General features: G+C 58.5%; 85 protein-coding genes and 27 pseudogenes (2 of these 112 running past the window's edge). 51 read left to right on the top strand and 61 right to left on the bottom strand.

What is annotated here, in order from left to right:
- The 6 genes and pseudogenes from BC1002_RS34330 to BC1002_RS34305 form a co-directional block, all read left to right on the top strand.
- Positions 1 to 485, top strand: the 3' end of a protein-coding gene (locus BC1002_RS34330) for an IS110 family RNA-guided transposase (protein ID WP_013094555.1). It extends 565 nt beyond the left edge of the window; 485 of the gene's 1,050 nt are visible here — the last part of the coding sequence; its start codon lies off the left edge, out of view; its stop codon occupies positions 483 to 485.
- Positions 486 to 497: 12 nt separating this feature from the next.
- Positions 498 to 716: pseudogene (locus BC1002_RS39930) on the top strand (IS3 family transposase); the annotation flags it as partial.
- 411 nt (positions 717 to 1,127) lie between these two features.
- A complete protein-coding gene (locus tag BC1002_RS34320; RefSeq protein WP_041736259.1) occupies positions 1,128 to 2,618 on the top strand; it encodes an ISNCY family transposase in 1,491 nt (496 codons plus the stop codon).
- A gap of 195 nt (positions 2,619 to 2,813) precedes the next feature.
- Positions 2,814 to 3,428: pseudogene (locus tag BC1002_RS34315) on the top strand (helix-turn-helix domain-containing protein); the annotation flags it as partial.
- A 305-nt stretch (positions 3,429 to 3,733) separates the two neighbouring features.
- On the top strand, positions 3,734 to 4,252 hold the full coding sequence (locus BC1002_RS34310) for a lytic transglycosylase domain-containing protein (RefSeq protein ID WP_013094552.1): 519 nt from the start codon (positions 3,734 to 3,736) through the stop codon (positions 4,250 to 4,252).
- Positions 4,249 to 5,306: pseudogene (locus BC1002_RS34305) on the top strand (CpaF family protein). The gene BC1002_RS34310 and the pseudogene BC1002_RS34305 overlap by 4 nt, the downstream one beginning before the upstream one ends.
- 579 nt (positions 5,307 to 5,885) lie before the next feature.
- Here the strand turns inward: BC1002_RS34305 and BC1002_RS34300 are convergent.
- A complete protein-coding gene (locus tag BC1002_RS34300; protein WP_013094551.1) occupies positions 5,886 to 9,029 on the bottom strand; it encodes an autotransporter outer membrane beta-barrel domain-containing protein in 3,144 nt (1,047 codons plus the stop codon).
- Between the two features lie 757 nt (positions 9,030 to 9,786).
- Here BC1002_RS34300 and BC1002_RS34295 point away from each other — a divergent pair.
- The 14 genes and pseudogenes from BC1002_RS34295 (at position 9,787) to BC1002_RS34240 (ending at position 21,252) form a co-directional block, all read left to right on the top strand.
- A complete protein-coding gene (locus BC1002_RS34295; RefSeq protein ID WP_013094550.1) occupies positions 9,787 to 11,109 on the top strand; it encodes an IS5 family transposase in 1,323 nt (440 codons plus the stop codon).
- Between the two features lie 474 nt (positions 11,110 to 11,583).
- Positions 11,584 to 12,045: pseudogene (locus BC1002_RS37225) on the top strand (recombinase family protein); the annotation flags it as partial.
- 1 nt (position 12,046) lies between these two features.
- Positions 12,047 to 13,561, top strand: a pseudogene (locus BC1002_RS34285) (transposase family protein); the annotation flags it as partial.
- Positions 13,551 to 14,522 (top strand): annotated as a pseudogene (locus BC1002_RS34280) (ExeA family protein). The pseudogenes BC1002_RS34285 and BC1002_RS34280, both read left to right, overlap by 11 nt.
- 159 nt (positions 14,523 to 14,681) lie before the next feature.
- A complete protein-coding gene (locus BC1002_RS34270; protein WP_013094548.1) occupies positions 14,682 to 15,104 on the top strand; it encodes a hypothetical protein in 423 nt (140 codons plus the stop codon).
- A complete protein-coding gene (locus tag BC1002_RS34265) occupies positions 15,104 to 15,484 on the top strand; it encodes a VirB3 family type IV secretion system protein (RefSeq protein ID WP_013094547.1) in 381 nt (126 codons plus the stop codon). Before BC1002_RS34270 ends, BC1002_RS34265 begins: the two co-directional genes overlap by 1 nt.
- Entirely contained in the window at positions 15,478 to 16,182 is a 705-nt protein-coding gene (locus BC1002_RS39660) for a hypothetical protein (RefSeq protein WP_311734675.1), read from the top strand. The genes BC1002_RS34265 and BC1002_RS39660 overlap by 7 nt, the downstream gene beginning before the upstream one ends.
- A 420-nt stretch (positions 16,183 to 16,602) precedes the next feature.
- Positions 16,603 to 17,457: a hypothetical protein gene (locus BC1002_RS39655; RefSeq protein ID WP_337999532.1), complete on the top strand. Its 855-nt coding sequence runs from the start codon at positions 16,603 to 16,605 to the stop codon at positions 17,455 to 17,457.
- A gap of 195 nt (positions 17,458 to 17,652) precedes the next feature.
- Positions 17,653 to 18,114: a hypothetical protein gene (locus BC1002_RS39650; RefSeq protein WP_337999531.1), complete on the top strand. Its 462-nt coding sequence runs from the start codon at positions 17,653 to 17,655 to the stop codon at positions 18,112 to 18,114.
- 78 nt (positions 18,115 to 18,192) lie between these two features.
- Entirely contained in the window at positions 18,193 to 18,642 is a 450-nt protein-coding gene (locus BC1002_RS34255) for a TrbJ/VirB5 family protein (protein WP_013094546.1), read from the top strand.
- Positions 18,643 to 18,657: 15 nt separating this feature from the next.
- A complete protein-coding gene (locus tag BC1002_RS39295; protein ID WP_013094545.1) occupies positions 18,658 to 18,798 on the top strand; it encodes a hypothetical protein in 141 nt (46 codons plus the stop codon).
- A 9-nt stretch (positions 18,799 to 18,807) separates the two neighbouring features.
- Complete coding sequence (locus BC1002_RS38180; RefSeq protein ID WP_184143215.1) at positions 18,808 to 19,128, top strand: TrbG/VirB9 family P-type conjugative transfer protein; 321 nt, start codon at positions 18,808 to 18,810, stop codon at positions 19,126 to 19,128.
- Positions 19,129 to 19,349: 221 nt separating this feature from the next.
- Entirely contained in the window at positions 19,350 to 20,372 is a 1,023-nt protein-coding gene (locus BC1002_RS34245) for a type IV toxin-antitoxin system AbiEi family antitoxin (protein WP_013094544.1), read from the top strand.
- 31 nt (positions 20,373 to 20,403) lie between these two features.
- Positions 20,404 to 21,252: a nucleotidyl transferase AbiEii/AbiGii toxin family protein gene (locus BC1002_RS34240; protein ID WP_049870337.1), complete on the top strand. Its 849-nt coding sequence runs from the start codon at positions 20,404 to 20,406 to the stop codon at positions 21,250 to 21,252.
- A 38-nt stretch (positions 21,253 to 21,290) separates the two neighbouring features.
- Here the strand turns inward: BC1002_RS34240 and BC1002_RS37220 are convergent.
- The 8 genes and pseudogenes from BC1002_RS37220 to BC1002_RS34195 form a co-directional block, all read right to left on the bottom strand.
- Positions 21,291 to 22,110, bottom strand: a pseudogene (locus BC1002_RS37220) (FAD-binding oxidoreductase); the annotation flags it as partial.
- A gap of 1 nt (position 22,111) precedes the next feature.
- A pseudogene (locus BC1002_RS34225) lies at positions 22,112 to 23,139 on the bottom strand (2-oxoadipate dioxygenase/decarboxylase family protein).
- Positions 23,140 to 23,248: 109 nt separating this feature from the next.
- The gene (locus BC1002_RS34220) at positions 23,249 to 24,682 is read right to left on the bottom strand and encodes an NAD-dependent succinate-semialdehyde dehydrogenase (RefSeq protein WP_013094542.1); all 1,434 of its coding nucleotides are present in this window, start codon (positions 24,680 to 24,682) and stop codon (positions 23,249 to 23,251) included.
- Between the two features lie 86 nt (positions 24,683 to 24,768).
- Entirely contained in the window at positions 24,769 to 25,137 is a 369-nt protein-coding gene (locus tag BC1002_RS34215) for a cupin domain-containing protein (RefSeq protein WP_013094541.1), read from the bottom strand.
- 177 nt (positions 25,138 to 25,314) lie between these two features.
- Positions 25,315 to 25,924, bottom strand: a pseudogene (locus BC1002_RS34210) (nitroreductase family protein).
- 149 nt (positions 25,925 to 26,073) lie between these two features.
- Positions 26,074 to 26,991: a LysR substrate-binding domain-containing protein gene (locus BC1002_RS34205; RefSeq protein WP_013094539.1), complete on the bottom strand. Its 918-nt coding sequence runs from the start codon at positions 26,989 to 26,991 to the stop codon at positions 26,074 to 26,076.
- A 199-nt stretch (positions 26,992 to 27,190) separates the two neighbouring features.
- A complete protein-coding gene (locus tag BC1002_RS34200) occupies positions 27,191 to 27,691 on the bottom strand; it encodes a flavin reductase family protein (RefSeq protein ID WP_013094538.1) in 501 nt (166 codons plus the stop codon).
- Between the two features lie 27 nt (positions 27,692 to 27,718).
- Positions 27,719 to 29,044 carry an LLM class flavin-dependent oxidoreductase gene (locus BC1002_RS34195; RefSeq protein WP_013094537.1) on the bottom strand — a complete coding sequence of 442 codons (1,326 nt, stop codon included), beginning with the start codon at positions 29,042 to 29,044 and terminating at the stop codon, positions 27,719 to 27,721.
- 395 nt (positions 29,045 to 29,439) lie between these two features.
- Between BC1002_RS34195 and BC1002_RS34190 the strand changes: the two genes are divergently transcribed.
- The 3 genes and pseudogenes from BC1002_RS34190 to BC1002_RS39290 all read left to right on the top strand — a co-directional run.
- Positions 29,440 to 30,903: an MFS transporter gene (locus BC1002_RS34190; protein ID WP_238538118.1), complete on the top strand. Its 1,464-nt coding sequence runs from the start codon at positions 29,440 to 29,442 to the stop codon at positions 30,901 to 30,903.
- A 17-nt stretch (positions 30,904 to 30,920) separates the two neighbouring features.
- Complete coding sequence (locus BC1002_RS34185; protein WP_013094535.1) at positions 30,921 to 32,210, top strand: NAD(P)/FAD-dependent oxidoreductase; 1,290 nt, start codon at positions 30,921 to 30,923, stop codon at positions 32,208 to 32,210.
- A gap of 81 nt (positions 32,211 to 32,291) precedes the next feature.
- A pseudogene (locus BC1002_RS39290) lies at positions 32,292 to 32,668 on the top strand (transposase); the annotation flags it as partial.
- Between the two features lie 278 nt (positions 32,669 to 32,946).
- On the opposite strand, the pseudogene BC1002_RS34180 reads toward BC1002_RS39290, so the two are convergent.
- From BC1002_RS34180 to BC1002_RS34165, 4 genes and pseudogenes are all read right to left on the bottom strand, one after another.
- Positions 32,947 to 34,248: pseudogene (locus BC1002_RS34180) on the bottom strand (gamma-glutamyl-gamma-aminobutyrate hydrolase family protein).
- A gap of 120 nt (positions 34,249 to 34,368) precedes the next feature.
- Positions 34,369 to 35,520, bottom strand: coding sequence for a porin (locus tag BC1002_RS34175; RefSeq protein WP_013094534.1), 1,152 nt, complete (start codon positions 35,518 to 35,520; stop codon positions 34,369 to 34,371).
- A 456-nt stretch (positions 35,521 to 35,976) separates the two neighbouring features.
- Positions 35,977 to 37,398, bottom strand: coding sequence for an amidohydrolase (locus BC1002_RS34170; protein ID WP_013094533.1), 1,422 nt, complete (start codon positions 37,396 to 37,398; stop codon positions 35,977 to 35,979).
- Between the two features lie 68 nt (positions 37,399 to 37,466).
- The gene (locus tag BC1002_RS34165) at positions 37,467 to 38,795 is read right to left on the bottom strand and encodes an MFS transporter (protein ID WP_013094532.1); all 1,329 of its coding nucleotides are present in this window, start codon (positions 38,793 to 38,795) and stop codon (positions 37,467 to 37,469) included.
- 406 nt (positions 38,796 to 39,201) lie between these two features.
- On the opposite strand from BC1002_RS34165, the pseudogene BC1002_RS34155 reads away from it, so the two are divergent.
- Positions 39,202 to 40,375, top strand: a pseudogene (locus tag BC1002_RS34155) (IS3 family transposase).
- Here BC1002_RS34155 and BC1002_RS39285 read toward each other — a convergent pair.
- The 3 genes and pseudogenes from BC1002_RS39285 to BC1002_RS34145 form a co-directional block, all read right to left on the bottom strand.
- Positions 40,326 to 40,604: pseudogene (locus BC1002_RS39285) on the bottom strand (hypothetical protein); the annotation flags it as partial. The pseudogenes BC1002_RS34155 and BC1002_RS39285 overlap by 50 nt on opposite strands.
- A gap of 257 nt (positions 40,605 to 40,861) precedes the next feature.
- The gene (locus BC1002_RS34150) at positions 40,862 to 42,454 is read right to left on the bottom strand and encodes an FAD-dependent oxidoreductase (protein WP_013094529.1); all 1,593 of its coding nucleotides are present in this window, start codon (positions 42,452 to 42,454) and stop codon (positions 40,862 to 40,864) included.
- 1,282 nt (positions 42,455 to 43,736) lie between these two features.
- Positions 43,737 to 44,030: pseudogene (locus tag BC1002_RS34145) on the bottom strand (IS110 family transposase); the annotation flags it as partial.
- 115 nt (positions 44,031 to 44,145) lie between these two features.
- Between BC1002_RS34145 and istA (BC1002_RS34140) the strand changes: the two are divergent.
- The gene (istA, locus tag BC1002_RS34140) at positions 44,146 to 45,174 is read left to right on the top strand and encodes an IS21 family transposase (protein ID WP_013094528.1); all 1,029 of its coding nucleotides are present in this window, start codon (positions 44,146 to 44,148) and stop codon (positions 45,172 to 45,174) included.
- Positions 45,171 to 45,548 carry an ATP-binding protein gene (locus BC1002_RS37205; RefSeq protein ID WP_013094527.1) on the top strand — a complete coding sequence of 126 codons (378 nt, stop codon included), beginning with the start codon at positions 45,171 to 45,173 and terminating at the stop codon, positions 45,546 to 45,548. The genes istA (BC1002_RS34140) and BC1002_RS37205 overlap by 4 nt, the downstream gene beginning before the upstream one ends.
- A 1,175-nt stretch (positions 45,549 to 46,723) precedes the next feature.
- Here BC1002_RS37205 and BC1002_RS34130 read toward each other — a convergent pair.
- Positions 46,724 to 47,716 (bottom strand): IS5 family transposase, encoded by a 993-nt coding sequence (locus tag BC1002_RS34130; RefSeq protein ID WP_013094526.1) that lies wholly within the window; start codon positions 47,714 to 47,716, stop codon positions 46,724 to 46,726.
- Positions 47,717 to 48,066: 350 nt separating this feature from the next.
- Between BC1002_RS34130 and BC1002_RS37200 the strand changes: the two genes are divergently transcribed.
- The 5 genes and pseudogenes from BC1002_RS37200 to BC1002_RS39280 all read left to right on the top strand — a co-directional run.
- Positions 48,067 to 49,149 carry a saccharopine dehydrogenase gene (locus tag BC1002_RS37200; RefSeq protein WP_013094525.1) on the top strand — a complete coding sequence of 361 codons (1,083 nt, stop codon included), beginning with the start codon at positions 48,067 to 48,069 and terminating at the stop codon, positions 49,147 to 49,149.
- Positions 49,139 to 50,395, top strand: a complete 1,257-nt coding sequence (locus BC1002_RS34120) for an ATP-grasp domain-containing protein (protein ID WP_013094524.1) — start codon at positions 49,139 to 49,141, stop codon at positions 50,393 to 50,395. Before BC1002_RS37200 ends, BC1002_RS34120 begins: the two co-directional genes overlap by 11 nt.
- A gap of 310 nt (positions 50,396 to 50,705) precedes the next feature.
- Positions 50,706 to 51,869, top strand: coding sequence for a pyridoxal phosphate-dependent aminotransferase (locus BC1002_RS34115; protein ID WP_013094523.1), 1,164 nt, complete (start codon positions 50,706 to 50,708; stop codon positions 51,867 to 51,869).
- A 60-nt stretch (positions 51,870 to 51,929) separates the two neighbouring features.
- Positions 51,930 to 52,925 carry an aldo/keto reductase gene (locus BC1002_RS34110; protein ID WP_013094522.1) on the top strand — a complete coding sequence of 332 codons (996 nt, stop codon included), beginning with the start codon at positions 51,930 to 51,932 and terminating at the stop codon, positions 52,923 to 52,925.
- A 485-nt stretch (positions 52,926 to 53,410) separates the two neighbouring features.
- Positions 53,411 to 53,661 (top strand): annotated as a pseudogene (locus BC1002_RS39280) (IS110 family transposase); the annotation flags it as partial.
- A gap of 428 nt (positions 53,662 to 54,089) precedes the next feature.
- Here the strand turns inward: BC1002_RS39280 and BC1002_RS39925 are convergent.
- From BC1002_RS39925 to nifH, 13 genes and pseudogenes are all read right to left on the bottom strand, one after another.
- Positions 54,090 to 54,170, bottom strand: a pseudogene (locus tag BC1002_RS39925) (LysR family transcriptional regulator); the annotation flags it as partial.
- A 368-nt stretch (positions 54,171 to 54,538) separates the two neighbouring features.
- Complete coding sequence (locus BC1002_RS34100) at positions 54,539 to 55,171, bottom strand: response regulator (RefSeq protein WP_013094519.1); 633 nt, start codon at positions 55,169 to 55,171, stop codon at positions 54,539 to 54,541.
- Positions 55,168 to 56,793, bottom strand: a complete 1,626-nt coding sequence (locus BC1002_RS34095) for a hybrid sensor histidine kinase/response regulator (RefSeq protein ID WP_013094518.1) — start codon at positions 56,791 to 56,793, stop codon at positions 55,168 to 55,170. The genes BC1002_RS34100 and BC1002_RS34095 overlap by 4 nt, the downstream gene beginning before the upstream one ends.
- A 338-nt stretch (positions 56,794 to 57,131) precedes the next feature.
- Positions 57,132 to 58,237 (bottom strand): annotated as a pseudogene (locus BC1002_RS34090) (IS5 family transposase).
- Between the two features lie 436 nt (positions 58,238 to 58,673).
- Positions 58,674 to 58,979 (bottom strand): hypothetical protein, encoded by a 306-nt coding sequence (locus tag BC1002_RS39270; protein ID WP_013094517.1) that lies wholly within the window; start codon positions 58,977 to 58,979, stop codon positions 58,674 to 58,676.
- 672 nt (positions 58,980 to 59,651) lie between these two features.
- Positions 59,652 to 59,978: a cytochrome o ubiquinol oxidase subunit IV gene (gene cyoD / locus BC1002_RS34080; RefSeq protein ID WP_013094516.1), complete on the bottom strand. Its 327-nt coding sequence runs from the start codon at positions 59,976 to 59,978 to the stop codon at positions 59,652 to 59,654.
- Positions 59,978 to 60,589 carry a cytochrome o ubiquinol oxidase subunit III gene (gene cyoC, locus BC1002_RS34075; RefSeq protein WP_013094515.1) on the bottom strand — a complete coding sequence of 204 codons (612 nt, stop codon included), beginning with the start codon at positions 60,587 to 60,589 and terminating at the stop codon, positions 59,978 to 59,980. The genes cyoD and cyoC overlap by 1 nt, the downstream gene beginning before the upstream one ends.
- Complete coding sequence (gene cyoB / locus BC1002_RS34070; RefSeq protein WP_013094514.1) at positions 60,589 to 62,598, bottom strand: cytochrome o ubiquinol oxidase subunit I; 2,010 nt, start codon at positions 62,596 to 62,598, stop codon at positions 60,589 to 60,591. Before cyoB ends, cyoC begins: the two co-directional genes overlap by 1 nt.
- Before the next feature lie 6 nt (positions 62,599 to 62,604).
- Entirely contained in the window at positions 62,605 to 63,501 is an 897-nt protein-coding gene (cyoA, locus tag BC1002_RS34065; protein WP_013094513.1) for a ubiquinol oxidase subunit II, read from the bottom strand.
- 83 nt (positions 63,502 to 63,584) lie between these two features.
- Positions 63,585 to 64,223, bottom strand: a complete 639-nt coding sequence (locus tag BC1002_RS34060; RefSeq protein WP_013094512.1) for an OmpW/AlkL family protein — start codon at positions 64,221 to 64,223, stop codon at positions 63,585 to 63,587.
- 515 nt (positions 64,224 to 64,738) lie between these two features.
- A complete protein-coding gene (gene nifK / locus BC1002_RS34055; RefSeq protein WP_013094511.1) occupies positions 64,739 to 66,298 on the bottom strand; it encodes a nitrogenase molybdenum-iron protein subunit beta in 1,560 nt (519 codons plus the stop codon).
- A gap of 71 nt (positions 66,299 to 66,369) precedes the next feature.
- Complete coding sequence (nifD, locus tag BC1002_RS34050) at positions 66,370 to 67,833, bottom strand: nitrogenase molybdenum-iron protein alpha chain (protein WP_013094510.1); 1,464 nt, start codon at positions 67,831 to 67,833, stop codon at positions 66,370 to 66,372.
- Between the two features lie 78 nt (positions 67,834 to 67,911).
- A complete protein-coding gene (nifH, locus tag BC1002_RS34045; protein ID WP_013094509.1) occupies positions 67,912 to 68,793 on the bottom strand; it encodes a nitrogenase iron protein in 882 nt (293 codons plus the stop codon).
- A 453-nt stretch (positions 68,794 to 69,246) separates the two neighbouring features.
- Here nifH and BC1002_RS34040 point away from each other — a divergent pair, with 453 nt between their 5' ends.
- From BC1002_RS34040 to BC1002_RS34030, 3 genes are all read left to right on the top strand, one after another.
- The gene (locus tag BC1002_RS34040) at positions 69,247 to 69,855 is read left to right on the top strand and encodes a hypothetical protein (protein WP_013094508.1); all 609 of its coding nucleotides are present in this window, start codon (positions 69,247 to 69,249) and stop codon (positions 69,853 to 69,855) included.
- A 215-nt stretch (positions 69,856 to 70,070) separates the two neighbouring features.
- Positions 70,071 to 70,577, top strand: coding sequence for an ankyrin repeat domain-containing protein (locus BC1002_RS34035; protein ID WP_238538116.1), 507 nt, complete (start codon positions 70,071 to 70,073; stop codon positions 70,575 to 70,577).
- 13 nt (positions 70,578 to 70,590) lie between these two features.
- Complete coding sequence (locus BC1002_RS34030; RefSeq protein WP_013094506.1) at positions 70,591 to 70,833, top strand: FmdB family zinc ribbon protein; 243 nt, start codon at positions 70,591 to 70,593, stop codon at positions 70,831 to 70,833.
- 302 nt (positions 70,834 to 71,135) lie between these two features.
- On the opposite strand, the gene BC1002_RS34025 is transcribed toward BC1002_RS34030, so the two are convergent.
- From BC1002_RS34025 to nifB, 10 genes and pseudogenes are all read right to left on the bottom strand, one after another.
- Positions 71,136 to 71,453: a hypothetical protein gene (locus BC1002_RS34025; RefSeq protein ID WP_238538115.1), complete on the bottom strand. Its 318-nt coding sequence runs from the start codon at positions 71,451 to 71,453 to the stop codon at positions 71,136 to 71,138.
- A gap of 129 nt (positions 71,454 to 71,582) precedes the next feature.
- Positions 71,583 to 72,077 (bottom strand): annotated as a pseudogene (locus BC1002_RS34020) (IS630 family transposase); the annotation flags it as partial.
- Positions 72,078 to 72,311: 234 nt separating this feature from the next.
- Complete coding sequence (locus BC1002_RS34015) at positions 72,312 to 73,415, bottom strand: IS5-like element ISBusp3 family transposase (RefSeq protein ID WP_013094503.1); 1,104 nt, start codon at positions 73,413 to 73,415, stop codon at positions 72,312 to 72,314.
- An 88-nt stretch (positions 73,416 to 73,503) separates the two neighbouring features.
- Complete coding sequence (locus BC1002_RS34010) at positions 73,504 to 74,667, bottom strand: DegT/DnrJ/EryC1/StrS family aminotransferase (RefSeq protein WP_013094502.1); 1,164 nt, start codon at positions 74,665 to 74,667, stop codon at positions 73,504 to 73,506.
- Positions 74,657 to 74,935, bottom strand: a complete 279-nt coding sequence (locus BC1002_RS34005; RefSeq protein ID WP_013094501.1) for a hypothetical protein — start codon at positions 74,933 to 74,935, stop codon at positions 74,657 to 74,659. Before BC1002_RS34005 ends, BC1002_RS34010 begins: the two co-directional genes overlap by 11 nt.
- A 1-nt stretch (position 74,936) precedes the next feature.
- Complete coding sequence (gene nifT / locus BC1002_RS34000) at positions 74,937 to 75,155, bottom strand: putative nitrogen fixation protein NifT (protein WP_013094500.1); 219 nt, start codon at positions 75,153 to 75,155, stop codon at positions 74,937 to 74,939.
- Between the two features lie 327 nt (positions 75,156 to 75,482).
- Positions 75,483 to 75,953 carry a nitrogen fixation protein NifZ gene (locus BC1002_RS33995; RefSeq protein WP_013094499.1) on the bottom strand — a complete coding sequence of 157 codons (471 nt, stop codon included), beginning with the start codon at positions 75,951 to 75,953 and terminating at the stop codon, positions 75,483 to 75,485.
- Between the two features lie 61 nt (positions 75,954 to 76,014).
- Positions 76,015 to 76,374, bottom strand: coding sequence for a HesB/IscA family protein (locus BC1002_RS37180; RefSeq protein WP_013094498.1), 360 nt, complete (start codon positions 76,372 to 76,374; stop codon positions 76,015 to 76,017).
- A gap of 71 nt (positions 76,375 to 76,445) precedes the next feature.
- The gene (locus BC1002_RS37175; protein WP_013094497.1) at positions 76,446 to 76,640 is read right to left on the bottom strand and encodes a 4Fe-4S binding protein; all 195 of its coding nucleotides are present in this window, start codon (positions 76,638 to 76,640) and stop codon (positions 76,446 to 76,448) included.
- A gap of 65 nt (positions 76,641 to 76,705) precedes the next feature.
- Positions 76,706 to 78,304, bottom strand: a complete 1,599-nt coding sequence (gene nifB / locus BC1002_RS33985; RefSeq protein ID WP_013094496.1) for a nitrogenase cofactor biosynthesis protein NifB — start codon at positions 78,302 to 78,304, stop codon at positions 76,706 to 76,708.
- 402 nt (positions 78,305 to 78,706) lie between these two features.
- Between nifB and nifV the strand changes: the two genes are divergently transcribed.
- From nifV to BC1002_RS33955, 7 genes are read left to right on the top strand one after another with little or no spacing between them, the layout of a single operon-like run.
- The gene (nifV, locus tag BC1002_RS33980; protein ID WP_013094495.1) at positions 78,707 to 79,846 is read left to right on the top strand and encodes a homocitrate synthase; all 1,140 of its coding nucleotides are present in this window, start codon (positions 78,707 to 78,709) and stop codon (positions 79,844 to 79,846) included.
- Between the two features lie 41 nt (positions 79,847 to 79,887).
- Positions 79,888 to 80,226, top strand: coding sequence for a nitrogenase stabilizing/protective protein NifW (gene nifW / locus BC1002_RS33975; RefSeq protein WP_013094494.1), 339 nt, complete (start codon positions 79,888 to 79,890; stop codon positions 80,224 to 80,226).
- Between the two features lie 14 nt (positions 80,227 to 80,240).
- Positions 80,241 to 81,089 (top strand): electron transfer flavoprotein subunit beta/FixA family protein, encoded by an 849-nt coding sequence (locus tag BC1002_RS33970; RefSeq protein ID WP_013094493.1) that lies wholly within the window; start codon positions 80,241 to 80,243, stop codon positions 81,087 to 81,089.
- Positions 81,086 to 82,204 (top strand): electron transfer flavoprotein subunit alpha/FixB family protein, encoded by a 1,119-nt coding sequence (locus BC1002_RS33965; protein WP_013094492.1) that lies wholly within the window; start codon positions 81,086 to 81,088, stop codon positions 82,202 to 82,204. The genes BC1002_RS33970 and BC1002_RS33965 overlap by 4 nt, the downstream gene beginning before the upstream one ends.
- Positions 82,201 to 83,514 (top strand): FAD-dependent monooxygenase, encoded by a 1,314-nt coding sequence (locus BC1002_RS33960; RefSeq protein WP_013094491.1) that lies wholly within the window; start codon positions 82,201 to 82,203, stop codon positions 83,512 to 83,514. Before BC1002_RS33965 ends, BC1002_RS33960 begins: the two co-directional genes overlap by 4 nt.
- The gene (locus tag BC1002_RS37170; protein ID WP_013094490.1) at positions 83,511 to 83,813 is read left to right on the top strand and encodes a ferredoxin family protein; all 303 of its coding nucleotides are present in this window, start codon (positions 83,511 to 83,513) and stop codon (positions 83,811 to 83,813) included. The genes BC1002_RS33960 and BC1002_RS37170 overlap by 4 nt, the downstream gene beginning before the upstream one ends.
- Before the next feature lie 60 nt (positions 83,814 to 83,873).
- Complete coding sequence (locus BC1002_RS33955) at positions 83,874 to 84,377, top strand: hypothetical protein (protein WP_013094489.1); 504 nt, start codon at positions 83,874 to 83,876, stop codon at positions 84,375 to 84,377.
- Positions 84,378 to 84,811: 434 nt separating this feature from the next.
- Here the strand turns inward: BC1002_RS33955 and tnpC (BC1002_RS33950) are convergent.
- The 3 genes and pseudogenes from tnpC (BC1002_RS33950) to BC1002_RS39260 form a co-directional block, all read right to left on the bottom strand.
- Positions 84,812 to 86,385 (bottom strand): annotated as a pseudogene (tnpC, locus tag BC1002_RS33950) (IS66 family transposase).
- Between the two features lie 30 nt (positions 86,386 to 86,415).
- Entirely contained in the window at positions 86,416 to 86,760 is a 345-nt protein-coding gene (gene tnpB / locus BC1002_RS33945; RefSeq protein ID WP_013094488.1) for an IS66 family insertion sequence element accessory protein TnpB, read from the bottom strand.
- Positions 86,761 to 86,892: 132 nt separating this feature from the next.
- Positions 86,893 to 87,039, bottom strand: coding sequence for a hypothetical protein (locus BC1002_RS39260; RefSeq protein ID WP_238538121.1), 147 nt, complete (start codon positions 87,037 to 87,039; stop codon positions 86,893 to 86,895).
- 897 nt (positions 87,040 to 87,936) lie between these two features.
- Here BC1002_RS39260 and BC1002_RS38165 point away from each other — a divergent pair.
- The 3 pseudogenes from BC1002_RS38165 to BC1002_RS33930 all read left to right on the top strand — a co-directional run.
- A pseudogene (locus BC1002_RS38165) lies at positions 87,937 to 88,063 on the top strand (IS110 family transposase); the annotation flags it as partial.
- A 71-nt stretch (positions 88,064 to 88,134) separates the two neighbouring features.
- Positions 88,135 to 89,102, top strand: a pseudogene (locus BC1002_RS39495) (transposase family protein); the annotation flags it as partial.
- Positions 89,103 to 89,147: 45 nt separating this feature from the next.
- Positions 89,148 to 90,015: pseudogene (locus BC1002_RS33930) on the top strand (IS110 family transposase); the annotation flags it as partial.
- Here BC1002_RS33930 and BC1002_RS39920 read toward each other — a convergent pair.
- The 7 genes and pseudogenes from BC1002_RS39920 to tnpA form a co-directional block, all read right to left on the bottom strand.
- Positions 89,994 to 90,053, bottom strand: a pseudogene (locus BC1002_RS39920) (hypothetical protein); the annotation flags it as partial. The pseudogenes BC1002_RS33930 and BC1002_RS39920 overlap by 22 nt on opposite strands.
- A 58-nt stretch (positions 90,054 to 90,111) precedes the next feature.
- Positions 90,112 to 90,242 (bottom strand): annotated as a pseudogene (locus BC1002_RS38155) (IS110 family transposase); the annotation flags it as partial.
- A 279-nt stretch (positions 90,243 to 90,521) separates the two neighbouring features.
- Entirely contained in the window at positions 90,522 to 90,770 is a 249-nt protein-coding gene (locus BC1002_RS38150) for a hypothetical protein (protein WP_157874878.1), read from the bottom strand.
- Positions 90,771 to 91,020: 250 nt separating this feature from the next.
- The gene (locus BC1002_RS33925) at positions 91,021 to 91,488 is read right to left on the bottom strand and encodes a hypothetical protein (protein WP_157874877.1); all 468 of its coding nucleotides are present in this window, start codon (positions 91,486 to 91,488) and stop codon (positions 91,021 to 91,023) included.
- A gap of 1,331 nt (positions 91,489 to 92,819) precedes the next feature.
- Positions 92,820 to 94,407: pseudogene (gene tnpC / locus BC1002_RS33920) on the bottom strand (IS66 family transposase).
- A gap of 88 nt (positions 94,408 to 94,495) precedes the next feature.
- Complete coding sequence (gene tnpB / locus BC1002_RS33915) at positions 94,496 to 94,909, bottom strand: IS66 family insertion sequence element accessory protein TnpB (RefSeq protein WP_083788783.1); 414 nt, start codon at positions 94,907 to 94,909, stop codon at positions 94,496 to 94,498.
- Positions 94,849 to 95,313, bottom strand: a pseudogene (gene tnpA, locus BC1002_RS39915) (IS66-like element accessory protein TnpA). The gene tnpB (BC1002_RS33915) and the pseudogene tnpA overlap by 61 nt, the downstream one beginning before the upstream one ends.
- An 86-nt stretch (positions 95,314 to 95,399) precedes the next feature.
- On the opposite strand from tnpA, the gene BC1002_RS33905 reads away from it, so the two are divergent.
- Positions 95,400 to 95,786, top strand: coding sequence for a TipAS antibiotic-recognition domain-containing protein (locus tag BC1002_RS33905; RefSeq protein WP_041736236.1), 387 nt, complete (start codon positions 95,400 to 95,402; stop codon positions 95,784 to 95,786).
- A 195-nt stretch (positions 95,787 to 95,981) separates the two neighbouring features.
- Here BC1002_RS33905 and istB read toward each other — a convergent pair whose 3' ends face one another.
- Together istB and istA (BC1002_RS33895) are read right to left on the bottom strand one after the other, a co-directional pair.
- Complete coding sequence (istB, locus tag BC1002_RS33900; RefSeq protein WP_013094450.1) at positions 95,982 to 96,740, bottom strand: IS21-like element helper ATPase IstB; 759 nt, start codon at positions 96,738 to 96,740, stop codon at positions 95,982 to 95,984.
- Between the two features lie 15 nt (positions 96,741 to 96,755).
- A complete protein-coding gene (gene istA / locus BC1002_RS33895; protein WP_083788781.1) occupies positions 96,756 to 98,297 on the bottom strand; it encodes an IS21 family transposase in 1,542 nt (513 codons plus the stop codon).
- Positions 98,298 to 98,502: 205 nt separating this feature from the next.
- Between istA (BC1002_RS33895) and BC1002_RS33890 the strand changes: the two are divergent.
- A pseudogene (locus tag BC1002_RS33890) lies at positions 98,503 to 99,558 on the top strand (class I SAM-dependent methyltransferase); the annotation flags it as partial.
- A 424-nt stretch (positions 99,559 to 99,982) separates the two neighbouring features.
- On the opposite strand, the gene BC1002_RS33885 reads toward BC1002_RS33890, so the two are convergent.
- The 8 genes from BC1002_RS33885 to BC1002_RS33850 all read right to left on the bottom strand — a co-directional run bounded on the left by BC1002_RS33885 (position 99,983) and on the right by BC1002_RS33850 (position 108,081).
- The gene (locus BC1002_RS33885; protein ID WP_013094483.1) at positions 99,983 to 100,552 is read right to left on the bottom strand and encodes a nitrogen fixation protein NifQ; all 570 of its coding nucleotides are present in this window, start codon (positions 100,550 to 100,552) and stop codon (positions 99,983 to 99,985) included.
- 16 nt (positions 100,553 to 100,568) lie between these two features.
- The gene (gene fdxB, locus BC1002_RS33880; RefSeq protein WP_013094482.1) at positions 100,569 to 100,871 is read right to left on the bottom strand and encodes a ferredoxin III, nif-specific; all 303 of its coding nucleotides are present in this window, start codon (positions 100,869 to 100,871) and stop codon (positions 100,569 to 100,571) included.
- On the bottom strand, positions 100,868 to 101,086 hold the full coding sequence (locus BC1002_RS33875; protein WP_013094481.1) for a CCE_0567 family metalloprotein: 219 nt from the start codon (positions 101,084 to 101,086) through the stop codon (positions 100,868 to 100,870). The genes fdxB and BC1002_RS33875 overlap by 4 nt, the downstream gene beginning before the upstream one ends.
- A gap of 60 nt (positions 101,087 to 101,146) precedes the next feature.
- Positions 101,147 to 101,575: a nitrogen fixation protein NifX gene (nifX, locus tag BC1002_RS33870; protein WP_013094480.1), complete on the bottom strand. Its 429-nt coding sequence runs from the start codon at positions 101,573 to 101,575 to the stop codon at positions 101,147 to 101,149.
- A gap of 51 nt (positions 101,576 to 101,626) precedes the next feature.
- Positions 101,627 to 102,988 carry a nitrogenase iron-molybdenum cofactor biosynthesis protein NifN gene (gene nifN, locus BC1002_RS33865; RefSeq protein ID WP_013094479.1) on the bottom strand — a complete coding sequence of 454 codons (1,362 nt, stop codon included), beginning with the start codon at positions 102,986 to 102,988 and terminating at the stop codon, positions 101,627 to 101,629.
- Positions 102,989 to 103,009: 21 nt separating this feature from the next.
- Positions 103,010 to 104,503: a nitrogenase iron-molybdenum cofactor biosynthesis protein NifE gene (gene nifE / locus BC1002_RS33860; protein ID WP_013094478.1), complete on the bottom strand. Its 1,494-nt coding sequence runs from the start codon at positions 104,501 to 104,503 to the stop codon at positions 103,010 to 103,012.
- A 273-nt stretch (positions 104,504 to 104,776) separates the two neighbouring features.
- The gene (gene nifA / locus BC1002_RS33855; RefSeq protein ID WP_013094477.1) at positions 104,777 to 106,423 is read right to left on the bottom strand and encodes a nif-specific transcriptional activator NifA; all 1,647 of its coding nucleotides are present in this window, start codon (positions 106,421 to 106,423) and stop codon (positions 104,777 to 104,779) included.
- Between the two features lie 725 nt (positions 106,424 to 107,148).
- Entirely contained in the window at positions 107,149 to 108,081 is a 933-nt protein-coding gene (locus BC1002_RS33850) for a LysR family transcriptional regulator (protein ID WP_013094476.1), read from the bottom strand.
- Positions 108,082 to 108,736: 655 nt separating this feature from the next.
- On the opposite strand from BC1002_RS33850, the gene BC1002_RS33845 reads away from it, so the two are divergent.
- Together BC1002_RS33845 and BC1002_RS33840 are read left to right on the top strand one after the other, a co-directional pair.
- The gene (locus tag BC1002_RS33845; RefSeq protein ID WP_013094475.1) at positions 108,737 to 109,450 is read left to right on the top strand and encodes a hypothetical protein; all 714 of its coding nucleotides are present in this window, start codon (positions 108,737 to 108,739) and stop codon (positions 109,448 to 109,450) included.
- A gap of 626 nt (positions 109,451 to 110,076) precedes the next feature.
- Complete coding sequence (locus BC1002_RS33840) at positions 110,077 to 111,396, top strand: ATP-grasp domain-containing protein (protein WP_013094474.1); 1,320 nt, start codon at positions 110,077 to 110,079, stop codon at positions 111,394 to 111,396.
- Here the strand turns inward: BC1002_RS33840 and BC1002_RS33835 are convergent.
- Positions 111,393 to 112,301 (bottom strand): LysR family transcriptional regulator, encoded by a 909-nt coding sequence (locus BC1002_RS33835; RefSeq protein ID WP_013094473.1) that lies wholly within the window; start codon positions 112,299 to 112,301, stop codon positions 111,393 to 111,395. The two genes, BC1002_RS33840 and BC1002_RS33835, sit on opposite strands and share 4 nt — an antisense overlap.
- Before the next feature lie 229 nt (positions 112,302 to 112,530).
- Between BC1002_RS33835 and nodB the strand changes: the two genes are divergently transcribed.
- The 3 genes from nodB to nodI all read left to right on the top strand — a co-directional run.
- Complete coding sequence (gene nodB, locus BC1002_RS37150; RefSeq protein WP_013094472.1) at positions 112,531 to 113,208, top strand: chitooligosaccharide deacetylase NodB; 678 nt, start codon at positions 112,531 to 112,533, stop codon at positions 113,206 to 113,208.
- Between the two features lie 431 nt (positions 113,209 to 113,639).
- A complete protein-coding gene (nodC, locus tag BC1002_RS33830; protein ID WP_013094471.1) occupies positions 113,640 to 114,983 on the top strand; it encodes a chitooligosaccharide synthase NodC in 1,344 nt (447 codons plus the stop codon).
- Between the two features lie 55 nt (positions 114,984 to 115,038).
- Positions 115,039 to 115,343, top strand: the beginning of a protein-coding gene (gene nodI / locus BC1002_RS33825) for a nodulation factor ABC transporter ATP-binding protein NodI (protein ID WP_013094470.1). The gene runs 610 nt beyond the window's last position; 305 of the gene's 915 nt are visible here — the first part of the coding sequence; the start codon lies at positions 115,039 to 115,041; its stop codon lies off the right edge, out of view.

Genomic DNA, 115,343 nt, shown 5'->3' with positions numbered 1-115,343 from the left:
AAACGCTCACGGCCACGCTGCGGCTGTTAGCTAAGCGCTGGCTGATGCTTGCAGAAGAGCTCAAAGCTCTTGATACCATGCTCGATAGTCTGACCAGCCAGCATGCCGCGCGAGTTCGCGAAAGATTCGGCGTCGGTCCGCAGACCGCTGCAGTACTGGTTGCCGTAGCCGGAGACAATCCCGAACGCCTGAAAAGCGAAGCTGCGCTTGCTGCGCTCTGCGGCACAAGTCCGTTGCAAGCATCGTCCGGCAAGACGGTCCGGCATCGTTTGAACAGAGGCGGCGATCGGGCTGCCAATAACGCCTTATGGACCATTGCCATGGTTCGGATGCGCAGCGACCCGCGTACCCGACTCTATGTTGATCGTCGGACCAAGGAAGGCATGTCGAGCAAGGAAATCCATCGCTGCCTGAAGCGCTATATCGTCAGAGAGCTGTACCCTCTAATCTTGGCCGATCTGGCCGATTCGACGGGTATCGGTTGACATAGGAGCGTCAACTCGGTGATGGAAAGATTCTTCCTGAACCTCAAGATGGAGCGTGTGTGGCAGCGTCGGTACGCCAACCACGATGAGGCTCGGCGCGATATCAACCAGTACATCGTCGCTTTCTACAATCCGGTGCGCTTGCACTCCACACTGGGTTATCTGTCACCCGCCGCCTACGAGGCGAAACCGACAGCGAAAGAACCTATCCGCCTGTCCGAAATTAGTTGACCACTACAGTACCTCTGATGTCCGCCTTTTAAGTGCCCTCGCTCGAACCTTCCTCCGAAATAACAGTGAGCAGTCTTCAACTATGTCGCTCGCGACCTGCGATCTACCGGTTCAGTTGCACGATGCCGTTCCGGCACACATAGCGTCCGAAGCCCGGGAACAGTCCCGGCTTTTCTCTCGGCGACTGTGAATCAGGTCGCCGTCTTCGCTGGGACAAGGCTGTGGCATATCGAAGGGTATTGCAGGCCCGGTTGTGGCGTGGACTAGATCCGCGTCATTTGACATAATCTTAATTATCACCACAAATTTTGTAGCGGCCAGATGGTAATGTCCGCTTTTAGCCGCATAGAAATGTCCGCTTTGGATCCGTCGTATGTAGCCACCCACCGTTTTCGGGCGCTCTAGACATCGATGGCTGTGACAGAACGGATAACAATGACGATGCGGGAACTAGACAGATTTAAGGTCATCCAGGAGGTGACGGAGGGACGGCTCAAGCCATGGCGTGCCGCCGAACGTCTAGGTCTGACGACGAGGCAAATACGGCGGTTGGTGGCCCGATACCGCGAGTCTGGCGCGCCCGGACTGATCTCCCGCAAGCGCGGTATGCCCGGGAATTGGAGGGGTGACGGCGAACTGGCCCAACGTGCTCTGGCCATCGTCCGTGAGCGATACGTCGATTTCGGCCCGACACTGGCGTGCGAGAAGCTGCGCGAATGTCATGGCATCCGGCTCGCGAAGGAAACCGTGCGCAATCTGATGATGGAAGCCGGACTGTGGATACCGCGCCGGCAACGCCCACCAAAGATCTACCAGCCGCGGGCCCGGCGTGCATGTCTGGGCGAGCTGGTGCAGATCGACGGCAGCGATCACCGGTGGTTTGAGGACCGGGCGCCGGCCTGCACGCTGCTGGTGTATGTGGACGATGCGACCAGCCGCCTGATGGCGCTGCATTTCACGGCGACCGAGTCAACTTTTAGTTATTTCGAGGCGACGCGCGCGTACATCGAGCGCCATGGCAAACCCGGCGCGCTCTATAGCGACAAGTACAGCGTGTTTCGCAAGACGGGCGCCAACAAGGATGGCAATAGTGTGACCCACTTTGGGCGAGCGATGTACGAGCTGAACATCGACACGTTCTGTGCGAACAGCAGCCCGGCCAAGGGCCGCGTGGAGCGCGCGCATCTGACGCTGCAGGACCGTCTCGTGAAGGAATTGCGACTGCGGGGCATGAATACGATCGCCGATGCCAACGCGTTCGCCCCTGTCTTCATGCCCACCTATAACGCGCGGTTCGCCAAGCCGCCGAAGAGCGATTTCGACGCGCACCGGCCGCTGCGTGCCGATGAGAGCCTTGAGCTGGTGATGACGTGGCGCGAGTCGCGCAAGGTGACAAAGTCGCTGACCGTGCAGTACGACCGCGTAATGTATCTGCTCGAGGACACGCCGGAGCACCGCAAGCTGATCGATCGATATATCGAGATCTGGGAGTACCCCGATGGACGTATCGAACTTCGGGCGGACGGACGTGTCCTGACCTGCAGGCAGTACGACCGGCTGGCCGAGATCGATCAGGGCGCAATCGTTGAACACAAGCGATTGGGCCACGTGCTCCAAGTTTCACAGGCAATTCAGGCACAACGCGATAACAGTCGGATCGGTAAGGCACCTTCCCGGACTCATCTGAGCGCCCCAACCCAAGCCCAAAGTCGTTCGCCCGGCAGGAAGAAACAACGCGAGTTCAATCAGGCCGACATTGAACATGCAATCGTGGATCTCGCCCAGCAAAGACAGGCGCAACTGCAACTGCAACCCCGCAAACCTGGCCGGCGGTCTGCAAGGGACAGTGGAACGGACGTAAGCGCCCTGCCCGTACAAACGCCATCCTTCGACACTGCGTGATCTCTAACCCATGAAAGGTAAATCCTGAACCCCTTAAACCCGGACATTTCTATCTGGCCAGAGCCCGGACATTTCAATCTGGCCTCGACAAATTTTGTAGTAGCTTTATTGAAATGTCGTGTTCTGGCTATTTTCAAATGTCGTGTTTTGACCTCGGTATGCTTGCCGGTTCCCCGTGGGACCTTGGAGCCGGCCATGCATCCAGCGACACTGGTGACACTGAACATGCGCGAACTCGACCGGCTGAAGGTGATCCAGGCTGTTGTGGAGATGGGACTGAAGCCCGGACGCGCAGCTGAACGGCTGGGTCTGACGGTGCGGCGGATCGAGCGTCTGGCGATCCGGTACCAGGAGTCGGGCGCTGCGGGACTGGCCTCACGCAAGCGCGGGTGTCAGGGCAACCGGCGTCTGGACGAGGATCTCGCTCAGCGGGCTCTGGCGATCATCCGTGAGCGCTACACCGATTTTGGCCCGACGCTGGCCTGCGAGAAGCTGTACGAATGCCACGGTTTCCGTCTGGCGAAGGGAACGGTCCGCCGGCTGATGACGGACGCGGGCCTGTGGGTGCCGCGCCGGACGCGGCCACCGAAGCTCTACCAGCCGCGGGCCCGGCGGTCGTGCCCGGGCGAGCTGATCCAGATCGACGGCAGTGAGCATCCGTGGTTTGACAACCGGGCGCCGCAATGCACGCTGCTGGCGTATGTCGACGACGCCACGAGCCGGCTGATGCACGTGCTTTTCACGGCCACCGAATCGACCTTCAGCTACTTCGAGGCGACGCGTGCGTACATCGAGCATCACCCGCGGCCTTTGGATTGGGCCCTTCCCTTTACAACGACCTTTGTTCCCCTTGCCTTTGCGGCTTTCGCTCGATGCCTTTGTCCCGCACTGGACAGCACACATGCCTCAGGTCCCGACGAATGGCACGGGTGCGAATAACCCCGCGCCCCGCATCTTTTCCGTGCAGGCATTCCTGCCGCCCGAGCCTCTGCGCTGCCTACAGTGAAGCCGTCAGTCCTTCCCCCTGGACTGACGCGCGCTGTTGACCTGCCGGGCTGCACCCCGCTCCCGGCAGGTCCTTTTTCTTCAAGGCGGTCCCACCGGACGAGGTCGACGTGAAGCGTGTCCCGATCATGCCCCTGTGTGCATTGCTTGTTGCCGCGACGAGCCGCGCCGACTGCCTCGACGATGCCGCGCGGTTTCATCACGTCAATGTCCGCCTGGTGCGCGCGATCGCCACTGTCGAATCGGGACAGCGCGCCAGCGTCGTCCATCTGAATGATGACGGCACCACCGACATCGCGCTCATGCAGATCAACAGCCGCTGGCTCACGACACTTTCGCTCTTGGGTGTCTCGCGTGCGGGCCTCCATGATGGCTGCACCAATGCCTATGTCGGTGCATGGATCCTGTCGCAGAACATCCGGCGCCTGGGACTCACCTGGGATGCCGTCGGTGCCTACAACGCGGGTTCGCACGAGAAGCGCATCATCTATGCGCGCCGCGTGTACCGCGAACTGCGCGCCGTTTCGCCATCCATGGCCCGGGGCCAGCAAACCGTGACTGCCCGTCCTTCCAGTTCGAGCTTCGTCGCCCGGCATTTTGAGCCCATCGAATGGGGAAACGGGCAATGAGCCGGCTCACGTACGAATACGCGATCGACGTCCTGAACGATTACCTCGGCCCGCTGCAACCGATGCTCGCCGATCCCGACGTACAGGAAATCATGGTCAACCGCGCCGACTCGATTTTCGTCGAGCGCAACGGCGTCCTCTCGTTCACGGCCGGATGTGACGTGAATCCCGACGCGCTCGATCGCGCCATCACGATCCTCGCCAACGTGAACGCGAAGGCGCAGACCGGGTTGCTTGACGCACGCCTGCCCGGTCTGCGCCTCGCTGCCGCCCGCCATCCGGTTGCCGTTCACGGCGACATCATGTCGTTCAGAAAACATTCGCGCCGCCGCATTGGGCTCGCCGACTACGAGCACAGCGGCACGTTCGACGTCATCTCCGGTGTGCCATCGCTGACCGCCCGCCGCCGCCGTGCCGCGGTGCTTGAGCGTCTGGCTTCGGGCGGCGCCGCGCTGCGCGCTTTCTTCGAATGGGTCACGCGCGAGCGCATCAACGTCGCGTTCTCCGGCGGAACGTCTTCCGGCAAGACGACCCTGCTGAACGCGATGATCGATGCGATGCCGGCAAGCGAGCGCATCGTAACTATTGAGGATACGGCCGAGTTGCAGGTCCATGCTCCGAACCATGTGGCACTGGAGACCAACCTCGGCATCTCCATCCGCGATCTCGTGCGCTTTTCACTGCGTATCCGCCCCGACCGGATCATCGTCGGTGAAGTGCGCGGCGCCGAAGCATTCGACTGATGGAAGCGCTCAACACAGGGCACCCAGGCTCCATCGTCTCGTTTCACGCGGATCCGGCCGATGCGGCACCGGCGCGCCTCGAATCGCTCATCCGCATGAGCGACGAGGGGCGCCTGATGACCCTCACCGACCTGCGCCAGAAAATCGCCTCGACGTTCCGCTTCTTCGTGCATGCCGAACGGCAGGGCGCGGTGCGCGGCCCCGTCGAAATCCGCGAAGTGCTCGGCGTCGAACACGACCGTTACCGCACGCGCCGTCTTTTTTCCCGCCACGCCGACTACGCCGACGTCGAGGAGGCAGTCCATGCATGAACCAACCCATATCTGTAGCGACTTGCATTTGAAACCGTACCTGCTTGCAATCGACGCGGTTTCCTGCTCGAAATAATTGCAACTGACGGAATCCGCGTGCCCGGATTATCTGCAACTGTGCTTGCATTCAGCCGGGCGTGCTCGCATTCCATCTTCGCCTGCTCACACTATCTGCAACTGACTGAAGTCAGATCGGCAGCCCGGGCTGCTGGTAGCGGCACGAACATTCGGCGGATGGCTCCCAGCAAGAAGCTGACGATGGTGCCGTCCTTGTCGACGGCGTGGTACGGATACTCCCACGTACTGCGGCGGGGAGTGCGATGCCCCGCCCCGGCATTTCGCGCAGGCCAAGGTCAAAACAAATATCGCCCCCGCCGTTGATCAGCCACCCCGTGAAAGTGTCGTTGTCGATCGACTGCTGTTACGACGCGCGCCCATACAGGAGTGCCGTCAACAATGGGATTTTTATACGCCAGGCGCTCAGGGCGTGCATCACGCCGCTATTCGTACTGTCGCTGCGCGCACGATTACGGGCGCGCCCGATGCACCGCTGTCGCCAACATGTTTCCACTCCAGACCTCACCACGTGTACCGGAATCCGATATCGCCCCAGACACCCTTGTGGCTGCCCGTCGCCGAAGCATTGATCGAGAACTGGTAACCGAACTGTCCGTACAGGCTCATGCGCGTGTCGAGCTTCGCGGTCACGCCCGCGGCGAAGTCCATCCGCGTGGATTGCTGGCTGAGCGGTACGTGGTCGACCCCCGAGTACGTCGTGGTCGCCCCCGCGCCCCAGTCGCGCCAGAGATTGGCGCGCACGTACGGCTGCCACACCTGTCCGTTGGCGCGCTCGAGGGTCCACTGCCCGCGCAGGCCGAGCCGCCCGCTCACACCCGAGGTCGAGCCCGGATCGACCGGGCCCAGCCCGTCGTTTTCCTCGGAGAGCCCGACATGCTGCCAGATGACCTGCGCCTGGGGCTCGAGCACGAAGCCCGGCCCAAGCGGCAGACTGAATGGATAGCCCGCTTCGAGCGACGTGGCGAACCCGGACCCCGAGATGGGCAAACGGGCGTTCTGTGTCGTCGCGTCGCCGTCGTAGTGGGTGCCCTGCAGGATCGCGTCGATGTACCATCCGCCCGGACCGTAATGGGTCCAGTACGCACCGCCCGAATACGCGTTGAGGTTCACCTTGCCGGTGTGGCTCAACACATAGGCGGTCGCATCCGCGTTGGTGACGAGGCCGTCCACGTCGACGTTGCCGTTGCCGTACGCGAAATAGACACCGGCCACGTCGTGGTGGCCGGGCAGGAAACTGCCGCGCCACAGATCCAGTCCGGCCTGCACGCCGATCACCTGGCCGTGCGCGCGAGCATCGGTATAGGTCTGGTATCGATTGTCGACCTGCTGACCGAACACCCGACCCCAGGCCGAGCGGCTGATCCCTCCGCCGCCCATACCGCCCCCTGCGTCGGTGAGCGTGTCGCCGATGCGCTCGTGCATCGTGCCGAGCATGGTGAGGCCCAGTTGCCTCGCGAGCGGTTGCACGACCGAGTAGGTGGCAATCTCCGGCCCGAGGATCGGGTACAAGCCTGGAGGCAGGACGGACGGCGGCGGATCAAGAGGAAGTTCTTCATTGTCCGGGATCGCAGGCTTTTCAGACACCCCGGGCTCCTCAGGCTCCCCGGGCACCTCAGGCTCTCCAGGCCCCTCAGGCTCCGGCCCAATGACCATATCCGAGCGCAGGAACCAGTCTTCGGGTTCGGAGCCGGCCACTCCTCCCCGGAAAAGAAAGTAGGTGAACATGCCACCGCGTACTTCATGGGCGAGCGAGAATTTTTCCTGCTCCGTGGTGCCGCCGTTGATCGCTTCCACAACCGGGATGCCGTCGGATACCGTCAGCGCTCCGGGACCGCCAGAATTGGCGACCAGCAGCTGGGACGTACCGGTGGCGGTGCCTCCGTCGAGGATGAGCTTGTCCGAGGGCGCAAAGTCGCCGGCGAGGTAGGCGCTGAGGGAGATGGTGCCGTTCTCGCCGAGATAGTTGTGCGCGATCGCCACGGTTCCCGGATCGCCGGAGACGCGAATGAGGCCCGCGTTCACTACGCTCGCCACGTGCTGGTCGAAGCCGCGCAGATCCATCGTTGCGCCAGACTCGACGGTATAGTCCGAATTCGCGCTGAAGACGTGGGGGGCACCCGCCGCGAGGACGCCGCCCGCGACCGTGGTCAGGCCGCTATACGTGCTTGCGGCGGTCATCACCGTTTCGCCGCTCAGGACGTCGACCGTCCCCGTACCGGCAATGGCGGCAGGGAACACGTAGTTGCCACTGGTGTTGGTGTGGTTGAACACGAGCGTGCCCGTACCGGCGCCAAACGTCACCGTGCTGGCATTGAGCGTGCCTGGCGCGACCGGTGCCGCGCCGGCGGCGGCGCCAATATTCAGCGTCCCGGTGGAGCCGGCATTCGTTGCAATGGAGACCGTGTTCGCGACTACCTGTGCGCCGTTCTCAATGGTCAGCGTTCCCGAGCCGAACTGGCCGACAGCGAGGGACGTGCCCGCGTTCAGCACCGAACCGGAGTCGGTAACAGTGACGGTGCCGGAACCTCCCTGAATCGGCGTGCTACAGAAAGATGTCAGTCCTGCGCCGCACTGCCCCGCGATGGATGTGCCGCCACTGCCTGTCACGTTGACGGTTCCCTGGTTCGAGACCGTCATCGTTCCGTTACCCTGCCCACCCACGGTCAGGTCGCTGTTTTGCACGTTCAGGATCGCGCCCGGACCACTGACCGCGAGCGAACTGGTCCCAGCGACGGCGCCAACGATGGTTGGTCCGCTGATCGTCACGGTGCCGTTGGACTGGATGTTCAGATCCGCGGGGCCCCGCGTGCCGACCACGAGAAGCGGTGAAGTGAGCAGCCCGCCGTTCGACACGGTGATGGTTCCTGTTGAAGCGGGCACGCTACCCGAGGCACCGTTGAAAGTGAGATAGGTCCCGCTTCCGCTCGTGGCCATGCCGCCATCGGTAATCGTCAGCGTGCCGGCACTGCCGGGACTGACACCGACGCCTAGAAAGGTTCCGGCGCTGAGGCTGCTATTGGTTCCGCTCACAAGCGCAGTCGCAGTCGAGCTGCCCCCGATCTGCAGCGTGCCCCCCGGACTGGAGACTGCGCCGCCGTTGGTCACGTTAAGTTGCGCAGGGCCGCCGTTCCCAACGACAAAGAAGCCCGTGTTCGTGTACCGAGACCCGTGGCCATCGACTGTGAGCACACCGCTGCTGCCCGAGTTGTAACCGACGAAGCTGTTAAAGAGACTGGTGACAGTACCGCCGTTGCTCACCGTGAACGTTCCGGAGCCGTTAAAGCCGGTGTAGTACTGCGACTGTGCGGTGGTCGTACTGATCGACCCGCCATTCACGTCGACAAGCCCCGTACTCCCGGCCGCCTGGCCGATATGGATACCGCTGAGCACGACGTTCGCACCGGTCGGAACGATGAATGTCCCGCCCGGAACTCCACCGACTGTCCCGCTATTGAATCCCGCAACGAGGGTAGCCAGCGACGTCGTCCCGGCTGCGGCGGTCTCGGTGGCGTTGCCGTCAATGTGAAGGTTCTGTTGAGCGAAGCCGGTGGCGGGGATGAGCATCGGCCCGCAGAGGAGCACCGAAACGCCAGCCGCGTACCGTGTCAGCACCTGACGTGCCTGACGGATAGGACAAGGTCTCATCGGCCACCTCCACATGTGATTCGTATTGGCAAATACAAATATCTACATATGAAAAAATGTTGGCGAAGATTTTTCCTGTCCTCGCCACCCGCTAACAAACTCGATCCGACTACGCCAAATGCAAATTAATCCTCTTCACCTACTGCATGTAAGTCCCGCAACCAATCCCCGTGAATCCCTTGCACTGGTTTGGCGTACCGCAGGTCGCGACCACTATTGCTCAGGTGTCGTCACATGCATTGAGCATATTTTTAATTCGTTTTCCATGGGCACGCTGGCAGCGGACGATGCGCTCAGGCTCGAATCGCCAAAGCGCCGCCGCCCCACGAACTACGCTTGATAGCGTATGTCTCATACGCGTACGTCAATTATCGAGATGCGGGTCCGAAAATTTTCCGAACACGATGAGATGCATGAACTCGGAACAATAGCCAGGCCCGTTAATGTATTCCATGGATTATTCGTTGTGCCAGCCGCTTCCAGCAAACAAACGCTGTATAACGACGCGCGTGCTGTTCAATGCAAGCTCAAACACTTCACTAAGAGACGGGAATTAATCTTCTGTGATTAACGAAGGATTTATAGATCATCAATGCCATGTTTTCAATAAATTGCCCCTCCGGATGGGCCTTCATAGTCGGGTCTGAATAATTCGAAGAGCCCTGTGCAACAAGGGTTTAAAGCGGAAAGTGGTTGATGCATTTGCAGGAACCTGGCATTTTATGGGTAATTTCCTGCAAATTCTGTCGAGGTCTGGATGGGTCCGAAGGCAGTGGTGAGTGAAGGCGATTTGTTCCGGCATCCTCTGCGCGAGCAGATCAACCTGAAGCATCCGCTGGTGCGTCTGACCGATCTGATCAACTGGGATGGATTGAATGCGTCGATGAGCGCGAGCTTCGTCTCTCGCAAAGGTCGGCCGGCCACCCTCACCGAGGTTGATTGCTGGTTTGTTGTATCTCCAGCATGCGTTCGATCTGTCGGACGAGGACGTGGTCTGGCAATGGGTGGAAAACCCGTATTGGCAGGTCTTTACGGGCGAAACGTTTTTCAGACCGAGCCGCCGATCGATCCGTCGAGCCTGACCCGCTGGCGCAAGCGTCTGGGCGAAGCCGGAGTTGAAGAACTGCTGGCCGAGACGATCGAAGCGGCGAAGCGCGCGGGCGTTATCAAGGCTTCAAGCGCAAAGCGCGTAATCGTTGACACGACGGTCATGCAAAAGGCGGTCGCCCATCCAACCGATTCGCGTCTGCTCGAACGGTGTCGCGAACATCTGGTGAAGGCTGCGGCACGGCACGGGTTGAAGCTGCGGCAGAACTACAACCGCGAGGCGCCGCACCTGGCGCGTCAGATTGGCCGCTACGCGCATGCGAAGCAGTACAAGCGCATGAAGAAGGCGCTGCGCACGTTGCGCTCGCGCGTTGGGCGGGTGATGCGTGATGTCGAGCGTCAGCTCGATTCAGTCGCCGACACTGGGCGCATCGCGCTGCAGGAATTGATCAGCCGCACGAGGCGGATCCTGTCTCAGAAGCAGAAGGACAAAAACAAGCTGTACGCACTGCATGCTCCAGAAGTTGAATGTTTGGCGAAAGGCAAAGCCCGCACGCCCTACGAATTCGGTGTGAAAGTGTCGATCACGACGACACACAAGGAAGGGCTTGTGGTTGGCGCGCGCTCGATGCCCGGTAACCCATACGACGGTCACACGCTGGCTGAAGCGTTGGAGCAAGCGGCGATCTTGAGCGATGTGAAGCCCGACGTCGCCATTGTGGATCGCGGTTACAAGGGTGTCGCTGTCGAGGGAGTGAAGATCTACCACCCGGGATTGCGACGCGGAATCACGAGGGGCCTGCGCGCGATGATCCGATGGCGAAGCGCGATCGAGCCGGCCATCGGTCACATGAAGGCCGACGGCAAACTCGATCGGAACTGGCTCAAAGGCGCACTCGGCGATGCGATGCACGCAGTGCTGTGCGGCGCTGGCCAAAACCTGAGGATGATCCTCAGAAAGCTGAGGCTTTTTTACGCCCTTGTTCTGATCGCCTGGCTTAGCCGATCAATCACCGTCGACTTCCAGGCTTGAGGGCAAGCGCCGACCCAACCGAATTATTCAGACCCGACTTCATAGCAGCAACACCGGAATGTGTCGATCGACCCAGCCAATAACGAATGACTGCCCGGCTCCGTTGATGATATGTGGGCTTCCCCGGAGACGAACGGCGGCTTCCGTTAAGCGTTGCTCGACATTACCAGGTCGATGGCCGCATGCTGGCCCGGATCAGCCGGCCGGAAATGTTCCAGGAAGGCATTCGGCGGATACGTTGTGAAGCCGCGATGATGGAAACGCCACCGTCACGACGGAAACTCGTCCTGGGCGGATGACGCTCGAGCTCCTCACTACTGCGCGCCCCCAATAATCCAGGAAACGATGGTTTGTTGGATGCTTGCTGGTCGTGGCCCGGGCATCACCCGGAGCCACATGAACGGCATCCAAGATCAGTTTCCATTTTTCAATGTCCGACTATACTGAATTTTCGGTGGACAAACTGGAAATCGTATGTTGATCGGATACGCTCGCGTCTCGACAGACGACCAGCATCTCGACCTGCAACGCGATGCGTTGGCCAAGGCCGGGTGTGAACGCGTCTTCGAAGACACCGCGAGCGGGGTGAAAGCCGAACGCACGGGACTGACCGCGCTACTTGCCGCGTTGCGCGCGGGCGATACGGTCGTGATCTGGCGGCTGGACCGGCTCGGGCGGTCGCTGAAGGACCTGATTTACCTGGTCGAGCGGCTCGATGCCGCCGGCGTCGGCCTGCGCAGCTTGCAGGAGAGCATCGATACCGCGTCGATCGGTGGTCGACTCGTGTTTCACCTGTTTGGCGCCCTGGCTGAGTTCGAGCGCAACCTCATCCGCGAGCGCACTCGCGCCGGTCTGTCGGCGGCCCGCGCACGCGGCCATAAGGGCGGTCGCAAAAAGCGGCTCGATCCCGCCAGGCAAGAACTGGCACTGCAGCTCTTACCGCGCGCTGCATCGCTTCCAGCAACCACATTCCGCGCATCGGGCCGACTACGGCAAGCCGCGCGTGTTGCAGCAGGCAGAACTGGAGCGTTACTGCGAATTGATCGCGGCGCTGAAACTGCGGACCACGAACAAGCAGAGACGACACCTCTCGACCAAACGGGCGATCGAGTTGCTGGAGGACTACGGCGTCGAAACCGTGCAGGGCCTGGTCAAGGCACCCAAGGGCGTGCTGCGCGTACCGACGATCAACCATTACCTGTCAGCGCTGCGGCTCGATCAGCCACACCTGTTGCGGCAGCCGCCCGCAGTGCGCTTCCAGGCCGAACACAGCAATGACTGCTGGCAGTTCGATCTGTCGCCCTCCGACCTGAAGCACATCGAACGACCTGGCTGGATTGATCCGGCCAGGGGCGAGCCGACGCTGATGCTGTTCAGCGTCGTCGACGATCGCAGCGGTACCGCGTACCAGGAATACCGCTGCGTGTACGGCGAAGATGCCGAGTCGGCGCTGCGCTTTCTGTTCAATGCGATGGCCCCCAAAGCGGACCCCGGTTTCCCGTTTCAGGGCCGGCCAAAAATGATCTATCTGGACAATGGCCCGGTCGCGAAGAGCCGGGTGTTCCAGTGCGTCATGCAGGCCCTCGACATCGAATGGCAGACGCACCTCCCTGCCGGCAAGGACGGCAGGCGCACGACGGCGCGTTCGAAGGGCAAGGTCGAGCGGCCGTTTCGTACCGTCAAGGAAGCGCACGAAACGCTGTACCACTTCCACAAACCGGAGACCGAAAAGCAGGCCAACAACTGGTTCTTGCGCTATCTACTGCGCTACAACGATCAGCGACACCGGTCCGAAAAGCACTCGCGACTTGAGGACTGGCTTGCCCGCTTGCCGGCGGAGGGAATTCGAGACATGTGTACGTGGGAGCAATTCTGCCGTTTCGCCCGCGAACCGGAGCGGCGCAAGGTCGGCATCGACGCGCGCATCACCATCGACGGCACCGCTTATGAGGTCGAACCCGACATGGCGGGCGAGACGGTAGTGCTGCTGTGGGGGCTGTTCGATGACGAACTGTATGCGGAGTTCGACGGAGAGCGCTTCGGCCCGTACTACCCGGTGTCCGGCCCGATCCCGCTTCATCGCTATCGTGCATTCAAACGCGGCAAGACCGACGAACGCGCTGACCGCATCCGCTCGCTGGCTGACCAGCTTGGATTGCCGATTGCCGCGCTCGCCGGCGACGACGTTCGGCTCGCGCCATCCGCGACGGCACCCAAGCCGTTGCCGCACCAGCCGTTCGATGCCGACGCGCACGAATACCGGTTCCCCAGCGCGATCGCGGCCAAGCTCGCGATCGCCGACGATCTGGCGCAGCCGCTCCCGAAGCTGCCACCGCAAGATCGCTTGTTCATCGACCAGGTGCTGGCTGAGACACTCGTCCGCCGCATCGTGCTGGCACGCGTTCGAGATTATTTCCGCCGTAAGAAGTCAGGAGAAGGACATGCGAGCTGAAGTGATGCAGCATTATGGATTGACGGTGCCACTGAATCAGGCGGGCTACTTTGAAACCACGCACCATCAGCAGTTGATGAAGGACATCAAGGGAGCAACCTTCGAAGGACGGTTGATCGCCGTGTGCGGTGTCATCGGCAGCGGCAAGACGATGATGATGCGCCGGCTTCAGCAGGCGCTGGAAGATGAGAAGCGCGTCACCGTCTCCAGGTCGCTCGCCATCGAGAAGCATCGCATCAAGCTGGCGACGTTCATTGCGGCGCTGTTCTATGACCTGTCGACCGAGAAACAGGTCCGCATTCCGACGCAGGGCGAGAAGCGCGAGCGCGACCTGCGTGAGCTGGTGAAGAAGAACAGGCGTCCGGTCGCATTGTTCGTCGACGAGGCTCATGACCTGAACGGCAATACCCTGACGGGCCTGAAGCGCCTGATGGAGCTGGTCGAGGACGGCGACGGGAGCCTGTCCGTGATACTTGCCGGTCACCCGAAGCTGCGCAACGACTTGCGGCGCGCGACGATGGAAGAGATTGGCTACCGCACAGATATCTTCTCGCTGGACGGTATCACCGGCAGCCAGCGCGAGTACATCCACTGGCTGATCGGAGCGTGCGCCGGTGACGGGACCGACGTAGATTCGATTCTGACCGAGGAAGCTATTGACCTGCTGGCGACCAAGTTGCGCACGCCACTGCAAATCCAATTGCATCTGGCTCTGGCGTTCGAGGCGGGGTATCTCACTGCCGAGAAGCCGGTTTCGGCGGCTTTGATCGAGTCCGTCCTCTGACGACAGCTTGACGACCTGGAGCCGACCCTGACCCGTCACGGCTATCGCGTCAAAGACCTCGTGGAGCAGTTCGACGCCAAACCGGCCGAGATAAAGGCGCTCTTCAGCAACTCACTGGACCCGGTGCGGACCGCGACGTTGCGTGACAAGATGCTCGCGGCCGGGCTGCCGATCTGAGTTCCGTCAGTTGCAGATAATGTGAGCAGGTGACGATGGAATGCAAGCGCGGCCGGCTGAATGCAAGCACAGTTGCAGATAATCCGAGCACGCGCGCTCCGTCAGTTGCAGTTATTTCGAGCAGGGAACCGCATCGAATGCAAGCAGGACCGGTTTCAAATGCAAGCCGCTACACATATCTTGCGGGGCATGACTGCCGTGCGTCGCGCAATCTCCGTTGCCGTCAGTTGGTGGCGCGCAGTTCGCGCGGCCTGGCAAGGCGTCCTGCTGCGGCATGAACGTCCCATACGGGCGCTGCCCATTGCGCTCTGGCTCGGGTCGGTACCCGTCATCGCGCACGCGGGCATCTGGAACGGGGGTCTGTGCACCGTCTATCAGGACGTGCTCGACAACGAACTGCTGGAAGTCGTATCGCTTTCCGCGCTGGTCGGTTCGATCGTGCTGTGGCTGCTCGACGACGGGCGCAGCAACATCAAGACGCACGTGCTGCGCGGCGTGCTCGGCACGCTTGCGATCGTGAACATGCCGCTGCTATGGGCGCAGGCCTTTAACCACGGGGCGGCCCGCACGGGCACGCTCTGATGGGCGGATCTGGGGAACAGGCAATAGACACACAGCACGCCGACCCCCGCGATGTCACCGGCGAACCGGACGATCCGCTCGCCGCGCGCATTCGCAAGACCATGCTCGAACAGTTCCTGCTGCTCGGCATCGATCGCCGCTGGTGTATCGCCGAGGTGGCCATCGTCATCACATTCGCCGCCGGCATGCGCAACGCGTGGGTGCTGCTCGCGGTGCTGGTGACGCACCAGGTCCTGTGGCTTGCGGTGCGGCGCGATCCGGACCAGATCCGCTGCTACACCCGATACAGTCGGCAGGGCGACTATTACGAGCCGCGCCAGCTGCTGCGCCAGAAAGTCAATGCGCGTCCGAAGGGTTTTGCGCGGGGACTGCCATGCTGACATCTGCGTTCGCACGCTCCCCATTCGACGCCGAATCGCTCGCCCGCGTCGTGCAGCGCACGGACGGCGACCGCCGCTCGACCGCTGAACTGGTGCCGTGGCTTTTCCGGTTCAGCGAGTCGCTCGTCGTCAACAAGGATTCGGCGTTGATGGCGACGTACGCGTTTTCGGGACCTGACGCCGATGCGCTGTCCACCAATCACATCCTCGAGCTGATGGACAATCTCATCACGTCCCTTCGCGACATGGCGCGCCGACCGGTCACGATGTGGTGGACGGTGCATCGCCGCCGCCGTGCACAGTGTCTCAGCGCACCGATGCCAGATCCGGTTTCGCAGCAGGTGGACGACGCACGGCGGGCAACGTTCGAGCACGCCGCGAACTACGTGAACCGTCATTACGTGACGTTCACGCTGGCGCCCGAGGTCGGCCTCGACCGCTTCGCCGGCAAGGTCACGCACGGGATGACGCACGACGGGTTGTCCGTCGCCCGCTCTCTGATCCAGGCCGCGCGCGGCACATTCTCGGACCAGTACCTGTTCGCGTACACCGCGTCCGAACTCACCGCCGTCGTCGAAGCCTTCGAACACACCCTGTTCGGCTTCGTGGCCGGCAATCCGCGCCTCATCTGTCAACGGCTGTCCGGTGAGCAGCTGGGCGCATTCATGCATGCATGCATGCGGGTCGCCCGCCAGTGATCATCTGCAGGCAGTACCTGTTCCCGACATTCCAGCCCTCGACGTCGCGATGTGCGATACCGAAGTGCGCCCCGGTCACGACTATCTCCATTTCTACGCCGGGGGCCGTCAGCGCTACGGCATCGCCACAGGCATTCCGGCCCGTCGCGACTTCTGGCCGGATAGCGTCCTGCCGACCAGTCTCGACGGCCTGCTCAAGGTGTCGGGCGAAGTGACCATCAGCCATTGCTTCCGGCTCACGTCACCCTCGGCGGCGATGCGCTTCATCGACGGCGTGCGCCGCTATCACGAAGGACGTCGGCTCGATAGGCGATCGCTCCTTCCGCCACGCTGCGCGGTGGCGACCTGTCGGGCGCGCGACAGAACCATGCGCGCTCGGCAGCCGCGGACGAAGCGAACCGTCGGGCCGGCAAGGTCGAGATGGCCGAGGAGCTGTACGGGTATTACAACCTGTCGGTGCTGTGGTACTCGCCCATGTTTGAAACCGGCCCGTTCGATGACGGCCAGACCGCTGACGCAGCATGGACCCAGGCCGTCGCTATCCACCGGGCGGTGGAGGAAGCATTGCGCGCGGCGCACTTCACGCCGATACGGGAGACGCTGCATGCCCTCTCGGCGTTCGCGACCACGATCCCCGGCATGTGGCGCGAATGCGCGCGACGGTCGTTCATCGACACCGACGCCCTGGCGCGTCTGCTGCCGCTGCGCGGCGTCTCCGATGGCCACCGCATCAACGCGCATCTGACGAAGGAAACCGGAGTGCTCTGCCCGGCGCTCGCACCGTTTCCAACCGAGTTCGGCACGCCCTACTGGTTCACCGGATTTCTCGGTGATGTCGGACACATGCTCTTGTGCGGGCGCACCGGTTTTGGCAAGACGATTTTCATGCTGCTGTGTGCGACGCTCTTTCGCAAGTATCCGAACGCCTGGCTGTACGGCTTCGACAAGGACCTGTCGATGCGCATTCCGACGATCCTGCAGGGCGGCCGCTACATGCAGTCTGACAGCGAAGCGGACAACGTTCATGCCGATGAGCGTGCACAGATGAATCCGCTGGTGCTCCTCGGCGACCGGCGCCATCTCGAATTTCTCGTCGAATGGATCGTGCTGCTCGTGCAGCAGCGCGGCACCTATTGCGTCACCGCCAGTAACCGGTGCGAACTGGAAACGGCGCTTGCCGCTGTTCGTAGCCGCGGCGACCGGCGGCTGTGGCGGCTGCGCACGGTCCACGCGTCACTGCCCGCCGGGCCACTTGCCGATGAGCTCGGCCTGTAGGTAGGGTCAGGCCGTGCACGCGCATTACTTTGACAACATCGACGACAGCTTCGGTGACGTGCACTGCGTCTCGATGGCAACCGACCGGATCCTCGCGAATCCCGTGATCGCGCGCCCGTTCCTGTCGTACGTGACCTACCGCATCCACTCGACGATGAAGCGTTCGCGAAGCAGATCGGCAACTGGATCCTCACGATGCGCAAGAAGCTCGGCTGCGTGTGGATGGATGCCCAGTCGCCCGAGCAGGTGTCGTCCTCGGCCATCTGGCCGCAGATCCGCGACAACGTGCTCGTGCGCGTGTTTGTGCCCGTCGAAAACTTCATGCCGTCCGCGAAGGCCGCTTATCAGCGGGATTTCGGCCTGTCAGACGGGCAGATCCACACCATCCAGATGCTCGTCGCAAAACGCGACTACTTCATCGCCGAACAGGGTGGTGCATCCCGCCGCATCTCGGTGCCTCTCGAACCCCGCACGGTCGCGATCCTGCGCTCGGCAATGCGCGCGCGGATCCTGTTCGACCAGCATCTGCATGCGGGTCGTCCGGACTGGAAGGAACGATACGTCGACGCAGCGACGGCGCAGGCGTGCGGCGAACCGCCGCCCGCGGCCGCTTCTGAGGTTGATCTTGCTGTCCATCCCGAGGTCGATCGTGCGTAACGCCTGGCTCTCGCGCGTTCCACTTCACTCGCCGTCGGTCTGCTTCTGTTCATCAGCACCGCCCGCGCGGGTGGTGGCATGACCGGCGGCGCCACCGAGATCACGCAGCTCCTGAACCACGCGGAACTCGCCTCATCGGTGGCCCAGCAGGCACAGATGGTCGAGCAGAATGTCCAGGCGCAGATCACGCGCCTGCAGCAGTACGTGACAATGGTCCAGAACCTGAAACAGGTACCGACCTCCCTCATCGACCATGGCGATCGCCCCCTACCGCACGCAGATTCGGACTTCCAGTCGCTGTCTACGGCAATCACGCAGTTGCAGCAGGCGGCGAACGCCACGAGCGGCCTCTTCGGGCGCAGCCTGCCGGAGATGAACACAACCGGCATGTCACCCGCGCAGTGGCTGTCGGCCTACACGTCGCTTGCCTCGAGGCGCGGAGGCATCTCCGACGCTCAGGCTGGCGCCGGGTCAACGCATCACATTCATCACGCAGCGAGACATGATGCTGCCACCCGGCATCACTGACGGGAGCTGCCATCGATGAAACATACGACCGCCCTGCTTTCCGTGCCCGTCCTGTTCGCCAGCTGCCTGCTTCAGTCGGCCTGCGCCGAACCGCCCGTCGTGACGGGGCCGGTCTACAACTTCGACTGGCGTCTGACCGGTCCCGCCGACATCTAGCCATACCAGGTGTTCGACGACGGACAGAAGATCTATCTGCAATTCGCCGATCCCAAACATGTCCCCGCCGTTTTCGCCGACACACCGGGTGGGCTCGTGCTCCTGCACTGGGATCCCGATCCGCCCTACATCGTTGTCAACCGGATGGAAAACGCACTGGTGTTTCGCGCAGCAGGCGGGGAAGCCCGGGCTGTTCGGGCCGAGCCAGGGCGGCCGCCGCGGATGGCGCATTTCGGGCCAGCCCGACCATCCGAGGAAAGCTCGGTCACCCCGCCCCAAGTCGTCGGCCGCGTTCACACCGGCGTCAATCCCGCTTCCGGGGACAAATAGCTTCCGCGCGCGGTCCTGCAGCCGCAGGAAGGACAAGACGGAATCGGCAGTCCAGGTTTCTCGTGGGAATCATGGATCACCCCCAGCTCCGTCCAAACAACAACGCTGTCCACGTTACGTGAACAACATAGATTTCTGGACAAGCGTCTGACTTTGTCCGTAATTTCGCCATGTCCACGGAACGTGTACAATACAAATAACTGGACAACCATGGACGCGCCATGCCCGCCGCCGATCAAGATTTGTCTGCTCTGGTGCAAGCTGCCGCAACGGCGTTTGGCCAGGCGACCGGCATTGCTGTCCATGCGCGCAAGGCACCAGCCGGGTCAGGAGCCGATGCCGCACTGGAATTTCACGTTGGCGCGCGCCGCTTCAAACGTCCGGCGCACGTCAAGCAGACGATCGACCGCTACGGCACGGTCGCCGCATTCCGCGCGCACGCCGCGCCCGGCAATGACGAGAGGCTGTTGCTCGTCACGTCGTATCTGTCGCCGAACATGATCAACGCGTGCCGCGACATGCAGGTCGATGCGCTCGATCTGGCCGGCAATGCCAGTCTCCTTCTCGGCGACAATGTCATTCTCGTCTCTGGCCGGCCGCGCCTCGACAGTGCGCCCCTGCAGAGATCGTCCTGGACCCGGTCGACGCTGCGGGTCGCCCTCGCGCTGCTCACGGATCCTTCGCTGCTGGTAAAGACCTATCGTGACATTGCACAGGTCGCTGCCGTCAGTCACGGAACAGTGCAGAATGCCATTCACGGCATGCGGGAGCGTCGCGATCTCATTGAAAGGCGCGGCGGGCCTGGCTTGCAGTTCACCGACAAAGACAGGATGATCGACGAATGGACCACGCTGTACCCGTCGCTCCTGCGCGGATCACTTGAGCTGGGGCGATTTCGCACCGACATGGCCGACTGGTGGCGCGACGTTCCCGACATGCGCGACCGGTGTCGGTTTGGAGGCGAGCCCGCTGCAGCGATGCTCACCGGTTACCTGAAACCAGCCACGTTCACCCTATACTGCGCGAACGAGGTACCGAGGGAGTGGATCGCCAAGGCTCGTCTGCGCCCTGATCGGGATGGCAACATCGAGTTCCTGAAGTCCCCCATCAGGTTCACCGCTGCGACCGAGTACCCGCAGAATGTCGCGCCGCCCCTGCTGGTCTATGCCGACCTCGTCGCGAGCGGCGACTCGCGCAATCTCGAAACGGCCAGGTTACTGCGTGAACAATATCTCCCCGCTTGAGCCTCGTTCCCATCGCGCCTTTGCACCGGAAATGATCACCCTTCTGCGGGAGGTGGCAGTTGCGGCCACTGCCAGGGGCATCCCGTGGTTCGTCGGCGGTGCAAGCGCGCGTGACATGCTGCTCACGCATGTTCACGATATTGAACCGACACGGGCCACGGCAGACGTCGATATCGGTATCTCCATTGAAAGCTGGGCCGGGCATGAGGTGCTCAGAGCGGAACTGCTTGCGTCGGGTCACTTCGAGCAGCGGGGTAACGCGACGCACCGTCTGCACTACCGGGTACCGGTCACAGGCGTAAGGACATGGCTCGACGTCGTCCCATTCGGGCGCATCGCGGACGACAGCGGCAAGATCGCCTGGCCTCCGGACCAGGCGATCCGCATGAACGTAGCTGGCTTTGAAGAAGCGTTGCGCGCGGCGGTGCCGGTGCGCATGGATGCCAACCTCGTCGTGCCCGTCGCTTCGCTCCCGGCCCAGGCGATGCTCAAGGTCATTGCCTGGCAGGATCGTCACGACGTCGATCGCAAGGACGCGAGCGATCTGCTTTTTCTGCTCGCGTGGTACGGCGAGGCAGGAAACCTGGAAAGGCTGTACGCCGACGATGGCTTCGATCTGATCGAACAGCACGACCATGACCCCGACATCGGTGGCGCAGCGCTCCTCGGTCGGGACATGGCAGATATCGTTACGCCGGAAGTGAGCGCGCAGATCCTAGCCGTTCTCGCGCCGGACAACCCGTCACCGCTAATACTCACGCACATGATGGCAAGCCGGATGCGGATTCCCGGAGGCGATTCGGCTGAGCGGACTGGTCAACTGTTCGACGCGTTCCGTCAGGAATTTCTCGCGGCGGTTCAGCGTCGCAGCGGCGTATGACCGCCGGAGACCACGGAAGACCTCCCAGCGCGTGTACGGCTATGCACGAGACGAACCTTCGCCCTAAGCGTAACCGCGCACGTGCCTTCCGTGCCGACGAGTGCGTGTGCAACGTTGAAGCCGTTCTCCGGGAGCAACTGATCCAGATTAAAACCTGAGACGCGCCGCTTGATTTGTGGATACTTGTCGCGGATGTGACGCGCGTAGCGGTCACGCAGATCGCGCAGGTTTCGATAAATCTCACCGCGCCTTCCGCCTTCGCCAATGATGGCGTCGAGTTCCGCGGCGCTCGTCGGGCCCACCCAGAAGCGCGCGCCATCGTAAGTGACGATCTCGAGCGCCTCAACGTTTTCCACGGTCTTCCCAGCCATCACTGAATGCGCCCCGCACGCGTTGTTGGCGATCATGCCGCCGAGCGTGCAACGGCTGTGCGTGGCCGGGTCGGGGGCGAACGTAAGGCCGTGCGCTTCGGCGGCGTCGCGCAGCGTGTCGCAGATCGCGCCTGGCTCGACGATGGCAGTGCGCGTCTTCGCATCTACCGATACCACGCGGTTCACATATTGCTCGCGTCGGCCACCACGGCCACGTTCACGCATTGCCCGTTCTGCGAGGTACCCCCTCCGCGGGTCATAAATGGAACGTCCTTGCGATGGCATACGTCGAGCGTTGCGACAAGATCTTAATGTCAACAGGCACGACGACACCGAGCGGTATCTGCCGATAGTTCGATGCATCGGACGCATACAGCGCCTTCGATCCTGCATCGAAACGCACTTCGCCGCGCACATTCGCACGCAGTTCGGTTTCGACGTCCTGCAAAAGGCGCTCGCTCGCCCGAAACGGTGTGGCGGCTTTCACTTCAATTCGCCGCGTTGGCTGTCATCTTGAAGATACCAGTGGCGTTGCCTGCATCGAAGCGCAGGTCTATCTGCCAACGGCACTTTGCCCGATCGAACTCACGCTTGCGCGTGATGAACTCATAGAACGAGCCAGGCACCTCTCGGGTAATCTCCTTGCCATCGGACGAGCGGAAGGCGCGACGCACCGTGTCCGCCCTATACGCTGTCTGGAAGACGCGCCCCGAACGCGAACGTTCGACCTCGGGCTTCATTGGGGGCCCTTCGACTTCTCATCTTCCGAGAGGCTGAACACGTCCTCGACGCGATCCGTTGCATGGTTGAAGGCGTTCCCCTCAGTCGCAATCAACGCCATCTCGGCCGATTCGAGCAGTAACGCGTCGTAATCCGCTTCCCGTGGAATGTCATGCTGACGGGAGAATGCACCGACGATGACGGGCAACAACTGTTCGGCAGCGTCGATGGGCAACGAACCGTCTTGTTCCAGTTCCGAAAGCTGCGAGATCGCGAGCGGCGTCAGGGGATCTTTGGACGAAGCGACGACGTTCGTCACGGCCTGCCGGAACCCCTTTAAGAAGTGCTCCGGATGAAGCTCACTGACGAAGAACTGTGCGATCTCATCCGGTGCATCTTCTTGCGCATACGCACGGCCAGTCATGCCGAGCTTGTCGAGTGGATAGCGGCCGTTGAGCCTGAAGCCGAGCGGACGAAGAATCCGGGTAAACGCGGCCTCGCCGGGTGGCAGCCCGCCGTTATGCGGCCAGCGCACCGTACGCAGCGCTTCGTGATCGAAGAAGACGGAACCGCCGTTTGCTATGACATCCTCCGTATAGCCTCGGGCGTTTTCCGACAACTGCAGAAGATCATCGAAGAGCGCCATATTCATCGCTTACGCCAACTCAGCACGCGTTACAGTGCCTTCTTCCCAGTCGTTCAGAATCGAGGGGAAATTGAGCGTGGAAAGAAGGACACGAGTCTTTTCTTCGCCAAGTAGGACAGTGAGCAGCCTGGATACGTTTTCGTTGTACATTGATCTATTCTCTTGAACTCGCCGCTGCGGAGTATGTATGTGTTTCATGGTTTGACTCTGCCCGCGGGCCTTACGTTCTGCGAAGCAGTCACGACCTCAGCGTCGCTGATCAGCTTTTGATCGTGACGGCTTTGGTAACCAGGTAAGGTTCCAACGCCTCGCAACCGCCTTCCGAACCGTAACCGGAATCGCCAACGCCGCCGAACGGCATTTCAGGCCACGGCGTAGCGCCCTGATTAATCCATAGCATTCCGACATTCAACCGTTGCGAAAGCTGATGTACGCTCTTCACGCAATTGGTGAATGCGTATCCCGCAAGTCCATACGGAAGCCTGTTCGCCTCTGATATTGCTTCGTCGAGGTCATCGAATCCTCGTATCGCAGCGACAGGGCCAAAGGGCTCTTCATTGAAGATTGCGGCGGTTAATGGCACATCAGAAAGCACCGTAGGTGCGAAAAAATTGCCTTGATCGCCGATCTGGTTTCCACCCGTCAACAACTTGGCTCCAGACTCACTTGCGTTGCTCACGACCTCTTTCATGGCCGCCAAGCGACGCTTATTTGCCAATGGCCCTAACGACGTGTTTTTTTCGAGACCGTCACCTACTTGCAACTGTTCGGCATACGCGACCATCGCAGCCTCGAACGATGCGCGCAAACTGTTATGCACAAGGAAACGCTTGGGCGAAACGCAGATCTGGCCCGCGTTTTTGAATTTTGCGGCACCTAAAACTTTCGCAGCCTCCTCGACGTCAGCGTCTGCAGCGATGATCACCGGCGCATGACCGCCCAGCTCCATCGTCGTCCGTTTCATATGTCGCCCGGCCAGACTGGCCAGTTGCTTGCCGATAGCCGTCGATCCTGTGAAGGTGACCTTTCGAACGGCTGGATGGGAAACAAGAAACTCAGAAACTTCCGCAGGATTCCCGAAGACGAGGCCTAAAACGCCCCGAGGAACGCCAGCGTCCGCAAATGCCCGAATAAGCGCCGCCGGCGAGGCGGGCGTTTCTTCCGGCGCTTTCACAATGAAAGAGCAACCCGTTGTAAGCGCGGCCGACAGTTTCCGGACGATCTGATTAACCGGAAAGTTCCAGGGCGTAAAGGCTACGACCGGTCCGACCGCTTCCTTCAGCACCAGTTGTTGAACATTCTGACTTCGCGACGGAACGACGCGTCCATAGACGCGCAAGCCTTCATCAGCGAACCATTCGATGGTCTCTGACGCCGAGAAGACTTCCGCCCGAGCTTCAGAAAGCGGCTTTCCCTGCTCTTGCGTTAGAAGGGAAGCAATGGTCTCGACGCGCTCCCGCAGGAGCATTGCCGCGCCTCTCATCATCCTCGCTCTTTCAACCGCTGCGACGTTTCGCCATTCAGCGAAACCCGCTTCTGAAGCGGATGCAGCGCGTTCCAAGTCCTCCTTTGCCGCGCAGGCGACCACGCCAATCCTTTCGCCGGTCGAAGGGCTGATCACATTGATGGTCGCTCCATCAAGTGCGTCACACCAAGTTCCGTCAATGAAAAGCTTGGTATCTGAATAGGTCATTTAACTACCTTTCATCATAATGCAGCTCAACGCGACTTTGCGAAGACGCTTCGCGTGTCAACTTGCGAAGCCGTTGGTGACGCTTCTCAGGTGAGAAGAACGTATATTTTCCGCACCGCCTCGGTGACTCTCAAAGTTCCTGAGAAGCCGGCGGGGATAACGCCCGTGTCGCCCTTAGAGAATTCAGTCTGCGGTGTGGTTTCGCTCTCGAGCGAGAAGGTACCCTCTAGGACGTGGAAGATCTCGTTTCGGTTTGATGGATAGACGAACTTCCAGGCGCCGACCTCTGCCTCCCAGAAACCGACACCCGGACGTGATGGTTCAAAGTCCACCAACGGACGGCTGATTCTCTTCGGCTTACCAGTGATTAACATTTCGTCAGCGGGATAGCTCATGTTCTCCTGCAGCTGAGTCGGATCGATCTTACAAATCCGTTCGAAAGTCAACTGTTCCATAGTTTCTCCTTGTAAAAAGCGCTGGTGTTTCGTGTGTCATAAGGCAACGCGTATGAGACGGCGCATGTGACCTCGTTAAGCGCCTTCGTGCTTAGCTGCTGACACCTGGTTTGCACGCCGCTGAACGTCAGCTCCCATGGCCCGCCGAGCCCGCAAGCATGATTGAAAATGACGTCGTTAAAAAAGTTTTGTTCCATCGACAAAACGTCCTTCCGCCGCCAAGTCGACCAGTGGTTGGCGGTCACTCGGCACTCCTTTGCCTGGAGAAAATGCGGAAGTAGCGCAGCATCCCTGCTCGGCCCTGTGCTATGCAGGCTTCGATTGAAAAATCGTCTGGAATGCCCAGTTCGCTACGGATGTGGTCGCTGTTGATCCCTGCAAGAGCACGAGCGCCCCACCCTACAAGGTTAGCTTGCAACGCAAGAAATGCCCAGGCAGCTCCAGCATCAAATGAATGCATAGGCAACGAAACTTCCTCATCTTTTCCAGGAAGCAGAAACGCCTGCTTTGACAAAACCACAACGATCGCCGCGGCACGGACTGCCCACGAGCGGCTGAAGTCATTCAAAAACGAAAGAAACGAGTCCCAGTGATCCGTGTCCCGACGGGTGTAAACAAGCCGCCATGGCTGAGAGTTATAAGAGGAAGGAGCCCAACGGGCAGCTTCGAGAATAGTGAGAAGGGTACGCTCATCGATAGGATCCAATGTGAACGCTCGAGGCGACCAGCGCTCGACTAACTGAGCATCGATTGGATAACTGGGTATACGAATCGTTTGGATAGCCATAGTCAGAGCTCGATAACGATCTATTCGAAACCAAAAATAGACGCAACATTTGAGACGGATGTCTCGGGAGTCACGCCCGATTCTTAACCTATTCCGGAAATCAATCGTCAACGCCGGTGCCACTGCAGGTTAGAAGAGTCTTCGCGGAGTCATACATGAGGCCTGCAAGCTGCGGCCACCTCAGCCAGCCATCGGTCACGACACTCCTTCATAAACGAAACAAATGTTCGCCCTACTTTCGACAGCGGGCGAGACCTTGGGTATAGCAGTCCAACCCTGAAGGTAATGCAAGGGTCTACGAGACGAACATCGACCCGATCAAGGTATCCGTGAACACTGAAAGGATCGATAAAACCGACACCCACTCCCAGGGCGGCCAACTCGCATGTCGCGTGCGAGAATGAGGTATCGATGCGCATGACACGGTGTATGTCTCGGGATTCGAAAAGGCGATCAACATGCGGCCGGGCTTGATAGTGTGCCGTGGTGGAGATAAACGCACGCCCTACGAAATCCGCCGGTGAAAGCATCGACTTTTGCCCAAGCTGGTCCCCCTTCTTCATAACGGCGTAGTAGGGAACATTGCAGAATTCGTCTACTGAAAGATCTTCGCGGTCGTAAGGTACTTCTGCTAGACCAAGATCGATTCTTTCCGTCGCAATCCAGTCCTCCACCTTCGTGGAGCTTTGAACATCCAGCGAGATATCAACGTCTGGATGAGCTTCACAAAACCGAGCCATGACCGCCGGCAAAAAGGTTATTCCTAGGGCCGGCATGCATGCGATAGAGATGCTACCTACGCGAAGTCTCCTCACATCAGCGGCAAGTTCGCCGATCCTTTGGTACGCACGGAATGTGTTCTCTACTTGCTCGTGGATCATCCTTCCTTCAGGCGTCGGCACAAGCCTGCCAGCAGCGCGGTTAAACAATGTCACGCCGAGCTCCTTTTCGAGCTCGGCGATCAAGCGACTCACCGATGGCTGAGACAGCCCCAGCAAGTCCGCAGCACCGTTTACTGTGCCGACCATCATAGTCGTGCGGAATGCTTCAAGTTGCCGGATGTTCATAGTTTCCCAGTTGATAGCCCACTTTCAAGAGCCATCATCTATGTTTCCGACCAGCATCGCAAGGATGTGCCGACCATGGTGTTCGGACGGTCGGGCATTCCCGGTGCTTCGCGGCTGGCACTGCTCCATAAAAATTCGATCACGATGAGCGATTACACTGGGCGACAATCCGTTCGATTTGAAGCACCGGCGTCCTCAGTCAAATAGTCAGAGGTGCGATCCGTGCAAAGCCGCGCTCGTGCCACAGCAGGCATCCCACATCAGCGGTCTCATTGAACGCAATCTCTCTGATTACTCCAACGATGATGGAGTGAGTGAATCCGTCATGCTGATCACTGATCTCGCAGTCCAATGCAACCGTTGCATCACCCAGGACCGGTGCACCAGTCACGAGAGATGCCCAATTGTTTCCGGTGAAGCGGGCTTGCCCTTTAGTTTTGCGAAATGTGTCAACGATCCCACAGTGCGCTGTCGAGAGGAGATTTACGGCAAAACTACCTGCCCTCAGGATCGCGTCGTGGGACGAAGCGCTCTTGTTCACGCATACGATGACTGACGGCGGGTCGTCGGATAGACTGCATACCGATGTAGCGATGAGGCCGAACGGCTTTGCGTCGTGCTTTGCGGTAATTACTGTAACGCCGGCAGCGAACAACGACATCGCTTGCTGGAAGTTAGCCCTGGAATCGATGGTTTGCATTTGGTCACCTGCCTGGAATATGACGGATTACGCAAGCTTGAAGATGCTGGGTTTGAGGCCAAGGTTCTCGCGCAGAGTTCGTCCTTCATAGCGATCCCTGAACAACCCGCGGCGACGCAGTTCCGGGATGAGGAGATCACTAATGTCATCCATGCCGCCCGGAAGGATGGCCGGGCAAAAATTGAAGCCGTCCGCACCATCATTCTTGAACCACTCTTCCATCTCACCAACGATATCGCTCGCAGTTCCAATCGCGAGGCGCACCCAGAAAGTCGATGCGACGCGCTGGTAGAGTTGTCGAATTGAGAGTTTCTCGGTACGAGCCATCTCCAACAGGTTTGATGCGATGCTCCTGAGTTTCTGACCACCGATGTCTGGCACCGGCCCATCAAGCGGATACCCAGAGAGGTCGCCCAGAGCGTTATAGAGCGATGCCAGACCGCTCAGCGGGTGGATAAGCTCCTGAAGCTGGTCGAACTTGTCTTGCGCCTCTTGCCTAGTCTTACCGACGAACGGTGTAATGCCCGGCATGATTAGCAACTCTCCGGGCTCGCGACCATACTTCGCCAGCCGCGCCTTAAGATCGCGGTAATAATCTTGTGCGTGTTTCAGGTCGTGCGAGTTGCTGTAAACCACGTCCGCGCATCTAGCAGCGAGTTCACGTCCGGCCTCGGAAGCTCCGGCCTGCACAATGATCGGCTCTCCTTGCGGTGTGCGCGCCGAATTCAGTGGACCACGCACCTGGAAGTGCTTGCCCTTGTGGTCAGGAACGTGCAACTTGTCTTCGTGGTAGAAGAGGCCGCTTTCCTTTTCTCGAACGAATGCGTCATCTTCCCAGCTTCGCCAAAGGGATTTGACGACGTCGACGAACTCGTCGGCTCGTTCATACCGCTCTTCATAAGCAAGGTTCTCGTTCCTGTTGAAGTTCTGAGCTTCCTCATCTGACCATGATGTGACGACATTCCATCCGGCGCGGCCACCGCTGATGTGATCGATGGAAGCGTATTTGCGCGCGATGTGAAATGGTTCGTTGTACGTGGTCGAGGCAGTTGCCACCAGGCCGATATTTGACGTCGTGGCGCCCAGTGCGGCGAGAAGTGTGATCGGTTCCAGCTCAGCATTCCGCATGTCACGCGCGAGAGATCCTTTCGGATTGTCGTTGGCGCGGATCCCAAGACCGTCAGCAAAGAAAACCATGTCAAGATGCGCTGCTTCCGCCTTACGGGCCGTGCTCAGGAAGTACTCGAAACTGAGCGCACCGTCCGCAGGCACGTCCGGATGCCTCCAGGCGGCCACGTGGTAGCCGAGATATCTCATCGAGAGGCCGAGCCTCATTTTTCCGTCTTTGGTCATTGCAAGCGCTCCCATTGCTGGACTGTTCCGCCCGAAACGTGGCGGTATGGGTGAATATTCGCGCTTCACCGCCCAATAAACAATGTCGCCAAAAGCGGCCGACTATTTGAAAAGTGGATAAGGGTATTCCCTGAATCCTAGAGCAAGAGCGGGCTGGTGTGCTGCCGCTGAACGCAGCCTTCCATCTCCGGCGTTTACCGCGGTGTGCATCCGTGGCCGCGCTTCCCGACTTGGACATGTGAGATCGGCGGCCGCGGGAATGCGCGATAAGGGAGGCAATGAGTTACCGAGTGGAAGGCTGCCCGCATGAGGGGAAACCCTCTATACGAATTTCAAATACCGGACCTTTTTTGACGGCATTGTGTCGTTCACGTCGACGGCACACGATCGTACTCATGCCGCCCGTGCATACCCCGGCGGTGCAACGAATAACCCCGCAACTGGGAGATGTTGATTCTGGCGGCGGATGTCAAGAAGCGATGTCTCTCTCTGCCGCTGCTGTCGCGACGACGCGCGGCGATACACTGGTTGGGCTGGTCGCCAGCACCGACTGCAAAGGAAACAAGATGCCGAACAGAGCCAACACCCTTGACCCCATTACCTGCACGAAAGTCTTAAGCAGTAGGATGCGGGATGTCATCGCCGCGAACTTCGGCACATTTTTCGAATGGTTCGATCTGCTCGTGTACGCAATGTTCGCGATTACTGTGTCAAAGCTATTTTTCCCGACCGGTGACGAACAATCGGCGCTGTTGCTCAGTCTCCTAACCTTCGCAAGCTCATTCCTCATCCGTCCGGTCGGTGCGATTATTCTAGGCGTCGTCGCGGACAAACATGGCCGGCGTTTCACGTTAAGCCTCACGGCGTTCCTGATGTTGTGCGGCACCGCCTCGATCACCCTTGTGCCCACGTACGACAAGATCGGCGTGTTCGCGCCGGTAATTCTAGTCGCGGGACGCCTGCTGCAAGGCTTTTCGGCAGGGGGCGAATTTGGAGCAGCCAATTCATTTCTGACCGAGCAGGATGCAAAGCGGAGGGGATTCTTCGGGAGCCTGCAATGGTCGACGTCGGGCCTCGCCGTACTGGCAGCCTCGCTCTTCGCCTACGGCGTGAATCGCTATCTGTCGCCGGAACAGATCGATTCCTGGGGATGGCGTCTGCCGTTCGCCTTCGGCTGTCTGATCGGACCGATTGGCCTCTACATCCGTAGGAAAGTGAACGAGACGGCCGCGTTCGAGAAAGCAAGCGACGTGGTGCCACGCAAGCCGCTGCGCGAAACGGCGCAATCACATATGTCAAGCGTGCTCATGGGCGCGATCATTTCCGGCGCGGGCGGCCTCGCAAGCTTTATGAACATCTACATGCCGACGTTCGCAATTCATAATCTGGGAGTCAGCAAGGACGCAGCCTTTTTGTCATCGATTCTGAGCGGCCTCGTATCCGTCGTGTTCCCGATAATCGGTGGCATCGCAGCGGACCGGCTCGGCACCGTCAGGGTGATGCGTGCCGCACTACTGTGCGGCATGCTGCTGATCCTGCCGCTCTTTTACATGCTCACGCGTGCACCAAGCACCGCAACATTGATCGCATTCCAGTGCACCCTTTCACTGGTGTTCTACAGCTTCTACTACGCGCCGGTCAGCTCGTTGCTCTCACAACTTTTTCCTACGTCCTGCCGTACCACCGGCTCGTCGCTCGCCTACGTAATCGCGATGACGCTGTTCGGCGGACTCACGCCTGTCGTGACCAACCTTCTCGTGAAATTGACGGGCAGCATCATGTCGCCGGCCTATTACCTGATAGTGATTTCGACCCTCGCGCTCGTGGCCCTGATCGCCAGCCGCAAGCGCGTCAACTGACATATCTCCGAGCTAACATGCTGCCCATTCAAGAAACCACATTGAAACCCGAATTGCCCAAGCAGGTCTCCGTCGCAATTATTGGCGGCGGAATTATTGGCATCAGTTGCGCGCTCGCGCTGGCACGCAAGGGTGTCGACGTCGCGGTGTTCGAAAAAGGCACGATCGGTTGCGAACAGTCTTCGCGCAACTGGGGCTGGGTGCGCTCCATCGGACGCGATATTAAGGAACTGCAACTGTCTGTTCTCGCTAACGAATTGTGGCAGTCAATCCAGTCGCAAATCGACGTGGGCTACCGGATGACGGGACTCGCATATCTTGCGAAGGAGGAGTCGGAGATGGCTCTGCATCAAAAATGGATCGATGCGTCCGGCGCCAGCGGTGTCCGCGTCAGGCTTCTCGGCAGAGCCGAACTCGCTAGGACTCTCCCGCAGTCGAGTCGCACATGGCAGGGGGCGCTGTATAGCGCGATCGACGGTGTCGCCGAACCCACGATGGCCACACGGGGCATCGCCGAACTCGCTCGCGCGAACGGTGCATCGATCTTCGAGCACTGTGCGGTGCGCGGCATTGATATGTCCGCGGGTCGCGTGTCAGCTGTCGTGACCGAGCACGGCGTCGTGAAATGCGCCGACGTGGTTTTGGCAGGCGGTGCGTGGTCGCGGCTGTTCTGCGGCAATCACGCAATTGACTTTCCGCAACTCAAGGTTCATGCGTCCGTGCTGCAAACCGCGCCTATCGATGCTCAACTGGACGTCGCGATCAACGGGGGCGACTTCACATGCCGCAAGCGCTGCGACGGCGGATACACAGTGTCGAAACTCGGCGCCTCGGTCGCCGATCTCACGCCCGACAGCATTCGCCTGAGCACGAAATTCCTGCGTGCCTGGCTCAAAGAGCGCAAGTATCTGCGACTCCGTTTCGGACGCCCCTTTTTTGATGAACTGAAGATTCCGCGCCGCTTCAGCATTGACGGCCCGACGCCGTTCGAATCGTACCGAGTGCTGGATCCTGAGGCTAACAACGCCATGCTCAACGACGCAATGAATTGCCTGAAGCAGACCTTTCCATCGTTCGCCAATGCGACGATTGCACGTACGTGGGCAGGTATGATTGACGTCACGCCCGATGCGCTGCCGGTTATCTCGAAGATCGAGCGGATACCGGGCTTCTATCTCGGTTCCGGCTTTTCAGGCCATGGTTTCGGCATTGGACCGGCCGCAGGCGCTGTGCTCGCCGATCTGGTGACAGGCGATCGCACGCAGGTCGCCATCGAAGACTTCGCCCTGAGTCGCTTTTGCTCGTAGGGATGGAGGTTCCTCCTTTGACAGGTTGACCCATAGCTAGCACGACTATACACATCCGTCACCGCGACGCCTTCGAGCCCAATGGAGCTCGGTACGCTCAGCGGAGCGGCGGAAATGCTTGGGTGCGGGTTCGAGACCCGACCCAAGCGCACGGGACGCAACGAGTTTCTTGACACGATGAACATGATCGTTCCGTTGGGCCGAACTGCGCGGTAGTCAAACTGTATTACCGGAAAAGTGGCAACGGTCACCCGCCGATTCGTCCGGAGCGCATGCTGCGGATTCGCTGCTGCGCCGGTTCAATCTGGCCGATCTCGCTTGCGAAGATGCCCTATATGACTGCGTCGCTTTGTGGCCATTGATCTGGGCCGCGAAGCCGTACCAGATGTCACAACGCCGCTCAACCCCAATGCCTGCTTGAGAAGCATCAACTCGGCGAACGGCCCTTCACCGAGGTACTGGGAGTGTACCGACGTCACTGCCGTTGTCCGCGCGGTGCCGGCGCGGCCGGACGTCCCGAGCCACCCGCGCGCGTGCACACGGCCGCCACCAATCACACAGCATATATCGCGCGGCGTGCGGCAGCGATCTTTTGGAAGACCGCATCAGACTCCGGCGGTCGAGTCGGAGACGGTCTGAGATCGTTAAAAGTACGGCGTCGCCCCAGGTTCACCCCTAAGTGCGGCGATTCCCGACAATCCTTCATCACCTTAGAGACGGGTAGCTCACACACACGTCACAGCCTGGTATCGCGCGCTGAACGCAAAAACGTGTCGAGCAGCGGTGTGCAGTTGAGCAACTCGGGGCCGCCGGCGCGGTGGAACTCCGGGTGCCACTGCACGCCGACGACGAATGGCGCACGCCGACAGCGGATTCCTTCGATGATCCCGTCGTCGGACGACACGGCCTCGATGTTAAGATCGCGACCGAGCTCGCGGATCGCCTGATGGTGGATCGAGTTCACGATCACTTCCCTGCGCCCCGGCAACATGCTCGCCAGCGTCGAGCCCTCCGGAAAGCGGATCACATACCGGTGCTGGTCGTAGTGCTCACTCACGTGCGCGTTCGCGGTCGGCACGTCGGTCGCGACGTCCTGATACAGCGATCCGCCGAACGCGACGTTGATCAGTTGACAACCGCGGCACACACCGAGCACCGGCTTATCCGACTCTAGAAACTCATGCAGCAGCTCGAGCTCGTACATGTCGCGCACGCGATCGCCCGGCCATTCCGGCCGTGGGTCCGATGCCGCGTAAGTTTGCGGCGACACGTCCGCGCCGCCTTGCAGCAGCAGCCCATCAAGATGCTTCGCGTAGTCGCACAGCCGGATGTTGCTCGGATGCAGCATCCCCTTGGCGCCCGACGGTCGGGATCATGAACACGAGGACGTCGCGCGACATCACCCAGTGCGCGATAGACTCCTCCAGATACTGTAGAGTCTTGCCACGCAACCCCGGCGCGCCGGGCTCTGGACGGAAGACGCGTGCGGATACGCCGATGCGCAGCGTTCGCTGCGTAATTCGCTGGCCGGCACGATCGAACACGCGCCGAGCGCGCGCCGCAATGATCCGGCCGAGCGCCGGCCATGGTCTGTCGCTACGACGCAGGAACGTACCCGGTGCCGGCGATCCCATGCCGCCCGGCGGTGGCCGTGATGATTCGAAATCCGGCTGTGCCCCGAAAGCCGGCGGCGTGCTCGCCTTGGCCGCGGCGGCGGCCCCACCGAACTGGCAAATAGCGCAGCGGCGGGTGATCCGGCGTTGGACGGCGAAGCAGCCGAATCGGTAGTTGAACGGCCGACGAAGCATCGGGGGGTAGTAGCCAATGAATCTTCGACGCCGGGTGCAACCCGCCCGGCGAAGTCGGCCACCTGTCGCACATCGGCGTCCGTGGCATCGAGCGCGGGCACGGTCTGGACCGGTGATGCGCTCCACGCGGCACCTGGAGCGAAGCTCCGTGGCGCCGTGCTGCTTAAATGGGAGAACGACGGAGACGGCGAATCGGAGACACCGGCGGACAAAGGCGTGTTATCGCTCATGACGAGGGTCAGGCTCGTCCTTCATACGAATAAAGAGACGAGAGATATATCTTTCAAAAGTACCACGGGTGGACGGGAGCGCCGTCCGCCCGTGAAGCATTGTTCTACATCTTTGGGATGTCAAAATCGGTGACGCACACCGACAACCACCAGTGTCTGGGAGTTACCGTTTCCAGTCAGCCCATATGAACCGACTGATGCGACTGCGTCGACGAGCCCTCCTGCGGCCGTCCGCTGCGTTCCGCTCGCATGCTGGTAAGCGGCAACCGCGTAGAAGTCCGTGCGCTTCGACGAGGCGTAGGTAGCGCCCGCCGTCACCTGGTTATACGTCGCAGACGTGTCACCTCCAGCGCGGGTGTAGATGTACCCGAGTCCGCCAAGGACACTGGGAGTAATCTGATAGAGGGCATACACTTTTCCCGAATTGAAGTGCTGCTGCGATTTGAACGTCGACTGCGCGTCCGCGTTAAACGCCGCGTAGCTATACACCGCTCCGAGCGTCAGCGCAGAAAGCTGGTAGCGGGCCGCTGCATGCGCGATTCCGATCGTTGCAGCTGTTTGATAGCCGTTGCTGATGGGTCCGTCAAAAATCGAATCCATCGTACCGCTCCACGTGGTCCGAAGCTGTCCCGGGGCGGCCGCAGTATTGCTTCCATGAAGATAGCCTGCCGCGATGCTCAATGGTCCGCCAGTGTAACTGGCTACCGCAGAGTAGGTATTTCCTGACCCAGGCTGCCCAGCCACACCATTCAGTGCGTACAGTCCTTCAAACTGGATAGCTCCGAACAAGGGGCTGACGTATTTGATTGCGTTCGAGATGCGCGCGCTATTGTCGTTGTTATCGACGTCTCCGGGAGTTGTGGCTGGAGATCCGAAGACGCTTTCGAGTGTCAACCCTTGAACCTTGTCAACCACCGGGTCATACTGGCGCCCCAGCTTAAGAGTACCGACACTGGCGCTCGTGATACCGACCCACGACTGCCGGCCAAATTCGCGTCCACCTTGACCAAGTGCTCCGGTGCCAACATTAAAACCATTTTCAATCTGAAAGATTACCGCCAACCCACCACCAAGGTCTTCTACGCCTTTCAACCCCCATCGATCACCATTGAGATTACCGTTCATCATCGCATAGCGGCTGCCTTGATTCGTGTTGACGTAGCCAAATCCTGCGTCAATCAAACCGTACAAGGTAACGCTCGATTGCGCATGAGCCATGCCGACGAGTGCGGTTGACGCCAACACGACAGCAGCAGACTTTTTCTTGTGCATATGATCTCCATCGATCATTGAAGCATGACTGTGCAGACCGAGACACAGTGACTATTTTTATATGTTCTACTAAATTAATAATCTTCTGCCATGCCCCCGATGCCCATTCGATTTTGGACGGACATTATCAACAGCGCGTCCGAATCAAGGTGACTTCGCCGGAACCACGTTACGGCTGGATTGCGTCAAGGTCGAGCGTTCCTAACAGTTGTTGACCCATACAACGACGACTGTTACTGCCGACAACCTCGGCCCCTGGTCGGCGCGCAGGCATCGGCGCCGTATCAGCGACGCTCCTCCCCTACTCAGGAAGCCGAGCAGAGACAAGGTAGACAGATCGCCTGCAAGGAAAGCGCGTCAGACGCCGCACGCCCTCGGGGGGCCTGGCAGAGAGCCCTCCCGCCCCGGCCTCACTGTGCTTCGCTAGGGCCGTCCGGGACTGCGACGGCCTCCTTCTCAGGCGGCCTGTTGCGGCAAGCGGGGGCTCAGTTCGGCGGGCATCAGGCAGGTGAATGGGTCAAGTGCGCTTTGCCGCTGGAACTCATCCTTGACGGCCGTGCGGAGCCTATCGTCCGTCAAGACATCCGCTCCGGTTGCCGCCATGACCTTCGCAGCATAGGCCAAACCCTTGCGGGCCGGATCCGAATTGCTCTGGGCGGTCCATTGCCATGTGTGGGACGGCGGGCCAATGACGTGGGTGGCCGCCAGAAGCTGCACTGTTGGCACCGTCCGACTGACATCGCCGACGTCCGTCGATCCCATGACCGGGTCAGTGACCTTGCGCAACGGCCAGACATCATCGCACAGCACCGTGTGCTCGCGCGGCGCGAGCTGCCACAACTCGTAGGAAGCAGCAATCGCTTTCGCCGAACAGGACGCCTGAAAAGGCGCTGCGATTGCGCGGTCACGTTCGTCGAAGCCAGTAGGCCCCAACTTCGTCAAATTGGCGTGGAGCGCTTCTTCCAAAGGACCATTGCGAAGCAAGCTTGCCACCGCAGCGCGCACGTCTTCGCTCACCTCGGTCTCTGTCATCAACGCTGCGCCTTTGGCTACCTTGCGGACCCGTTCGGCCAGTTCGACCAATTCCGTCTGTTGGGCTGCGCGAATCGAATAACGTACCGTAGCGCGGCTCTGCACGACATTCGGCGCGATGCCGCCTGCATCGATGATGGCGTAGTGTATGCGGGCATGGCTCGACATGTGCTCGCGCATATAGTTGACGCCGACGTTCATGAGTTCGACGGCATCTAGCGCGCTGCGGCCGAGATGCGGCGTAGCTGCAGCATGGGCGGTGCGCCCCGTAAAGCTGAAGTCGATTCCGAGAGTGGCGAGGGAGCCACAGTCCCATACCATGTTAAAAAAGGCTGGATGCCACGTGATTGCGGCGTCGACGTCGTCGAAGGCGCCTGCGCGCGTCATGAAAGCCTTGCCCGCTCCGCCCTCCTCTGCTGGACAGCCGTAGTAACGCACGCGGCCTCTCAATCCGTTGGCCGCGAGATAGTCCTTCACGGCCGTCGCCGCCAGCAGAGCCGCGGCGCCAAGAAGGTTGTGTCCACACCCGTGTCCATGTCCGTCCTTTTCGACTGGCGAGAACTCGGCCAGTCCGGCCGTCTGGCTCAATCCCGGGAGCGCGTCGTATTCGCCTAGGAACGCGATGATGGGTCCGCCTTCGCCGGCCTCGCCCATAACGGCGGTCGGAATGCCGGCGACATTCCGGACAATACGAAACCCCTCCTGCTCCAGCATCGCCACATGCTCGGTAACGGATCTGAACTCGTTATAGCACAGTTCAGGCGTTGCCCATACCTTGTCACTGAGCACGAAGAAGTCTTCCTTTTTTGCTTCGACGAAGTTCCAAATCTCTTCCGCGACTGCCATTTTGATATGCCTCTCTGCATCAGTTGAAAATAGGTTTGAAACTCTAGTCTTGCGAGGGACGAGCCCCTTCAATCCAGCACAACTCCGTTCGCGTCATCGAACCGGTCAAGACTTTTTGGAAAGGCCATGACGGCAAACAGCATGACCGCACTTGCCACAACCGCATAGAACGCAGGCGAAGCGGGATTACCCGTGTATTTCAACAGCCAGGTGACGACAACCTGTGCGCTGCCGCCAAAGATCGTAATCGGAACGGCATAAGTGACACTGAGGCCGAGAGCTCGTACGCACGCGGGCAACGCTTCGCCAATCAGCAGCAGAACGGAAGATCCCGCCGCGGCAGGCATAGCACTCATTAATACGGTGGCGATGAGCAGGGTCGACACGCTCTGCGACTGAATGAGAAGGTGGTATGCCGGGTAGATTCCCGCGAGCAGGACGGTGTATGGAAGCGCCACTATGACCCGGGCGTGATAGCGATCACAGAGCCACCCACCAAGCAGACCGAACACGATCAATGACGCACCTAAAACGATCGCCGAAAACATCCCGATATGCGGCGGCATTTTCAGTACCGCGATGGAATAGGTGGTCATGTAGACTGCTACATAGAAAACCGCGGTGCTGGCCCCGAGCATGGCCATGCCGGGCAAAATGGCACGTCGATGGCTCCACAAATCGCGCCAAGGAGTGGCCGTCGTGTTCGCACTGCGGCTGCGGCCATCGAAGGTCTCGGGCATCTGTTTGCGCAAATAGAGCGCGACCGGGACGAGCAGGAGCCCAAGGGCGAACGCCAATCGCCATCCCCAACTCTGCATATTCTCCGGCGCCAGTAGCGATGTGAACGTGACGCCGACGATCCCTGCCGCGAAACCCGAAATGCCCTGGCTGGCGGTCGACCAGCTCGTATAGAAACCGCGCCGCCCCTCAGGGGCTGCTTCCATGAGGAATGCTACGGCCGGTCCGACTTCGCCGCCCAAGCCGAAACCTTGGATGAGCCGGCTGATGACGACAATGATCGGAGCAGCAACGCCGATGGTAGCCTGATCGGGAGTCAAAGCCAGGCCCATAGTGCCGATAATGATCAGCGCGATGGTAAGAAGCAACGCCGGCTTGCGTCCTATGCGGTCGCCGAGCCGACCGATAAACAGCGCACCAAGAGGGCGAGTCACGAAGCCCACGCCAAAAACTGCTAGAGATGCGAGAATTCCTGTCAGTCCGTTCAAGGAGGGAAAGAAAGCCCTTGCTGCGTAGACCGCGAAGAACGAGTAGATCCCAAAATCATAAAATTCTAGAGCGTTGCCCGCGATCGCCGCAACAACCGCTCTTCTAGGCACTCGTCGTTCCGATTGCGCGAATCGCGAGTGTGGCGGCCGGCGCTCATCAAGCACAGTCATCTTCTGTCTCCATTGGGCGAATTCTTCGTTCGCGGTTCGTGATTCGTTGCTGTCCGCCAATCACGAATGCAGTGGCGTTGATGAAAGTCTGCCTCTCGGATAAGAACGACACAATCCGGCCAAAATAGGTCAGGCATTTGAAACCCGAATAGGGTGCGCCTCGATACTGATACTGAAACGACTCACCAGCATCCGGTGCTTAACCAAGGTAGACTTGATACGTTTTTTGAAGTAATTGTCACAGAGGACCGTACCGACATTCGAACTGGCGATCCACGTGAACACATCAGACGGAGGGTCTCACTACGTCGGCACTCAATACAGCCAACGACTGACTGAGCTTCCCCTGAAATTTCGCCTTCCAGCAGGTCGCGTATAAACTCGACCCAAAGGAAGGAAAGAAGAGATGTTCAAGGTACCGCACCAGGTGTACACGGCAGAGTTCAAGGAAGCGGCCGTGCAACGAGTCAAGGACGGGCAAAGCGTGAGCGCTATGGCCCGCGAGCTAGGCATGTCGATGCAGACGTTGCGCAACTGGCTCAAAGCGTCGGAAGCCGGCAAGCTGAACGGCGCCGGCGCGAAAGTCGTCACGGCTGAACAGATGGAGCTCTCGCGTCTGCGCGCGGAGAATAAGCGCTTGCAGATGGAGCTGGAAATCGCAAAAAAGCGGCGTTCTTCGCGAAGGACCTCCTGTGAAGTTCGCCTGGATTGACACGCGGTGCCAGCACTATCCGCTGTCGGCGTTGTGCGAGGTCCTTGGTGTAAGCGTGAATGGCTATCGCGCCTGGAGGCGCGGCGGCACGCCCGAGCGTCAGCGGCTGAGCGATGCACAGTTGCTGACGTTGATTCCAACGATTTATGCCGAGGTCAAAGGCGCCTACGGCTCGCCGCGCATGACCGAAGAGATTCGCTCTCGCGGCTTTCCGGCCAGCAAAGCACGGGTGGAGCGGCTGATGAGCGCCAACGGTATCCGAGCCCGCCACAAGCGCCGCTATCGCGTGACAACCGATTCCAGGCACAAGTTGCCGGTCGCGCCGAACGTGTTGAACCGTAACTTCACGCCGGCCGAGCCCAATCAGGTGTTCACCTCGGACATCACGTACATTTGGACCGACGAAGGCTGGCTATATCTGGCGGTCACGCTGGACCTGTTCAACCGGGAGGTCGTAGGTTGGTCCGTCAAGCCGCGCATGACGGCGGACCTCGTGACCGACGCATTGACGATGGCATGCTTCCGTCGCAGGCCCGCGCCCGGTGCGCTGCATCATTCGGATAGAGGCCAAGACGCAAGCCGTGAATTCCAGCGCAAGCTGAGTTCGTACGCCATGCGCTGCTCGATGAGCCGCAAGGGCAGCTGCTGGGACAACGCGCCGACGGAAAGTTTCTTTAACAGCCTGAAGAACGAACGGGTTCACGGCACGCGGTATCGCACGCGTCGCGAAGCCGTGGCGGACTTGTTCGAATACATTGAAGTGTTCTATAACCGCAGTCGTCGCCATTCATCGCTTGGCTTCAAGTCGCCAACCCAGTTCATGCAAGACTGGCTTGCGGCTCAGCGGACAAAGGATACGGCTGCATAACTCGGGGCCTCTGGAAGGCGAAAAACCGAGGGAAGCTCACCCCGTCCCCGAAGGCAATGCCCTCGAGCAACAGCTTGATCTTTTCCGGGCCGTTGATACGGCGCCAGGTTTTCTCAGCTTCCTCAATCAGCTTGAATGCCAGGCCAAGGAAGGTCGGCCGCGACACGCAGTTACGTGTGCGTGTCGTACGGTCACGCACCGTCGCGAACGTCGATTCAAACCAATTCGTCCAGACCAAGCCCGACTCCCGATAGACCGACGACTGCTTTTTCCGTATCCTTGCTCATGGTGGATGGTTTGATATTTTGCTGGCTTCCGACTTCGACAATCAGATTCTCCGCTGAACCTCCACCGCCTTCAATTCCCCGCCTCAGACCCCCCGTACAATACTTCCGACTTTAGCTCGAGCGACAATGACTGTGCGTGGAAAGCACATTCCGCAGATCCCCACAACGGCGACGCATGCGGCTGTTGGCTTACTCGAAGCTATCCGGATTCATCCCAGTCTTTCCCGGCAATCGTGTTTGTGAAAGAATCTTGTGAAGAACGTCGTCCGAAAAGCCTCTCGCATTCGATTTTGAACGCCTCGATCTCTCGCCGCCTCTCCGCGGACGACAGGCCGCGCTCCGTCGCTAGCACGGACGCTGCTTGATCGAGTTCTGCCTCGCTGAATTGATGCCGCCAACCAAGCCCGGTGCGCCGAAAAAGAAGATCCATGAGGGTCACCGCATGTTCCTTCTGTATGCCATGCTGGAGATCTGAAAGTCGTGTGGACAGTCCCGACACCAACGCTGGCGAACTGTCGCCTGCCGGCGGCTGCTTTGGCGCATAGTCCGGTCGTTGCCGTCGGCGCTGGGGTGTTAGCCGCTTTGCCACCGCCTTCGCCAAGAGGCGGCCGGCCGAACGATGACTCATTACGGGCCCGGCAGTCATCGCGAGTACATTTGGCATACCGTCGCCAGTAAGGTCGTGGAGTTGCCGGGAACGATTTCCGAAAGGAACGGCTTTGTCATACGTCAACGGCCTGACGCCCGCCCAGGTCAGCCGAACGTCCTTTTCCGAAAGCCCTATGCCTGGCAGAAGACGGTTAGCCTCTTTGAGCAGCCACGCCTGTTCTTCGTTAGTGACATGAATGTCTTCTTTGTTTCCCTCGTAGAGGGTTTCTGTCGGCCCGAAATAATGCAGGTCGTGCCAGGGAATACAGTAGAACGGTTCGCTCTTACTGTTTAGCGTTGCGACGCCGTAACCGGCGCACGAATCTGGCAGTTTGACAACAATATGCGTTCCCTTGGTTCCGAGCACGCGGCGTTTGGCGTTTGGCTCAGGCGTAGCGTTGACCTCGTCGATCCAAATGCCTGCAAGGTTAAGCACGATAGAAGTACTGACTTCTACGGTCGCACCGTTCAATTGATCCGTAAGCATGACTGGCCAGACGCGGCCGTCGCGACGCCGTCCTAGCCTGGCCAAGGTGTAATTGCGAACGACCGCCCCCATGCGTTCTGCGTCGAGGATACAATCCATGCATACTCGTTCGGGCCAGTCGAACTCGTACTCACGATACACCGCAAGTGAATCAATACGGTCAAGATCACGCAATTGGCTCATCAGCGGCATATTACGCGCTTCGGTACCGGAGATACGGTGGTAATCAAGTGGCGGGTTGCGAGGACCGAGCAGTTTCAGAATAAGGAATGCAATATCCACTTGCCAGGCGCGATAGGGACCTTCCCGATAAATCGGGAAGGCGAACTGCAGCGGTCGAGCGCGCAACGATGACGTCTCGACGAACTCGGCCCGCGCCTCCATCGCTTGTTTCGCCATTTTCATCGCTGTTATAAAGCGCGTCGGATGGACAACAAAGTCCCAGATTGAATGGCCTGGCGCCAAATAGCGCAGACCACAATGCAAAAGCCGACTGGAGCGACTCGAAGTCCCCGAACCGAAGTCACCCTTCTCGACGAGAAGAACGCTGTGACCCTGCCCAACGATTTCCTGGGCGGCGGCGGCGCCGTTAATGCCTCCGCCGATGATGACAACGTCGAAGATCTCGTGGTCGAGAAATTTAAGCGGTGGTCGCACGACTTCTCTCCTTCAGTCGCTCGTTAAACGCATGCATCACCCCAGCCGACCTCTCTTCCTAAATGGCGAGATACGATTGAAGAGGCCGCTGCGTCGCGCCCGTAATCGCGGCCAAACTCCCGAGTAAGTTCACCGGCGGTGAACGGCTACGAGGCGCCAACGGCGAACTGATCGTCAGCCCTAAACGCAGGGCTCTGGCGCCAACGCAATCTGGCATTGAACCTTATGGATTGAATGTTAGGCCGTGGCTACATTTGAAACAATGTAGTAAATAACGGTTAGGTATTCACAAAATAGATAGAGTTGGCCGCGCATCGTCAGCGACAACGCGCCTCCGGCGTAGTAAGCGCAAGCGTATCAGCCATGTGGTACATCCGGGCTCGGTGTCCGTTAAACTGCGCGATTTGATCGAGCATAAACTTGCTCGGCAGGCCCAGCAGAGGTTGTCCTGTCCGCCCTCTCAGCGTGACGATTGATCAATATGGCTTGTCCTCGCGTTGTAAGTGGCTTGGAGTTCCTCGTGTTTTTCCGAAACCGATGAGATGATGAACCGTGGCGCATAGTGCAGAATCAACCGCCTTCCTATGCCGTAGATCCCTGCGCAAGCGCGTGCATCATCGCACGACATGTTGACGAAATTTAAGAGGACGCGTGCCGGGGGGTGGAGTTGCCCTGTAACTCAGGGGTAAGAGGTCCAAAGAAGACCGAAAGCATATCGCGGCTTGATACCGACTAATCGAGTCCCGTCCTTTACATCGTCTGGAATGTATGAAGTATTCTGCGTAGCACTCCCACGTTGAACGGACGTTATGCTCGTGCACGCAGCCCCGATACTTCAAGGTTCCTAACACGCTCTTCTATGGGAAATCACAAGTCAATCCCTATTCAAGATAGAAATTGCGTTATGCGAAGTAAATATCATTACCTGTTGTCTACGGCCAGTTTGCGTGGTCGCTCGCTACGACCAGACGCAGACTGGCCGTAGACAACCCGTGAGTCACAGGTTGCGACGTTGATGACCGGCATCATTTGCAGCCTGTCAGGTCAATGTCATTCAGGTCAGGGGGTCTGGTGCCCGGCCAGTGCCGGGTTCGACCTTCTATCTGTGCCGGCCTGACAGGCCGGTCACCTCATGCCGCATGCGCGAAGCGCTGGCGCCACCCTGTTACCGACGCGCCCTATCTAGGTACACGGTCACCCGCAATGGGTAACCCGAGCTTGTTTCGGGCGCGTTGACGTTTAAATGCTGTTGCTGCATCTCATGCGATTCTTGCCCTCACGGTTAGCCTCTCGACTTCAGTAACGCGCCCTCTGGGATCTCGCCGTGCTCGAGAAGGCGCCACAGCGCGTTCGCCAGACGCCGTGCGAGCGCCACGATACCGATGCGCCGCAACCCTTTGCCGGCGCCGGCAAATCGCTCGTTGAACCAGTGGCTGGGCTGGCTGCCTGGCTGCAGGCGTAGCCAGCTCCAAGCGAGCTCCACCAGCAGCCACCGGCATCGCCGGTTGCCCGCCTTGCTGATACCGAGTTCAACCTCGCTGGTACCGCTGGCGTACGGCGTGGGCGTCAGGCCCATAGCATCTAGCCGTCTGATCGTACTGTTGCGCGCAAAGTAATACTGAGCCACTTCGCGCAAAGTAAATCTGAGCCACTTTTCAGTACAGTCAGCCTTTTTCGCGCGAAGGCTGGCGATGCTCCAGAAGGAACAGTGGATGCAAATCCATGTGCTCAAAGCCCAAGGGTTGTCGTTGCGAGAGATCGCGCGGCACTTGGGCGTATCTCGCAACACCGTGACCCGTTACCTGGCGTCGCAGGACGTACCTCGCTATAAGCAGCGTGAGCCGCGGCCCACCAAGCTCGATCCATGTCAGGCATACATTGTCGAGAGGATGCAAGCGGCGGCGCCGGACACGATTGCGGCGCCAGCACCGCTGCGCGAGCTTCGCGCGCGTGGCTACGAAGGAAAACTTCGCAGTATCCAAGCCTTCATGAAGGCACATAAGCCCGCGCCGGCGCCCGATCCGATCGTACGCTTCGAGACGGAGCCTGGTCGGCAGATGCAATGCGACTTCGTCGTATTCCGTCGCGGCGCTGACCCGCTATACGCGTTCACTGCCACGCTCGGTTTTAGCCGCTGGCGCTGGGCGCGCTTTGCGACCAACGAGAAGGCCGAAACGCTGATCGCTTGCCATCACGCATTATTCGAAACGCTCGGCGGAGTGCCTCGCGAGATTCTGTACGACAACGCCAAGACGATCGTGCTCGAGCGTGATGCCTATGGCAAAGGCGAGCATCGGTGGCATCCGGGGCTGCTCGATCTAGCGAAGCGCTACGGGTTCATGCCCAGGCTTTGCCAACCGTATCGCGCACGCACGAAGGGCAAGATCGAGCGCTTCCATCGCTATCTTCGCGGCAACCTCTACGTGCCGTTGTCCAGTTGGCTCGAGCAGTCCGGCATGCTGCTCGATGTGGAAACGGCCAACGCCGAAGTGGGCAAGTGGCTGCGCGATGTTGCCAACCAGCGAGTTCATCTGGTTACGGGAGCGACGCCGGCAAGCCTGTTCGAAGAACGCGAGCGGGACACGCTGCGCAAGCTGCCCGCATTCGCAACGCCACTACCCGTGATATCGCCGGCCGTAAGGCCGACGACACCTTCATCGTTCTCGCTGCAGCACCCCTTGTCGGTCTATCAGCAATTGCTGACAGAGGTGCGGGCATGAATCTGCAGCAAGAACGCATCGACGGTCACTGCCAAAGCCTGAAACTCGAAGGGCTTATGCAGCGCTATGTCGCACTCGCTAGCGATGCGGCGGCTAAGCAGTGGAGTTTCCTCGACTTCCTCGAGCACGCGCTGGCACATGAGCGCGAGATGCGCCAGCTTCGATCGCGGCAGACGCTCGTGCGCATGGCTGGATTCCCGGCGATCAAGACGCTCGACGGTTTGATCCCATTGGCCTTCGGCGGCAACACCACGCTAACCGCAGCCATGCTCGACCGCATCTTGCACCACGCCCACATCATCCAGATCAAAGGAGACAGCTACCGACTTAAACAGCAACGCAAAGCCGGCCACGTTCCGGCATCGAAGAACTAGCGACTGGCTCACTTCTACTTTGCGCGCTCACGCGCGAAGTGGCTCAGATTTCGAATGCGCTTGGCAGTACGACAGAGGTAGAGTAAGTCCGCCGGCTACCTTGCCGGAAAGGAGCAGCCTGAGGCATCAGAGCAACCACGAGGGCATTGACGATCACTTTGCAGTGCCAGCGGTGATGTGAAGCGGGTTGGGCCCGCGCGAGGCATACCTGTCAGAAGAACGGGGATTTCTGTCCCGCCCAACGAATGAGGTCCTTGCGCACATCTTTCATCAGGGTCCGGGCCGACGGCCCAATATTGACCGGTTGTAGTACAGCAGTCCTTCACCTTCTCACGCGCACCGAAGCGGCATTGCAGCATGTAGCCACCTCGAACGTTGATTGAGCTTGTGCTAAATGGGGAAGTCCTTGTAGTTCTTCTGGGGCGGCATGGGGCAGCCAGGGCGACGGCAGCCTCCATCGCCACTTGCTTGATACTTTTCGGTGTGTGGCGCGATCCGTCGCAGCCACCGAATTGAAGAAACGGACGCGCTCGGCTGCTGCGATCGGGAATGAAGTTGAGGCTGGCCGCTAACGCGGCCATGGTGCGTGCTGCTTGCTTGACACCGGTCCGCTAATGGGTGTGGGTAATCGCAAGCATTGCCGGACGCTTACGATCATGAAGACATGCCTCACAGCAGGAGGTTTCGTGGTCGGACCGCGATGCATGTAACGATGCAAGGCTGCCATTGCCGCGCGCCCACAATGTTCTCCATCAACGTCGGGTCTGCGACCAAACTAAGCGTTTTTGTAGTAACACCGACATCCAGAATACTACAGTCCGCAGGAACGCAAACTCGCCGGAAGGCCGAATCGACTAGGGATTTTCCGACTCATGCGTAGTTGGCACAAGATGTGCGGAGTAGTGGTCCGCGTGGACACAATTCCGTCGAGGCATAAGTCGACAGAAGAAGACCAGATCCCACCGGTAGCTGAGCACATGTTTCCTGTCTTGCAGCGCGGTGCTTGGCCAAAAGAATTGGCAATCTACTTTCAACTTCAATCTAAGGAATCGCTGATTAATGGGGCAGCCCGCGAGATTGACGGTAGCGCTGTTTCGCATTTTTCGGATGACGAAGTGATACCAAGCTCATTTTGGTGAATTTGGCCCGAAAACGGGCTTCACTTCTCGCATTTTTCACACACAAGACGGATTGCTGCCATGAACCGAGTACAACAGATTTCGCGCGATCACCAAGTTCGCCAAGCCGAACAGGCTGAACAGTTGCGCTGTGTTCGTGGCCAATCCATTGTAGCGCACCTTGCGATGACGGAACAGATTCTTGATGATATGAAACGGATGCTCGACCCGAGCGCGGATTCGCGCCTTGGTTTTATCAAGCGCGATCACCAGATCCTTCAGCGGACCCTCCTGCATCGCCTTGATCTTTCCGCGCTTGGCCGCCACGTGCCACTTCACCGGCTTGTCCTTCATTTCGTCGCGATTGTCCACGCCGATGTAGCCTGCGTCGCCGAACGCTTCCTCTTCGTGGCCGTGCAGCAGTGCATGGGCATGCGAAACGTCCGACACGTTGGCCGACGTGCCCACCACGCTGTGAGCCGCTCCCGAATCGGCATCGACCCCGACATGCGCCTTCATCCCAAAGTGCCATTCGTTTCCCTTCTTGGTTTGATGCATCTCCGGGTAACGGCTCTTTCCAGCGTTCTTGGTCGACGGTGGCGCTTCGATGATCGTCGCATCAATCAGCGTTCCTTCCTTCATCATCAATCCACGCTCGCACAGCATGATGCCGATCTCGTCGAACAGCTTTGGTGTCAGTTCGTGCTCGATCAGCAGGCGCCGGAATTTCAACAGCGTGGTCGCATCCGGCACATTCTCGACCGCCAGATCGATGCCGGCGAAGTCGCGCAGCGCGATGCTGTCATACAGCGCGTCTTCCAGCCCTTCGTTCGAAAGCTCGTACCACTGTTGCAAAAAGTAGATCCGAAGCATGCGCTCCAAGCCAATCGGCGGCCGGCCTCGCGTGCCCTTCTGGTAATGTGGCTCGATTGCAGACAGCAAACGCTGCCACGGCACAATCTTCTCCATTTCTGCCAGGAAGCGTTGGCGTCTGGTCACGCGCTTCTTGCCTGCTATTTCCGCTTCCGCGAAGCCGATCTGCCTCTTCATCCTCGTCGGTCTGTTCCGTGAACTGCCTTCTATAACGTCCTCGGCTACGTCATCGATGACCGCAGAGCTTCATTAATCAGTGTTTCCCTAAAGCGAGTACGCAGTGTCTCCATTTTCTATAAATCGTCCTTACGGAAAACCACTCTGTTTAGTGAGTGCGCGGCGGTATGCCAATTCTACTGGCGTGGCTCAAAGAGGTAATTTACAAGCGTTTGGCAAGATTACGCATTAACTGTGTCGCTTCGCGAGAAGAGCGTAAATCGTGCCCCACGCTGGAGTTATCGGAGAGTGTCATAGCTTTAGTCGAGCTTCACGATAGGCGTAATTTTCCACCGGATCAAGAGGACTTCATGCATTTCTGGCTTCGATGCGAAACCAAACATTTTGAGCGCCGTACGCCGCTTATACCGACTCATGCAGCGATGCTAGTCAGGAAAGGGATTAGAGTGACTGTAGAGCAATCTCCGATGCGGTGCTTCTCGGACGTACAATATGAAAGGGTCGGTTGTGAGATCGTAAAGCCGCAGACTTGGCAAAACGCGCCTCCCGATGCGTACATCTTGGGGTTGAAAGAGCTAAGTGAAGATGTCAAGGAGATCCGGCACACCCACATCTATTTCGGCCATGTTTTCAAACAACAGATGGGCGCGAGTGATGTGCTTGACAGGTTCATTCGAGGCGGTGGAACACTGCTCGATCTTGAGTACCTTCGAGACTTTAGGGGTGCAGAACTCGTAAGCCGGGGGGTAAGTTTCTGGGCGGGCGTGTGTGGTGCTGCTGTGACCCTGGAACTTATGGAGAGAAAGATGAATAATTTGGCAGACGTATCCCTCGAGAAACCATTCCATGGCAGCTTTGAAGATCTCGTGGAGTTTTTGGAGCGGAAGATTGAAAAGGTAAGAAGCGCGAGGATTGTCATAGCTGGTGCAAAGGGAATGACAGGATCGGGAGTGCGTCACCTGCTTAATTTCCTCGGCCTGCGCCACGAAGGGTGGGGGCGAGCGGAGACCGGTTCAGGCTTGCGCAATGAAACTTTAGATTTTGACATCCTTTTCAACTGCATACGGTCAGACGAGACAACACCCATACTGCTTAATCAAGAAATGCTCGGTGAACCACATCGGCTTTCGATGGTTGGCGACGTAAGTTGCGACGCGGCGAGTCCATATAATCCCATACGTATTTATCGGGAGTCGACCAATTTCTCAAGACCGATACGGAGATGCGGTTCAGGAAAAAATGCCGTCGATGTCGTTGCAATAGACAATGTAGCGTCGCTGTTACCTGTGGACGCGAGTTTGACAATAAGCAACGAGTTATTTCCTTTCCTATGCGAGCTTGTTATATGCGGCAACTATTTGGTCCCCTCAGCGTGGAGCGCTGCACATCTTAATTTTGTGGCTAGTATTGCGAGGACGCAAAATGCAAACTAGAAGTAAGAACGTGATAGTAATTGTTAACGGATGGTATTCTGGACGATACTTGGCGCCTGCTTTCGTCGGTCATGGATATGAGTGCATACACGTTAGCTCCACCGAAAGAACGTCGCGTTTTGGCTACAACCCGCTCGACTACATCGCGAACTTCAGTCTCGAACGGAATTCCCTGTCGGAGCTACTCGCGAAGCTCCGCGCGTATTCGGTCAAAGCAATCATGCCCGGTTGCGAGTCGGGCGTCGTGCTCGCGGATTTATTAGCCGATAATTTCGATGTTCCGAGAAATGACGCTGCAACAACGTCGGCTCGCAGAAACAAATTTCATATGATCGAAGCGCTCAGAAAAACTGCCGTACCCAGCATGAGGCAGTTTGCTTCACGGTCGCTCAGCGAGCTTCTCACCTGGTACAGTGAGTCGGAGTTGGGTACGGTCATCTTCAAACCAACAATGGGAGCCAGGTCGGATGGCGTCGTGCTATGTTCGAGTAAGAACGACATAGAAACCGCGTTCGCGGCAAACCATGGTAAAACCAACGTGACGGGAGTAGTAAATACGGAGTTCGTGATTCAAGAACGTCTTCAAGGCGAGGAGTTGATGGTAAATAGCGTCAGCTGCGAGGGCGATCACTTTGTCACTGATATGTGGATCGGTGTCGGTGGCTTAGAAGACAGAATCTCGACGGATGAGTATGCGGAACTCGTAATGCGAGGGACCGGAATTTTCGAAAAGGTCGAGAGATATGTTCTTGACACACTCGACGCGCTCGGAATTCGGAACGGCGCGGCACACTGTGAGGTAATGTTGACAGTCAACGGACCGCGACTCATCGAGTGCGGCGCGCGCCTGAGCGGCGCTCAACTGTTCGCGGCCGTCCAGGAGGCGCAGGGATACAGTCAACTTTCTGTGACGGTTGAAACAGTATTAAACCCGGGACAGTTCCGTTGGCGAGCGAACGCATTGCGTGCGTCAAGACAAGAAGGCCTGAGGTTTGTCTACATGTGCTCCAATAGGGCTGGGCATGTCGTGAACAATCCCGATCTTAGTCCCTTCACCGAATTAGCGACACTGGAGCGGATGATTGTATTTCCGGAGATCGGCGACTATCTGCCAAAGACACACGGCAGTGCAGGCCGACCGGGCTATGCCTTTCTCTTATCCAGCGACAATCAGGCTCTGGAGAGAGATTATGTCCGCTTTCGAGAACTCGAATCAAAGATGTTTCAGCGGTTATTGGATGCATAGTCGACCGACTATTGGACGCAGCTTCTCGCTGAAAAATGGCGATTTTTGGGAAAACTGCGTTGTCGTATGTATGCGGCAAGTCGGTGCCGTGGCGGCCCGCGAAGCGGTATGGAACTATCGTCTAATTCGTGAGCGAAGTTGTGTATCCGACGGTCGCATTGCGAGCCAACGTTTGAAATCATGAGCCGGCCGAGGTTGATAGTTCGGTTTCCTCCGTACATTACCGACCCATCCCAAGAATATAGACACATGCACGATCAAAAAAAAGCGAGTGGAACTCGCCTCGATTTTTTTGAGAGAGGAGATTAACTTGGAATTCGCGAATCTCGTCGACCGTTTGCAGGGCGCGCGAACGTCGGCGTGGGACATTCACAAGGCGGCTCGGCGCGCAGCCGCTCGGGGCGAAGATGTGATCGTGCTCAGCGTCGGCGATCCGGACTTGCCAACTCCCGCCCCCATCGTTGACCGTGCCATTTCAGCTCTGCGCGACGGCGATACACATTACACCGGCGGCGTTGGTCGAGACAATCTGCGTGAGGCAATCGCGGCTGAACATCAGGCCGACACGGGCCGTCAGGTGACCAAGTCGAATGTGTTTGTCTGTGCCGGCGTTCAGAATGGGCTGTTCGCATCGTCGCTCTGCGTTTGCGGGCCGGGCGACGAAGCGATTGTGCCTGAGCCGATGTATCTGACGTACGAAGCAGCAATCCGTGCTTCGGGAGCCACGCTCGTTCCCGTAGCGGTGGACGCTGCGAATGGCTTCCATCTGGACTGCAACGCGCTTAAGGTCGCACTCAGTGCGCGCACACGCGCAATCGTCTTCGCGACGCCCTGCAATCCGACTGGCACGGTGATGTCGCGTGAGGAACTTGAATTCATCGCGGCGCTGGCGCGCGAGCGGGACTTATGGGTCGTCGCCGACGAGGTGTATGCAGACCTCACTTTTGAGCGCGACCACACTAGCATCGCTTCTCTTGAAGGCATGGCGAGCCGAACGATGACGTTGGGCAGCTTTTCGAAGTCCTATGCAATGACCGGCTGGCGCCTAGGCTGGGTTATCGCACCTGAACCAGCGATCGGTCATCTGGGTCGACTGGCACTTTGTATGTCGTACGGGCTACCGGGTTTCATTCAGCAAGCCGGCGTGGCGGCGCTTGAACAACGTCAATCTGTCGTTGCCCAGATGCGAGAACTATATCGTCGTCGTCGTGATGCGGTTTTTCAACGCCTGAATGCCGTTCCAAACCTTAAATGTCTGCTTCCCGAGGCGGGCATGTTCATGATGATCGACATCCGCGAAACGGGACTGAGCACATATGACTTCACTTGGAAACTCTTTCGAGAGAAGGGCGTTTCTCTGCTGGATGCCAGTCTCTTTGGTCCTACTGCAAATGGCTTCGTGAGACTGGGACTGGTGGTGGATGAGCAGAGACTGAATGAGGCGTGCTATCGAATTGAAGAATTCGTTCGTTAGCAGTATTGATGTTTGGCTGACTTATTGAAAATTGCCATCGGGTAACAGGGCGAAAGATCTATGCAGATACGCAAACTTGGACGGAGCAACTTGAAAGTCTCTGCCCTCGGCCTTGGTTGTATGAGCATGAGCGCCCTATACGGGCCGCCGGGCGAAAAACATGACATGATCAACCTCATCCGAGCAGCTTATGAGCGCGGCGTTACGCTGTTTGACACAGCCGAATCGTATGGGCCGTTTATCAATGAAGAGCTGGTCGGAGATGCATTGCAGCCAATCCGCGATCAGGTGGTTATCGCCACGAAATTCGGCTTCGACATCGACATGGCGACGGGTGAGCGCAGGGGCGGTACGAACAGTCGGCCCGAACATATCAGGGCAGTGGCGGAAGCCTGCCTGAAGCGCCTTCGCACCGACCGTATTGACCTCTTTTATCAGCATCGCGTCGACCCTGCTGTTCCAATTGAGGATGTTGCCGGTGCGATCAAAGACCTTATTGCTCAGGGCAAGGTCAGGCACTTTGGGCTGTCGGAGGCAGGAGTGCAGACGATCCGACGCGCCCATGCCGTGCAGACTGTGACGGCCGTCCAGAGCGAGTATTCGCTATTTTGGCGCGGGCCGGAAGCAGGGCTATTGTCTATTCTGGAAGAACTCGGGATTGGTTTCGTGGCGTTCAGTCCTCTAGGCGCCGGTTTTCTGACCGGCAGGATCGACGAGAATACCAGGCTCCATCCGACAGACTTTCGCAATTCCGTCCCGCGGTTCTCTCCGCAAGCGCGCAAGGCGAATAAGGCACTGATCGAGGTGCTGGAGACTTTCGCTGCAGACAAGAAGGCCACGCTGGCACAGGTCGCGCTGGCGTGGCTGCTGGCACGCAAAACTTGGATCGTACCAATTCCAGGTACAACGAAGCTGCACCGCCTAGACGAGAATCTTGGCGCCCTGGACGTCGATTTGACTGAGGAAGACGTGAGCCAGATCAGTGAGAGAATATCGAGGATCGAGGTGATAGGCGACCGATTGCCCGAAGCAATCTTAAAAGTGATAGGACTTTGACTTGGCGGGTGTCTCCCAATCAAGTACAAAGGATGTTATCGCTGACCGGCATATTCGAGCCATTCCGGGATCGGCGTAATCGAGCGACATAGTGGGCTCAGTGTTGTGTCGGGCGCCGGCCCGAGACGCATTTCGAAGTTCCGCAACCCGGTACCTTCGGGCTTTTTGCCCGGAGGGCCGATGAGACGAAGGATGTTGTTTGCGTATCGACAGGTTCTGGCGCGCATGCGCCAGGGCGATCTCAACCGCGACATTGCCGGCGCACGGCTGATGGGGCGTGGGACGCTGCACACCGTCAGGCAGGTCGCGCCCGCTCGGGGCTGGCTCGATTCCGGTCGGCCACCTCGCCCGACGACGCCGAACTGGCGGCGATCTTCGGTCGCAATCCGAAGCTTGTTGATTTCCTGAGATGGACCCGACGCCCCTTCGGGGAAGCGCAATACTGCTGAATGTCGTCTTAGCGAGACTACATTGCGAGGTTCGTCATGGAAATCGCTATTCTCGGCATTGATCTTGCAAGCACGTCTTCCAGCTTCACGGCGCTGAACGCAGCGGACGCGCGGTGCATCGCTCAAAGGTCGGGCGTGGAGCATTGATCGAGACCGTTCAAATGCTTTCGCCGCGAGTCGTAGCAATGGAGGCTTGCAGTTCAGCGCATCATTGGGCGCGCCGCTTTATCGGCATGGGTATCGAGGTCCGCTTGATAAGCCCTCGATATGTGGCGCCGTTTCTGAAGCTTCGGCATATGCCCCACGAGCACGCCGGATATATGCATGCAGACCATTTCCCATCAACACAAAGAGCTTGCAAAGCGCGTCGGGTCCATACATGCACGGAATCCCGACCTACGGAGGAAGCGGCGTTTTTTTTAGAGAGCAGCAAACGAGTACGTCAGAGAGTACATGACCGGAGATGGATAAGAAAAAACACTCTTAGATCAATTACCTAATCATTAAATAAGGGTCCTCTCTTGGAGTACAAAATCGTACGAGGAAGTCTCGTAAAGCTTGAATACCTGATAAACGTTTGATTCTATGAGATTTTCCGAGTGCCGCTCGGTGCGCAACCTCGCATGGTGGGGCCAAGCAGTGCATCCACGGCACATCAAAGTTCGAGTGCTGGAAACGTACCCGCATCCTTTCTCTTTCGCACGCTCAGGCACTGCCAACGATCAACAAGCGGTTCCGGTTGCGTGGACAGAAAGCCCCTGACGTCGCCGCGCGCAAGTGCCTCGAGCATATGGTCCAGCGCGTTCAGCATCGTCCACTTTCCCCCTCGCGCTTCGAGCGCGTCTGACACGGGAACATCAGCGCCATGCAGCTTCCGGTATGGGCGCGGGTCGCTCGTCGTCTTGTCCGGGGCGCCTGGTGATCAAGACCAGCGCGTCATCCGTTGCGGAACCAACCGTGACAGCAATCCGCAACCGGTATCTTGCAGATGGGAACAGCCACTGGCCAATTGCCGTTTCACAGGCCCGCCGGTACTTTTCCCGTCGTGGACGCTTCGCACTCGTCTCCGCACCCTCAATGTCGCCCGCGCGGCAAGAGGAATGCGTGCGAACTCGCTGAAGACCACTCGTAACTTCATTTCATCAGGCGATCGCCAGCATCCTTCTACTCGGCGATCAGCCCATGCCGGATCGCGTATCTAATCAACTCGGCGTTGTTGGACAACCCGAGTTTGCGCATTAATCGCATCTTGTGTGTACTGATAGTTTTCGCACTGAGCGTACATGTCTCGGCGATTTCATTGATGCTCCTGCCCGCCGCGAGCATCTGCAGCACCTGGAATTCGCGATCCGACAGTACCTTATGAGGAGGCACGTCGTCGCGCTGAGTATCGAAGACCAATGCATCGACGAGCTTCGGGTCGAGGAAACGCCCGCCCTCCGCGAGCTTGCGAATCGCTGCGAGCAGCACTTCCGGGTCACTGTCCTTGGTCAGATACCCCGTCGCTCCCGCGCGCAGCGCGCGGGACGCGACCTGAGCCTCATCGTGAATGCTCAGTACGAGCACCGGCAATGAAGGATGTTCCGCCCGTACTCTGCGAATCAGGACGATACCGCTGATGCCTGGCATCGTCATGTCGAGCAACAAAAGGTCGACTGCCCGCGAGCGCAACCCATCGATCACTTCTGACCCCTGTGCCGCTTCCGCAACAACGACGATATCGCTCGTAGTAGCTATAATTTGTCTGAGTCCACCACGGACGATTGCATGATCGTCTGCGATGAGTATCCTGATCATGTTCGAAGTCCGCTATCGAGCGGAATGTGAATTGAAACCATGGTGCCCGCGCCCGGCGCACTTTCGATTGAAAGTGATCCCCCAATCAGCCGCGCGCGTTCGTTCATGCCGAGCAGGCCATATGAATAGTCGCCCCTCACGACTTGCTGGTCGAAGCCGCGGCCATCGTCACGCACCTGCAGTAGGAGCTTCGCCGCCGTCGAAACAAGCGCCACCTCGACATGTGTGGCGTCGGCATGCCGCGCGACGTTCGTCAGCGACGCCTGTGCGATGCGGAACAAGGCCGTGGCATGAGAATCGGACAGCGAGGGTTCTCCGCCTTCGATGCGCAATTCACACACAATAGCATTCCGGAGGTTGAACTCGTCGACAAGCCATTCAAGGGCAGACGCAATTCCGAAGTTGAGCGCGGCGGGCCGCAAATGGCTCGCGACATTTCGCACCATCGAGATCGTGCCTTCGACCAGTTGACGCATATCATCGGCTTTTTTCGAGGCTTCCGGGTCGTGCACTATGCGCATCTTAAGCAGAGACACGTCCATCTTGAGCGCAGTCAGCAATTGCCCCAGTTCGTCGTGAATTTCCATCGCAATGCGCCTTCTTTCTTCCTCGCGAATCGCCTCCATATATGCGGACAGTTCCCGCTGCTCCTCGCGCGATTCGACGAGTTCCTGCTCCATCTGCTTGCGTCCCGTAATGTCGTTCAGGCCGACGTAGATCGCTGGAGAATCGTCGTAAGTCGCAACGCGTGCCGTCACCATCGCCCAGAATCGTGTACCGTCGAGACGCCGGAACTTGACTTCGGTATTGCGCAGGCCACCCTTCGTTTGTAGATGCTCGATCAGACGCTCACGCTCGCCACGTTCGGCATAGAAATCGTCGATATTGGCGGACGAGGCTTCGTCCATACAGAAGAGCTCACGCAGCGGCCGGTTTGTGTACAGGATATGTCCGTCAGGCATCGACGTGATGCACAGCGGCACCGGACTCGTTTCGACAATCGCGCGAAAGCGAGCCTCGCTTTCCTTGAGACGAGCCTCCGCACGCCTCCGCTCGTCAATCTGCGCCAGCAAGTTCGTGTTGGCATGCGCGAGCTCTTCGGTTCGCAACGAGACGCGGTGCTCCAGATCGTCGCGCGCAGCCGATAACACCGCTTCCGTCTTCTTTCGCACGGCTACTTCCGCGAGCAGCAGGTGGTTCTGCGCGAGCACCTGCTTGTGCATCATCCGCAGCTCAAGGTGCACGCCAACGCGAGCTAGCGTCTCGTCAACACGTAACGGCTTGGTTACATAATCGACGCCGCCCGCCAAAAAACCTTCGACGCGGTCCGCGTTGCCTGCGACCGAGGTCATGAATATGACCGGGATGTCGCGCGTGCGCTCATCGCGCTTGAGGCGTCGACAGGTCTCGAAGCCGTCGATGCCTGGCATCTCCAGTTCGAGCAGGATCAGGTCCGGCTGCGAAAAGACCGCGCGCTCGACCGCTTCCGGACCGTCGAGCACCACCAGCACCCGAATGCCGTGCGCCTCGAGGCTGCCGACAATCACACCAAGATTCCCCGGCGTATCGTCGACGATAAGAATCGTGCCCTTGTGCGCGACTAAAGCGGCCAAATCGGTCATGATGCGGTGTTTCCTTCGAGATACCGCTCAACGAGTTGAAAGATCGCTTTCCACTCACAGGTTTACGCGAACTGATGCGGTTCGTTCATTGCGTCGACAGATCGAATGGGGGAATTGTTCACAGTCTATGTATGGTGCAACGTCGCACTCTATACCCACCATGAACCCATATAAAGCCTAACAGGCTGTTGAAAAGCGCCCCGTCATGACGACCGAAGCTACGTTCAGGAGACTTGCGCGTGCAATTTCCCGCTGAATTACCGGTTTGCCGCGCGATCCGCGCGGGGCATGCGCACGCATGCAGCCCTGCTGGCGCGCAGTCTTCACGCCGTGACGGCTCATCGCGCCGCTCCTTGCGGCACCAGCCCTGGCATTCGGGCCATGCGGGTCAGATTGCTCGCAACCATCGTCAGCTTGAAGTGCTGGTCGACGCGCCTGATACCGCCATAGACCGTCTGCCGGATCCGACCGACCGTTTTAGCCCAGCCGAAATGCTCTTCGATTCGTTTGCGGATGATCTGGCTGATCCGGTAGCCCACGTGCCGCGAAGTGCGACCGTCGATTGCGCTGCCGCCGCAACGCTCATCGTTGCGCGCGACATGCGGTGTCACGCTGCGAGCGCGGCAATCGTTCACGAAGTCGCGGGTGTCATACGCCTTGTCGGCACCAACTGTTTTCGCATGAGCGCCTGGCACGCAATCGAGCAATTGCAATGCGCTGGCCCGCTCGGCGAAACCATCTGCGTGACTGACCACGGCGCCGACCACCAGCCCCGAGCGATTCTCCATCAGGATGTGCCCGTGGTAGCACAGGATGGCCGGGCTCTTGTGGCGCTTCTTGAACAATCGCGCCTCCGGATCAGTAGTCGACTCGTGCGTGGCATTGCTACGTCGCTCGCCTTGCCAGTCAGTCTCGGCGTTGCGGCCACCGCCGGCTGGCGGACCATCGTCCGGGCCGTCCTTGCGGCGGAAGCTCTTGTGACTGGCCCACGCCTGAATCAGCGTGCCGTCCACCGAGAAATGCTCTCTCGACAGCAAGCCCCGCTTCTCCGCCAGGCTCATGACTTCGGTGAAGAACGCTTCCACGACTTCATGCTCCAGAAGCCGGTCGCGGTTCTTCGAGAACACCGAGTGGTCCACACGGCGTCCTCGATCGCCAGCCCGACAAACCAGCGGAACAGCAGGTTGTAGCGCATCTGCTCCATCAGCATGCGCTCGCTGCGCACCGAGTAGAACACCTGCAACAGCAGCGCCCGCATCAGCTTCTCAGGCGCAATCGAGGCACGGCCGGTGTCCGCGTAGATGACGCTGAACAGCCCGTTGAGCCGTTTCAACGCATCATTCACCAGCAACCGGACCGGTCGCAACGGGTGATCTGCCGGAACGAAGTCCTCGAGCTTGACCGTCGTGAACAGGGGTTCCTGCATCTCGTCCATTCCGCGCATCGCATCCGCTGCCAAAGATCATGAACACGATATCTATAACGTCCGTCCCTCAAACCCCGTTTACACGGGACCCAAATTCAACAGCCTGCTAAGAGACTCGCCCCGCGTGGCGAGCAGTGCATCAGGTATAAGCTATTTGCGCTTCCAAGCCTTTGCGACGGCATTCCCACGCTTTGCGCTACTCCGGAGGAGCATCGTCACGAGCAGTCGCAAAACAGCGCAGCTTGTAATCGAGCATGATCCACCATGCGTGGATAATTCCATCCCAAATACCCCGCGAGTGCCGCCATTGTGGGAGTCCAATATTGCACTCGATCCAGAGCCTAGTCTACGCGCCTTCACCGGGTTCAAAGGCCCGCTGAGACAACGCGCGCCACGGCGTCAAATCCGCCGCACGCTCCATGTATTTTTGCGCTTATGCTTGCATTTTCTCTCCCTACTCCGCTCTCGCCGTCAGCGTGACTCTGCGCGGCGCGGCCAGTTCGTCGATCAGATCCGCCACATCGCACAGCGCGCGGAAGTCACAGTCGTCGATCCGATTCGCGTGATTCCGCCGCAAATCGCGCAGTGTTTCGCCAAGGCGCCTGAGCGCGCTAGGGCTACTGTCGCTCAATGGCCAGCAATGCATCAGATGCGCAAGCGCTGTCAGGCTGCGCGTCTCGCACCAAGCGTCGAACAGTCGCAGACATATCGCGTCGATCTGCGAGACGACGTTCTCCCTCTCCGACAGATAGCCCATCATAATTCGTCAAGTCGACGTTGCGTGTCGTCCTGTCCATTATCGACTAGCAGACTTCCTACCGCATTCAGCGCTTACTGCAAAATGCGGGTATTAGATTCTGAATCACTCGTCAGGAAATCCTGACGCCATATCGCCAAAAGCCCGCCGATAGGTACGAACCCTCGATTTCCGCCGCAAAGTGCGATCCGACGGCTTTTCGTCCGATACGGCCTTGATCAGGCCTGCCGCCTCGCTAATCATTGGCCTTACCATTGGCCGGTTTTCAGAGGCGCGATGCAAGTTACTCCGTATATCTTTCAACTTGCTCACGTCGCTTCAGCACACCGAATTCACGTGTAGCTAAAGTACTGTCGTCAGCAGCGCAACCACGGCGACTGAGCCTTGGGTCCCCGAAAAGTGCCGACAAAAAGCGATGATAGCGAACAGAACCCGCGGCATTCACTCGCCGTCGCTCGAAACGGACGGCCCATAACTTGCTTATTTAGGTGAAACTGCAAGCGATCAACAAATGGGCGGATAGGTGTACGGATCACATGGTAGAGGAACATTTTCCTGATGCGATCCTGTTTAGTGGGGCAGAATCGGCGCTTCGCGGGCGCCCAAGGTCGCATGTCAGGGGATTCAGGGCTAGTGCATGTCCGGCGCCGGAAAGCAAAACCCGCAGGCAGTTGACTAACGCGACATCATCAGCATCTCGACGTTCCGCATCACCCAGACCGTGCCGAGGATTAGGAACGCAGCGGCGAGTATGGTGTAGCAGAGTGACAGCACGTTCCATCCCTGCCCAGGCGAGAGGGTCAGATGTAGGAAGCACACAAGGTGCACGACGACTTGCAAAAAGCCGAGTACGGCGATCGCGATCATGGCCGTAGTTGCATCGATGGCATCGTACAGCCCGACACCGAATGCGCCGGCCGTAAGTAATACCGAAAGAAAGAAGCCCGCGAGATACCTAGTGAGGCTGCCATGCGACCCCGCGCGAGTCTGTGCATAAGCCATTAGAGCATGCTCCCCAGATAGACGAAAGAAAACACGAAGATCCATACTACGTCGAGGAAGTGCCAGAATAGGCTCAGGCACGTTAGCCGCCGGACCTCCTGCTCGCCAAACTGAGGCACCCGCAGCACTTGCATCATCAGAACGAGCATCCACAGCAGGCCGAAGAAAACGTGAATTCCGTGCGCAGTGACGAGCGTAAAGAAGGCTGAGAGAAACGCGCTGCGCTGCGGACCCGCGCCTTCCGCGATCAGCTGCGAGAACTCGCGGAGTTCGAGCGCGAGGAACAACGCGCCAAGAATGAATGTGATCACGAGCCAACCGAGCACGACACCGCTCCTTGCCCGCAGCACATCCAACATCGCGAAACCATAGGTGATACTAGAAAGCAACAGCACAGAAGTTCCCAGCGCCACGTCCGATAGATCGAAAAGATCGTGACCCGTAGGGCCACCGGCGAACTGGTGCCTCAGCACGCTGAACGTAGCAAAGAGCGCCGCGAACAGCATACAGTCGGTCATCAAATACACCCAGAAGCCGAACACCGAGTGGGATTGTGGATGATCTTCATAATCGACTTCTGAAAAATCTACGCCCACGGTTTTCTGTAACATCAGTAAGCCTCCTCGGCGACTGGACCGTTAATGCCCATCGGGAGTCTGGTGCCAAACCGCCGTTCTTCGAGCTCACGGACCATCGCCGCGGGAATGTAATATCCGTCGTTCTTGTCGAAGCTCTTTATGATGATCGTGAGGACGATCCCAATGAAACCTAGCAAAGCGAGCCACGCGATGTGCCATACGGCCGCGAAACCCAGCACCAAGCTGCACATCCCTGTGAAAAAACCCGCCGACGTATTGGATGGCATATGGATGTCCACGTACTTTGACGCCAGCCCAACGCCGCGGCCCACTTCTTTCATGTACGCGAATGCGTCAATGTCCTCCACTTGCGGAATGAGAGCGAAGTTGTAGACCGCCGGCGGTGAGGAAGTTGCCCATTCGAGCGTGCGCCCATCCCATGGATCGCCTGTCATATCCTTGCATTCGGCCTCGTTGCGGTTCACGAATGCCATCACCCACAGCAGAACCTGTAACAGGATCCCCACCGCGATGATCGCTGCGCCGAGCGCCGCAACGATGAAGTATGGTTGCCATTCAGCCACATCATAGTGATTTGTGCGGCGTGTCGCGCCCATGAAGCCGAGCACATAGACAGGTACGAAGGCCACATAAAAGCCGACGAACCAGCACCAGAACGACGCCTTGCCGACCTTGTCATCGGGCTTGACACCGAACACCTTCGGAAACCAGTACTGCAGGCCGGCTAAATAGCCAAACACCACACCGCCAATGATGGCGTTATGAAAATGTGCGACCAAGAAAAGCGAATTGTGCAGCACGAAGTCCGCGCCCGGAATCGCCATCATCACGCCGGTCATGCCACCAATAGAGAACGTCACCACGAAACCGATGGTCCAGAACACGGGCGCGGCTAATTGAACGCGCCCGCGATACATCGTGAATAGCCAATTGAAGATCTTGACGCCGGTTGGAATCGCGATAATCATTGTGGCGATGCCGAAAAATGCGTTGACGTCGGCGCCTGAGCCCATAGTAAAGAAGTGGTGCGCCCAAACAAGAAACGAAAGTAACATGATCGCACACGATGCGTAGACCATCGTCCTGTAACCGAATAGCGGCTTCTTGCAGAAGGTAGCCATCACTTCCGAATAGATGCCGAAAGCGGGCAGCACCAGAATATACACTTCGGGGTGGCCCCACGCCCAAATCAGGTTCAAGTACAGCATGGCGTTGCCACCAAGTTCGTTCGTGAAGAAGTGCGTGCCAATATAACGATCGAGGCCGAGCAGCGCTACCGCGACTGTGAGAATGGGAAACGTCGCCATGATCAGGACATTCGAGCAGAGCGCCGTCCATGTGAACACGGGCATCTTCATGAGCGACATCCCCGGCGCGCGCATCTTGATGATTGTGACAAAGAAGTTCACGCCCGACAACAAGGTGCCGACACCCGATAGCTGGATCACCCATATATAGTAGTCCACTCCAACGCCAGGACTAAATTTCAGCTCGGAAAGCGGTGGATACGCGAGCCAGCCGACCTTCGCGAATTCGCCAGCTACGAGTGACAGATTGATCAACACCGCGCTGACTGCGGTCAACCAGAAGGAAAGCGAGTTCAGGAACGGAAACGCCACGTCGCGCGCGCCGATCTGCAATGGCACGACGAGATTGAAGAAGCCTACCATGAGCGCCATCGCCATGAAGAAGATCATGATGACGCCATGCGCCGTGAAGATCTGGTCGAAGTGATCCGGCGGAAGATAGCCCGGCGAATTGAACGCGACGGCCTGTTGGAGGCGCATCATTACGGCGTCGGCAAAGCCGCGCACCAACATGAGCACGGCCACGATCATGTACATGACGCCGATGCGCTTGTGGTCCACGCTCGTAAGCCACTCGACCCAGAGGTACTTCCACTTACCTTCTAAGGTGATCAGCCAGGACACGCCGAGGACAACAAGCGCCATGAACACCGCCGCCCCCACGATGATGGGCTGATCGAACGGCATGGCGTCTAATGTGAGTTTTCCGAACATGGCTGTTTACCCTTTGGTTACGCACGATGAGACAGTGAAATCCGCGACTTTGCCGTTGTTGTATTTCCCGACGATTTTGTCGAAAAGCTTCCGGTCGACGTTCGAGAAGTACTGCACGGGCGCGTTTGCCTGCGGCTGCGTGACCATTGCGTACCGATCCATCGTAAGCTGGGTCGATGAAGCTTTTACCGTCTCAACCCACGCATCGAAGCCCTGCTGGCTCGTAGCCACCGTACGGAACTTCATGTCGGAGAAGCCTTTGCCGCTGTAATTCGACGAGAAGCCCGTGAAGTCGCCCGCTTCGTCGGCGATCAGGTGCAACCGGGTTTGCATGCCGGCCATCGCGTAGACTTGAGTGCCAAGTTGCGGGATGAAGAATGAGTTCATCACCGAGTCCGAAGTGATGCGAAAATTGACCGGCGTGCTCACAGGCACCGCCAATTCGTTCACTGTAGCGATGCCGAGGTCAGGATAGATAAAGAGCCATCTCCAGTCGACCGCGACGACTTCGACGTTGATGGGCTTCACGTCTGATTCCAGTGGTTTATAAGGGTCGAGCTCATGCGTGGTACGCCACGTAAGGATGGCGAGGAACAGAATGATGGCAGCGGGTATGGTCCAAACCACCACTTCAACCGCCGTTGAGTGAACCCAGGTCGGGACGTAGCGTGCGCTGCGGTTCGACGCGCGGTAGCGCCACGCGAAGGCAAGCGTGAGGATAATAACGGGCACTACGATCAGCACCATGGCCCATGTCGCCGAGGCGATGAGTGATCTCTCCGCCGTGCCTACGCTACCCTTGGGACTCAGCACGAGAAAGTTGGGTCTGCACCCAGCAAGAGAAAAAAACAGCCAACCACCGACGGGGATTAACCACTCTTTAAGAGCTTTCCTGTCTGTCATGCCCATCTTCTCCCAAGTTGCCACTGTACCAGGAGCGAAGAGAGCCGTTCATTGAACGGTCTGTCGCTTGAGATTCGCAACGTCTAGAACTTCACCCCGACGCCAATACCAATGACCAGCGGATCGACATGCAAGGTGCCAATTGACGAGCCGCCAAGCGATGCGTCAGTCTTCACCCATATCTTCTTGATGTCGGCGTTAACGAATAGACTCTTTGATGCCTGCACGTCAATTCCGACCTGCAGTGCAGGACCAACGCTGTGATTCTTTATAGAGACGGGTACACCTCCCGCTTGCATTCCGTTGTTGTAGAAGAGCGTGTAGTTGAGTCCGGCACCAACGTACGGTCGAACACGTCCCGCATGATTAAAATGATATTGCAATAACAATGTCGGTGGCAGCACGTTGACGCCACCAAGCTCGCCGAGATTCGAAGTCAGGTGATGACGTGAGGTACCAAGAATCAACTCGACGCCGATGCTGTCCCGTACCATATAAGTGAAATCGACCTCTGGCACCAGCGCGTTTCTTACGCCGACATCGAGCGCGGAAAGCGTGTCAGTCCTGCGAACTTGCGGCTCAATGCTTATCGCGCGGAGGCGTACCAACCAATCACCTGCGTAGTTTCCGACGACTGCGCTGTCAGCGGCGTTAGCTGCGTGCGGTCCCAATGGTGACATAAGGAGTAGTGCAGCAGCCACATTGCGGAGTTGCTTTGTCATTGTCGTTACCTTTATCCATTAACCTTCTGCACTGTGCACGAATTTGTGGCCGATAGCGTTGATCGCAATCAACTGATGTTTCACGCAGTGCTTGTGTGCCTTACCGCGTCGCAGACCATCTAAATCCCTGCACGTCTCCGCCCTCTCTCCGAGTTGCGCAATGCATCCCGAAATGCTTTGCAGCCGATCGTGGGATCGGCGATCTGCCGTGTAGCTCTCCGTGAAACTAAGTAGCGTTATGAATAGCAAAATGCAGCGCGGAGAAGTCGATCTCCGTCTGCTGGTCGATCAACCGCCGACGCTTCGCGAAAGGTCCGGCGCAATCGTCCCGCTGCTCCAAATTGTCGATTCTTGCCTTCACGCTTCGGTATTAAGGATGCTATTGAAACAGCAGCGCAGACGAAGCCAGCGATGTCGAGCAACTAGGGAGACCCAATATCCATGCTTTCCGGAGGATTGAACCGCCCACCTTTGAGCACTCAACACTGAGCCTATCCCCGAACGGGCTCCATCTCTCACCGGATGATGTCATAGCTGTAGTCGGTCTTCGAGATGTCAATCGTACTTGCATCGAGTGTCTCGAAGAATTCATCCAGCAGCGCTAACAGAACGCGTAATGCCCCCGCATACCCCCACGTCGGATAGCGGTGGTAATGGTGACGGTCGAAAATCGGAAACACGAGTCGGACGAGCGGCGTACCAGTGTCGCGCTCCAAGTACTTTCCGTGTGTATTGCCGATGAGGAAATCCACTGGTTCCGTAAATAGCAGCGAACGCAAGTGCCATAGATCGCGCTTTGGATAAACCTTGCATCCTTCACCGTATGGCGACGCGTCCAGCAATGCCCGAACCTTTTCCGCCCATGCGTCGTTACCGTTCGTCGAGAGCACGTGCACTGGCTCCGCACCCAACTCGAGCAGGAAGTTCGTGTAGCCGAGCATCTGATCTGGATCGCCGTAGAGCGCATAGCGCTTGCCGTGCAGACTCGCCTGACTGTCTGCCATCGCATCAACTAGTTGCCCACGCTCCTTTTCAAGTTCAGCCGGAATTGGTTTTCCCGTAACCCGCGAAATCTCCATGAGGAAATGATCTGTACCAGAGACGCCGACAGGCGCATTCAGTGACACGACTTCGTGACCATGATCGGCGAGGAACTTGCTGGTCTTCTCACAGCAATACTCCTGGAAGACGAACGTTGCTTTGGCGTTCAGCGCACGCTCGACTTCCTCTTTCGTAGTCCCGCCCTCGTACATCCGAAATTCGCCATCGGTCGGCGTGTTCCATGTTCCCGATGGATCGCAAATAATATTCACGCTTACGCCAAATAAATCGAAGATGCGCCGAATCTCCTTCATGTTTCCGACCACGAAGCCGTCGAATCCTCCGATAAAGTTTACGCTTTCGTCCGGCACTCGCAAGAGTGGTGCAGTAGTGCCCGCCTTGCCATCCCAAAAGTATTTGAGGATGCCCAAGAGCGCATTGTCGTAGCCAGTCACGTGGCTGCCGACAAAAGCGGGTGTATGTGCGAACGGCACGTCGTAATCTTGTGGCACGCTGCCCTTCTGCTTGCTATTCTTGATGAACGCGTCGAGATCGTCGCCAATCACCTCCGCCATGCAGGTCGTGGAGACGGCGATCATGTCGGGCTTGTAGAGATTGTACGCATTTGCAAGACCGTCGATCATGTTGTTCAGACCACCGAAAACGGCCGCGTCCTCCGTCATGGACGAACTGACGCATGACGTTGGCTCTTTGAAATGTCGCGAAAAATGCGAACGGTAATAGGCCACGCAGCCCTGCGAGCCGTGCACGAAAGGCAATGTCTTATGAAATCCGTTCGCCACGAACACGGCACCAAGAGGTTGACACGCCTTGGCTGGATTTATGGTCAGTGACTCTCGGGCGAAGTTCTTCAGTTTATAATCTTCTGTCTTTGTCCATTCGGCGACCTGATTTATCGCCTCGTCGGAATGGTTGAACTCGAAGTTATCTTTCTTATTGCGAAGGAGCTCCTGATACTCCGGCTCGCGAAATAGCAGTTCGTGATCGAGAATTTTGTCGCTTGATTGGGGCATGATTCACTCCTGTATTGGTGTTCTATGCAACCGGCAGTCGGCAGGGCCATGCCGCTACCAGCCCGCAGCGCTCACGCCGCCTTTTTCCACGGTGCCTTCGACAGGCTCCAGACTGGACTCGAGATCGCCATGTCCATGTCCCGCGCGAAGATTGCGAAGCCGTCGTAGCCATGATATGGGCCAGAATAATCCCAGCTGTGCATCTGGCGGAACGGGACGCCCATCTTCTGAAAGACGTATTTTTCCTTGATGCCGGAGCCGACGAGGTCTGGTCGCGTATGTTCGACGAACCTCTCGAATTCGTAGCCAGTCACGTCGTCGTAAATCAGAGTGCCGTCTTTTATGTGATGCGTTGTGCGCTGGTAGTCGTCGTTGTGAGCAAATTCGTAGCCGGTACCGACAACTTCCATCCCAAGGTCCTCGTACGCGCCTATCACGTGGCGCGGGCGAAGGCCACCTACAAACAGCATCACTTTTTTCCCCTGAAGCCGCGGCATATATTTGGCTATGACGGCGTCCATCAACGGACGGTATTTTTCGATCACCTTCTCGGCATTTGCCATAATGGTGTTGTCGAATCTGCTCGCAATCTCGCGCAAGCTCCTTTCGATCATTGTCGGGCCGAAAAAATTGTATTCCACCCATGGAGTGCCATACTTCTCCTCCATGTGCCTGCTGATGTAGTTCATCGAACGGTAGCAGTGAAGTAGATTGAGCTTAGATCGCGGCGTATTCTCAAGTTCTGCGAGGGTGCCATCGCCTGACCACTGCGCGATGACCCGCAGGCCCATTTCCTCGAGCAAAATGCGGCTCGACCACGCATCACCGCCAATGTTGTAGTCGCCGATGATCGCGACATCGTACGGCGTGGACTCAAGCGCGGATCGCTGTCCCGAATCAGCGCGATCGAACACGCAGTCGCGAATCGCATCGTTGGCGAGGTGATGACCGAGTGACTGCGATACACCTCGAAAGCCCTCACAGCGCACTGGTACAATCGTGTGGCCGCCGTACTGCGCGCTCTTCCTTTTAGATACTGCCTCAATATCGTCACCAATGAGACCGATCGGGCATTCGGTTTGTACGGATATGCCCCTGTTCAGCGGAAACAACTCCTGAATCTCGTCAACGATCTTATCGAGTTTCTTGTCACCGCCGAACACAATGTCCTTCTCTTGGAAGTCGGACGTGAATTGCATTGTGACAAACGTATCGATTCCCGTCGTCCCGACGTAGTAGTTGCGGCGCGATCCCCACGAGTACTGCCCGCATCCGACAGGTCCGTGACTGATGTGGATCATGTCCTTGATCGGCCCCCAGACGACGCCCTTCGAGCCGGCGTATGCGCAGCCCCGAATTGTCATCACCCCCGGCAAAGACTTGATGTTTGACTTCACACCACAGTCAGGCTTGCCCTGTTCGAAGGAGCCCAAATGCTTAGCCCGCCGTTTAGCCATTTTTTCAGGGTAAGCTCGCAGCACTTCGTCGATCAAGGCCTTATTCGCAGCTTTGCGTTCTTCAACCGTCGCGATCATTGAATATCCTATAAGTGAAGACTGTCATCGCGGGAGACGGCAGCCGTGCGTCGCACGGCAACCGTCGTCAAGCACTCGTCAGGCAGTGAGCTCGGCGGCGGTCTTGCCGACTTGGGACTCATCGACTTGCACCATAATTCCTTTTTCCATCAGTAGGTCCTCGAGCTCATCCATCGTGATCGGGGTCGGGATCACGCCATTGCCGCCGTTGTGGTGAACTTTCTCCGCAAGCGCGCGATATTGCCCAGCCTGCGCGCTGTCCGGCGCGTACTCGATCACGGTCATCCGACGAAGTTCCGCGTGCTGAACAATGTTGTCCCGCGGAACGAAGTGAATCAATTTAGTGCCTAGCATCGCTGCGAGTGATTCGGCCAATTCGAGTTCCTTGTCGGTTTTGCGCTCGTTGCAAATGAGTCCACCCAAACGGACACCCCCACTGTTCGCATATTTCAAAATTCCCTTCGAGATATTATTAGCCGCGTACATCGCCATCATTTCTCCCGACATTACGATGTAAATTTCCTGTGCCTTGTTCTCGCGAATAGGCATTGCGAAGCCGCCGCAAACGACGTCGCCGAGCACATCGTATGACACGTAATCGACTCCGTCGTAGGCGCCATTCTCCTCAAGGAAGTTGATCGATGTGATGACACCGCGACCCGCGCAGCCGACGCCCGGCTCAGGCCCGCCCGACTCCACACAGCGGATGTTCTTGTAGCCTATTTTCATCACGTCATCGAGTTCGAGGTCTTCGACCGAGCCGGCTTCGGCCGCGAGAGAGAGGATGGTGTCCTGAGCTTTCGCGTGCAAGATAAGACGTGTCGAGTCGGCCTTGGGATCGCACCCTACGATCAGGATCTTTTGCCCAAGGTCGCTAAGTGCCGCAAGCGTATTCTGCGACGTGGTCGACTTACCGATGCCGCCCTTTCCGTAGAAGGCAATTTGTCGAAGTTGAGACATTGTTGTACTCCACTGAGATTTGAAGGTAAGACCATAGGTGAGAATCAGCACTTAATAGCCGCGACCAAGTCCTCAGCCTGCTGTGTCTATATGGTCTTCTTCTAGAGTCACGCATCGGCCGGAGTGTGTCCGCGCCCTCCCTCCTTGCAACGTCCATGCCACAAGCCCATGAATCGACCAAATGCTTGCTCAGCGAGGCCATCCGCAATCCCTCAAATTCCGGCCACCGACAATTTCGACGTCGTGTTGCTGACAAACCGCACGCCGCTTTGCCCCAAATGACACCCACATACAGAGTCGCTGCCCGCTTGAGCCGGCTTACCGCAGTATTGGTCAGCATGCTGCAGCATTGGTACGGATGTTGCGGGTTTCTGGCTGGCCGATGAAAAGGCACGATCCGGCACCAGATCAACTATGCCTATGCCAAGCTATCTCTCCAATTAGGATTACACAATGTCTGATACGCTAACCTCTCCTACACTTAGTGGGACACCATTTGCCCGCCTCGATCACGAGGGGCGCCTCCTCAACCCCGTCTTTAAGGGCCGCACGAATGCGGCTGATAGGATCGGCTTTCGCGGCGAGCTGGCGCTACGATTTGGGCCTCACCTCGCCGACGAGGCCCGTCCGCCCGAGCTCTCTTGCGAGCAGGTGATGGCTGTCGCGAATGCTGGCGACCCACACGTCCAATTCTTCGCAGGTTGGTTACTGAGTTTTGAACACTTGACGAATGTCGGAGAAGTACTCGGCGAGGCCCTGTCGTCCCATGGCAAGTACTTCCTGTTCTGTGACAACATCGATCTGTCCAGTCGTTTTCAGGTGCCGTACAAAGAAGCGACGTTTTATGTTCTGCCGATACTCGAATCGACAGTCTACAACGAGATGCTCGAACTCCTTTACCTGGAGAAGGGCGAACTCAAGAGGAAAGACACTGCCGGGAAGCTCGACGCTATCGTCGATGCGGCGATGCAATTTAGCTTTTCCTTTGACACGATAAGTTACGCGGAAGGCCTCAAACGGATGGGACCGATTCGCGATCAAAATGAAAACAGGCCCGTCTGACGACCGCGTCACGGCAGGTCACCCGCATGTAATTGCTGCCTCGCGTTCCGGAATGTGACGGCGGTTCCAATCACCTCCACCGGAGTGAAAGCATGTCAATGCGCACCAAGACCGCATCACGTCATACCGCGTCACTCGAGACTCCCCCGAGCCACAGGCGCACGGATATCGCGAACGCCGACGCAGATCTTCATGCACCTCCGTGCGTGGCGGTTATGAAATGGCTCGATGCTCACGACTTTCCGGACACTCAATCGCGCAGCATTGACGGCATTACCCCCTTAATGCTGGCGGCGCTGCACGGCGAAGACTACATTGTCGGTGCGCTATTCGAATCAGGCGCACGCATCATCGCCTTCGACGACGAAGGAAACCATGCGCTGTGGTATGCATGTTTGGGGGGCGCACCAGGACGGTTCCTTCGGTTGGTCGGTGCAGGACTCGCTCTTGATCACTTAAACGCGGACGATATGACGTGTCTGATGCAGGCGGCCGCCACCGGTCGAATTGAAGTTATGTGGCTGTTGCTGTCACTCGGCGCGAACGACAGTCTTGTTGCGCCAGACGGCCGTGACGCGCTCGACATGGCTGCCGATTTGGGACTCCGGTTACTGCACGCGGTACACGAACGCAGGGGCCCCAAATTGGTCTCAGCCGGCGAATCGCCTTATTATGGCCCGGGGAGCGCGCGCGGCGTCTTCTCCGATAATGTTTCCCGCTGACCTGCCCCTCGTCATGCCGCTCTACGACTATGTATGTCGCAACTGCAGGTTGCGTTTCGAAATTCTCGTGCGCACGGACTCGCCCGTGGCGTGCCCCCGCTGTCAGAGCACCGAACTGGAGAAGCAGGTCAGTGCGCCGTCCGCCCCAGCGCGCAGCAGGGCAATCATCGCTGCGGCGCGCCGTCAAGCGGCGCATGAGGGACATTTCAGCAACTACTCGACGGTGGACCGCAGCAAACTGTTGCGTGAGAGTTAATAAAGGCGCAGCGACAACATGGCCGATGTTACCTTCTTCTCTCTTTCCGCTGTTCGACCTAGAGAATGAAAGGGACTTCCCCTCTCGCTGGTGTCGATGAATGTTCGCAACTTCATCCTGGCACATTGATGCCGACTCGCGGCTTCCGCCGCAGCCTCGGGACGGGGAAGTCCCTTTCATTCTCTAGTGTTCCGTCCCAGAAATAACTACAAGGGCTTCCCCGTTGAGCACAAGTACTCAACGTGGCTTTCTATTGCTATGAGCCTTGCCGGCGTCGTGTGAGAAGGTGAAGGACTGCGGTACTACAACCGGTCATGTCGGACGCCTTGGTCCGGACCCTCGATCAGCGTCGGGATCAGCGCTTTCAACCGCTTGCCCCAGATCCGGTCGGCGGCCTCCCGAAGGGTGATCAGCGCGGCGCGCACCTCATCGTCATAGCGTCTCTGCGGGCCAGGCTTTACCTTTGGCGCCCGCAATTCCCGGCACAGCACACGGATCGCGTGCTTCCGATGGTAACCCGTCAACTCAACGAATTCGTCCAATATCTGGCGTTTCTCATTCTGGTCAGAACGGCGATACCGCTCGCCGACTGCTTCAGTCAATTCCTGTCGTGTTGTCATGCTGAGCCGCCTCGTCATAAGTCGCTCCCGCCTGCATTCTGACGGGTAGCAAATTACATGAGGCAACGACTCTCGCCTGGTAACAAAAAACCCGAGTCAATGCGTCTCTCATCCAGATTGTCGCGCCACACTCAGATACAAACCGACAATATCGCGCACCTTCTCAACAAAGTATGGATCAGTAGAAAGCTTCAAGCTCTTCGAGCGATGAGGCTGCACGCCGAACAGCGACAGGTACCGGGCTACCGAGCTCTTCGAAATACCCGTTTGCGCAGCAGCAGAACGCACACTCCAGTGCGTTGCGCCGTCCGGCTTCTCATGCAGAACCTTCGCCAGCAACTCGGCCACCGCTTCGTCGTCATGCGCGCGCGGTCGCCCCGTGCGCGCCTCGTCATGCAGACCGGCAAGCCCCTGGGCGACAAAACGCTTTTTCCAGTGCGTGATCGCAGGAGGCGTTACTTCATATTGCATCGCGATTTCCTGGTTCGTATGACCGTCAGCGGCCATTAACACAATTTTTGCCCGGCGCACCAGCGAATGAGGCAGCGACCGCGAGCGGCTCATCGACAGCAATTGCTCCCGCTCCAGTTCCGAGACCATCACCTCGATTCCCTTGCGCCCCATGATCGCCTCCACTCAACATCACTTGATCATAGAGCAACATAATTAAATGCAAAGTTATTTATGGGACGGAACACTAGCAGGTTGTTGAAAAGCACCTCGTCATGAGGACCGAAGCGATGGTCAGGAGTGTTTCGCGTGCAATTTCCAACTGAAATCGGGATGGGCCGATCAGTTTGCGCAGGCAACGCGCCTGCGCGGGGATGCCAGGCCTCGCGGGCCGCGCGCATCGGCGGCTCATTGCACCGCTCCGGTATGCATCGCGTCCATTATTCGCGCCATGCGCGTGAGATTGCTCGCGACCATTGTCAGCTTGAAGTGCTGGTCGACCCGCTTGATGCCGCGATACACCGTCTGCCGGATCCGACCGACCGTCTTGCCCCAGCCGAAATGCTCCTCGATACGCTTGCGGATGACCTGACTCATCCAGTATCCCGCGTGCCGCGAGGTACGCTCATCGATCGCGCTGCCGCCCTGGCGGGCGTCGTTGCGTGCGACATGCGGGGTTATGTTGCGCGCCCGGCAATCGTTTACGAAATCATTCGCGTCGTACGCCTTGTCGGCACCGACTGTCTTCGCGTGAGTGCCAGGCACGCGCTCGAGCAGTCGCAGCGCACTGGCGCGCTCGTCAAAGCCATCCGCATGGCTTACCACGGCACCGATCACCAGCCCGGAGCGGTTCTCCATCAAGATATTGCCCCTGGTAACAGAGGATGGCCGGACTCTGCTTACTCTTCTGAACAGGCGCGCATCCGCATCAGTGCTCGACTCATGCGTGTCATTGCTACGTCGCTCACCCTTCTGGTCGGCTTCGGCGTTGCGCCCGCCGCCGGCCGGTGGATCGTCCGATCCGTCCTTGCGGCGAAAACTTTTGTGACTCGCCCAAGCCTGGATGAGCGTGCCGTCGACCGAGAAATGCTCCCGGGACAGCAGACCCTGCCTGTCGGCGAGAGTCATCACTTCGGTAAAGAACGACTCCACGACCTCATGCTCGAGCAGCCGGTCACGGTTCTTCGAGAAGACGGAGTGGTTCCATACAGTGTCCTCGATGGCCAGTCCAACGAACCAGCGGAACAGGAGGTTGTACTGCATCTGCTCCATCAGCATGCGTTCGCTTCGCACCGAGTAGAACACCTGCAACAGAAGCGCACGCACCAGCTTCTCCGGTGCAATCGAGGCCCGGCCGCTGTCCGCATAGATGATGCCGAACAATCCGTTGAGCCGCGTCAACGCCTGATTGACAAGCAACCGTATGGGGCGCAACGGATGATCGGCCGGAACGAAGTCCTCAAGCTTGACCGTCGTGAAAAGAGCTTCCTGCGTCTCATCCATTCCGCGCATCGAATTCACTGCCAAAGTTCATGAACACGATATCCATAACGTTCGGCCCCAGGATCCCGTTTACGCGGGACCGAAATTCAACAGCCTGCTAGAGATAGATGGGGGCCCCCGCACCGACGTTGGTCGCCGTGTCCTTCAAAGTTTTGACGATGTACTTCACATCCTGAATAGTAAGCTGAGTGTGCAGCGGCAACGCGAGTGCTCGATCCCCAATCCGCTCGGTATCGGGCAGGTAGCCTCGTCGACCTCCAATAGCATCGGCGGCCTTCATGTAATGAAACTGCTCATGCAACGGATGGCTGTAGGCTGCCGTTTCTACCCCGCAAGCCAGCATGTCGTCGATCATTTGAGCACGCGCGCTGTGAGTAAACCTCTTGCCCAGATGCACAACGTAAAGCATCCAATTCACTTCGTCCACGTCCTCCGCCTGATACGGTGGTTTGATCCCTTCGAAGCTCTCCATCGCTTCATGATACCAGGCTTCGACCCGCTTCCGTTGGGCGAGCCGCTCCTCGAGCCCTGCCAGTTGTGCCAGGCCGAGCGCGGCGGTGATTTCACTCATACCCGCCTGCAGCGGCACCTGGGCACCGAGGGAGACCGACTTTCGATCGGCGCTCAGACGTCGCCTCAAGTAACGCAGTTCCTGCGCCAAGCTGGCGTCGTCAGTGACGAGCATTCCGCCCTCTCCCACACACAACGCGGAGGGTGGCGAAAAGTCAAAAACCGTCACTTTACCGAACGACCCCACGCAGCGCCCACGGTAGCGTGATCCGAGCGCCTCAGTGCTATCCTCGATCAGGCTCAGACCATTCACATCGGCAAGCTCGCGCAACGATTGCCAGGCGGCAGGATGCCCGTTAGTATTCCCCGCAAGGATTGCACGCGTCCGATGTCCAATCTTCTCTTGTGCCTTCATCGCGTCGAGGCAGCCGCTCCAGTAGTCGATATCGGCAAACACCGGTGTCGCCCCAACGAGGGTGATCGCATGCGCGATCTGATGCCATGTATGCGATGCGCAGATGACTTCATGGCCTTGACCAATGCCGAGCGCGCGCAGCGCAATCCAAGTGCCGAGCGTCCCGCTCGCCACTGCGACCGCGTGGACACGGCGGCTCCATCGTGCGAATGCAGTCTCAAAAGAATCGAGCATTGGTCCGTGGCTCCAGCACGACGATTGCAGGACCGCGCGAACCAGCTCGATCTCCCGCGGCCCGCACGCTGGCTCAGTAAGTGGAATTGCCTCAGTTTCCATCGCAGACTCCGTCTTCGGCAAGGATGAGCATATTGGCCTCACTTGCGTCTGTTGTCACGGAGACACAGACACCTGTCGACGTCGCGAGATAAACGCGGCGGCCCCGAAACTGGATGAGGGGTTTTTCATCGACAAGCTCGACGGCGCTAATCCGAATGACTCGCACATCGGGATACAACTTCCGCCAGGTTGCCGCAGCCTCCGGCAGCGTCGGTTCGCGCAGAATTAACTCGACGATAGCACTGATCTGATCTGCTGTAAGTGCCATGTCAGTCCCGCTCACCCGCGACGCGACGCGCTTCTACGGTGACAGGAAGCGTTGTATCGGCCGCCATCTCCGGCAGTTGGAATCGCCAGCCGTTCGCAAGCGTTATCACTCCACCCCACATCTTCTTGCCATCGATGCCGACGATCTGCTCCTCGAGATCCTTCTTTGGCACGTAGGCGCTGAGTATGCCCTTCCTGTCCATGCGGATCATTAGTTTCACGTTGAGACTTCCAAGGTCGGTTAAAAGATTCGCACTGCAACAAGTAAATCCAATAATTCTAACGATCGGTCGACAAGCACAGCGCTCGTCGGAGGTGGATCTTGTTCTGCGACGAGCACCTCCCAGCTCTGATAGAGCCGATATCGTCCTTCCGCTCTTACGACGGTCCGGCCGGGCGCGATCTCCCCTTCAGTGCCGCGACCGCCTGCCCGTCAAAATAACTGATTGACCGCATCGCCAGACTCGCCAACACCACGTATTCTGGCCATTCCGGCAAGCCTCCAAGCCTTAACTAGATAGCGACTTTCGCACCGGCCTCGATAGACGTCACCGTTGCAAAGTTCCCGCAACTGCTTGACGCGGATGACCGACGACTAGACGGCCTCCGTCGACTTGCGAACCGACCGGTGCGTCGCCACCATGCGCGTTACACGAGCCGCTGCGGTCAGGTCCTTCGGCGCTACGAAGACCCATCCAGCCGAGATTGGCCGCATGCTCGCCCAAACGGGCGAGCACGTCATGTGGAAGGTGGTCGAGCGTGCATAGCTCCTTGGCGCGCATGCCGACGCGATGGTCGATTTCGACGAAGTGAACTGCATAGATGTAGAACCGTTGCAGGAAGGTTTGGATTCCGATCACATACCCCACGTCGCCTTTGCTGACGAGCGATTCACCCATAGACTTACCGGCGTAGGTGCCGTCGTTGCGGATGGAGAAGCGCGAAATGACGCGCTCACCAATGCTGAAGCGAGGCGCAAATGTGACCTCAATGAGGTCATCGTTGTCAATTCCAGTCATGCTTTTTCTTCCTTGTCATACCGAACTGCTAGTTCAAGACAACTTCTGTGGAGGAACGGGGTCACCCGCGTCCGATCGCACTCACATCAATCCGAACGACATCCGCACTGGCCGAAACTGCCGACCGTTGGTCCTCCTTGATAAATGCGAAACCTGACCGATCTGGTGTTTCGACAAAGTCGATCTTCAGACCATCTAACAAAACGCGGCTTTCTGCCGGCAAGAAAAGCCGCAGTCCATGAAGCTCGATGGTCTCGTCGCCGGTCCTAGCCTCTACTTTGGCACTGAATTCGGCGTCGTATACGGAACATCCGCCGGACCTGACAAGAAGACGAAAACCGGCACTCGATGGCAAGCCGGAAAAACGCACCACACGGCGCATAAACTTTTCCGCGGCAGCGGTAACAGAAAATTTGGTCAACGTGATATTGGCATGGTACCAGTTAGCAATCGTTGGAACATTCCTCAGTGTCCTGCCCGTGGCTAGCGATGCTAGCTCACCACAATGCACCCGTCCACTGGACAAACGGCCAAGCACTGCGGAGTATCAAACTGTCCTTCGCATACGGTACATTTCTTCGGATTGATCGCGAAGATGCCACCTTTCTCGCTTATGGCGACATTCGGGCACTGCGGCTCGCAGGCCGAGCAGCCGGTACAGGTCGAGGCAATGATCTTCAGGGGCATAATGGCACTCCTTGTAATGATGGTTTGTATAGCGCGGGCAGCCGTTCCCTTTGTCCGTCTGCCGCTCAATCAGCAGCAGCCGTCGCAGTGATCGACGTCTTCTGCCGGATCCCAGGGGCGCCACGCTCCACGTGCACGGTCACGCCTTTCGTGATGCGGCTGCAATATTCGATGAACCATATCAGCGCGGCTTTCTCGATTGTTTCGTACGCGTACTGGTCCACCGGCTCAATGCCCGCCTGCGACAGTTCCTTGCGCGGACACAAACCGACCTTCGCAACCAGTACAGCGTGGCAATCGCCGATCGCTTGTATGAGCGGTGGCAGGCGATCTTCATCATCATGGCCGCCCCGACAATACGCCTCCACGCGGCGGTGTCCCACAAAGATCGCTCCGCCAGCGCTGACCTCGAAAATCTGGAACTCGGAGACATGCCCGAAATGTGCGTTCACTCGGCCGTCTCCCTTCGTCGCGACAGCGATCAGGACCTTCAGGTCGGCCAGCACTTCGCTCGCCTTCACCAAAGCCATTGCAGTCTGTTTCGCGTCGCGCTGCGCATTGCGTTGCACTTCCACTCGGCGCTGATGTTCTCGACGGTAATTCGCGTCGGACCTAGTTTCCAAGTCGTCGATCCTGTCAAGTTTGAACTCCTCGCGACGGTCCTCACTCAGTAGACCTACTGCGTCCGCACGGCACTGACGGCAATGGCGCATTAACGTAGCGCCTCCCTTGCAACGGTCCTGCACGGCCATTAACTCGGTAGCAGTAGGGCCACGCTGTCCGTGCAGTCCGAAATACGTGCCATGCCCAGCGTCCGAGATGAGTGGCATGATGTTGTGCAGGAAAGCACCGCGCCTCTTCACTTCGCTGTTCACCTCGATCAGGTGTTCGTCATTTATGCCTGGAATCAACACCGAGTTGATCTTCGTCAACACGCCGCGCGCCGTGAGCATTTCGAGCCCTTGCATTTGCCGCTCGTGAAGGATCTGCGAGGCCTCCTTGCCCCTGACGCGCCGGTGGTCCCAAAAAATCCATGGGTAGATCAATTCACCGACGTTGGGGTCCACCATATTGATGGTGATCGTCACATGCTCAACAGCGTTGCTGCAAATCTCATCGACAAAGTCCGGCAACGCTAGTCCGTTCGTTGACAGACATAGCTTGATGTCCGGAGCGCGCTCGCGGAGCATACGGAAAGTGTCAAAAGTCCTCCTCGGATTGGCGAGCGAGTCACCGGGACCCGCAACGCCCAACACCGTCAACTGCGGAATCGTGGCCGCGACGGCCATAACCTTACTCACGGCCTGCTCCGGCGTCAGCTTCTCCGACACGACGCCGGGTCGCGACTCATTGGAACAGTCATATTTACGATTGCAGTAGTTGCATTGGATGTTGCAGGCGGGCGCCACCGCCACATGCATTCGCGCGTAATAGCGATGCGCTTCTTCCGAAAAACAAGGATGCTTGTTTATCCTTTCCCATACTTCTGCCGGCTCGCGCTCATGAACGTCCGATGAACCGCAGCCCGACTTGTCTGCGCGGCGGTGGGTGTCGCAGCCGTCGATCTGAACAAGCGCATCTCCGGTCACCCTCAGGGTTAGTGTCTTTTGGATGCCGACAGGCGCAGTCGAGGACAGCGTGCTGGCATTCGCGCAATCTTGCATGGATGTTCTCTCCAAAGCCTTCTGTGGTTCGCCGGCTTTATCAGCGAAATCCATGCCACTCACGCGAACTCCATTGATATCGGTACGTTAGTTGGTCAACCAACTCAATGTTCTTGTTACGTCTCTTGACCAAGACCCGACAACCCGGCCGTATTCTGTCGCTGTCACGACAAAAATAACGCACTGGTCGTGAGCACAAGTTGCTTTTGATATGCCACTATCCGCTCTCAATCACCGGGCACTGCCGCATCGTGTGCGTGGGGCATCCGCGATCTTCCGCGTGAAGGGCAAGGTTCGCCGTTCGTATGGCGCCAGCAGGGCACCGCAAAGCGTTGTTTTGCCTGTAGACCTGCACCTGGCACAACGCTTGCGATCGATGGCCGACAACTGAAGAGATCCGACATGAGCAACCCAATCATCAATGACACGACACTTCGCGACGGCGAGCAAACCGCTGGCGTCGCATTTTGCACGGAGGAAAAGTGCGCGATTGCCGCCGCACTGTCGCAAGCTGGCGTCGCCGAACTCGAAATCGGCATTCCAGCCATGGGCGAAGACGAAATGGCGTGCATTGATGCGATTGCCGACATGAACCTCGACGCTCGTCTGATGGTTTGGGGGCGACTCACCGACGAGGACATCAGCGCGGCGTCACGCTGCGATGCCGACATGATTCATCTTTCGGTCCCCGTATCGGATATTCACTTGCAACACAAGCTACGGCAGCCGCGTAGTTGGGTGTTAGCGCGCATCGCACGCGTCATTGGTAAGGCTGCGAAAAGCCGCCCCAAGATCTCCCTCGGTATGGAAGACGCCTCGCGTGCGGATCCCTCGTTCATCTTAGAAGTTGTGCGATGCGCAGAGCAGCATGGGGCCCAGCGCGTACGATTTTCGGACACCGTCGGCATATTGGACCCTTTCAAGACATTCCACGCCATCGCAGCAATTCGCGCCGCCGTGGACCTGGAGATCGAAGTCCATTCGCACGACGACCTCGGACTCGCCACCGCCAACACGCTAGCGGCCCTCTCGGCAGGGGCGACCCACGCCAGCACTACCGTCAACGGTCTGGGTGAGCGGGCCGGCAATGCAGCACTTGAGGAAGTCGTCATGGGCACGCGACATCTGCTCCGACGAGACACCGGCATTGACGCAACTGCGTTACGCGACATCTCATCGCTGGTCGAGCGGGCGTCTGGCCGCGCTATTTCCTCCTCCAACAAGAGCATTGTTGGTAGGGACGTCTTCACGCACGAGTCAGGCATTGATACCGACGGCCTTTCGAAGCACCCCGCAACCTACGAGGGATTCGATCCCGCAGAACTAGGCCGGCAACGGTCGACGATACTCGGCAAACATTCTGGATCCCAAAGTGTGCGTGACGCCTACGACGCTCGTGGCGTCACAGTGCCCGAGCGGCTTGTGCCCCAGTTGCTTGCACGTATCCGGTCATTTGCCACACAGTACAAACAGGAGCCGGGGACAGCCGATCTGCATCGCTTCCTGGCGCAAGCACGTGGCATTCGAGTTAAGGTGTCTTGAGGCCGTCATCGGGTGCGTATTGGTCCAATAGGAGAAACGACGTGCAAGAGGTTATCGAACAACTGCATCGCCTGTCGTCCGCGGAAGACTTCCTGCGATTCTTTGACATTTCATTCGACGAGAAGGTAGTGAACGTCAGCCGCCTGCACATTCTCAAGCGTTTTTTTCAGTACATCGAGCAACAGAAGGCGCTACCGCGTAATAACGCGGCGGCTGTGTTCTCTATCTATCGATGTTTACTGAATAAGGCCTACAACGACTTCGTCTTGTCCACGCCCGCAGAGCAAAAGGTTTTCAGAGTCTTTCAGGAAGCGGACGGACGGCGGGTCGTCTCAATTGACCAGCTGCGCGCGTCGCTGCCAGCACGCGGCGACGCCTGACCCCGGAGTACCCAATGCATATTGTCGTTTGCATCAAGCAGGTACCGGACTCGGCACAGATCCGCGTCCACCCTGTCACCAACACCATCATGCGTCAAGGCGTCCCAGCCATCGTAAACCCGTACGATCTGTTCTCGCTGGAGGAAGCGTTGAGGCTAAAGGACCGCTTTGGCGGTACTGTAACCACACTCTGCATGGGGCCGCCGCAGGCTGAAGACGCACTTCGCAAATGCGTCAGCTATGGGGCCGACGACGCTGTACTCGTCACCGATCGCGCTTTCGCTGGCGCCGACACGCTGGCAACGTCATATGCGCTGGCTGCCGCGATCCGACAAATCGCCAAGGAACAGCCGGTCGATATTATCTTTACTGGCAAGCAGACTATCGACGGCGACACTGCTCAGGTCGGCCCCGGCATCGCTACACGCATGGGCTTCCAGTTGCTCACTTACGTGTCCAGGATCGTGGAAATCGACCTCACCGCACGCTCGATCGTCGTCGAGCGTCGCGCAGAAGGCGGCGTACACGTACTCAAAACTCGATTGCCATGCTTGGTGACAATGCTTGAGAACACCAACGAACTTCGCTTCGCGGCGCTGCCCAGAATGATCCAAGCGGCAGCTTTTCCGGTACGGAAATGGAATCGCGAGCAGGCCGGCATCGAGGACGTTAGCAAAATTGGGCTGAAAGGCTCACATACCGTAGTGAGCAAAGTGTTCGGCCCAACACCGCGCGAGCAAAAAGCCGAAATGCTCACACTGGATATGGCGAGCCTGCGCGGCGTCTCGTTGGATCTGGTGCATAGGATGTTCGCTCGCCATCCGACTTTGGAGGCAGACGTGCTAATGAAGAGGACCTTATGAACTCGACCGTTACCGCGAAAAAGCAGCCGGCCTTGAACGCCATAGGCCGCAACCTGGAGCTACCCGAACATCTCAAAAACTACACCGGTGTCTGGGTCTTCCTTGAGCACGACCGCGGCCACGTGCATAACGTGTCGTGGGAGCTGCTCGGCGAAGCGCGCAAGCTTGCCGACAAACTTGGCAGCAACGTCTGCGTGGCGGTGCTCGGCGGCACGGATGAGCCCCTCGAAAAGTTTTCAACTGAGGCGTTCAGCCTTGGAGCGGACAAAGCCTATGTCATTCACGACCCAGTGTTGCGTGGCTATCGCAATGAGCCATTCACAAAGGGGCTGACCGATCTGGTCAACAAATACCGCCCTGAAATTCTACTGCTCGGCGCGACCTCGATGGGCCGGGATCTCGCCGGCTCCGTTGCGACGACCCTGCTCACCGGGCTCACCGCCGACTGCACCGAACTGAACATCGATCCGACCTCCCGGGCACTGGCGGCCACCCGTCCGACGTTTGGCGGCTCGTTGCTCTGCACGATCATGACGCTTGCATATCGCCCGCAGATGGCGACGGTACGCCCACGGGTCATGGCGATGCCCTCAGCGCAAGAAGGCCGCGTCGGCGAGATCGTGCAGGAAACACTGGGGCTCGTCGAAGCCGACATTGCCACCAAATTGCTCGACTTTGTCGCCGATGCGACAACTTCTCAGATCAACCTTCCGTATGCGGATGTGATCGTCAGCGGCGGCAAGGGTCTCAGAACTCCGGAGAATTTTCAACTAGCGTTTGATCTGGCGCGCGTACTCCGTGGTGAAGTCGGCGCTACGCGCCCGTGCGTGCAGGCAGGTTGGGTCGAGGCGGATCGACAGGTCGGGCAAACTGGCAAAATCGTGCGGCCAAAACTTTATATCGCAGCCGGCATCTCGGGGGCAATCCAGCATCGCGTCGGCATGGAAAGCTCGGACGTGATTGTCGCAATCAACACCGATCCCAACGCACCTATTTTCGATTACGCGCATTACGGCATCGTCGGGGACGCACTGCAGTTGCTGCCCGCGCTAACGCACGCCTGCAAGGAACACTTGGCATTTCGGCAAATGCGAGACACTAGGAGAGTTAGATGAGAGAATCGTCGCAATTCGACGCGATCGTCGTGGGTGCCGGACCGTCGGGCAACGCTGCGGCCTATGTTATGGCTAAAGGTGGACTGAAAGTACTTCAAATCGAACGCGGCGAATATCCCGGTAGCAAGAACGTTCAAGGTGCGATTCTTTACGCCAATGCACTTCAAGAAATCATCCCAGACTTCCGTGACGACGCGCCACTTGAGCGCCACATCATTGAACAGCGCATGTGGATGCTCGACGATACTTCGTTTGTAGGCACACACGCGCGGAGCGACGACTATAACAAGCCACCGTATAACCGCTACACGATCATACGGGCGCAATTCGACAAGTGGTTTTCGTCGAAGGTCCGTGAGGCCGGTGCCTTACTGATCTGCGAGACTACGGTGAATGACCTGATTCTGGACGGAGACCAAGTTGTCGGCGTCCAGTGCGACCGCGAACACGGCGAAGTTTATGCGAATGTCGTGATTCTCGCGGACGGCGTCAACTCAACTTTGGCCCGCAAAGCGGGCTTTCATGGTGAGATCGAAGCGCGCAACGTCGCACTAGCTGTGAAAGAGATCCTCTTCATGCCCGAGGAAACAATTCGCGAGAGGTTTAACGTTGCCGATCAAGAAGGCGTTGTAATAGAGATGATTGGACGAATCACAGATGGCATGGCAGGGACTGGGTTTCTTTACACGAACAAGGAGTCGCTGACGATCGGCGTCGGCTGTATGCTGAGCGACTTCAAGAAGAACTCTAATCGCACAACCCCGTATCTGCTTCTCGAGAAAATGAAGCGTCACCCGTCCATCGCTCCTCTTATCGCGGGCGGCGAGATGAAGGAGTACTGCGCGCACCTCATTCCCGAAGGAGGGTTTAATGCGATTCCGCAAGTATACGGTAACGGCTGGATGATCGTCGGTGACTCGGGCGGCTTCGTCAACGCCGCACACCGAGAAGGCTCCAATCTCGCGATGACGACGGGGCGCCTCGCCGCCGAGACAGCAATAGCCGCCAAAGCGGCCGGCCGCCACGGCTACCGTGCCAGCACGCTGTCAGCGTATAAGGACGCGCTAGACAAGAGTTTCGTGATGAAGGACTTGCACAAGTACCGCGATATGCCGAAGGTCTTACACCATAATCCCCAGTTCTTTACCACATACCCTGATCTCGTCGCGAAAGCGGCCCGCACGATGATGACGGTCGATGGCATCGACAAGAAGACCAAGAAACGCGAGGTCATAACCAGCTTCCGTAAAAGTCGCTCGGTGACAGGGCTGATCGGCGACGCATACAAATTCTGGAGGGCTTTCCGATGAATAATACGATCACTGCCAACATCGACGAAAAGCTGTTTCAAAATCGCTACCGAGTGGACGTCGGGCGGCCGCACGTCCGCATAAAAGACGTGGACATTTGCACCAACGATTGCACGGAAAAGAGCTGTACATTCGTGTGTCCCGCCTCCTGTTATCGGAACGAGAACGACGGCTCAGTCACGTTGGTCACCGACGGCTGCCTCGAATGCGGTAGTTGCCGAATTTTGTGCACCGAACACCATAATGTTGAATGGGCCTATCCGCGCGGGGGATATGGCATACAGTTCAAGTTCGGTTAAACGAAAAAGCTCAGTATCGCTCCCGCGGCTGAGCGCCTTATCACATCCGGAGAAACTTTGATGAATCTCATTACTGGTATCGAGTCGACGGGTCTGTTCGGCGGTAAAGTTCCGGCCGGCGTACTACAGCTGATCGAGAGCACCCGCCGCGGCAGCGATGACGATGTGGCCGCCGCGTTGTGGACCGCCATCCTGTCCTATCCGCGCTGCCTGCCGCCCTACTATCTGCTATATAAGTTCCATGCAAACCGGGGCGAACTTGGCGAGGCGCATAGAGTCGCAACGAGGGCTTTGGCGGTCGCTGCCGGCGAAGCGTCGATCAGCAGTGATTGGTGCGCGGTGCAGCCGGGCGACGCGGACTTCTCTATTCCCGGGCCGCCGCGCTTTTGGCTCTTTACGCTGAAGGCGCTTGCGTTCATCAGCGTACGGCGTGGCGAACGGGCCCATGCACTGAAGCTGATTGCCAAACTACGCTGGCTGGACCCGATTGATTGCATCGGTTTCGAGGTCGTCGAAGCCTTACTCGCGCGGTCAGGACACGGCAATCGCAAACTGACGAATTGACAGACAGCAATTCGTCACTAGAAGGGGAACTCCCACGATTCATTGGAGCTTTTCCGTTGCCCAATCGAAATGCGCGGTCAGCTTTGTGATGCTCCATCCTTCCGGCATGGTGCATAGCACCTCCTCAACAACATGCAGACCATGGCTTCGTGCGTGTTCGGTGCGGAAGGCAATCCCGGTATCGTCAATGTCGCGTCTACCTTCATGCAGGGGTGCGCATCAATCTGGCCGAAGGTTGCGAGCGAATTCCGGATCTCGCCGCTGACGGCGTCGCAATCTCCGAACAACTAGCGCAATTCTAGTTCGAAAAGCATGAGAACAACGGGCCGCCAGCGGAGTTGAGCATCCTTTCGTGCGATGTCGGTAAGCGGCTCAGCAGGGCCGTTCGTCAATTCGCTTGCAAGTGAGGCATGATGGTGAACTGGAGCCGCCGGTCAGGTAGAGGGGGCTGGCGGACTGGCTGGCGTGTGCAGCTTGTCGGCCACACGCCAAGGCAGAAGCTCGTCGATGCGATTGATTTTGTGATCGGCGATCTGGGTTAGCACATAGTCGAGGTAGGCACGCGGATCGATGTCATTCAGTTTGCAAGTGCCAATCAATGCGGACATCGAAGCTGCCCGTTCACCACCACTGTCGGAGCCGACGAATAAAAAATTTTTCCGGCCCAGGCTTACACAGCGCAGCGCGTTCTCCGCGATGTTGTTGTCGATCTCGAGCGTACCGTCTTCGCAATACAACGTCAGTGCACTCCGCTGGTTCAGCGTGTAGTTGATCGCCTTGGCCGTATCGGACTTCGACGACAGCGTTTCAAGCTTTGCCCTGAGCTACGCTTCATAGATCTGAAGCAGTGGTCTGGCTTTCTCCTGCGTATTCGCAACCGCTCGGCGGCTGGCCTGCCGCCAATGGAGGCCTCGATGTCATAGAGCCCGCCAATATATTCGAGTGCCTTTTGTGTTGTGTCAGATGGCGTGCGCACAAGGATGTCGTAGAACTTTCTCCTCGCGTGCGCATGGCACGCCGCCTCGCGTATCGAGCCATCGCGGAACAATTCGTCGAATCCCGCGTAAGCGTCCGCTTGCAGGATCCCTTTGAAGTCGGCGAGATGGGTTTGAGGATGCATGCCTTGCCGGTTCGGCGAGTACGCGAACCAGACCGACGCCGGTTGCGTCGAGCCCGAGCGATGATCGTCGCGCACGTAGACCCATAGCCGGCGGGTGCGCGTCTTCCTGTTGCCCATTGAGAGCACCGGGATCGGCGTGTCATTCGCGTGCAGCTTGGTCGCGGCCATCGTATAGCGGCGCAGCGCCTCTGTTAGCGGAGCGCACAGTGCCTCGCACTGGCCGATCCATCGGCCCATACTGGCCCGGGGGTCAATCGTCGCGCCGTCGTGCGCCGCGATCGCCGATTGCCGGTACAACGGCTGGTGGTCTGCATACTTCGAAACGAGGATGTCTGCGAGCAAGCTCGGATGGGCGATGCTCCGCTCGATTGGCAGGCCGGGCATCGGGGGCTGGGTGATAGTGCTGCAGCATGGGCAAACCAGTTTGCGCCGGATCGTGCGATTGACCTTGAACGCCGCTGCGACCCGGGCGAGTTGTTCCGATTCGTCCTCGCCAAGCACCTGCATTGGTTGTCCGCAATGCGGGCAACTTGATTCAGGCTTGCGCACATGATCCTCGCGCGGCAGATGCGTGGGAAGCGCTTGCCTGGAAGCCGCTTCGTCCGTCGTCGCATTTGAGGTGGACGCATTTGCACTTCGGGCCTGCGCACGCTGCACATCCACAACGCCCCGCCCAGCCGCCAGATCCTCAAGTTGAGTCTCGAGCGTCTCGATTTGCCGCTGCAACCGCTCGGACTTGCGACCGAACTGCATGCGCCTGAGCTTGTCGATCTGCGCCTTGAGCTGCTCATCAACCTCGACATCGCGTTCGGCAAGCAGGCTACGGGCCTCAACCAGCAAGGCCTCCAGGAGCTCGACATCGTCAGGAAGATCGGCGCCGTTCGACATGCGCCGTAGTTTACGAGTCCGCCGCGCGGTTTACAACATCGATAGTGCGGCAGTGCGACGGGGCTGTCGCCAGTCGATGCCCTCAAGCAGCATCAACAGTTGCGCAGAGCTCAGATGGACCTTGCCACCGTCGGCCTTGGGCCATCTAAAACGGCCTCGTTCAAGCCGCTTCGCGAGCAGCCAGATTCCGTCCTCCGTAGCCCAGAGAATCTTTACCAGATCGCCCCGACGGCCCCGGAAGATGTAGACGTTGCCGCACAGCTGATTCTCCTCAAGCGCTGTTTGCACCTTCGCTGCCAACCCATGAAACCCGCATCGCATATCAGTGACACCAGCAGCGATCCAGATGCGCGTGCCCGCCGGTAGGGAGATCATGAGCGCAGACTGCCCAGCACAATCCGCAGCATATCGGCATCAACCAGGCCGCCCACGTTAACCACCGCACGACCGATCCGATCTCGATCGTGCCGACCGGTGATACAGACTTCGCGCCCTGCGCTTGCGCTTCTACCGGAGCTGTTGCAATGACCTCCGTTGGGTGTCGTTGAGCAATACGATCGGAATGAGCCCGGCAGATCGAGCTTGCTGATCGGCCAGATATCGCCGCCGCCAGGTGAACAGCATGTTCGCGTTGATGCCGTTCTCCCGCGCCAGCTTCGCGACCGATACGCCAGGTTCGCAAGCTGCTGCTGCCAGTCGCTCACGCCTCCCGTGGGTAGTTCGGGCGCCCCGTTCGAGAACCCGGCTTCTTCACGGCAGACTGTGTCAAAGTGGTGCCCATCAGATTGGAAATGATGGGCATCACTTTGATGTCGCCCTCAGCCACCGTCTATAACGGCCGGCACGAGCCGCTTACCGATGTGGGGGCGGCTGTTCTGCTCTTATCAGTAGGAATCCAGTTGGCCGGATGCAATTGAGACGATTCGGCACCGCCGCTTACTGACTAGGAGGCGAGTCAACCATTCGCATCCGGTCAGTCGACACCCCCGGTACCGTTACTCCATCGACCGCACCGTCCCGGCCCCTCCCGACGCCTTCAACCGAAGTGGGCGCAAAGTAGACGCGCTCGGGTGGCCACGCGTGGGTAGTGCGAACCGGTCACCCGACAGCTACAGATCATGCCGTCGTTGACGCTCGGGCCGTCATGCCCCGGATAAAGCGATGCGCGCGCCATTGAAGCAAAGCGTGATGCCGACGCTTGGACACCGATCAGGACGGCAAGACCGACTCGATGCCTGCGCGTCGTGCAACCTGCCGAAGTGGCGGAGGGAGTCAGGACGCCGACAGTCGTGCGGGCGTCGGTTTATTACGCAGATCCGCCCCCGTTACTATCTTCCCGCCTCAATAATTGAGGCTTTGGCCAGCCAGACCCGGAATGATTCTCGCCCCCAGTCGCAGTCATGATCCAGGCGGTGTTGTCACCGGGCCTGGTGGGTGGCTGGTGATCGCTAATAGGGGCTCGGCTGGGACATTCCAAGGCCGTCCGTAACGTGGATGCCGAGACTTGACACCGTTGTTGCAGGCCAAACCGCTCAACCTGCAAAATAATCGATGCAAGAAAACCAACAACATAGCTCCGTCCGATGTATTCGTTGGCGTCGATGTCGGCAAAGGCCACCATCATGCCGTCGCTCTTGATCGGAACGGAAAGCGCCTGTACAACAAGGCGCTGCCCAACCCCCGGCGTCAGAATAGTTGTCGTGTCGCTTGATTCTTAGACTTGGTCCGGGGGCGGTAGAATTGGCATGAATGAAAGCCTACCCAGAAGGACGAAAAGAAGCGCTGGTGCGTCGCATGATGCCGCCGGAGAATGCGCCGGTGTCATCGCTAGCACGAGAAACGGGGATTACCGAACAGACGTTGTACACGTAGCGCCGACAGGCGAAAGGGCAAGGATTGAATGTGCCGGGCGATGGAAAGAATCCGGAAGGATGGTCTTCGGAAGACAAGTTTGCCGTCGTGCTGGAAATTGCCCCGCTCAATGCAGCGGGGCTGGCCGAGTACTGCCGTCGCAAAGGTCTCTACCCCGAGCAGGTTGCTGCGTGGCGAGCGGCCTGTATGGGCGCCAACGCGAATGCTGCGGAGCAGGCGCGCGAGCAACGTCAACATTCCAAAGAAGAAAAGCGGCGCATCAAGGAACTCGAGAAGGAGTTGCAGCGCAAGGAGAAGGCGCTGGCCGAAGCGGCAGCGCTGCTGGTTCTCAGAAAAAAAGTCCAGGCGATCTGGGGAGAACAAGAGGACGATTGATCAACGTCTCGGATCGCCTGTTATGTATATCGTTGATCCGCGAGGCGGCGAAGTCGGGTTGCCGCCTGGAGCAGGCATGCGAAGAGCTGGGCCTGAGCGTGCACACGTTCCAGCGCTGGGTTCGTGATGGCGAGACGGTGCGAGCCGACGGCCGCAGCACGGCCTCGCGGCCCGAGCCCAGCAACAAGCTGAGCGAAGCCGGACGGCAGCGGATTCTGGAGGTGGCCAATAGCGCCGAGTTCGCCAGTTTGCCGCCCAGTCAGATCGTGCCGAGCCTGGCGGACCGCGGGGTGTATCTCGCGTCGGAGTCGAGCTTTTACCGCGTATTGCGAAGTGCCTTGCAGCAGCACCGCCGAGGTCGGGCACGGCAGCCTTCGTCACGTATGCCCGCCAGCCATTGTGCGACAGCACCGAATCAGCTGTGGTCATGGGACATCACCTGGTTACCGGCGGCGATCAAGGGCAAGTTCTAGCGCGCGTGAAGCGACGCGACAACTACGTTGACAAACACCGCCAACGATGAAGCCAAACTGCGCGCGCTCATTAGGGAACTCAAGGGGCACGGCCAACTTCTGTTTGTCGTCGACCAGCCCGCCGCCATTGGCGCGCTGCCCGTGGAAATTGCGCGTGATGAAGATCTTCTGGTCGCCTATTTGCCGGGTCTGGCCATGCGCCGCATCGCCGATCTGCATGCGGGCGAAGCCAAGATCGATGCCCGCGATGCCGCCATCATTGCTGAAGCCGCGCGCTCGATGCCGCACACGCTGCGCTCGCTTCGACTGGCCGACGAACCGCTCGCCGAACTGACCATGTTGTGCGGTTTCGACGATGACCTCGCCGCACAGATCACGTAGACCAGCAACCGCATCCGTGGCCTGCCTACCCAGATCCATCCCGCACTGGAACGAGTTCTCGGCCCACACCTCGGTCATCCTGCCGTGTTCGATGTGCTTGAGCGATAGCCATCGCCCGCCGAGCTTGCCGCTACCAGCGAAAAAACACTCGCCAACCGCCTCACCAAACTCGCACCGCGCATGGGCAAAAAGCCTTGCGGTCGAGACCGTTCAGGCGCTGGGCGAACAGGCTGTGATCGTGCCCGGCATTCAGGCCACAACAATCGTCATACCGCGTCTGGCCCAGCAGCTCGCGTCCTTGCGCAAGTAACGCGACGAAGTTGCCACCGAAGTGGAACGCCTGGTGCACGCACACCCTCTTTGGCCAGTCCTGACCAGCATGCCGGGGGGCGGCGTCAGGACCGCCGCCAGACTCCTCACTGAAGGCGCTCACGAAGCCTTCTTCAGCCGCCCATCTTGCCCTCTCTTGAGCACCTTGTCACCCCGCCTGGATGGATGTTCGCCTCGGATGGACAAACCTGAGCGTCGTGTGACCGGGGCGAGGCCGGCATAGGCGGCATGGACGATCCTGTAGCCCGTTCGAAAAGTGACGCGGGTGGGTCGGGGGGTGCCCCTAAGTCGTCCGTCAAGCGTTAAGGGTGAATTTCTGCTGGTAGAAGGTGCCGTCGCGCAGCATCGCGAACAATACGTCGCAGCGCCGTCTGGCAAGAGGGCAATGAGCGCTTGATTGTGGCGCTTGCCCTGCTGGACCTTACGAGCCAGTCGGACTGGTTGCTGCTCTGTCATGGTCCGTAAGTCGGACCGGTTCGCAACTAACGATAACCCTTACTTGAACAGCAGCGCTTCGATATCACATAGACTGAGCCGAAACCTGAAGCATAGGACATCGCGCAACTGATGACCGCCGCTGGAAAGCGATGACCGTGGGTCACAGCGATCTCGCATCCTAAGCACGCGATCGTACTCGGTCAATTCAGCAATGTCACAGTGCCTCTCTGACTGCTCAGAGCCCAACGGATAGATTAGGCTTCATTCTCATTCTCGTTCGCGAATACGGGTGGATACTTCTGCGATTGTCATTTCACCGATGTGACGCGAAAGCGAATGAAAGAACATTTCATCAAAGAGCTCTTCCGATTCTTTGAAAGCTCTTGCCGGATTCTCCTCAACGAAAGCGTAGGCTTCTTCGTGAGCAAGGTCGAGAAGTCTATGAATCTGTCTTTTATGCATCGTGAACAGCGTATCAACTAAAAATAGAGGCGCACACTGATTAAATGGCTGCACTTCTGCGTTCTAATACGTGCGAGCATTACCACCAGCCGCTTCGCTGGTAGTTTGAGCGCCCCGTCTCTTCGGTACGTATATGAGCAATTTCTGTATGGTTTGCAACGCAATTCACCGCCGAAGCGACGCAGCAGCGTGGCCTCGCGATTCAGCGTCAAGCCCTATTGTCGCATGCGCGACCTTGCAAAGGCTCCAGAGCGGGCAAGCGTATCTAACCGGCTCGCGCTGCGCGACAGGCACATGCTCGGGGTCAAGTCCACTTCTTGTTCTCTTGTCCCGATTTGCGAATCGACTCCGTACCGGCACTACAGCAGTAGGCGAGGAGGAATACATGGTTTCCGGTATCGGTCCTGACGATTGAGCGGATATCCGCGTTGAGCTTCGCCATTGCCGCAGACACGTAGTCGGGGGCCGGCAGCTTGTCGGTATTGAAGTCGTGGACAACCACGGCAACGGCGTTGTTGTCCTTCGTCATTGGATGAGCGAGAAATCGATCTTCTTCCGCGAACCTCTGTTCCCGCGTCGCTACTGCACCAACCCGTCCGCTGCAGTATCCGTGAGTACCTGACATCACATGAATCGTATTACCATCACCGCTCAGCCCCGCAGCGATCGTGTTGAGAGCGGCCGCGACGTCGTCCACGCCACACAAACCATGGAATCCCCAAATTTGCACGGCATCGGGAGTACTGCTGGTAATGTTTACAATTGTTGCCACGATGTTCTCCAAGGTTTCGAAAAGGGCCCATTTGATGATCAACCAACAATGACGGCTAAAGTGAGATGTCGCTGCTCCGCCATTCCCCGAACAGCGACGACGCACGAGCCGCGAAAGTAAGAGGCCAGTTCAAGAAACTTGCTCTGCGCGACTTAACGTTTTCCAGTCGTCAAAAGAGTAACCGAATTCATAGTGCTTCATGTGCCGGCGAGACGCTTGAAGCGGAGGACGACGGGCGACGGCACCCCAAAAACGAGTTCGCCCCCAACGCAATCTTTAGAAGTTAGGCCGGCGATACATATAGTCCCGTGCCCGACCGACGGCCATTCTCCGAAAGGTTGTGAAACGCGAAGTCACCTTGACGAGCATGTGCCTCATATCAACGAGTTTTGCTGCTTTGGCCGTTTCGTACCTGTGCCGTTGATCAGTACAGAAACAATCATGCTCGCCACCGGTTAAAAGTAACGCCCACTGACCCTCCGTCAATCGTTGCGCAGCAGTAAATTCCGGAAGGATTTTGCGAGACTGACAGGCCGCCGCGTACTCAGCAGGCGACCAGCGGCGATTTCCGGCTAGCACTGCGGCCAACCCCATCCACACACGACCCTCTTGATTTTAGGCATGGAAACTCCTTATCGGTAGCAGATGGCCATCGAACCCGCGGTTCATAGCACTGCTGCCACGAGAACGAAACTAACGTCATGGGGGCCGTCGCCCAGCTCAACGCGCTGCGACTCTGCCACGTTTTAGCTAGAGCCCCGAAGGCTAACAGACTCTAGAACAAATTGGCATTCAACATTTCTTATACCGCTAGCCCCAAATTCTTATCGACCGCTTTCGCACAAGCGCTCGTTTGAGCACACCGATCGTCGAGACTGTTCAGTGACCGAATGATTTTGTGAGGCGCCGTTGTCTTTCAAGCTCTTCATGAAGCTGGCGCCGATGCTGCGTGAAGGTAAAAAGGATCTCCCTCATGATGCGCAGTAGCTCCCCAGCCTGTGACGAATCCATCCCGTTTCTCTGCGCTTCCTGAACGCGCTCTTCTTTAGGCTGATTCGCTGCAGCGCTTCCAAGATATGGCGATCCGCGAGCGCTAGCGCTGATTCTTCCTCAGTCAGAAGCGTCACGGTGGCCTCCCGGTTCGAGATCGCCGCAGCAAGCGTCGCGCTTGTGCCTGTACGAGCATACACTTGGCAAATCTGACGTGGACGTCCTCGCGGCGGGTCATCCAGCAGTGCCGTATTGCGCGGCCTTCAGCACGAGCGACTTCTGAGCGCCGACTGCGCGAAGGCGCCGCAGGCGCAAGCAATGGGGCGTTGTCGCAGGTTACGTCAGACAGGGGCGCCAATTTCGGCGGAGCGTTTCGCGAAGTTGAATGGCAGCAGGTCAGCGACATCGGCGTCCGGCCCGCGCTGTGGCAATTCGGTCAACACATGCACGAGGTAGGCGTATGGCTCGACGTTGCAGGCCCGACACGTGAGCATCAGACTGTAGACCATCGCGCTTGCTTTCGCGCCGGCAACCGTGTCACTGAACAACCATGAGGACCGGCCGGTACAGAATGGTCTGATGTCGCGCTCAATGACGTTATTGTCGATGGCGGCACGCCCGTCGCTCATGTTCGACAGAGATACGCCCACTGGTTTCTTGTATATGAAATCGCCTTGCCCAGGAGGCTTTCTGGCAAGACCTGCAGCGCCTGTTCGTCCAGCCAGGCCTTGAACGCTTCGAGCAATGGCACGCTGTGCTGCTGACGCAGCCGGTACGTATAGTCGACCCGCGTCTCGCCGTCGGGCAGATCGGCCTTGGTGAGCGTTTCGATCTGATACAGCGCCTTGAAGTATTCCAGTGCCTGCGCGGCACGGCCGCCCGGTTTCTTCATGCCCTTGAGGGCGTCGACGAAGGCTCGACGGGCGTGAGCCAGGCAGCCGAAGTGCATTGGACCTTCGAGCGTGCGCCACGCGGCGTATCCGTCTGTCATCAACAGGCCTTCGTAACCAGCGAGGAACGCCTGGGGATATTCCCGCCCGCGCCCCGGTTGGTAATCGAACAGCACGACCGGCTGCGCGCAACCTTCGGCGCTGCGGTAAACCCACATGTACGAGGTGCTCTGCGCCGCTCTGCCAGCCTCCTTGAGCACCTGCACCGTTGTCTCGTCACCGTGAATAAACGGCTGAGACAGCAGCGTCGTGCGCAAAGCCTCATAGAGCCGGCTGTAGTGCAGCTCAGCGCCCGGATGACCCAGTTCGCCAGCGTGCCGCGTCCGACTTCGATGTCGGCGCGCCCCAATGCGTTGGCCATCCGGTATAGCGGGGTTCCGTCAACATACTTGCCGGCGGTGACGGTGGCGGTCATCGCGGCACTTGCATTGCTGCCCGGCAATGGCTGCGCTCGCATCGGTGACGTTATCACCGGCATGCGTTCGGCATGACGCTCCCAATGGCGACACGCGTATTTGAAGCGCACATGCTGCAGGACCGACGCCTTCGTCTCGATATGCAGCTGTTCGCTGATCTCTTCGCCCATACGGTGAAGCTCGCGTGCGCAGCACGGGCATATCCTCTGGTCATCAGGCAGGTCGTATTCGATGCGCTGACGAGGCAGATGCGCCGGCAGCGGTTTGCGTCCAGGACTGCGCCGCGCTACTTCCGGTGGGTCCGGCAGGCCGGTATCGGGCAGCATGAAGGTGTCTGCCGCGAGATCATCGTCATGCGCATCGGCGGCGGCGATCTGCTCGGCTTCATTGAACACGCGATCGCGCAGCTTCTCGCTGCTCGGCGCGAAGCGTTTGCTCTGCGCCAGGCGGAATTGCTCCTCCAGCTGGGCAATGCGTTCGCCCGGCTGACGGTTACGTGACTCGAGTTCACGGATATAAGCCTGGGCGGCGGGCGGTAACCCGGAGAAGTCGTCGTCATTCATGCTCCCAGGATAGTCGAAACCAATACGCTGACGGTTTACGGAGATTTGTAACAGTCACCCGTGCCTTGCCTGCCAGCCGGCCCGGTACTCAGCTGGCATGACGGTACCGCCGCGCTGGATGACGGCGCATTGCATCGATGTCGATGCCTTCCAATAGCCAGCGCAACTGCTCGGTCGTCAGCTCGATTACCGCCTGTTGCCGGCGCGGCCAGACAAAGTGATCCTCTTCGAAGCGCCGTAGCAGCAGCCAGAAACCGTTGCGCTCGTAGAACAGCAATTTGATCCGGTTGCGTCTGCGGTTGTGGAAGGCGTACACGGCACGCGCAAACGGGTCCAGTTGCATGGACTGCTCGACCAGCGTCACCAGAGTGTTGATGCCTGCCCGGAAGTCGCCTGGCTCGCGGTGCAAGAACACCGTCAGGTCGGCCTCGAAGCGAAACATCAGCGCCGTCCCAATGCCGCGATCATGGCGCTCACGAGGGCGGCGTCGTGTTCCGAGCATTCAAGCTCCAGCTTCACGCCATTGGGCAACTGGGCCGACAGCCAAGCCGAGGTCGGCGACCGCGAAGACCGGTGCGGCGACTATCTTGTTGCGCGCATACAGCCGGCGTTGAAGCAGGCGCGAGCGCCGGATTCGCGATCGCGACGAATGGCACAAACGCCGACACTGAAGCGGTCATGTCGCTGTTGCTCACGGGCGTTTCCGCCTGCCGGTGTAGCCGAACCCATTTGCGCAATTGGTTGGCGTTCACCCCGGCCTTCAGCGCCAGACCAGACTATGACGCCCCCGGGTTGCTCGCAGGCCGCGACCAGTCGCCGCTTGTCCAGAGGATCGAAGCTGCGCTTGCCGCCTATCCCAACGCGCGTCACGCGCAAAGGCAAAAACGAAAGGTCATCCTGGGTCATGAATTGCGTCCGCAAGTTGTGGTTGCGGACGCAATCGTGGCGCTTGCTGGATGCAAAAGCTAGGTGGGGGAAATTGCGCGCTTACTATGTATCAAAAGCACCTGAACGAAGACGAACTCGACGCGCTGTTTGCAACGGGCCCGGATGCGATTGCGCCGATGGATCCAATATGGGACGAGCTCGTCGTTGAGGTTCATAGCGCCATGCGGGAAGCGCTGTCTAGTGAAAGCAGTGTTGCCCAAGAGTTGGCTTGGCGCTGGGTTCGGCTCATGACCCGCACGACGAACAACGACCCGGCGCTCGCTTACAAGTTGATGAAGATTCAGACCGCGGAGCCACGCGCACAGCAGATTGTCGGCATTATGGCGGAGATGCTGGTTTGGATAGACGAATCGTTTGCGCGCGCGCTGCACACTTCTCGCCAAACACTTGAACCCGGCGCAGATGGAAGAAGTTCGGCGCCGCCAGCTTAACGAAAAGAACAGGCGCGAATGGCTAACGTTGGCGCTTGAGTTGCGGGCACACATGCAGGCCGGCGTCGAGGTGCGTATTCCACGCAAATCGAGCAGCCGTACCGCGGCAAAGCGAGCAGACATTCCACGCGAAGCCGAGCGGGGATTCCACAGCAAAGCGAGCGCTGCGGACGTGGCGACGCGGGGTGAGTTCTTTTACTCCTTCTCGTCTTCGATGGTCAAACCATTTCGGCGCTTGCGCATCGACTCGCCCGATAGTGTGAGCCGATGCGCGTTGTGAACCAGCCGGTCGAGGATCGCGTCTGCAAGCGTTGGATCTCCGATGGCGGCATGCCAGCTGTCGACTGGAATCTGGCTGGTTACGATTGTCGAACGCCGGCCGTGCCGGTCGTCGAGCACCTCGAGCAGATCACGCCGCGCCGAATCCGACAGCGGCGCCATGGCGAGGTCGTCCATGACGAGGATGTCGGTTTTCGCCCATTGCGCGAGCAGCTTCGCGTAACCGCCGCTACCGTGCGCGATGGCCATCTCCTCATTGAACTTCGGCATGCGTAGATAGCGGGCCGAGAAGCCCTGACGGCATGCCTGGTTGACCAGCGCGCATGCGAGCCAGCTTTTGCCAAGGCCGGTCGGCGCGACCAGAATCACGTTCTGGTGCGCCCGGATCCATTCGCCAGTGAGCAGTCGGGCGAGTAGAGCGCGGTCGAGTCCGCGGGGCTCGCGGTAGTTGATGTCTTCAGGTACCGCGTCAGGGAAGCGCAGCTTCGCGCGGCGCAGCCGCGCCGTGAGAAGGCGTGACTCGCGTTCGCTTGCTTCGCGTTCGACGAGCAGCCCGAGGCGCTCCTCGAAGCCGAGCTGATCGATGCTGTTCTGGGATTGCTGGTCGGCCAGCGCCGCGGCCATGCCGAACAGGCGCAGCTCGTGCAGCCGCTCAACGGTCGGGTGATGCAGCATGTCGATGATCTCCTTTCAGTGGTAGTAGGACGGCCCGCGCACGTTGGCGTGCACGAGCGGCAGTTCGGTCTGGGCGACGGGCGCATCGGCCTTGCTCTCCAGGCCATTCTTCAACGTTGAGGCGATGAACCGGTAGCTCGGCGCTTTCAGATCAATGGCGCGCTGGCAGGCGGCTTCCAGCCGCGCACGGCCGTAGTCTTTGCCCATGCGCAGCACCCCCAGGCAGGCGCGGTAAGCCTGCTGCGGATGCTGGCGACCGCCGAGCAGATGTTCGATAACCGCAGCGGTATGCGGACCGATGTCGGTGGCCCAGTTGATCAGCCGTTGCGGATTCCACTCCGTGGTGGCGGCCCGATGATTCGGCGGCATGTGCGCAGCGATCGTGGTGTGATGGCCGCGGCGCTCGCTCTTCGCATGCGCGGCAATTCGCTGACCGCGCAGGAAGATCTCGACCGTTGTCTTCGTATGGCGCACGTCGACCTGCTCCCGGGCGTGGCAGTACGAGACCGAGTAATAGTGTTCGTCGAGCTCGACGTGGTAATCGATGCCGACGCGGGCAACCTTCCACTGCGCGTACTGGTAAGGCCGTCCCGGCAGCGGGCGAAGTGCCGGGCGATCAAGTTGCTCGAAAGCGCTGCGGCGGCAGCCGGGCAGCTTCTTGAACGGCCTGTTGTTCAGTTCGACGAGCAGCGCGGCGATTGCCCGATTGGCTTCGTCGAGGCTGAACAGCCGCTGGTTGCGCAGCCGGGCCAGAATCCAGCGCTGTGCCAGGAGTACCGACTGCTCGACCTTCGCCTTGTCGCGGGGCCGACGTTTGCGTGCCGGGATGATCGCCATCGAGTAATGGGCAGCCATCTCGCCGTAGGTCCGGTTCAGAACCGGATCGTAGAAATCGGCCTTGTGTACGCCGGACTTCAGGTTGTCGGGCACCAGGATCTCGACACAACCGCCGATGAAGTTCAACGCGCGCACATGCGAGCCGATCCAGTCCTCAAGCTGCTGGGTCCAGGTGACCTCGGCATAGGTGTAGTTCGATGCGCCGAGCGTCGCGACGAACAGCTCCGCCTCGCGGATCTCGCCCGTGTGCGGATCAACGATACCGAGCCTGTTACCCGAGTAGTCGATGAACAGCTTCTCGCCGGGCGTGTGCGTCTGGCGCAGCGTAACCGGCAAAGCCGCTGCCCAGCGCTCGTAGTGCTTGCAGAACCAGCTGTAGCCGTAACCCTCGGGCTCCTGGGCCTTGTACTCGTTCCAGAGCAGGTCGAGCGTTACGCCTCGCCTGCCAAGCTCGCGATGCACGAGCGGCCAGTTGGGCAGCGGGCGTGTCCGGCTCAACGACGGCGGCGGCGGAAACAGCAGCGCCTCAAGCGCCGCGTCATCCAGCGACATCGCCTTCCCGAAGTCCAGTTGCGCACGCCGCGCACGGTCCAGGTAGTCCCAGACCGTCGCGCTCGAAGCGCCGATCGTCGTCGCGATCTCGCGCTGGCTGCGTTCACACACGAAGCGCAGGCGCAGCACTTCCCTGATTTGACGCATGGATAACCTTTTATTCGACATTCGGCGGCCCGACAAAATCGTCGAGCGTGCCATGGTTATCCGCGTCGCCGTCTCCCCAGCTTACTGCTCGGTTACGCGTGGAATTCGCGCTCGGGCAGCCGTGGAATCCTTGCTCCGTTTGCGGTGGAATCGGCGCTCGCTTTGCTGTGGAATCCGTGCTCGGTTTGCCGTGGAATCAGCGTTCGGTTTGGCGTGGAATACGCACGTCGAGGCCGACGCTGCGCCGGTACAGGCTCTCGTCGAGCGCTGGCAACAGCTTTTCCGTGAAAGCTTCTGTGGCGATGACGTGGTCTCGGAAGTGCATGTTCGAGACGCCTTGAACCAAGAGCCGGACCTCAACTTGGGGTGGGGCTCGACGAGGCATTGTTGGCCTATCTGCATAAGGCACACATCGTTGGGCACGACCTGCCGCCAATCGACGCCGGGCCGAAGCCTAGCGCCTTGATCGTGGCTAGACAACGGGCGGCGCACCAACTACTGAATCGCCCGCTGGTGCTTGATGATCTGCTCGCATTGGCCGTGCTAGGCAAAGCCGAGGCACAGGGCCTACGCAATGGCCTCGATCGGTTCCGCCACCCGATGTCGACGTGTAGGCCGCAGCGCGCTGGTCGTACGCAGTAGGCTAGCTGACAACATTTGGACCGAAACCGCCGAGCGGGGGGTGCGACAATACGTCGTGCTTGGGGCAGGACTCGACACCACCGCCTACCGGCAGCACGACACGCCCGGGAGCATCTTCGAGGTTGACTTGCCGGCCACGCAGGAATGGAAACGAGCGCACCTGAATGAGGCGGGCATCCGCTTGCCGCAATCGTTGCGGTTCGTACCGGTCGACTTCGAGCGCATCAGCCTTGCCGAGGGCTTGACGCGTGCCGGATTCGATCCACTCGCACCGGCCTTTTTCAGCTGGCTCGGGGTAACCATGTACCTCGACGAGGCTGCGGTCTTTGATACTTTGCGGTTCATCGCGCGCTGCGCCAGGAGCAGCGCCGTGCTGCTGGAATACGCACTGCCAGTGTCCAGCTTGCCGCCGATGATGCGTGTCTTCGTCGAACAGTTGATGGCGCAATTCGCCGAGGGCGGCGAGCCGTGGAAAAGCGCGTTCGATCCGGCTGAGTTGGCCCAAATGCTGTTTACACTGGGCTTCAGCAGTTCCCACACCTGGACTATAGACCAGTTGAACCAAAGGTACTTTGCGAACCGCTCAGACGGACTGCAAATCGGAACAACACCGTCACGTCTAACTCTCGCCACGGTCTAATCGTCAGACTATGCCTCGCAATTACTTGTTTGTCCGGCCCAGTCCGCGCAATGGTCAGCGCTACAAACGGCAAGGGCATCCCACAATCGCAAGGATATACGAGTACGAACGCGCCAGCGCAGCGATGCGACCGAGCCAAGTACGGGTCGCCGCGTGCGCCGGGGAGCCGAGCAGGAAATCCTCGGGTGTGGGCTGCACCGAGGATTTCGGTTGTTTGCAGCCTCGGTACGGTCGTGCGCGACGAGACACCCGGAGGCGTTGACGCATAGGAAGACATGATGATGACATCCACGCTTAACACCTTGATCCGCGCTCAACGCAGTCAGCTGGCAATCGTTAAAGTATCTCCAGAGCATTTGTAGCCCACCGTCACGGCGAATATGCCAAGGCCCCGCATGGCCACGTATTGTCGGTAGCCAGACCATCAATCCGGTCCGAAGCAATCCGCGAAATCGCCACACTCCGTGCAGTTTGAAGACTTGCAGACAATCAACGCCTCACGCTCGCACAGTTGCTTGTAGAGGAATTTCTTCCACTTCATACCGTGAACGTTTTTTTGCGCCAGCCGCGGAAACCAATAGCCCAACAGCACCGGCAATTCGCTACGCGAGCGAAGGCGCAGCTCCTGCCACAGGTGTTTGTCCCCCGCACAGGCGCAGGCGAGCGCATGCGAAACACAATGGATCTCAATCGTCGTTCCTGCGAGCGGATCAGCATGTGCCTTCAACAGGTTTGCGAGGTCTCCGACCTCATCGTCGCACGATCGCTGGCGCCACGCCGCAGGCGAGGCGGCCAGTTGCAAGAAAAGGGTGCGGTCGACGCCGGGAAACCAATGCGCGAGCAGCCAGTGGGTTTCATCCAGATTCAACCCGCGGATGGGCAGTGTGTGCACGCCGGCTTGGCCGAACGCCGTCGAGAGTACCCCAGCGAGGGCAAGAACCGTGGAATCGTTGGTGTCCACAGCGTGACGCATCAACGTTGCGTAGAAGTCCATCACCGTCCTTTGTGGCTCAGACCATGGCCACGGCGTGCGTGTAGCACTTTTTTGGGCATATCCTCGCGCATGCCGTGCAACCGATACACAACTCCCGGCGCGCAATAGTCATAACCTTCTTTTCGTACTCGTCGTCGTCATCCTCGCCTACCGGAGTAAGCCCCCCCCCCTCGCCTACACCTACGAGCTGCAGGACCCCGCGAGAACACGCCCGGAAGCATCGTCCGCATCCGATACACTTCTCATCATCAAGGGCGGAGACAAAGGTAGGCGTCCACATCTCCCCGCTAGGTAGCTTTACGCAAAAAATCTCGCTCATCTCCGGCTCCCAGGCGCTTCGTCTAGAGCCGCTGCCGCGGCCTTGCGCGCGTCCATCAGCGCGGCGTGAGCTTCGTGACAGAGCTGCGCAACCGTCAATATCTCTTCCCACCTAGTCGGAAGATCTTCCGAAAGGTCGTGCAGATCCATCTTGGCCTGAATGGCCCGTGTATTGAGCGTCTTCAGGCGCACCTTCAGTTCATTCTGGTCACTCATGACCCCCTCCCGTGGCAAAAGGACACCTCAGTTGTCGCTGTCCGCAAAGTCGCGATCTTGTCAACAGTGGCTTTCGCCATGAGATACCTCGTCATCCTCTGCAAAGTCGAATGAGCAACGCACATTTCTGGTTAGCGCCTTGCGCAACCACGGCGGTGGCGTACCTTTCAGGACATCCCTAAGCTTGATAAGGATGTCCTGAATTGGCTCCGGCTGTGGTACCTTTACTGGATGCACCTTCAGCGCTACGACGCGCGCCGCTCCTGAACCACCGATTGCGGCAACGTACAGGATAGCGCAACCGCGGATCGCTTCCAGCTTCGGTGCAAGCTTATCTTCGTCGCCGTCCTCCTCTAACTTGCCGCCAAAATCGAAGGCTTCCACGAACGCGTAGCCCTCCGCCGTCACATCGAAGATAACAATGCTTTTCGCCCAGCCAAAGTGCGCGTCGACATGCAGTTTGTCCTGCGTGGCAAATGCGATTTTCATGCAATGGTTCCCTCCTGATTTGATTACAATGGACGCGACGACCGGAATTCCTTACTCCGCGTTAGCGACTGGCGCAGCGAGGTCGAGCGACGACTGCGGCAGAGCCCAGTCGGCCGGGCGGTGATGCGTAACCCGATCGATTAATAGATTCGCGAGTTCGAAGACGAAGTTCATCGTTCCGCGATAGCCGACCTGGCATCGATGGGCATTGCCGACCCGGTCGAATACGGGAAAGCCTGTGCGCAACAGAGGCTTGCCGAGACGCGCGGCCATCTGCCGGCCGTGCGAATGCGTAATAAGCAGGTCACAATCCCCCGCGCCTCGTTCCATGTCCTCAAGGTCACCGAGCACGACCTCGCTCGTCGGCAGTAGCGCATGCGACGCCGATGTAGTCGTGCTGACGCAGACTGGCAACTCAGCGCCGATTTCGTGCAACAGCGAACCGATTGCAAGCAGCAAATCCGGTTCTGCTCCCAAGGCCACCTTGATGCCACCTATGTAAAAATGGCTGTCGAGCATTGCATCCAGCAGTTGGCTGCGCTGCCTCCGGTATTTGATCGGGACCTCCCGGTCTGACAGTCGCGCGAGGCGATGCAGGAGCCGGTCGTTCGGTTCGAGTCCTGTAAGCCGCTCAAAAATTTCGAACGGGATGCCTGCAATAGTCTCCAGTGCCTGCGCACCGTCGCGCGTTTGCTCGCCCACACCGATGGTGAATGTCGACGCACCTGCGGCCCGTATCTGGTCGAGAGAAGTTCCGCCCAGCGTGGTCCCGCGCCAGTCGGGCGCAATGTGGCCATCGAGCGAACCGGAGACGTCTGGCAATATGATCGGAACTAAGCCGAATGCCTCAATGATCTCTCGCAACTCGTCGATATCGCTGGGTGATAGATGACTGCCGGGCAGCACGTTGACCTGTCGCTGCACGGTTGGCAGCGGCTTGACAAGCGCCTTCACAATTGCAACGATGGCGCGCCTGTAGCCGTCCTCGAATGCGCCCACGTAGTCTGGCGTCGATACGTACACGAGTTCGGTATTGCTCAACTCTGGCTTACGTTTTCGCACCATCGCGAGATGACCGGCGACATCTTCCCCGTTGGCCTCAGTCAGCCCTGTGGAGCAAAGCACGATGATTTTCGGCGCCGCGCGCTTGCAGATGTTCACTAGCGCCGTTTCGACGTTTTCAAATCCGCCCAGAATGGTAGTGACCTCATTCATTGCAGTGGTCTGCAACGGGATGGCCTCCTTGAAATGGCGCGCCAACAGGACGAGGCCGAACGACGTGCAGCCCTGCGAACCGTGCATCACCGGCATGCACGCATCGAGTCCCATGGCGGCATAACTCGCGCCAAGCGGCTGGCTCATTTTTAGCGGGTTGACCGTACAAGCTTTCCCTAGTTCGACGACTTTTGCCATTGTGTCTGCACTCCGCTATGCTCAGGCCGTGACGCTGGGTCGAAAGCCCTTCGGGCCATCCCGCGCGCTTGCACGCGGCGACTGTTCTGTCATGCGGTCTGTGAACTCCATTCGCTCGCCACAGAGCCCTTCGCCTTTGTCGTCCCACGGAGCTGGAATGCGCACCTGCTGCCAGACCGGGTTGCTGATTGCGCGATCAATCTCGTACACCAGCTCGACGATTCCCTCATACCCGGCATATGGATGATGGCGTTCCTGATTGACATCAAGCCAAGGCACCCGCGCCTTTAGCGCGACAAACTGCGAGCGCCCGCCGGACAGCATGATGTCGGCCTGCGACTTGCGGAGCGTGCCGTACATTTCGCTTGCCGTCATATTGTCGACTATGCGCGCGTCATCGCCCATGATCTCCTTGATCCTTTCCTTGTCTTTCTCGGTGCTTTTCTTCACACTGGTGCCAACGATCTCGAGCCCCACCTCTTGCAACGCCGCAACAAGCGACCAGGATTTCACACCGCCTGTAATCAGCAGCACGCGCTTTCCATCGAGGCGCGCTCGGTATGGCGCAATGCGCGCCCACGCGCGCTCCTCTTCTGCTTCAATCAAGCGATCGGCGCGTTTGATCAGATCGTCGGGCGCCCCCCTTTGCACCAGCAGCTTGGCGACTTGGCGCAACGCATCGCTCACATCGCCGATTCCGTAGAAAGAGCCCTCGAAATAGGGAATGTCGTATCGCCGCTGCATCTTTGTGGCAATGTTAATCATCGACTTTGAGCACACCACCATATTTACCTTCGCGCGGTGAGCGCTCGCGATGTCACTGTAGCGAGCATCACCAGAGATGCAAGCCAAGATACGGATACCCAGCGCGTCGAAGAGCGGCTTCGTCTGCCACAACTCCCCCGAGAGGTTGTATTCGCCGATGATATTGATGTCGAACGGCGTTGTGTGAGCGGGCTCACGCGAGCCGATTACATGATCGAGAATCGCCTCCCCACCGAGTTTATTGCCGAAGTTTTTCGACCCGGCGAAACCGGGCGCGTTGACCGGTATCACAGGTTTGCCGAATTTCTTTGACGCTTGCTTACACACTGCCTCTATGTTGTCACCGATCAGCGCGGTGACGCACGTCTGATAGACAAACACGGCAGGGGGATCATATTTTTGGATAATCTCGCGAATACTTCTGAACAGCCGTCTCTCGCCGCCATAGATTACATCGATCTCACTTAGATCAGTCGTGAACGCGGTCCGATAGAGCATCGACCCGGAGGATGCCGCAGGACGGTTATCCCACGAGTTGCCCTCGCACGCAATCGGCCCGTGCACAAGGTGCGCTACGTCAACCACGGGCTGAAGTGCAATCCGAGCCCCATCGAACGCACAACCGCCAGCAGTCGCTCCTGGCGGAAGTTGCTTGGCGCAGCCTTGCCTGCGCTCCGTCTCACTTTTCGCCCTATTCTTCGCGCAACCGGGTTCGTCGAAAATGTCTGCAGTCCTAGCCTTGAACCACATTGGAGAATCCTGACAAGATGAGGTCCACAACTAAGTGCAAGTTCCATACCACCGCTCGAACCCGCAGGCATCCGCAGCGTGCGGTATCGGGCACTGTAGTAACAGCGTCAACTTAAACCAGTGCTTTGTCGGAGTTGAACGGATTGCGACACAACATGCTTATCGACCTTCTTTCAGACCATGCGCGTGCTGTGTTCCACGCGCGCTTCGCTTTGCATACCGAGCAGACGAAATATCGGAGCCGTACAGAGCGTGACCTCAAGCTTCGCTTTCCTAGAAGCGGCGTAGTTTGATTCCGTGCTTGCGCAGTGCATAGCCGATCTGCCGCGCCGTAATGCCGAGCAGGCGTGCCGCCTTTGCCTGCACCCAACCGCAGCGCTCCATGGCCCAGAGCAGCCGCTCACGCTCGTCCTCAGGGATGTGCTCACCAGAGTGCATGCCGAGACCGCCGGCGTCGCGCTCCGGGGCGCCGAATTTCGCGGGAACGTTCAGCGCGTTACTGACTGTAACGTCCGACGGGCGTGCCGGACGTACTGCGTCTTCTCGCTCCAGATGATGCAACACCTTCGTGAGGCACTGGTCGATCTCGCAGAGAAACGAAGAACGACCAATCGTGTCATGATGCGCCATTGTCGCAGTCCGCTCAATGCAGTTTTCGAGCTCGCGCACGTTTCCGGGCCAGTAACAACTCGACAGCACGCGCAACGCTTCCTCGTTGAAATGCAGAGCGCGACCGTTCTCACGATTAAAGCGGTTAAGGAAGTATTGCGCCATCTCGGGGATGTCTTCCCGTCGCTCGCGCAGCGGCGGCAACACGATGCTCACCACGTTGATGCGGTAGTAAAGATCCGCTCGGAATTCGCCCTCTCTCACCATTTGTTCCAGATTGCGATTAGTTGCAACGATGAGCCTCACGTCAACTCTCACGGGCGTTGTCCCCCCTACCCGCTCGAACTCCCGCTCCTGCAGAACGCGCAGTAGTTTCGCTTGGAACGACGGCGATATATCACCTATCTCGTCGAGGAAAAGTGTTCCGCCGTGCGCCAATTCGAAGCGCCCCTTTCGCTGAGTTTGCGCGCCCGTGAACGCCCCCTTCTCGTGGCCAAACAGCTCGCTTTCCAGCAGTGTTTCCGTGAGCGCGGCACAGTTCACCGAGACGAATGGCTGGTCCTTGCGCGGGGACAAACGATAGATTGCACGCGCGATCAACTCCTTGCCGGTGCCGCTCTCGCCGCGCAAGAGCACCGTCGTTCTCGCAGGTGCGACCTGATGGACCTGCGCGAATACGTGCTGCATCGACGCAGATCGGCCGATTGCCCAATCGACTTGATATATAGGAGCGGCCGCGTTCCGTCGGCGACTAATCTCCTCCTGCACGCTTTTTCGGCTCGGATCAGCCTCACGGTCAAGCAAAAGTGCCCTGGCTATTGGCGAAGCAACAACTTCCAAAAGTTGGAGATCGTCTGCGAAAACACGCTTCCCATCCGGATTCTCACAAAGGGCTACGAGCACCCCCAGCGGCCGTCCTTCGTGCCGGATCGGTGCCCCAAGTAGAGCGACACGCTCGGCATTGGAAACACGAACAGCCCCCGTGCGGTCGTCGAACATTGGGTCACCATCCAACTCAGGCACAACCACGGCGGACTCGCTTTCCTGTATCCGCCCTACGATCCCTTCACCGGAGGGAAAACGCATACCTTCTCGCCAGCCGTCTGACAGTCCTGTGCTACACAGGCCGCCAAGCTTTCCATCCGGCTGCTCGACGGCGATGAACGCGGACCGCCAGCCTCTCGCACGCGACAGAAACCACAGCGACCTCTTCAACGCGTGCTCCGCATTTCGGGATGAGTCCAGCGTTTTTAGCACTTCTGTCACTACATCGAAATCGGGAGGGCTCTCGTTGATAAGAGAATGCGACATAGATTCGGGCTCCAGCGACAACTCGCCAACGCAGTGAGGAGACGGTTCGGCACAACGGCAGAGTCATAGTCGCGTTGGTGGCAGCCGAATTCGGGATGCCGCGCTCAGGCATCGCCAAACTCGACAAAAATGACAAAAACGCAGCAATGGCGTCGGGAAGCTGCAAACAGAGGCAACGAGCCCCCCCGTTCGCGCCTAGCATACTAACCAAAAAAAACGTAGGTTTCACGACAAATTCGGGTCAACGGCAACCCGCACAGTCAGTCGAGGTTCCTAGTCTCGGTCGAACGCTGCCAGCGTTGAAGGAAGGCAAAAGCGGTTTCGTTATATGAAATTCAAATCGTAAGTGCCGTAGGCCTCAAATGGCAGCTCAGGTTGCATTGCACGACACAGACGCAACTCCGCGCGAGTCCTTCCAAAACGCGATGAGTGCTGTTCAGCAGCTTGCTCGAGTGCATCCGCCCAGTTGTTCGTCGTTTCTTTTTTAGCGCGCGATCCAATGCAACGTTACGCGCCTGCAACCGGTCGACACCTATGTCATTCCGCATCGAGGCCCGATGTTTCTCGTTGACAGAAGTCAAACGTCACTCAGTGGGCTCCTGAATTCCCAAAGCAACGCTGCCTGCCCGCGTCAGCGTCGGGGCTGTTCATCGAAAATACCCGGCAGCAACCGTTTTGACGCGCCGAAATATCGTCTCTTCGACGCGACCACGGCGCGACGTCACCTAAACCTGACCATGCGTTGGCATCGCCGGCTGCTCTACCGTGAATATTCCGTGCTCTGCCGAGTTCAGCTGCAGCGAGCGAAAGAGAAACCGTTGAAGTGCGGTAGCTGCGGATGTTCGGTCGTTCCAGTTCTCTTGAGTGAACAGACCGAATTCCGCCACTGGCGGCATCGGCAACCCGACAGCTTGCGGATCGATCGCGTGCATGGTATCGCGGCGCACGTGCCAGTCGAGCAGCACTGCAATACCGAGTCCTGCCTCAACGGCCGACTGCACCGCCGACAGGCTTGTGCTCGTACACGCAACACGCCACGCGATGCCGGCGTCGAGTAACGTCGCGAAAAAAATCTCCTGCCACCGGCATGCGCCGCCGAATGCAACAATCGGAAGCGGGCCCTCGCCAAGGTCCGTGTTCCGGGTACGTGCGACTGCCCAGCGAAGCGGATGCCGCCATGTAACTATCGGCTCTGAGTGAATCAGCGCAGGGTCGCCGATCGCGAAATCTAGTGTGTTGCTTGCGAGCCGCTGCGATAACGCCGGGCTCGCATCGACAACAATCTCCAGCGCTACGTCCGGGTAGAGAACAGAGAACTGCCGCAACGCATGGCGAAGGTGGCTCATTGCGATGTCTTCCGGAATGCCGACCCTCACCGTGCCAGAAACGTCGCCCTCAGTCAGGGCGGAGCGAGCCGCGAGGCCAATGTCGAGGAGCTTGTGCGCATATGGCAGTAGCACGTTGCCCGCGGTGGTCGGCTTTACGCCGCGCGGTGAACGTTCGAGCAAGCGTTGGCCAACCTCATCTTCGAGCCGCCGAAGGGCCATGCTGACAGCAGCCTGTGTCCGATGGAGAGCCATCGCAGCATTGCTCACGCTGCCGGCTTCTACAACCGTCACGAACGTACGCAGTAGCGTGCTGTCGAGATCGCGAATCATCAATTTCCCTCATGCAGACATAAAGATTATCAGCTTATACCACGCATACCCCTGCGGTTAATATCCTACCGTCACGAGTCAGGGAACATGGATGCAAAAAAAGTTGCACGAGAAACACGCCGAATACGCCCTACGGGGAATACCCGAGTCGCTGGCGCACCCGGCCCTTCGAGCTTCGCCGTGTACCTAATCGAACAGCCGCCACCGAACTGGCCAATGCTCCTTCCAGTGAAGGTGCATTACTGCAGAAACGCACAGCTTGACGTTGTGGCCTCCAGTCATCTCGTGGCCACGTCAAAGCGCTCCTCGATGAGGAGCTCTGGGCACGCCGGGCTATCTGAGCCCGGATACGTCCACTTAACTGCAATTAGCAAACAATAGGTTGAAGCATTGCGTTAAGCAGGTTGCACGAACCCTCTCTCGCTATGCTAGCCGAAAAAAATGCCCACCAATGGTTGACAGTGCTGCCCTCTCATCGCACGACGACCGCAGTCGCGGTTCGAGTCTAGAAGCTCGCGGAACTCCCGCGAGCCTGATGTACGCATCAAAGTTTCCCGCAGGAACGCGTCAAGGTGCCCGGCTGATCTCCTCGACGCGTTTATAGCAGCCCGGTTCGCTCGTTTCTTTGCGTTTTTCAATTTCCAACGGAGGTCACATGAGTACAGCCAACGATCGCATTTATTTTGAGCAAGTCGCTCAACAAGCTGTGGAACAGATGTTCGCAACTTCGCCCGAAACCGCAGCGTTCCACCGTGGCGATTGGATCGACAGTGAGTACTATCGCCGCCACCTCGTAGAAACCGTATTGCGAATCCGACTCAATAACGAGGTCGACGCGTTCGCACTCTACAAAATCGGCTGCAAGGACAATACGCTCGCACAGATCCTTGCGCAATACTTGGCAGAAGGATACGGGCATGAGGGGAAATTCCTCCACGATCTTAAGAACTTCGGCGTATCTGCCAATGACGTCGACCGGATTGCCCCCCTCCACAGCACCGACAAACTGATCGGCTACCTCTATCTGAGCATTGGTCGCAACGGTCCGCTGCCGACGATGGTCTGGAACTGGCTGCTCGAATGGTATACCAATCGCTACAGCAAGAGCATTACAGAAGCCGCCGCGCGGGCGTTCGGCCACGATCACGTGAAAGGTTCGCTCGACCACATTCAGTACGCAGAATCGCACAAGCACTATGACATCATCTGGATTGCCCTTCAGCGGGCAATCGGCGGCTGGGGCAGCATTGAGAGCGCGGAAATGTATCTCCGCAACTTCGTCGGCCTGATCCACGAATATTTCGATGAGTTGCGTGTGGCGACCGTGCCCCGGACGGAAAGCTTAACGTCGCGGGAAGCAGCCACATGACCGCCGTCATCTTGGTTGCGCCAGCGTCATCCGGTACGGCAGTTGTCGCCGCCTCCGCTCGTCAAGGTATCGTCGCCCTTGCATTTTCGCGTGCCGCGCCGCTTCGACTGCGACCGTCTGTTGCGCCCTTCGCGGGGGTGGGCGCTGCGCTCGGCGTCTTCCCATGCACACACGAGTCACCGTGGACAGTTCAGCGCTCGCGGAGATTGCCGGGCAGCAGCGTAATGGGCACAAGTAACCACTCGTTAAACTGAACAAGTCGATCTTGTTGTCGAGACTGATGATACGCAGCCATATTTGCAATCCAAACTTACGCAGCTCCGGCAATGCGAACGTGGCGATGCGACGTGCCTGACCATCGTACGGTTCGTCAAATCCATATCAGCGGACTTCGCCGGCAGCGCCGAAGTGGCGAATGTGCGCCACAATCCGCTCTCAAAGTAGACGAAGCTCCCACGCCCACCCGCCCTCCACTATCGCGAGACTGACTGTTCTCTTAAACCCCTACCAGACATGTCCGGTTCACCGCCGCAGATCGCCCCGACGCCGGGCCCGGACATCGCCAAAACGCTCTGTGCGCTCAAATTTGATCACGCCGAAAAAATATCTGAACAAGTTGCTTCCACATGAAAGCCAATCATCCTGCTAAGGGTAACCGCATAGTCGTGCTTAACCGGTGGTCAGACGGCTTCGCTGCCTATCAGCGCTACATTGATCATGCGGCGAACAAGATCGCATATGTCTGCACGCCCAACAGTGTCGCCGCGCTTGACACCTCTCGCGTTGCACACGTCGAACAGCTATCTGACATCCTCGATGAAGAAGCGCTGCATGCGGCCGTGCGCGCATGTAGTTCAGCGCTCGGCGGCATCGACAGGCTAGTCGCCTTATCCGAATTCGACCTTATAGCGGCCGCGCGACTGCGCAACTCGTTCAATATCCCCGGTGACCTTCCCGAGACAGTCGTGCGCTTTCGAAATACGGCCGTTACGAAGAATACTATCGCCGCAGCTGGCCTGCGTGTACCGCGGTTCGCAGCCTTGGAAGATCTGGCCGTTGCCAAGGCGGCGACTACCACCGTAATGCGTTTTCCGATAATCGTGAAACCGCGATCAGGTACGGCGAACATAGGGTCACGGCGCATCGAGACCCGTCCTGAGTTCGATGCACTGTGGCCGACACTACCGCTTGCCGAGTACGTTTGCGAGGAGTACATCGACGGTCCGGTTTATCACGTTGACGGCTTCCTTCTGAATGGCACATTGGTTATCGCGCGCGCCTCTCGCTATATCAACACTTATGTCCAGTTCGCTCAAGGTAAACCACTCGGCTCGGTGATGCTCGACCCTGGTCCTCTAAATGAGGCGCTGACCGCATTCTCAGGAAAATGTCTGCGCGCCCTCGATTTCAGAAATGGGCCATTCCATCTTGAGATAATCCGGGGCTGCGATGGATTGTATTTCCTCGAGGTTGGCGCCCGCGTCGGTGAAGGAGAAATCCCATTCCTCTTTCACGATCTGTACGGCGTTGACCTGTTCGCCCTCTGGGCCGCGCAGCAGTCAGGTGACAAGGCGCGGTTAGCCACTCAGCTGCAAGCAGCGCTAGACGCGTCGGCATCGTCCGCCCGCGGTGGATTCCTCATGTTGCCGGAACCAGTGGGCAAAGTATTCGTCGATGCAAAATTGCTACGAGAGATCCCCGCACTTTACGAGGCGGTTTTCCCCAAGCCACATCATTTCTTCGACGGCACCGGCGGCTACGCCACCCTCCTCGCGCGCTTCCGCTACCGCGCTGCATCGGAGCACGAAATCGCCACAGCAATTCACACGACATTAGACAATTTCCAATACACGCTCGCCGAGACTGCCGCGCGCCCCTTCACTGCAGAGCCAGCGGCTCCAATGGTTCATGCCGGAAGGCATTCCCCGCCGCTTCTGCCTTGCTAGACGTAGTTTCGCGCCTCCTCCAGCAGGAGCTCCCGCATCCAGATACTCGCAGGATCACCGTTATGCAGGGAAGGCCATTGAATCGCTTCGGTGAAGCAGGAAAGTGGCAACGGGACGTCGACTATCCGCAGCGGGGTGACTTCCGCGAAATACTTTGCCAACCTCAGAGGAATCGTAGCGATACGGTTAGTATGAAGCAGGACTCGCGGGATCAAGTCGAAGGTAGGCACGATAACCTCTTCGCGCCTCTTGAGACCGAGATCGAGTAAGAAGAACTCCTCGATCGAGGGTCTCCGTCCACGCCCAAACCTCACTGTTACGTGTCCCATCGACATGTACTTCTCGAGCGCCAGCCGGCGGGACAACTGCTTGTTCGTCGGACAGCCCACACACACGAGCTTCTCCTCAAAGAGCGGTGCTTTAGGATGAGCATCAGCCAACAACAGCTCCGGCAGAATCAAAAAATCGGCGTCCCCACGCCGAAGCAGCTCACCCGGCTCGTCATCAGGGAAAAGCAATTCGAAACCAACCGAAGGAGCCTCACGCGCTACACGCTTAATGACATTCTGGAAATAGACCAGCGTCATAAAGTCGGACAGGCACACCCTGAAGCGGCGATTCGACTTGTCCGGTCGAAACACGTCCCGCGAAATGATGGAAAGCTGGATGTGCGATAAGGCTTCCCGAACAGGTCCAGCGAGCTCCGTCGCTCGCGCAGTGGGGACGAACTCACGACCTCTCATTACAAACAGGTCGTCGCCGAAATAATCGCGTAGTCGAGCGACGGCGGCGCTCATGGCAGGCTGGCTCAGATTGACGCTTTGCGCCGCAGCCGTCAAGTTGCGCTGCGTCATCAGCGCATCCAGCGCGACGAGAAGATTCAGATCAAGCCCTTTGAATCGCATGTTGCGGTATCCGCCTTATGGATGAGACATATCGAAACAATCGATTGTACAAATTATTTGCGATAACGCAAAGTTGCGACAATTCAAATTGAATAGGCAACGTCGAAGCACGTCTGTGGTAGTACTGATTGATCATCCGCAAAATCCCGCATAGTGATCGACAGTTGGCGATTGAATCTATCAGCAGATCGAACGATACAGGACATGCGTCGGAGGCCATAGAAAGGCTATGAACCACCCAGACTATTTGACAGAAGTGCGCAGCAACAGTGATTGTGCCGATCTTCGCCCTAAGGTTTACCTTACATTTGATGACGGACCTCATCCAGTATGGACGCCGAAAATACTTGACATATTGGAATATGAGCAAGCAACGGCAACTTTCTGTGTCATTGGCGCGTACGCAGCGGAGTATCCAGAACTGATCAAACGGATCGCGGCAGAAGGTCATGAACTCGCTAATCACACCGTGACACATCCAGACCTTTCGAAATGTGAGCCGGACCTAGTTCGCCGTGAAATAAGGGAGGCGGATGCGCTTATCAAGGAGACATGTCCTGCGGCGAAAGTGACGTATTTCCGCGCGCCATACGGAATCTGGACGAAAGACGCAATCGGGGAAACGGGGAAGGCTGGACTGATCGCGCTTCACTGGTCAGTAGACCCGCGGGATTGGTCTCAACCGGGTGTCAATGCGATTGTTGATGTCGTGATGGCATCAGTCCGGCCAGGCTCGATTGTGCTGTTGCATGATGGAAGCCCCCCCGGAGAGTCGAACTCCGATGTTCACACGACATCCCGCAGACAGACGGCCGAGGCTCTTTCACGTCTAATTCCTGCATTGAAGGCGCGCAGGTTCGTGATTAGCCGACTTCCTGATCGTCGATCCCAAACACTGGCCGAATGAGCGCACATCTGTGACCACTAGCCTGCTGGGACAATTGGCTAGCCACTCATTGCAAACAGTTCCCTATAGTCACATCGAGAGATCGTGCATGATTCTGGCGGACAATCAAATGAAGATGTCAGGAAAAACTGATCCGTGAAAAAGGATCCACTGACATAACTTTCCGTGCCCGCCGATGGAGGTGTTGTTGCCTACCTCGGTACCATGGAACACATTGAAGGAGGTTATTAGTCGGTCGAAAGCGGCAGATTGATACGATTGCATCAACAAGGCGGTACACGACAGCACGCAGTCAACTCTTCCTATCTACGGTATCGCAGTTTCACGCAGGGTCTGTCGTCGATGTGATCGCGCCAAGCAGGCGTATTGACGGATCCTAGCAGGCCTGTAATGAGATCATTTTTTGACACCCACTTAGCAAGCTGACCTCGATGAACATCCCTGCCGCAATCAATACGACCTCCGTTTTATTGTACGCACTTCTTTCGGCCGTTTATAAAACAGCGCAGGTTCTACATACCCTACCGGCTCCAGCGAGGCATAGCAATCAATCTGCCACGAATTTTCTTCCCGACGTCGACGTCATCGTTCCGTGCTTCAACGAAAACCCCGATACGCTGCGCGCGTGTCTCGCCTCAATCGCAACGCAGGAATATTCAGGGGCTTTAAAAATCCACGTGGTCGATGACGGATCCGCCAACCGCGATGCGCTGGGACCCGTGTATCGCGACTACGAGCACGATCCGAGATTCAATTTTGTTCTTCTTCCCCAAAACGTGGGAAAACGCAAGGCGCAGATCGCCGCAATACGGGCTTCAGCCGCAGAACTCATACTCAACGTCGATTCTGACACGACCTTGGCGCCGGACGTTATAAGCCAACTCATACTGACAATGAGCGATGCAGAGGTCGGCGCCGCCATGGGTCAATTGACCGCCAGCAATCGCAGCGATACGTGGTTGAGCCGTCTGATTGATATGGAATACTGGCTCGCGTGTAACGAGGAGCGCGCAGCTCAGGCCCGGTTCGGCGCCGTGATGTGCTGCTGCGGGCCGTGCGCGATATATCGCCGCTCCGCGCTTCTCTTGCTGCTTGATCAGTACGAGACACAGATGTTCCGGGGAAAGCGAAGCGATTTCGGGGAAGATCGTCATCTAACAATTCTCATGCTGGCCGCGGGCTACCGAACAGAGTACGTTCCAAATGCGATCGCTTCGACCGTGGTTCCAGACAGACTGGGGCCGTATCTTCGCCAACAATTGCGCTGGGCGCGAAGCACGTATCGCGACACGCTGTTGGCGCTACGCCTTTTGCCCCGGCTAGATCGGTACCTTACGCTGGACGTCATTGCGCAGAATGCAGGCTCCCTATTGCTCGCGATCGCAATGCTCTCCGGCTTTTTACAGATCGCATTGACAGAGACGGCCCCATGGAAGGCGTGCTTCGTGATTGCGTCAATGAGCGTGCTCCGCTGCTCCGTGGCAGCCGTTCGCTCTCGTGAGGTTCGATTTCTTGGGTTTTCCGCGCACACGCTGGTCAACCTACTGTTCCTACTACCTGTTAAGGCGTACGCCTTGTGTACACTCAGCAACAGCAACTGGCTGTCCCGCGGCGTGCCCGCCGGCGGTTGTAGCGCACACGTCGACCCGCCGGGGCACGACACTGAAACGGACACCACTATATCCACAAATGGCGGGGCTCAGCGTGACAAGCACCGTCGACACTGGGATGACCAGGCATTAACGGAATCTGATGACGTTTTCCGAAACAAATGATCGTGTTCGTCACGAGATCTTCCTGAAGAGAACAACGATTTGGATTTCCACGTCAATGCCAACTGCAGCAATCACGTTCACAGATGTCAGCAAGTCCTACGGCGGGAAGCTCGCTGTCAATGGACTGTCGTTCCACGTAGAGCCGGGCGAGTGTTTCGGCCTTTTGGGGCCCAACGGCGCAGGCAAGAGCACGACCGCGCGGATGGTCCTCGGGATGGCGCTACCTGACGCGGGTACGATCACAGTCCTCGGAGAGCCAGTGCCCGGACGCGCGCGACGGGCACGTGCACGAATTGGCGTGGTTCCGCAATTCGATAATCTTGAACCCGGGTTCACAGTGCGCGAGAACCTAGAGATATT

Origin of the sequence: Paraburkholderia atlantica (genome assembly GCF_000092885.1) — a bacterium.
Lineage (GTDB): Bacteria > Pseudomonadota > Gammaproteobacteria > Burkholderiales > Burkholderiaceae > Paraburkholderia > Paraburkholderia atlantica.
Note: the sequence above shows the minus strand (reverse complement) of the source record. Positions and strands in the feature narration are given on the sequence as shown.

What these genes read in the sequence shown, in the direction of transcription:
- fdxB (WP_013094482.1), bottom strand. Translation starts at nt 100,871, where the DNA reads ATGAGCGAGATTTTTTGCGTAAAGCTACCTAGCGGGGAGATGTGGACG.
- BC1002_RS37205 (WP_013094527.1), top strand. Translation starts at nt 45,171, where the DNA reads ATGAATCTGCAGCAAGAACGCATCGACGGTCACTGCCAAAGCCTGAAA.
- BC1002_RS34265 (WP_013094547.1), top strand. Translation starts at nt 15,104, where the DNA reads ATGGGCGGATCTGGGGAACAGGCAATAGACACACAGCACGCCGACCCC.
- BC1002_RS34205 (WP_013094539.1), bottom strand. Translation starts at nt 26,991, where the DNA reads ATGAACATCCGGCAACTTGAAGCATTCCGCACGACTATGATGGTCGGC.
- BC1002_RS34010 (WP_013094502.1), bottom strand. Translation starts at nt 74,667, where the DNA reads ATGGAAACTGAGGCAATTCCACTTACTGAGCCAGCGTGCGGGCCGCGG.
- BC1002_RS34165 (WP_013094532.1), bottom strand. Translation starts at nt 38,795, where the DNA reads ATGACTGTGCTTGATGAGCGCCGGCCGCCACACTCGCGATTCGCGCAA.
- BC1002_RS34060 (WP_013094512.1), bottom strand. Translation starts at nt 64,223, where the DNA reads ATGACAAAGCAACTCCGCAATGTGGCTGCTGCACTACTCCTTATGTCA.
- BC1002_RS33840 (WP_013094474.1), top strand. Translation starts at nt 110,077, where the DNA reads ATGAAAGCCAATCATCCTGCTAAGGGTAACCGCATAGTCGTGCTTAAC.
- BC1002_RS37175 (WP_013094497.1), bottom strand. Translation starts at nt 76,640, where the DNA reads ATGCCCCTGAAGATCATTGCCTCGACCTGTACCGGCTGCTCGGCCTGC.
- BC1002_RS34270 (WP_013094548.1), top strand. Translation starts at nt 14,682, where the DNA reads ATGCAAGCCGCTACACATATCTTGCGGGGCATGACTGCCGTGCGTCGC.
- BC1002_RS34175 (WP_013094534.1), bottom strand. Translation starts at nt 35,520, where the DNA reads ATGCACAAGAAAAAGTCTGCTGCTGTCGTGTTGGCGTCAACCGCACTC.
- tnpB (WP_083788783.1), bottom strand. Translation starts at nt 94,909, where the DNA reads ATGCTCGGAACACGACGCCGCCCTCGTGAGCGCCATGATCGCGGCATT.
- nifX (WP_013094480.1), bottom strand. Translation starts at nt 101,575, where the DNA reads ATGAAAATCGCATTTGCCACGCAGGACAAACTGCATGTCGACGCGCAC.
- BC1002_RS37200 (WP_013094525.1), top strand. Translation starts at nt 48,067, where the DNA reads ATGCATTTCTGGCTTCGATGCGAAACCAAACATTTTGAGCGCCGTACG.
- cyoD (WP_013094516.1), bottom strand. Translation starts at nt 59,978, where the DNA reads ATGGCTTATGCACAGACTCGCGCGGGGTCGCATGGCAGCCTCACTAGG.
- BC1002_RS34005 (WP_013094501.1), bottom strand. Translation starts at nt 74,935, where the DNA reads ATGGCACTTACAGCAGATCAGATCAGTGCTATCGTCGAGTTAATTCTG.
- BC1002_RS33995 (WP_013094499.1), bottom strand. Translation starts at nt 75,953, where the DNA reads ATGACTGGAATTGACAACGATGACCTCATTGAGGTCACATTTGCGCCT.
- BC1002_RS34295 (WP_013094550.1), top strand. Translation starts at nt 9,787, where the DNA reads ATGGGTCCGAAGGCAGTGGTGAGTGAAGGCGATTTGTTCCGGCATCCT.
- BC1002_RS34320 (WP_041736259.1), top strand. Translation starts at nt 1,128, where the DNA reads ATGGCTGTGACAGAACGGATAACAATGACGATGCGGGAACTAGACAGA.
- nodB (WP_013094472.1), top strand. Translation starts at nt 112,531, where the DNA reads ATGAACCACCCAGACTATTTGACAGAAGTGCGCAGCAACAGTGATTGT.
- BC1002_RS34220 (WP_013094542.1), bottom strand. Translation starts at nt 24,682, where the DNA reads ATGACCTATTCAGATACCAAGCTTTTCATTGACGGAACTTGGTGTGAC.
- BC1002_RS34035 (WP_238538116.1), top strand. Translation starts at nt 70,071, where the DNA reads ATGAAATGGCTCGATGCTCACGACTTTCCGGACACTCAATCGCGCAGC.
- BC1002_RS33850 (WP_013094476.1), bottom strand. Translation starts at nt 108,081, where the DNA reads ATGATTCGCGATCTCGACAGCACGCTACTGCGTACGTTCGTGACGGTT.
- BC1002_RS34300 (WP_013094551.1), bottom strand. Translation starts at nt 9,029, where the DNA reads ATGAGACCTTGTCCTATCCGTCAGGCACGTCAGGTGCTGACACGGTAC.
- cyoA (WP_013094513.1), bottom strand. Translation starts at nt 63,501, where the DNA reads ATGACAGACAGGAAAGCTCTTAAAGAGTGGTTAATCCCCGTCGGTGGT.
- BC1002_RS34200 (WP_013094538.1), bottom strand. Translation starts at nt 27,691, where the DNA reads ATGCAAACCATCGATTCCAGGGCTAACTTCCAGCAAGCGATGTCGTTG.
- BC1002_RS33965 (WP_013094492.1), top strand. Translation starts at nt 81,086, where the DNA reads ATGAACTCGACCGTTACCGCGAAAAAGCAGCCGGCCTTGAACGCCATA.
- BC1002_RS33905 (WP_041736236.1), top strand. Translation starts at nt 95,400, where the DNA reads ATGTATCAAAAGCACCTGAACGAAGACGAACTCGACGCGCTGTTTGCA.
- BC1002_RS34255 (WP_013094546.1), top strand. Translation starts at nt 18,193, where the DNA reads ATGACCGGCGGCGCCACCGAGATCACGCAGCTCCTGAACCACGCGGAA.
- BC1002_RS34110 (WP_013094522.1), top strand. Translation starts at nt 51,930, where the DNA reads ATGCAGATACGCAAACTTGGACGGAGCAACTTGAAAGTCTCTGCCCTC.
- BC1002_RS34245 (WP_013094544.1), top strand. Translation starts at nt 19,350, where the DNA reads ATGCCCGCCGCCGATCAAGATTTGTCTGCTCTGGTGCAAGCTGCCGCA.
- cyoB (WP_013094514.1), bottom strand. Translation starts at nt 62,598, where the DNA reads ATGTTCGGAAAACTCACATTAGACGCCATGCCGTTCGATCAGCCCATC.
- nifA (WP_013094477.1), bottom strand. Translation starts at nt 106,423, where the DNA reads ATGTCGCATTCTCTTATCAACGAGAGCCCTCCCGATTTCGATGTAGTG.
- BC1002_RS34040 (WP_013094508.1), top strand. Translation starts at nt 69,247, where the DNA reads ATGTCTGATACGCTAACCTCTCCTACACTTAGTGGGACACCATTTGCC.
- BC1002_RS39660 (WP_311734675.1), top strand. Translation starts at nt 15,478, where the DNA reads ATGCTGACATCTGCGTTCGCACGCTCCCCATTCGACGCCGAATCGCTC.
- BC1002_RS33970 (WP_013094493.1), top strand. Translation starts at nt 80,241, where the DNA reads ATGCATATTGTCGTTTGCATCAAGCAGGTACCGGACTCGGCACAGATC.
- BC1002_RS34025 (WP_238538115.1), bottom strand. Translation starts at nt 71,453, where the DNA reads ATGACAACACGACAGGAATTGACTGAAGCAGTCGGCGAGCGGTATCGC.
- nifH (WP_013094509.1), bottom strand. Translation starts at nt 68,793, where the DNA reads ATGTCTCAACTTCGACAAATTGCCTTCTACGGAAAGGGCGGCATCGGT.
- nifV (WP_013094495.1), top strand. Translation starts at nt 78,707, where the DNA reads ATGAGCAACCCAATCATCAATGACACGACACTTCGCGACGGCGAGCAA.
- BC1002_RS34015 (WP_013094503.1), bottom strand. Translation starts at nt 73,415, where the DNA reads ATGCGCGGAATGGATGAGACGCAGGAAGCTCTTTTCACGACGGTCAAG.
- BC1002_RS33845 (WP_013094475.1), top strand. Translation starts at nt 108,737, where the DNA reads ATGAGTACAGCCAACGATCGCATTTATTTTGAGCAAGTCGCTCAACAA.
- BC1002_RS34215 (WP_013094541.1), bottom strand. Translation starts at nt 25,137, where the DNA reads ATGGAACAGTTGACTTTCGAACGGATTTGTAAGATCGATCCGACTCAG.
- BC1002_RS39650 (WP_337999531.1), top strand. Translation starts at nt 17,653, where the DNA reads ATGCGCAAGAAGCTCGGCTGCGTGTGGATGGATGCCCAGTCGCCCGAG.
- nifD (WP_013094510.1), bottom strand. Translation starts at nt 67,833, where the DNA reads ATGATCGCGACGGTTGAAGAACGCAAAGCTGCGAATAAGGCCTTGATC.
- tnpB (WP_013094488.1), bottom strand. Translation starts at nt 86,760, where the DNA reads ATGATCTCCCTACCGGCGGGCACGCGCATCTGGATCGCTGCTGGTGTC.
- BC1002_RS34195 (WP_013094537.1), bottom strand. Translation starts at nt 29,044, where the DNA reads ATGACCAAAGACGGAAAAATGAGGCTCGGCCTCTCGATGAGATATCTC.
- BC1002_RS33885 (WP_013094483.1), bottom strand. Translation starts at nt 100,552, where the DNA reads ATGGACTTCTACGCAACGTTGATGCGTCACGCTGTGGACACCAACGAT.
- nifE (WP_013094478.1), bottom strand. Translation starts at nt 104,503, where the DNA reads ATGTGGTTCAAGGCTAGGACTGCAGACATTTTCGACGAACCCGGTTGC.
- BC1002_RS34030 (WP_013094506.1), top strand. Translation starts at nt 70,591, where the DNA reads ATGCCGCTCTACGACTATGTATGTCGCAACTGCAGGTTGCGTTTCGAA.
- BC1002_RS33955 (WP_013094489.1), top strand. Translation starts at nt 83,874, where the DNA reads ATGAATCTCATTACTGGTATCGAGTCGACGGGTCTGTTCGGCGGTAAA.
- BC1002_RS33835 (WP_013094473.1), bottom strand. Translation starts at nt 112,301, where the DNA reads ATGCGATTCAAAGGGCTTGATCTGAATCTTCTCGTCGCGCTGGATGCG.
- nifK (WP_013094511.1), bottom strand. Translation starts at nt 66,298, where the DNA reads ATGCCCCAATCAAGCGACAAAATTCTCGATCACGAACTGCTATTTCGC.
- nodC (WP_013094471.1), top strand. Translation starts at nt 113,640, where the DNA reads ATGAACATCCCTGCCGCAATCAATACGACCTCCGTTTTATTGTACGCA.
- BC1002_RS34130 (WP_013094526.1), bottom strand. Translation starts at nt 47,716, where the DNA reads ATGAAGAGGCAGATCGGCTTCGCGGAAGCGGAAATAGCAGGCAAGAAG.
- BC1002_RS33875 (WP_013094481.1), bottom strand. Translation starts at nt 101,086, where the DNA reads ATGAGTGACCAGAATGAACTGAAGGTGCGCCTGAAGACGCTCAATACA.
- BC1002_RS34170 (WP_013094533.1), bottom strand. Translation starts at nt 37,398, where the DNA reads ATGGCAGTCGCGGAAGAGATTTGGAACTTCGTCGAAGCAAAAAAGGAA.
- nifN (WP_013094479.1), bottom strand. Translation starts at nt 102,988, where the DNA reads ATGGCAAAAGTCGTCGAACTAGGGAAAGCTTGTACGGTCAACCCGCTA.
- BC1002_RS37170 (WP_013094490.1), top strand. Translation starts at nt 83,511, where the DNA reads ATGAATAATACGATCACTGCCAACATCGACGAAAAGCTGTTTCAAAAT.
- BC1002_RS39295 (WP_013094545.1), top strand. Translation starts at nt 18,658, where the DNA reads ATGAAACATACGACCGCCCTGCTTTCCGTGCCCGTCCTGTTCGCCAGC.
- istA (WP_083788781.1), bottom strand. Translation starts at nt 98,297, where the DNA reads ATGTCGAATAAAAGGTTATCCATGCGTCAAATCAGGGAAGTGCTGCGC.
- BC1002_RS34100 (WP_013094519.1), bottom strand. Translation starts at nt 55,171, where the DNA reads ATGATCAGGATACTCATCGCAGACGATCATGCAATCGTCCGTGGTGGA.
- BC1002_RS34095 (WP_013094518.1), bottom strand. Translation starts at nt 56,793, where the DNA reads ATGACCGATTTGGCCGCTTTAGTCGCGCACAAGGGCACGATTCTTATC.
- istB (WP_013094450.1), bottom strand. Translation starts at nt 96,740, where the DNA reads ATGCTGCATCACCCGACCGTTGAGCGGCTGCACGAGCTGCGCCTGTTC.
- nifB (WP_013094496.1), bottom strand. Translation starts at nt 78,304, where the DNA reads ATGCAAGATTGCGCGAATGCCAGCACGCTGTCCTCGACTGCGCCTGTC.
- cyoC (WP_013094515.1), bottom strand. Translation starts at nt 60,589, where the DNA reads ATGTTACAGAAAACCGTGGGCGTAGATTTTTCAGAAGTCGATTATGAA.
- BC1002_RS39270 (WP_013094517.1), bottom strand. Translation starts at nt 58,979, where the DNA reads ATGATGGGCTATCTGTCGGAGAGGGAGAACGTCGTCTCGCAGATCGAC.
- BC1002_RS33960 (WP_013094491.1), top strand. Translation starts at nt 82,201, where the DNA reads ATGAGAGAATCGTCGCAATTCGACGCGATCGTCGTGGGTGCCGGACCG.
- BC1002_RS34120 (WP_013094524.1), top strand. Translation starts at nt 49,139, where the DNA reads ATGCAAACTAGAAGTAAGAACGTGATAGTAATTGTTAACGGATGGTAT.
- BC1002_RS34240 (WP_049870337.1), top strand. Translation starts at nt 20,404, where the DNA reads ATGATCACCCTTCTGCGGGAGGTGGCAGTTGCGGCCACTGCCAGGGGC.
- BC1002_RS34185 (WP_013094535.1), top strand. Translation starts at nt 30,921, where the DNA reads ATGCTGCCCATTCAAGAAACCACATTGAAACCCGAATTGCCCAAGCAG.
- BC1002_RS39655 (WP_337999532.1), top strand. Translation starts at nt 16,603, where the DNA reads ATGGCCGAGGAGCTGTACGGGTATTACAACCTGTCGGTGCTGTGGTAC.
- BC1002_RS34190 (WP_238538118.1), top strand. Translation starts at nt 29,440, where the DNA reads ATGCCGCCCGTGCATACCCCGGCGGTGCAACGAATAACCCCGCAACTG.
- istA (WP_013094528.1), top strand. Translation starts at nt 44,146, where the DNA reads ATGCTCCAGAAGGAACAGTGGATGCAAATCCATGTGCTCAAAGCCCAA.